A 113,183-nucleotide genomic window follows, 5' to 3' on the forward strand; every position below is an offset into this window, starting at 1 on the left:
GTGGACGGCGGGCGCTGCGTATAAACCCTGCCGGCGGGCGTATTGGCGCATCCGCCCGAGAAGCGCAGAATGCTGGGGCGGTTTTCCAGGCCGAGGTAGGTAACGAGGAGCACTCGGCCTGAACTCACAATAACTCTGGAGACCCGATGGCCACCACCACCCCACCCACCTCACCGGTCGGCGGCGCAGGCACGCTGCCGCCCCAGCCCGCAAGCGCATTTGAAGAAGCCACTTACCGCAAGGTGACGTGGCGTCTCGTTCCATTCCTGCTGCTGTGCTACGTGGTCGCGTATCTCGATCGCGTCAACGTGGGCTTTGCCAAGCTGCAGATGCTCAACGACCTCAAGTTCAGCGAGACCATCTACGGGCTGGGCGCGGGCATCTTCTTTATCGGCTACTTCCTCTTTGAAGTGCCGAGCAACGTGATCCTGCACCGCGTGGGCGCGCGCATCTGGATCGCGCGCATCATGATCTCGTGGGGCCTCATCTCGGCGGCCATGATGTTCGTGACCACGCCGGCGATGTTCTACGTGATGCGCTTTCTGCTGGGCCTGGCAGAAGCCGGCTTCTTCCCGGGCATCATTCTGTACCTCACGTACTGGTATCCGGCACAGCGGCGCGGACGCACCACAACCTTCTTCATGACGGCGATTGCGCTGTCGGGCGTGATCGGCGGCCCCATCTCGGGCTGGGCGATGAAGGCGTTTGCCGGCGTCTACGGTCTGGCCGGCTGGCAGTGGATGTTCCTGATCGAGGGCATTCCGTCGATCATCGTCGGCATCTTCGTGCTGGCTTATCTGGACGACCGCATCATCCACGCAAAGTGGCTGACCGACGAGGAGAAAGCGCTACTCGCTCGCAACATCGCCGCGGAAGACGCTGAGAAGGAAGACCCGCCCATCCGCACCGTCATGGCCAGCCCACGCGTGTGGCTGATGAGCCTGATCTACTTCACCTTCGTGATGGGCCTGTATGGCGTGAGTTTCTGGCTGCCGACGCTGATCAAGCAGACCGGCGTGGCCGATCCGTTCTCGGTGGGCTTGCTGACCGCGATTCCGTACGGCGCGGCAGTCGTCGCCATGGTCTTGGTGGCCCGCAGCGCCGACCGCCTGCGTGAGCGCCGCTGGCACATCGCGATTCCCGCGGTGGTGGGCGCGGTCGGGCTCGTACTGTCGGCCGTGTGGCACACCGACACCACGCTGGCCATGGCTGCGCTCACGCTCGGCACCATGGGCATCCTGACCACGTTGCCGCTGTTCTGGAGCCTGCCGACTGCCTTCCTGGCCGGCACCGGCGCCGCCGCCGGTATCGCGCTCATCAATTCGCTGGGCAACCTCGCGGGCTTCCTGAGCCCCTACGCCGTCGGCTGGCTGAAAGACGCCACGCAGAGCACCGATTCCGGCATGTACATGCTGGCCGCGTCGATGGTGCTGGGCGCAATCCTCACGCTTTCCGTACCGGCACGGATGGTGAACAAGTAGGCGGGTCACCACCAACAAAAAAGGCCGGGATCATCCCGGCCTTGTTCATTTCACGGCAAGCAATGCGCTTTGCCGGTAGTGGCGCTGGGCGTCTTCAATGCGTTCCGTCTGTTCGAACATCTGGGCAAGCGCCAGATGCGCGTGGGCGCGCAGGTTGCCGGAGTGATCGGCATCGGCGTACTTCAATGCCGACTCCAGGTTCGACTGCGCCTTGCCCCAGAGCTGCTCCTTGAAGCACAGCATGCCGAGCGTGTAGAACAGGTCGGCATCCACCGGATGCTGGGCGAGCCATTTCTCGGCTTGCTGGATCAGCGGCAGCGCCCTGCCCGGCAATGCGCAATCGGCGTAGCGGCGGATCAGGCGGCCATCCCAATGCGCCTTCAGGCCGTCTTCGACGATGCGCTTGGCATCATCGGTGCGACCAAGCTGCGCGAAATACAGCGCCGCCTGCGAAGCGATGCGCGGCGAGCGGCGCTCCTCCGTGGTCAGCTCGCGCCAGAAGCCGTTCAGAGCATCGGCATCGTGGCGGCGCTCGGCCAGCAGCGTTTCGCATGCCATCTGCTTGAGTCGTGCGGCCAGCACGGAATGGATGGCGTTGCGCTTTTCCAGTGCGCGCGTCAGGCGCAGCACCTCGCTCCAGTTCTTCAGATGCTGGTGCGCGCGCAAGGCAATGCGCTGCACCTGAATCTGCCGCGAACCCTGTGATTGCAGTTGTGCGATCTTCTCCAGCGCGCCTTCTGCGTCGCGCGCGTCGACCAGCAGTTCAGCCATCGACACAAGCTTGGCTTGCTCACGATCGGGCGAGGCGACTTCAGCCATCCACGCGTCGCGGCGGTCGGTTTCCTGCATGCGGTGTGCGGCACGGGCACCGATCAGCGCGGCCGTTTCGCGCTGAGGCTCCCAGGCCTGGGCTTCGCGCGCTTGGCGCTCCGCGTGGCCGAAGCGGCCGGCAAACAGGCTTTCCATCGCTTCGCGCAGGGCTGCCGACGCCTTCAGGATGCGGTTGCGCTCGCGATACGCCGCAGCACGCGCCGGCATACCGGCCACATGGTGGAAGAGGCGCATCACAAGATGCAGCACCACGAACGTCGCCAGCAGTGCCGCCAGCACGAAATTGAGCGACATCTCCACCCGATACGGCGGGTAGAACAGCACGACGTTGCTCAGGTTGAGTTCCGTAAACAGCGCCAGCCCAACGGCGGCGGCAAACAGGAGCGCGACCCAGAATACCCAGCGCATGCTCACTCCTTGCCCGAACCGCGCACAGCGGCAAGGCTGTCAGCCAGCGTCGGCACCTGCAGCGTGCCGGCCGTCGCACGCACTTGTGACAGTTGGTTCTGCACTGTGGTCACGCGTGAAGACTGCGTATCGAAGTAACGCGCGAGCAGCGAATCGGCGCGACCCAGATCGGCGCGAAACACGGCGTCATTGCGCGAGAGCAACGCCAGGCGCGCATTCATCAAGCGCAGTTTGAGGTTTTCGCGCAGGAACCACGCCTGGTCGGAAGACAGCAGCAGTGCCTCGGTCTGGTCGACACGGCGAACCTGGACGATCTGGCCGAGTTCAGCACGCACGTCGCTCCACAGGCGGCCCCACCAGGCACGCACGCCTGCCGACCATCCGGCGTTTGGCGGCGTCGCGTCAATCGGCGCCGACGCAGCCGCAGCCTGCGCCTTGGCATGCTTCGTGGGTTTCGCGGCAGCACGCGGCGCCTGCGCAGCCTGTTCCGCATCCAGCGGCTGGGCCGACGAGATGAGCGGCAGCGTATCAACCGCGTTGATGGCGTCATCCAACCGCAGCGCTGCACCTGCCAGATCGAACGACGGCATCGCCTTGAGCTTGGCCATGTCGCGCGATACCGCCCGGCGCACGGCGTTGAACTGCGGCTTGTCGAGCGTGGCCAGGCGCGCGTCGACGGTTTGCAGCGCAGCCAGTGCACCGGAGACGTTGCCGGTCAGTTGCAGTTGTTCGGCAGCGACCTCCAGCGAACGCTGGATCTCGGCGCGCTGCCAGTCATCGCGGTTGCGCAGAAGGTCTTGATTGGCCTGCTCCAGCGCGGCTTGGCGATCGCGCGTTTCAGCGGTGCGGGCATCCAGCGCGCCGAATTTCTGCTGCAACTGGGAAACCGAATCCTGATCCGCACGCGACAGCACGCGCATCTCCTGCGCCAGCGCTTCGTTCGTTTGGGCGTGCTGACGGATCTCGCGTGCAAGGCGCTCGTTGCGCACCTGCAGCGCGGCCACCGCCGCCACGACCGCGACCAGCACCACCCACATCACCCAACCACCCCGACGCGGGGCATGGTTGACCGTCATGGCGGGCACAAACGCAGCCGGCGGAGCAGCAGGCGCAGGGGCCGGGCTCGGCTGGGCTGCTGCCGGCGCAGATGCCGGGGCTGGGGCTGCTGGTGTAGAAGCGGCGGCAGGAACGGGAGCGGACGAGGAAACGGGAGTCTGCGTCACAGTGGAAGAAGAAGTAGACGGGTTTGATTCAGCCGGCACCGTCGCTGGAGCATGCTCGGGTGCCGATACCGGCCCGGCCCAGGCGAGCACGCTGGCGAGGAGACGGTCGTCGCCGGCGCCGGTCAGCGTCAGGTCGCGAAAGCCCAGCGATTTGGCCTGTTCGACGATGCGGGCGTGCGAAGCAAAGCATGGCGCGCCGTGCAGCGTATCAAGATCGGCGGGCGACAGATTGGCACGGGCCAGTTCATCGAGATTTCGGACGGCCTCGGAGCTGGTGAGCGTCCAGGCGTGGCGGGCCGAAAGCACGGCACGCAACGCGAGCCACGCAGCGGCATCGGGCACCGGCACGCTGCGGCGATAGGCTTCCACCGTACGGACCGAGGCGCCAGCTTCGCGCAGTTGATCGGCCAGCCATTCACGGCCACCGTTACCGCGCACGATCAGCACCTCGCGGCCGCTCAACGAGGACACATCCAGCCGCGCGTACAGCGCCTCGGAATCCTGGCGCGCGTCGTCGGCATGCGTGTCGGGCTTGATCACGCGGTGCGCGGGCGGCGCGACCCCGTGCGTGGCAAGCGCCTGTGCGCTCGCGGGGCCCACTACCGCCACCGGCACCTCCTGCGGCCAGCGGAACCCTTCCGGCATGGCGGCAAATGCCTGCTGCACGGCGTTGGGGCTGACGAACACCACCAGCGCATAGCGCGACGGATCGCCCAGCGCGGCACGCAAGTCGCCAAGATTGGGCGTCGGCGCAATGTCGAGCAGGGGAAACTGGTGCGTGCGCAGGCCGCGGCGCTCAAGTGCCGCTACCAGCATGGGCGCCTGCGCGCGCGGACGCGTGACCACCACCACGGGCGGGGTGGCCGGTTGAGCAGGCGACGTGCTGGATGCGGGCGACGATGGTGACAAGCGCGGTGGCAAGTGGTCGTCCATGGCGAGCCGTGGGAGTTAGGTAGCGGGTGGGGCGTCGGCGCCCAGCATGGCGAGAATGTCGCGTGCGCCGCCGGCCAGCATCTGCTGGGCGACGCGCACGCCCAGTGCATCGGCTTCAGCCAGCGTGGATGGCTTGGCCTCGCCATCTGCGGCAAGTTTGCGGGTGCCGTCCTGCGAAGCGACAAAGGCGCGCAGGCGCAGCGTGCCGGCGTCCGACCACTGCGCGAACGAGGCCAGCGGCACCTGGCAGGAACCGCCGAGAATGCGCGAAACCGCACGTTCAGCAGTCACGGCCAGCGCAGTGGGGTCGTCGTGCAGCGGCGCGAGGCACGCTCGCACGTCTGCACGGTCGGCGCGAATTTCGATGCCGAGCGCCCCCTGCCCTGCTGCCGGTAGCGATTCTTCTGGCGCAATGGTCGAGCGGATGCGATCAGCCAGCCCCAGGCGCTTGAGCCCGGCAGCGGCCAGGATGATGGCGGCGTAGTCGCCGCGATCGAGCTTGCCCAGACGCGTATCCAGGTTGCCCCGTAGCGGCTGGATGACCAGATGCGGGAAGCGCGCCCGCAGCGAAGCCTCGCGGCGCAGGCTGGACGTGCCCACGACGGCGCCGGCCGGCAGCGAGGCCAGATCGGCGTAGTCGTTGGAAACAAAGGCGTCACGTGGGTCTTCGCGTTCGAGGATGGCCGATAGCGCAAAGCCTTCCGGCAATTCCATCGGCACGTCCTTGAGCGAATGAACGGCCAGATCGGCGCGTCCCTCGGCCAGCGCGACTTCCAGTTCCTTCACGAACAAACCTTTGCCCCCGACCTTGGCGAGGGAGCGATCGAGAATCTGGTCGCCGCGCGTGGTCATTCCAAGGATGGACACGTCGCACGTGGGATAGTATTTTTGCAATGCAGCACGCACGTGTTCGGCCTGCCAGAGGGCAAGCCGGCTTTCGCGCGAGGCAATGACCAGCTTGGTCGGCGCCTGGGCTGCAGGAGTCGTTGCAAGCTGGGATTGACGGGAAGTCGGGCGGGCGTTGGAAGACATGCGGCAATGGTAGCACGCAGCTTTTTCGCGACAGTCCGGCTATCACGTTGAAGTGATGCAGAAAAGAGGGCCGTTCAGGCACCTTACCTACCCAACCTAGGAGACACCATGACGCAGCCCGCCGCGCGCCGCGCTTCCTCGCGCGCGACCACCGCCCGCAAGGCTTCCGCCGCCCCCGCCAAGTCCAGCAAGACCCCCACGGCCATCAAGACTGCCAAGCCCGTCGCCAAACCGGTGGCCAAGGCCAATGGCGCGGACGAAGCCAACGGCGCATCACTCGGCCCCACTTCCCGGCGCTCGTCGGGCAGCGCCGCGGCCAAGGATCAGCCGCTGAAGGAAGACATCCGCTTCCTCGGGCGCCTGCTGGGCGACGTGCTGCGTGACCAGGAAGGCGGCACCGTCTTCGAAACGGTCGAGACCATCCGCCAGACCGCGGTGCGCTTTCGCCGCGACGGCGACCGCCAGGCCGAACAGGATCTCGACCGGCTGCTGAAAACGCTCTCGCGCGACCAAACCACGTCGGTTGTGCGCGCCTTCAGCTACTTCTCGCACCTGGCGAACATCGCTGAAGACCAGCACCACAATCGCCGCCGCCGTGTCCACGCACTCGCCGGATCGCCGCCGCAGCCGGGCAGCCTGATGCGCGCGTTGCTGTCGGCCGCGGAGGAAGGCCTGTCGGGCGACGTGCTACGCCGCTTCTTTGACACCGCGCTGATCGTGCCGGTGCTGACCGCCCACCCGACCGAGGTGCAGCGCAAGAGCACGCTTGACGCGCAACGCGAAATTGCGCGCCTGCTGGCCGAGCGCGACGCGCCCCTCACCACGCGCGAGCGCGAGCGCAACACCGCGTTGCTGCGTGCCCACGTCACCAAGCTGTGGCAAACGCGCATGCTGCGCACCACGCGCCTGATGGTGGCCGACGAGATCGAGAACGCGCTGTCGTACTACAGGACGACCTTCCTGCGCGAAATTCCCGCGCTGTACCGCGAGTTGGAAGAAGACGTAGCGACCGTGTTCCCGCGTCGCGGCGCACGCGGCGAGCCGGCCCCGCTGCCGCCCTTCTTCCAGATGGGCTCGTGGATCGGTGGCGACCGCGACGGCAACCCCTTTGTCACCGCGACGACGTTGCGCGACGCTGCACAGAAGCAGGCGAGCGTGATCCTCGCGTGGTACCTGGAAGAGATTCACGCACTGGGTGCGGAGCTGTCGATGTCGACGTCGCTGGTGGATGTGAGCGCCGAGCTGCAAGCGCTGGCCGAGCGCTCGCCCGACCACTCCGAACACCGCGTGGACGAGCCGTACCGCCGCGCGCTGATTGGCGTGTATGCGCGCCTGGCCGCCACCTGCCGCGAGCTGACCGGCGAAGACGCGGGCCGCCACGCCGTCGGTCCGGCTCCGGCTTACAACAACGCAGAGGAACTGCGCGCCGACATCCAGATCGTCATCGATTCCTTGGCGGCGCACCACGGCGAAGTGCTGGCCGATGCGCGACTGGCGTCGCTGGCGCGTGCGATTGATGTGTTCGGCTTCCACCTGTCGTCGATCGACTTGCGGCAGGTGTCGGATGTGCACGAAGCGACCGTCGCCGAGTTGTTGAAGGTGGCCGGCGTGGAAGGCGCCTACGCGGCGCTGTCAGAGGCCGACAAACGCACGCTGCTGCTGCGCGAGCTGCAACAGCCGCGCGTGCTGACGCTGCCGTTCCACGCGTACAGCGAGCAGACCACGTCGGAGATCGACATCTTCCGTGCCGCTCGCGAGATGCGTGCACGCTACGGCCATCGCATCGTGCGCAACTACATCATTTCGCACACCGAGACGCTGTCCGACCTGCTGGAAGTGATGCTGCTGCAGAAGGAAGCCGGCATGTTCCGCGCCGGCACGAACGGCAGCGGCGGCGCCGGCCTGGACGTGATGGTGATCCCGCTGTTCGAAACCATCGAAGACTTGCGCAACGCACCGCAGATCATGGGCGACCTGCTTGCCCTGCCCGGCTTCGATGCTGTGCTGGCGGCGCAGGGTAACGAGCAGGAAGTCATGCTCGGCTATTCGGATTCCAACAAGGACGGCGGCTTCCTCACCTCCAACTGGGAGCTGTACAAGGCCGAACTGGCACTGGTGGAGCTGTTCGAGCGCAAGGGCGTACGCCTGCGCCTGTTCCATGGCCGCGGCGGCACGGTGGGCCGAGGGGGCGGCCCGACCTATCAGGCCATCCTGTCGCAGCCGCCGGGCACCGTGAACGGGCAGATCCGCCTGACCGAGCAGGGCGAAATCATCTCCAGCAAGTTCGCCAACCCCGAGATCGGCCGGCGCAACCTGGAAACCATCGTCGCGGCCACGCTGGAAGCCACGCTGCTGCCCACGCGCAACCGCCCCAAGGGCCTGGAAGAGTTCGAAGCCGCAATGCAGGCGCTGTCGGACAACGCGTTTGCCGCGTACCGCAACCTCGTCTACGAAACCCCGGGCTTCAAGGACTACTTCTTTGCCACCACGCCCATCACCGAGATTGCCGACCTGAACCTCGGTTCGCGCCCGGCCTCGCGCAAGCTGATGGACAAGAAGCATCGCCGCATCGAAGACCTGCGTGCGATTCCGTGGGGCTTCTCGTGGGGCCAGTGCCGTCTGCTGCTGCCGGGCTGGTTCGGCTTTGGCAGCGCGGTGCAACGCTGGCTCGATGACGCAGGCAACCCAAAGGCCCGCGCCTCGCGCCTGGCTACGCTCAAGCGCATGCACAAGCAGTGGCCGTTCTTTGCGAACCTGCTGTCGAACATGGACATGGTGCTGTCCAAGGCCGATCTGAACGTGGCGTCGCGCTACGCGCAGTTGTGCGACGACCGCAAGCTGCGTAACGCAGTGTTCTCGCGCATCTCGGCGGAGTTCACGTTGACGGAGCAGATGCTGGCAGCCATCACGGGACAGTCGGAGCGCCTGGCCGACAACCCGCTGCTTGCGCGTTCGATCAAGAACCGCTTCCCGTATCTCGACCCGCTGAACCACTTGCAGGTCGAACTGCTCAAGCGCTTCCGCTCGGGCAAGGCCGGCAGCGACGATGCGCGTGTGCGGCGCGGCATCCATCTGTCGATCAACGGGATTGCAGCGGGCCTTCGCAATAGCGGCTGATCAGGCAGCCAGCGCGGTGGCGGCAGGGCGACGGCTGATCCACGCCATCGCCATCGCGCCGGCGTACGACAGCGTCATCAGGCCAAGCACCATCGGCGAGGCGTGCGCCAGCTCGGGCACCACCGTGACGACCGCGCCCGCCGCTGCCACGCCCAGCAAACTGCCGGTCTGCCGCGCGGCGTTGAGCAAGCCCGACGCCGTGCCGGCCAGTTCGCCCGGTGCCGCAGACAGGATGGTCGACGTCATGGGCGCAATCGCCAGCGCGGTACCACCGCCGTAAGCCACCATCGTCGCGCTCACCACCCACGGGTGCACCTGCCCAGTCAGCGCAGCCGACGTTGCCAGCAAACCCACCGCGCCAATCACGAGGCCACTCAGCATCATCGTCGGCGTGGGAAAACGCGCCATCAGCTTGCCCGCGAAGATATTGCCCGCCGACAGACTCACCGCCATCGGCAGCATGACTAGGCCGGTCTGGCGTGCGCTCAGGTGTTCGACGTTCTGCAAATGCAGGCTCAACACGAACAGTGCGCCGTAATAGCCGAAGTTCAGCAGGAACCCCACGCCGTTGACCGCGCCCAGCGTGCGATGCCCCAGCCAGGCCAGCGGCACCAGCGGCGCAGGGGCCCGACGTTCGGCCAGGACGAACAGCGCGCCGGCCATCACCGTCAGCAGTGCGGCACCCCACACCCATGGCGACTGCGCGCCCCGCACGGGCCATTCAATCGCAGCAAAACACAGCGCCGCGAGCATCATCGCGCTCGTCACCTGCCCCGCCCAATCGAACGGCCTGGCGCGAGCCGGCTGCACGTGACGCACGATGGCCCACGTGCCCAGCATGCCGATCACGCCCAGCGGCACGTTGATCAGGAAGGCACTGCGCCAGCCGTATGTGTCGACCAGCACGCCACCCAGCGCTGGGCCCACGGCTGCGGCAGTCGCGACGATGGCGCCCCACAGGCCAATGGCCCAGGCGCGCTCGCGCGGGTCTTCAAACGTGCTGCGAATGAGCGATAGCGAACTCGGCAGGAACATCGCCGCACCCACGCCCTGCAGGATGCGCGCGGCAATCAGCGTGGTCACTGAAGGCGCCAGCCCGCAGCCGGCCGAGGCCACGATGAAGACCGCCATCCCCGCAATGAACACGGTGCGCGCGCCAATGCGATCGCTCAGCAAACCACCCGTGAGGATGAAGGCGGCAAAGGCCAGTGTGTAGGCATCAACGATCCAGGCAAGTTCTGCGACGCTGCTGTGCAGGCTGTCGCGCATGGCGATGAGCGCCACGTTGACCACGGTGGTATCGAGCACCGCCATGAACACGCCCGACGTGAGAATGCCCAGCGTGGCATTGCGGCGCCACCGGCTGAGATCGGGTTGCAAGTCAGCCTGGGGAGCGGCACCAATGGTATTGGCGTTGCACGAAGACATGGCGGAACCGTTTGGCAATTTCATGCAGCCAAGTGTAGGCTGCGGAGAGCATGCAAAAAAGCGGCGTTTTTGCATCGCAATACTGCAAATCTGCATCACCCATCTACGAAGAATCGGAGCCAGACGTGAACTGGGACAACGGACGCTTTTTCCTGGCGGTGGCGCGCTCCTGCACGCTGCGCGGCGCGGCCCAGCGCCTGGGTGTGGATCAGGCCACGGTGGGCCGCCGCATCGCCGCGCTGGAAGACGAGCTATCGGCCAAGCTCTTCCTGCGGACGTCGACCGCGCTGGTGCTCACACCCGCCGGCGAAGCGCTGATCGGCCCGGCCGAAGCGATGGAGCAGGCGGCGCACACCATCGAGCGCCGTGTTGCCGGCATCGACGACCAACTCGCCGGCACGATCCGCGTGGCCACGACCGACACGATGGCCGCCATCTTTGTACTGCCGGCGATCGCGCAACTGCGGCAGCGGCATCCGGGCATCGATGTCGTCTGCATGGCTTCCAAGAGCATTGCCAACCTGACCAAGCGCGAAGCCGACGTAGCCGTGCGCACGCTGCGGCCCGATTCGCCGGACCTCATCGCGCGGCGCATCGGACAAATGGAAACCGGTATCTATGCGAGCCGCAGCTACGTGGCCGCGCGCGGTGAGCCGGAGGAAGGGACGGCCTTTGCGGGACACGACCTTGTGCTCTATCCGCGCAATGAAGTGCCGTGGATGTGGGAAGACCTCTGCGGCGAGCCAATCACGCGCGGGCGTGTTGTCTTGCAGAGCAACTCGGCGCTGGCGCTGTTCGAGGCAGTGGCCGCAGGCATTGGGATCACCGAACTGGTCTGCCGCCGCGCGCAAGCCTATCCGCAACTGGTGCGCGTGCTGCCCAACCGCCGCAGCATGCAGGACGTTTGGCTCGTTACGCACGCCGATCTGCACAAGACCGCGCGCGTGCGTGCCTTGCTCGATTGCATCGTCGAAGCGTTCGACGCGCACAAAAAAACCGCCACACCGTAACGAGCACAGCCGGTGTGGCGGCCCAACAAACTCCTTAGCTGATGAACGCCACCGGCACCGGGTCTTCACCCAGCACCGAAAGCAGCACCGCCCAGTGCATCGCCTCGTCGCCCAGGATGCTGGCAGCGGCCTTGATCAGGTCGCGCGTGTAGAAATTCGGCATCACGCCCAGATACGCCGAAGTGGCGCCCTTCTCCAGCCCGGCGGCAAAACGCAGCACGTCGGCCTGGTTCTTCAACTGGCTGACCGGGAAGTTGTATTCCGCCACCTTCTTTTCCATGACCGGCGTACCGCCCAGCTTGGAAATCGTGCCCGCCAGCACCGACGCATGTGCCTTGTGGTGGCCCTGGAACTTCACGGCCGTTGCCAGCACGGGCTTTTGCAGCAGGCCGCTTTCCGCCCCCACCTGATATGCGGCGATGGCCTGATACTCCAGGCCGAGCGCCACGTTCAGGATGTTGATGTCGTCTTTCACACTGCCCGATTGGGTCTGTGCCCAGGCTGGCATCGACTGCCCCAGCGACACCGCCGCCAGCGAGCCCAGCGCCATCAGCCCCGGCGCGCGCAGCAGTACGCGGCGGCGCGCGTCGATGCGCGGGTTCTCACCCTCGAACAGATCCATCTCTTTGATCGTATCCATCGTCGGTCTCCTTGAATGCGTTGGGAAGAAGCGCGAGCCGCGTGGTGCCGAGGTGCGGGATCGCGGGCGTTTGTCCAGCGCCTGACCGCTTATACGCAGGCCACGCCCGACTGGATGCAAACCGCCGCACGATCCACGTGAAATCCCCCAACGGCCGAGGTTTCTTCCTACACTTTGGGCAGGACCGTCCACAAAAAAGCTGCCCACGTGCTTACCTTCCAGCGCACCGCCGAAGACCAAGCCGCGCAAAACGCCGATCCGCCGACGACTGCCGGAGCAACTCGCCCCCAAAGTGCCGAGGCTGATGCGTTGGCGGCGCTGCTGCAGCGCGTCAGCCTGGGTGAGCGCGACGCCTTGCGCACGCTCTATACGCGCTGCGCGCCGAAACTGTTTGGACTCGCGCTGCGTATCTTGGTCAGGAAGGACTGGGCCGAGGACGTCTTGCAAGAAAGCTTCGTCAACATCTGGCGCCACGCGGGCGATTACCGCCCCCATCTGGCTGCCCCCATGACTTGGATGACCACGATCGTGCGCAACCGAGCACTCGATTGCCTGCGCCGGCAGCATGCCGAACGCGTGCAGGAATCCGTGCCGCTGGACGACACCTACGCCGATGCCCTGGCCGACCACGCCCCCGGCCCGGCCGACCTTGCGCTCGCTGGTCAGCAGGCCCGCGCGCTGGCCGAATGCCTCAGGCGCCTGGACCCGAAGCAGCGCCAGGTCGTGTCGCTCGCCTATCTGCGTGACCTGTCGCACAGCGAGCTGGCGCAAGCGCTGTCACTGCCGCTGGGCACCGTCAAATCCTGGATGCGGCGCGGATTGGACCGCCTGCGCGAATGCCTCGGAGCACCGTGATGGACCCGCGCCACCACCCCGATCTCGTCGACAAGCTAGCCGCCGAATATGCGGTCGGCACCTTGCGCGCCGGTGCACGCCGCCGGTTCGAGCAGCTCATTCGCCACGACGACGCCGTGCGCGCCATGGTCGAACGCTGGCAGCGCTATCTGGCTGACCTGCCCGCGCTCCAGCCGGCCATGGCGCCGCTGCCGGAAATTCTCTGCCGCGTAGAAGTGCAACTCGGCTGGCGCGAGCCGGCGCCGCCGCAAAACGCCCTGTGGCAACGGCTTTGGCAAGGCACCGGCTTCTGGCGCGGCGCCACCGCTGTCGCGGCGGTTGTCGCGGTCGTGGCGATCGGGCTGAACCTGCGGCTGGCGCAGCAATTGCGCGACGCACCCGTCGCCAACGCCGTGGCCGTGTTGCAGGACGCGCAGGCCCAGGCGGCCGTCCTCGTCACCTGGGACGCGCGCACCGGCACGCTGTCGCTCAAGCGGCTGGATGCGACGCCGCTCAATACTGAACAGGCTTTGCAGCTCTGGGCGCTGCCGCCCGGCGGGCATCCTCAGTCACTTGGGGTGATCGGGCACCAGCGCGCCGTGCGGCTGACGGTGGCGCAACCGTTGCGGCAGGTGCCGGCGCTGGCCATCAGCGTGGAACCGCGTGGCGGCTCGCCCAACCCGGAGGGGCCGACCGGGCCGGTGGTCTTCAAGGGCGCGCTGATCGACAGCACGCTGTAGCTGGCCCTGGCGCGGGCGCTGAAAGGCCCGGCGGGCGATATAATCGCGGTTTCCTGAATTTGCGGCTGGCGCCTCTTGCTGGCCGCGCTCCTGCAGCTGTCCGCCCATGACCTCCCAACTCGCCAAGAAGGCCGAAGCGTGGTCCGCCCGCTTTAACGAGCCGGTGTCCGATCTCGTCAAGCGCTATACCGCGTCGGTGTTCTTCGATAAGCGCCTCGCACTGTTCGACATCCAGGGCTCGCTCGCGCACGCCGCCATGCTCGCCAAGCAGGGCATCATCGCCGAAGCCGATCGCGCCGCCATCGAAAAGGGCATGACGCAAATCCGCCAGGAGATCGAAGCCGGCACGTTCGAGTGGAAGCTGGACCTGGAAGACGTGCACCTGAACATCGAAGCGCGCCTGACCGCCATGGCGGGCGACGCCGGCAAGCGCCTGCACACGGGCCGCTCGCGCAACGACCAGGTCGCCACCGACATCCGCCTGTGGCTGCGCAGCGAGATCGACAACATCGTCGGACTGCTCAAAGCCCTGCGCAGCGCTCTGCTGGACTTGGCCGAGCAGCACACCAACACCATCGTCCCGGGCTTCACGCACCTGCAGGTCGCGCAACCGGTGGTGTTCGGGCACCACCTGCTGGCCTACGTCGAGATGTTTACGCGCGACACGGAGCGCATGCTCGACGCCCGCCGCCGCGTGAACCGCCTGCCGCTGGGCGCCGCCGCACTGGCCGGCACGAGCTACCCGATCGACCGCGAATTCGTCGCGCAGCAACTCGGCTTTGACGGCGTCTGCCGCAACTCGCTGGATGCCGTGTCCGACCGCGACTTCGCCATCGAATTCTGCGCCGCCGCCGCGCTCATCATGACGCACGTCTCGCGCTTCTCTGAAGAGCTGGTGCTGTGGATGAGCCCGCGTGTGGGCTTTATCGACATTGCCGACCGCTTCTGCACCGGCAGCTCGATCATGCCGCAGAAGAAAAACCCGGACGTACCGGAACTGGCGCGTGGCAAAACCGGCCGCGTCAACGGCCATCTGATCGGCCTGCTCACGTTGATGAAGGGCCAGCCGCTCGCGTACAACAAGGACAACCAGGAAGACAAGGAACCGCTGTTCGACACGGTGGATACGGTGGTCGACACGCTGCGCATCTTTGCCGACATGGTGCCGGGCATCACCGTCAAGGCCGACGCCATGCGTGCCGCTGCGCTGCAGGGCTACGCCACCGCCACCGACCTGGCCGACTACCTCGTCAAGCGCGGCCTGCCCTTCCGCGATGCACACGAAGCCGTGGCTCACGCCGTGCGCGCCTGCGACGACCTGCGCTGCGACTTGGCAGATCTGTCCGTCGCACAACTGCGTGACATCTGCGGCCTGGGCGACAAGTCCGACCTGATCGGCGACGATGTGCACGCTGTGCTGACACTGGAAGGCTCAGTCGCTTCTCGCAACCACATCGGCGGAACAGCGCCGGAGCAAGTGAAGCAAGCCATTGCGTTTGCACGCGCTGCGCTCACCGAATAATCTGCCGTACGATCCAAACAAAAACGCCGCGCAATGATTGCGCGGCGTTTTTTTATTTGCTCTCTGCAGCTTGGGACGGCGCCGAACAGCGCAGCGAGCGGCTCAAGGTTGGGTCAAGAAGCCCAACCGTAGGTACGGCGAGCATCGCAGGGCCAAGATTGAGACGCGCAGTCGCTTTACGGCGTCCTATCGGACGCAGTCGACGAAGTACCCCATCTTGCCATCGACCTCTTCCTCGACCAGCCCGTGGATGTCCGTCTCGAAGCCCGGGAACAACTTGTTGAACTCGCGTGCGAACTGCAGGTACTGCACGATCGTCTTGTTGAAGCGCTCGCCCGGAATCAGCAGCGGAATGCCCGGCGGATACGGCGTCAACAGGATGCCGGTGATGCGGCCTTCCAGGTCGTCGATCGCGACACGTTCGGTCTCGCGGTGGGCCATCTTGGCCCAGGCGTCCGACGGGATCATCGCCGGCTCCATGTTCGACAGGTACATCTCTGTCGTCACACGGGCCACATCGTTGGCCTGATAGACGCTGTGGATGCTGTCGCACAGCTCACGCAGGCCGATGCGCTCGTACTGCGGATACTGGCGCACGAATTCCGGCAACACGCGCCACAACGGCTGGTTGTTGTCGTAATCGTCCTTGAACTGCTGCAGTTCCGTCACCAGCGAATTCCATCGGCCCTTGGTAATGCCGATCGTGAACATGATGAAGAACGAGTACAGACCCGTCTTCTCGACGATAATGCCGTGCTCGGCCAGGTAGCGCGTGACGATGGCGGCCGGGATGCCGGAATCGCTGAACTTGCCGTCCACGTCCAGGCCCGGTGTGATGATGGTGGCCTTGATCGGGTCGAGCAGGTTGAAGTCTTCAGCCAGATTGCCGAAGCCGTGCCAACGCTCGTTGGCCTTGAGCATCCACGCTTCGCGCTCTTCGATGCCTTCGTCCGACAGGTCGTTCGGGCCCCAGACCTTGAACCACCAGTCGTCGCCACGGCCGTTGCCGCTATTCGTGCCCAGGTATTCGTGTTCGACCTTGCGCATCGCGCGGCGGAAGTCCAGTGCTTCGGCAATGCTCTCTTCCACCAGCGCGGTGCCGCCGGGCGCTTCCATCATCGCCGCGGCGACGTCGCACGAGGCAATGATCGAGTACTGCGGGCTCGTCGATGTGTGCATCAGATACGCCTCGTTGAAGCGATACGTATCGAGCTTGCGCGTCTCCGAATCCTGCACGAGGATCTGCGACGCCTGCGACAAGCCGGCCAGCAGCTTGTGCGTGCTCTGCGTGGCGTAGACCAGCGCATCCTTGCTGCGCGGACGGCCGTGGCCGATCGCGTGCATGTTCTCGTAGAACGGGTGGAACGATGCGTGCGGCAACCACGCTTCGTCAAAGTGCAGCGTGTCGATTTCGGTCGACAGCATGTTCTTGATCATCTCGGCGTTGTACAGCACGCCATCGTACGTACCCTGCGTGATGGTCAGGATGCGCGGCTTCTTGTTCTTGGCTTTGCTGGCAAACGGGTGGTCGGCGATCTTCCGGGCAATCGTTTCCGGCTCGAATTCGCTCTTCGGAATCGGGCCGATGATGCCGAAGTGGTTGCGCGTCGGCATCAGGAACACGGGAATCGCACCCGTCATCATGATCGCGTGCAGATTCGACTTGTGGCAGTTGCGGTCCACCACCACGATGTCGCCCGGCGCAACGTTGGCGTGCCACACCATCTTGTTCGACGTCGACGTACCGTTGGTCACGAAGAACATGTGATCCGAGCCGAAGATGCGCGCGGCGTTGCGCTCGGACGCGGCCACCGGACCGGTGTGATCAAGCAGCTGGCCCAGTTCTTCCACGGCGTTGCAGACGTCGGCGCGCAGCATGTTCTCGCCGAAGAACTGGTGGAACACTTGTCCCACCGGGCTCTTCAGGAACGCCACGCCACCCGAGTGCCCCGGGCAATGCCACGAATACGAGCTGTCCTGCGCGTAGTCGATCAGCGCCTTGAAGAACGGCGGCGGCAGCGAATCCAGGTAGTTACGCGCTTCCCGGATGATGTGTCGGGCCACGAACTCCGGCGTGTCCTCGAACATGTGGATGAAGCCGTGCAGCTCGCGCAGCACGTCGTTCGGCAGGTGGCGTGAGGTGCGCGTTTCGCCGTACAGGAAGATGGGAATGTCAGCGTTGCGGCGACGCACTTCGGCCACGAAGGCGCGCAGGTTTTCAACCGCTTCCGGTTCGGGCTTGTCGTTGTCCGGGTTGATGAATTCATCGTCGTCAATCGAGACGATGAAAGTGGACGCACGGCTCGACTGCTGCGCGAACGAGGTCAGGTCGCCATAGCTGGTCAGGCCCGTGACCTCCATGCCTTCCTGTTCAATGGCCTGGGCCAGCGCGCGAATGCCCGACCCGGAGATGTTCTCGGAGCGGAAGTCCTCGTCAATGATGATGACGGGAAAGCGGAATTTCATCGTGGTTCCTTATGGATGAAGCTAAAGGCACCGCTCCGTAGGTCGGAAACGGAGAGTCAAACTAAGTCTTGGGCAGCGTCACACCGTGCTGGCCTTGGTACTTGCCACCACGATCCTTGTACGAGGTTTCGCATTCTTCATCGCTTTCAAAGAACAGCACCTGCGCGCAGCCCTCTCCAGCGTAGATCTTGGCGGGCAGCGGCGTGGTGTTCGAGAACTCCAGCGTCACGTAGCCTTCCCACTCGGGCTCGAACGGCGTGACGTTCACGATGATCCCGCAGCGCGCGTACGTGCTCTTGCCCAGACACACGGTCAGCACCGTGCGGGGGATGCGGAAGTACTCCATCGTGCGGGCCAGCGCGAACGAGTTCGGCGGGATGATGCACACATCGCCCTTGAAGTCGACAAACGACTTCTCGTCGAAGTTCTTCGGATCGACAATGGTGCTGTTGATGTTGGTGAAGATCTTGAATTCGTCGGCGCAGCGGATGTCGTAGCCGTAGCTCGACGTGCCGTAGGAAACGATGCGGCGCCCTTCGGACTCGCGCACTTGACCGGGCTCGAACGGCTCGATCATGCCGTGCTGCTCGGCCATGCGGCGGATCCATTTGTCGGATTTGATGCTCATGGGATGCCTTGGATGAACAAATGGGGGCAGGCTTCGCGGTGCGAAAACTGTCCCCATTTGGTCACGCCAGCGGCCGGGCCCGCGCCTGGGGCCGGTTTGGAACGCGGATTGTACTCCCAAACCTGTGACGGAAAACCCCGTGGCGGGCGATGGCTTGCGCTGGCCTTATCGCGCCTACTGGGTCAAATCAGCGACCGGATTCCGCCGGCTGGGGCAGGTCCCCCCGTGGCCCGACCATGCCGGCCACCTCCGGTTCGGCCACAAAACGGTCACGCCCCGTGTAGAGCAAAAAGTGCCGCCCAGTGCACCGCGCAAACAGGGTCAGATTGACCCGCTGCGCCATCTGGTGGCCCATCTGCGTGACGCCCGAGCGCGATAGCAGGAACGGTATGCCCATCTGCGCGCCCTTGATGACCATCTCGGAGGTCAGGCGGCCGGTGGTGTAGAAGATCTTGTCGCCGCCATCCATACCGTCCAGCCACATGCGGCCGGCGATGGCATCCACGGCATTGTGGCGGCCCACGTCTTCGATGAAGTGCAGCAGTTCGCCATGCGCATCGAACAGCGCGCAGCCATGCACCGAGCCCGCTTGCTTGTAGATCGACTGCTGCAGGCGGATGGTGTCGACCACGCGGTACAGCGTGGTCTGCGTCATGCGCGCGGCGGGCGGGAGATGGATGGCGTCGATCTCGTCCATCAGCGAGCCAAACACAGTGCCTTGCCCGCAGCCGGTGGTCACGGTGCGGCGGGCGGTCTTCTCGTCCAGGTTGGCAATGCCGGCGCGCGTGGTAACGGCAGCGGATTCGGTTTCCCAGTCGACCTGGATCGAGGCGATGTCTTCGATGCTGCTGATCAGGCGCTGGTTACGCAGATAGCCAAGCACGAGCGCTTCGGGCGCGCCGCCCAGCGTCATCAGCGTGACGAGTTCGCGCTTGTCGAGGTAGACCGTGAGCGGACGCTCCCCGGGAATGTAGACGTTGCGGGCGCGGCCCAGCTCGTCGAGCACTTCAACCTCGTCGAGCAGTGGAACGGAAGCGTTGGTCAGTTCGGGGCGCAGCGGCATCAATATCTTCGTTCAAATAAAAATGCGCACGGCAGGCGTGCGCATGGTGCGGCTGGTACCCGCCCGGGAGCAGGTACCGCGTGCGGGCGATCAGTTCGCCACGATCACGCCGCAGGCGATGCGCCCGCCGGAATTGCCGGTGGGCTGGGTCATGTAGTCGTCCTTTCCTGCGTGGACGATCAGCGCGTGGCCGACCAGGCTGGTGGGCCCGGGCGACAGCGTCACGCCAGAAAGAACGATCGAGCCGACGGACTTGCCGTTGGCATCGGATTGCAGCATCGGAATGTCGCCGGCGTGGTGCGTGCCATGACGCGGATCACCGTGCTGCTGGCCGGTCGGATTGAAGTGGCCGCCGGCGCTATTGCCGTCCGGCGACGAGCAATCGCCCTTCTCATGCACGTGGAAACCGAACATGCCGTTGGCCGGCAGGCCGGAAATATCCACGGCGACGGCAACCCGATTGTCGCCTTGCTGCGCGAGCTTCACGCTGCCTTGCACGGTGCTGCCGCTCTTGGGTGCCAGCACAGCCGAAGCCGTCATGGCACCGTCACCGGCATTCGCCGCCTTGGCCGTCGACGCTGAGTTCGATGCGCAGCCGGCCATCAGGCCGATCGCGGCGAGTGCAATCACGAGTTGCTTCATGTGTCACCTCCAGTCAGGGTTCACTCGGGGAGCGGACGATTGTACTGCCGGATGATGAACACGCAACATTGGCAACAACGGTTCACCCTTTGGCCGCCGGCGCTGGTGCTGGTGCTGGCGGCACGGGTGCGACAAACGCCCCCGGATCAACGCAAGGCGCGCCCGGTTGCGCATGCACAGCCTTGCCGCCGGCCTGGTAGGACGCCACGACCTTGTCCTGCGCCTTGCACGTCTGGAACGCGGTTACCTTGTCGCCCCAGGCCGCCTTGGCCTTCGCCAGATCCGCCTGTGCTTTCTGTTCTTCCGTCGGCGCCGGCAGCTTGGCACCGGCCAGTCCGCTTGTCAGGCTCAGCATGGCGGCAGCAAGTGCCATACCTGCGGCGCGGGTCAGTGCGGATGCATACATGGTGAGGTTCCTCGAATCGGTGGCAGTCGATGGCGTCATGACTTGGCAGGCTGCTCGCTCGGCGCGGGCGGCGCAGGCGGTTGCGACCGCTGCGCCGGGATCTTGCCGGCCTTGACGTCGTCGTACCAAAGCTCGTGGTGCTCCTTCGCCCAGGCCTCGTCGACATAGCCGTCACGCATGGCCCGGTAAGCGCCTTCCATGCCGATCGTGCCCATGTAGATATGGCCCAGCGACATGCAGATCATGCCCACTGCCGCAATCGCGTGAATGACCTCCGCCAGTTGCATCGTGCTGCGGTAGTAGTCCACGCCGGGAACGATGCGATCGAGTGTCCAGCCCGAGGCCGACAGGATCAGCCCGAACACGACGAGCCCGCCCCAGAACCAGAGTTTCTCGCCGGCATTGAAGCGGTGCGACGGCACTTCGGCGCCATGCTCCCCGGCAAACATGCCGCCCAGGCTCAGCAGCCATTTCACATCACCGCGGCGCGGCAGGTTGTCCCGCACCCACATCACGAAGGCCACGATGATGCTGACCGTGAAGAGTGGCCCGATCAGGTTGTGCAGGTTTTTCAGCACGTACGTCAGCCAGCCGAACAACTGGTGGCCGAGGATCGGCAGCAGGAAATGCTTGCCCCAGAGCATGACGATGCCCGATACGCCCAGCGTGACGAAGGAGATCGCCATCGTCCAGTGCACGTAGCGCTCGGTGGGTGTAAAGCGCTCGATCTTGCGGCCGGTGGGCGCTTCCTTCAGACGGATCATGCCGCGCCACAGGAAGAAACCGAGGATGAGCAGCGGCACCAGCACCACGAGCCAACCGCCCCACACCGTGATCACGCCATTGCGGAACAGCCGCCATTTCTGCCCGGTGCGCTGGATCAGCACGCCGGCTTCCAGGCCGGGAATGCTGGCGTAATGCGCCTGATCGGAGTTCACCTCGCGCCAGACGGGCGCATTGTTGCCCGGTTGCGTGGCGCGGCGTGCGGCCTGGTCCCGCGCCTCTTTGCCGAGATCGCGCTTCTGGACGTCAAACACGTTCTCCGAGACGATGTTGGAGAACGGCTGCGCAGGCTGCACGGCGGGATTGACCGGGGCGCTCGCCGCCGGTGCGCTGGCCGGCTGCTGGGCACTCGCCCACGCCGCCGCGCCACCGAGCAGCACTGCCATCACAAGGTGTTTCCAGGAAGTGCCCATGGACGAACCTCCGCTTGCGCGCGTCATGGCGTCTTGTTGTACTCGTTCTGATACTGGCCGCGCGCGCGGATCTGGTTCGTCCAGCTCGTGCGGTCACCGGGCGTCCAGTTCTTGGCCATGAACGGGTCGTCTTGCGCCCCCTTGTAGGCGGGCGCGTCGTCCTTGCGGTGCGAGGCAAATGCCGTTTGCGCGCGTTCGCCGCATGCGCCGAGCAGCAGTGCGGCGCCTGCGGCAATCAGTAGGCTGGTCGATCGTGCTCGGGGGGTCATGATTGCGCTCCCGGCGTTGAAGCAGGCGCGGCGGGCGCGGCCGGGGTCGCCGGCACTGCCTGGCCACCCTTGCCCTGCGCACCGCCGTAAGCCGTGCCCCACCCGAACAACTCCGCGCCCTTCCCGCGTTTCATGACCCGGTTACGCAGGATGTCGGAAATCACATCGCCATCGCCCCCGAGCAGCGCCTTCGTCGAGCACATTTCCGCGCACAGCGGCAGCTTGCCTTCGGCCAGACGGTTGCGGCCGTACTTCTCGAATTCTTCTTCGCTGCCGTTCTTCTCGGGGCCGCCCGCGCAGAACGTGCACTTGTCCATCTTGCCGCGCACGCCAAACGTGCCTTCGCTCGGGAACTGCGGGGCACCGAACGGGCAGGCGTACGAGCAGTAGCCGCAGCCGATGCAGACATCCTTGTCGTGCAAAACGACGCCGTCTTCGGTGCGGTAGAAGCAGTCGACCGGGCAGACCGCCATGCATGGTGCATCGGAGCAATGCATGCACGCTACGGAGATGGACTTCTCCGCGCCGATCATGCCGTCGTTGATGGTAACCACGCGCCGGCGGTTCACGCCCCAGGGCACTTCGTGTTCGTTCTTGCAGGCCGTGGCGCAAGCGTTGCATTCGATGCAGCGCTCGCTGTCACAGATGAATTTCATGCGTGCCATGTTGATCTCCCCGTCCTTATGCGAACCGCTCGATCTGGCAGACCGTCGTTTTCGTTTCCTGCATCATCGTCACCGAGTCGTAGCCGTAGGTGGTGGCCGTGTTGACGGCCTCGCCGCGCACGATCGGGTGGGCGCCTTCCGGGTAGTAATCGAGCAGGTCCTTGCCCTGCCACCAGCCCGAGAAGTGGAACGGGATGAAGGCGTGGTCCACACCCACGCGCTCCGTCACCAGCGCGCGCACCTTGATCTGGGCGCCGGTCGGCGTCTTGACCCAGACGAAGTCGTTGTGGCGGATACCCCGGTCAGATGCAGCCTTGGGGTTGATCTCGACAAAGTTCTCTTGCTGCAGCTCGGCAAGCCACGGGTTGGAGCGCGTCTCTTCGCCGCCGCCCTCGTACTCCACCAGGCGGCCGGAGGTGAGGATGATCGGGAATTTCTCGTAGACCTTGTTCTCGATATTGCGCTGCTGCACCGTCTTGTACAGGGTCGGCAGGCGCCAGAAGACCTTCTTGTCGTCGTGCGTGGGGTACTTGGCGACCATGTCGGGCCGCGTGGAATACAGCGGCTCGCGGTGCTGCGGGATGCCGTCGGGGAAGTTCCACACGATGGCGCGCGCCTTGGCGTTGCCGAACGGGTGGCAGCCGTGCTTCATCGCCACGCGCTGGATGCCGCCGGACACATCGGTCTTCCAGTTCTTGCCTTCGGCGGCTTTCTTCTCGGCGTCGGTGAGGTCGTCCCACCAGCCGAGTTTCTTGAGGAACACGTGGTCGAACTCGGGGTAGCCGGTGGTCAGCTCCGAGCCCAGCGAGAACGAGCCATCCTCGGCCAGCAGGTTGACGCCGTCACGCTCTACGCCAAAGTTGGCGCGGAAGTTACCGCCGCCATCCATCACGTGCTTGCTGGTGTCGTACAGGTTGGGCGAGCCGGGATGCTTGAGTTCCGGCGTGCCGTAGCACGGCCACGGCAGGCCGAAGTAATCGCCGGTCAGGTCGTAGCCGGTTTCCGCGTCCTTTCCACCCTTGCAGCGCAGCGTGCGCACGTCGAACATGTGCATGTTGCGCATGTGCGCCTTCAGCCGTTCCGGCGATTGGCCTGTGTAACCGATGGTCCAGTTGCTGCGGTTGATCTCGCGCAGGATCGATTCGATCTCGGGCTCGCGCCAGGTCATGCCTGCGCGCTTGTATTCCGTGATCTTGTAGTTCTTCGACAGCTCCTTGCCGAAGCCGAGACGGTCCGCAAAGGCCTGCATGATGACGTGGTCCGGCTGCGATTCGAACAGCGGCTCAATCACCTTCTCACGCCATTGGAGCGAACGGTTGGACGCCGTGCACGAACCCGACGTTTCGAACTGCGTGGCCGCGGGCAGCAGGTAGACGGCGCGGTTCGGATTTGGCGGCGTGCCATCGGCGGCGGGCATGTTGGCCATGGCCGCCGTGGCCGACGGATACGGGTCGACCACCACCAGCAGGTCGAGCTTGTCGAGCGCACGCTTCATCTCCAGCCCGCGCGTTTGCGAGTTGGGCGCGTGGCCCCAGTAGAAGACCGCGCGGACGTTATTGTCCTGGTCGATGAGGTCGTTCTTCTCGAGCACCGCGTCGGCCCAGCGCGAAACCGTCGTGCCCGACTTCTCCATCATCACCTGCGAGACGAAGCGGTTCTTGATCCAGTCGTAATCCACACCCCATACGTTGGCGAAGTGCTTCCACGCGCCGGCGGCCAGGCCGTAGTAACCCGGCAACGAGTCGGGGTTGGGGCCAACGTCGGTCGCGCCCTGCACGTTGTCGTGGCCACGGAAGATATTGGCGCCGCCGCCCGACTTGCCGATGTTGCCCAGGGCCAATTGCACAATGCACGACGCGCGCACGATGGCGTTGCCGATGGTGTGCTGCGTCTGGCCCATGCACCACACCAGCGTGCTGGGGCGGTTCATCGCCATCATCTCGGCGACCTTGTGCACCTGCGCCTCGGGCACGCCGCACACTTCTTCGACCTTGTCCGGCGTCCACTTGGCGAGCACTTCCTCGCGCACCTTGTCCATGCCGTAGACGCGGTCGTGGATGTACTGCTTGTCTTCCCAGCCGTTTTTGAAGATGTGGTGCAGCACGCCAAACAGGAATGCGATGTCGGTGCCCGAGCGGATGCGCACGTATTCGTCGGACTTGGCCGCCGTACGGGTGTAGCGCGGGTCGACCACGATGACCTTGCAGCCCGTTTCCTTGGCATGCAGCAGATGCAGCATCGACACCGGATGCGCCTCGGCCGCGTTCGAGCCGATGTACAACGCGCACTTGGCGTTCTGCATGTCGTTGTACGAGTTCGTCATCGCGCCGTAGCCCCAGGTGTTGGCCACGCCGGCTACGGTGGTGCTATGGCAGATACGCGCCTGGTGGTCGCAGTTGTTGGTGCCGAAGAACGACACCCACTTGCGCATCAGGTACGACTGCTCGTTGCTGTGCTTGGACGAACCCACGAAGAAGAACGAATCCGGCCCGGTTTCCTGGCGGATCGTGTTCATCTTGGCGACGATCTCGTTGAGCGCCTGTTCCCAGCTGATGCGCTGGTACCGACCGCCGACGAGCTTCATTGGCGTCTTCAGGCGGTATTCGCCATGACCGTGCTCGCGCAGGGCAGCGCCTTTGGCGCAATGCGCGCCCAGGTTGATCGGCGAGTCGAATACCGGTTCCTGACGCACCCACACGCCGTTCTGCACGACGGCGTCCACCGCGCAGCCGACCGAGCAGTGCGAGCACACCGTGCGGCGGACGACGATGTCCCCCTTGCCTTCGGCGGCCTGGGCCTCCCCCACCACCGATTTCTTCACCAGCGAGAGTTGCGTGGCGGCCAGCCCTGCCCCCACGCCAATGCCGGAGCGCTTGAGGAAGGTGCGGCGATCCATGGTCGGCAGTGTTCCGGCCAGGCTGCGCGCCAAGCTGCCTGCGAGCGACGAGACGCCCTGGCGGTGAGCCGTGGCGGCTTTGGTGTCCTGTACCGCCGGTTTGCGGGTCAGAAGCATGAGGTCACCTGAAGATGTGGAGGATGCGAAATTGCCGAGGCGCGCGGGTGCGGCGCATCAGATCCAGGTCGTCTTGTAGTACTTGCGGATGTGCTCGGTCAGCCGATAGCCGGTGGCGGTGTCGTCCACCGGTTCGACCTGCGGCGCGGCAGAAGCGAGTGGCGCCTGCCCCAGGCGCGTCGCGGTGGCTGCGGTGCCTGCAGCCGCGGCAGCGACCGCGGCGCCCATCAGGAAGCGTCGGCGGGTGGGCGCGGACTCAGCGGAATCCGCCTCTGGGCGGGCGTGAGGGACGGTGTTCGGACCTGGCATTTCAAGGCTCCCCGGCTTTTCCAAACCGATGACCGAATGTAATAGGAATTTTTGAACACATTTTAGGAGTAACCGCAGGGGAAAACCATGCCGAAAACCCCTCCCCCAGGGATTTTCCTGACGATTTACCGATGAATTTTTTCAATGAGTGCGGTTTGAACCGGTCCGCCGTGATGCTGGCAGGGCGTGGCTCTTGGCCTGCCGCTTAATTTCTAGGCAGCCAGACGATTGCAGTCAGGCCAATTCCAGCGCGAGCCGCTCGACGTCAAAAAACGTTTTTGCCAATCCCGCCACGTCGGCATAAAACGCGGCGCGCGGATGCTGCAATACAGCATCACAAGCCGTATCGACCCAGGGTGCCAAATGGCGCTGGAAAAAAGCACGCTGCTCTTCGATGCGGCCCGCCGCCGGATCATCCCCGGCGATCAGGTAGCGCATGACTTCGCACAGCGTCGCGAGGTGGTCTTCGGTTTCCGTGATGCCCTCGGCGCGCTCCAAGCCGAAGCGACGCAGGTCGTCGCGCAGCACCACGAGCGGCTTTTCGTTCATGAAACCGGCTTGGTAATACGAGCCGTACAAGAACACTTCGGGCTTGCCGACGCCGATAAACAGCTCGGTGTATTCGTCGTCGGCCTGCTCGGCGGTGGTCTGGCCGGCGCGGGCAACAAGCTTTCGCCAGGCCTGGGTAAGTGCACTGCTGGCGGCGGCTTCGGCATCGGCGGGGGCGATATCGTCGTCGCCCACCGGGTCCAGCGGCGCGGCGGCAATGCGCTGCAGCAAATCGGCGTCCGCCGCGTGGAAGAACAGCGTGGCGAGCAGGCCGTACAGGTCGGCACGGGCGAGATCCTCGGCGCTGTCGGCAGGCGTGGCGGCGGGCTGGAACTGCAGGGGCTGGGCGTCGGTCATGGGATCAGGAATCGGTCTTCAATGCGCGGTCTTCAGTGCGTGGCGCCCGGGCGTTCGCCGTGCTGCATCATGTCGATCACGCGGCAGTCGCTGCACATCTTGAGGCGCTCGGCGGCGGCGCCGGAAAACGCCGGATGCGCGCCGAGCTTGGCGAGCATCGTCGCGACCATCTGCGCGGTGCCGAACGGCTTGTTGCAGCGGATGCAGTGGAACGGCTGCGCCTCGTTGAGCGTGACCGATTGGCGAGCTTGCGCCGACAGGTTCAGACGCGGCGCGAGGGCGATGGCGCTTTCAGGGCATGTGGTTTCGCACAAGCCGCATTGGACACAGTTGCGCTCGATCATGGCCAGCACGGGGCGCTCGGCCTGATCGCGCAGCGCCTGCGACGGGCACGCGCCCACGCACGCCATGCACAGCGTGCAGCTTTCGCGGTTCACGGTGATGGCGCCAAACGGTGCGCCGGCCGGCAGCGGGATGATCGCCTCGGTGGCCTTGGCGTGGCGCGCAAGATGCTCGAGCGCGAAGTCCAGCGTCTCGCGCTTGGCAGCGGCCACCGCGAAGGTCGCGGCCGGCATGTCACGGCGAAAACCGCGCAGCGGGCCAGACACGTCGGCGTGGCTCAAGCGTGCGTCAAGCGCAGCCGCATCCGCCACGTCGATCAGCACCACGCCCAACCCATCCGCCGGTTCGCCCAACCCGTGCAGCACGGCCTGTGCCACGGCAACCTGCTCGGCGAGCATCGTGCGGTACTGCGGTGCGTCGTCTTCCGTCAGCAGGATGGCGATACGCGCGGCGCCGTAAGCCAATGCAGCAAGCCACAGGTCCAATCCCGTCGATGCCGCATGGAAGACCTCGACCGGGAGCACATTCACCGGCACGCCCTGTGCCTTGCCGATGCGCGCAGCACGGCCCAGTTGCTCGATCAGGGTACGGCCGCGCTCACCGTTATGCAGCAGAACCACGGCATCACGCCCACCCGCCGATGCATACGTGCTCAGCAGCGTCTTGAGCTTGCGCCCCTGGTACGGCGCGCTCGGATAGGCATAGCTGATGGCACCGGTCGGGCACGCGGTCGTACACGCGCCGCAGCCCACGCACAGATTGGGTGTGACGTGCACGCTGCCGCGGCCACCCTTCCATTGCGACGCGATCGCCGAGGCCGAGCACACCTGCACGCAGGCGTCGCAGCCGACTTGGCCGTTACGCCCGTGCGCGCAGATGGACTCCTTGTATTGGAAAAACTTGGGCTTCTCGAACTCGCCCACCATTTGCAGCAGTGCCAGCGATGCCGTCAGCTGGCGGCCCGCGTCTGCGCCCGCGTGAAAGTAGCCCTGCGGCGGCTGGTGCTGGGCAAACGCCGGCGCGTCGTTCAAATCGAAGATCAGGTCGAATTGGCCCGATAGCGTCTGCGGCGCATCCACACGGCTGAAATCGATGGCCATCGCGTCGCCGCAGGCCTTTACGCACGCGCGATGGTCATGGCAGGCATCCAGATCGATCTGGTAGAGCGCGTCGATGGCGCCTTCCGGGCAGACATCGATGCAGGCGTTGCAGCGCGTGCAGCGGTCCAGGTCGATCGGATTGCGGTTGCGCCACTGCACCTCGAACGCGCCAAGCCAGCCTTGCACCTGCACCAGCTCGCCCGCGTGGACGGGCCAGCGGCGCTCCATCGGCGGTACGAGCAGACCGTTTGTGGGGTCGCGTCCGGTGACGAGCATCGTCACGCTCAGTTGGGTGACCAGGCGTTCCGCCCACGGCACCACACGCTCGGCAGGACCGACGATGAGCACGTTGCCGTCGCTGCGGTAGTCGACCACCGGCACCGGGTCCGGCGCCGGCAACCCTGCGACGGCCAGCAGCGCCGCCGTCTTGGCACGGAAACCGCGCGCATCGCGCCTGGCCCCCGCCGACCACCCGCCCGTCTCGCGCACGTTGACGAAATGGATCGGTGCGGTTACGCCCTCGTGCTGCGCAGCCACTTCTGCAAACAGCGTCTTTTCCTGCGTGCAGGCGACGATGACGTCTTCCGTGCCATCCAGCGCCTGCGTGAACGCGCCGATCTCGCGGCGGCACAGCAGGTGGTGCGTCTTGCCGGGCGCGTCGATGGCGGCGTCGGACCCGCGCAGGGCGTCGCCCACCGCATCGGCATCGAGCGGCATGGTGTGATTGCAACTGCAGAGCAGCGTCGGCATGGATGTGTGCGTGAGCGCCCGCGCGCATGGCGCGGGCTGTGGGGACATGGCCGCACGGTCTTTGCCGCGCGGTCTTCCTTTTTATTCTACGGACGGCGGCTTAGCGCCGCCATGCGGGCTTGCCTGAACAGGGTCGTCAACGACGGGCTGCTCGGCGTCGGCAGGTTCAGGCGGCGTCTCGCCTGTCACCGTGGGCGCAGCCTCGGCATCGGGTGGTTCGAAACCCACGCTTTTCGCCACATCCTCGTCCAGCGGCTCGAACAACCGCAATTCCACCGTGTGGCGCAGCTCGCGCAACATCTCGGGCGGAATCGGGTCGGGCTGCGAATAGTCGTCGATGTAGGTATCGAGCCCGTCCATCACATTGAAGTGCGGATCGGCAAAGAGCTTCTTGAGCGCGGCGCGCTTGACGGCTTCGTCCACCCCGTGCGCAACGAAGGGCGCGAAATCATCGGATGGCGTCAGCTTGGCGGCGTCTTCCAGCGTCAGCGGGGGTGGCACCTCGGGCGCGGGCTCGGCCGCCGAAGCTTCGGGCGCCACGACGGGCACCGGCTCGGCGGGCGAGGCCGCTTCCGGTTCGTGCTCGGCCTCGGGCTCGCCCCGCCGCTCGGCGGCCTTGCGACGTGACCAGCGCGAGAGGAACGTTTCGTTGCTCACGGCAGCTCAGCTCAGAACTTCGCGCGGTCTTCCGGCGGCAGGAACGACTCCGGCCGGCGCCGCTTCTTCGGCTCGGGCCGGTAGTTTTCGGCCACGTACGCCTGCAGCCACTCGAGCGCGGCAGCGTCCAGCGGCACGTTTTCGACCGTCTCACCGCCGTCGAGCCAGCGGCCCGCCTCGTTGTAGCTCAGCGAAACCGTATGCGGAATCGCCCGGCCCTCGTCCGTCGTGCCCGACTCGCCCAGGCGCCACAGCACAAACCAGCACGGCGCGGCGGAGGTCACGTTCAGGTAGTAGCCCTCGGCCTCGTCGCGAAACAGCGTGACGGAGAAGCCGGGCGTGAGCCAGCGCTCGTCGCCCTTCTCATCGTCTGCGCGATCCAGGCAGCGCGGCGCGGTACCGTATTCGCCCAGATCGGGCACGACAGCCTCCAGCCGCCACTGGAACGGCTGCCAGCGGTTGGCCGTCGGACGGCGGCACAGCACCACCGCCACCCTCACAGACGGGCGCTCCGCTTGACGGTCGCTGGGCAACGGCTCGGTGGTGTCCATGGTTTGCGCTCAGGTGTTCTGCACGACGATCGACGGGAACTTGCTCGTCATGTCCTTCGCCTTCTCGGCCACGGCAATGGCGACGCGACGGGCGATCTGCTTGTAGACACCGGCAATCGCGCCGTCGGGGTCGGCCACCACGGTCGGACGGCCCGAATCAGCCTGCTCGCGAATGGACAGATTCAGCGGCAGGCTGCCCAGGAACGGCACGCCGTACTGTTCGCACATTTTCTCGCCGCCGCCGGCGCCGAAAATGTGCTCGGTATGGCCGCAGTTTGGGCAGCAGTAGACCGCCATGTTCTCGACCACGCCGATGATGGGAATCCCCACCTTCTCGAACATCTTCAGGCCCTTCTTGGCGTCGAGCAGCGCGATGTCCTGCGGCGTAGTGACGATGACCGCGCCCGTCACAGGCACCTTCTGCGACAACGTGAGCTGGATATCGCCCGTGCCCGGCGGCATGTCAACAATGAGGTAATCCAGGTCGCGCCAGTTGGTCTGCTTGAGCAGTTGTTCGAGCGCCGAGGTCACCATCGGGCCGCGCCAGACCATCGGGTTGTCCTGCTCGATCAGGAAACCGATCGAGTTGGCCTGCAGGCCGTGGCCCTCCATCGGCTCCATCGTCTTACCGTCGGCCGACTCCGGCTGCCCCTGGATGCCCAGCATCATCGGCTGGCTCGGGCCGTAGATGTCGGCGTCCAGAATGCCGACGTTGGCGCCTTCCGCAGCCAGTGCCAGCGCCAGGTTCACGGCCGTGGTCGACTTACCCACCCCGCCCTTGCCCGACGCCACGGCGATGATGTTCTTCACATTCGGCATCAGGTGCACGCCGCGCTGCACCGCGTGCGCGACGATCTTCATCGAGACCTGCACGCTCACATTTTCGACACCTTCCACCTGCCGCAGCGCCCCGATCACCAGCTTGCGGATCGGTTCGAACTGGCTCTTGGCCGGGTAACCGAGTTCCACGTCGAGCGACACATCGCCGCCATCAACCCGGATGTTGCGCGCCGATTTGGACGACACGAGGTCGCGCCCGGTATTGGGATCCACCACGCCGCGCAAGGCTTCGGTGATCTGTTCGATGGTTACGCTCAACATGTGCTCCACAAATCTAATGCAAATGGGGGACGGGCCAACGGTGACGCGGCATGAACTTTGCGACGCCCTGACCACTCTACGTACTGTTTTTGCTATTGTATTTTGCCGGCGCGTCGTTCGTCCGATTCCTCCCCAATATCCCTCAGATGCGCCGGATATCGGCAAACCCACAAGAACCGATCCCGTTACTCGTAGGAGAATTCATGAAAGCCAAGCTTATTTCCGTCTCGCTCATCGCGCTGCTGGCCGCCGGCTGCGCTACCGAGCAGCAGAACCAGACCGCCATGGGCACCGGCGTGGGCGCCGCTGTGGGCGCTGGCATCGGCGCGTTGGTCGGCAACGGCAAGGGTGCCGCCATTGGCGGTGCGCTGGGCGCGGCAACCGGTGCAGCCGTCGGCTACAACTGGGGCGCCATCAAGTCCAAGCTGGCTGGCGATACGGCTGGAACGGGCACGCAAATTTCGGAGCAGCCCGATGGCTCGCTCAAGCTGAACATTCCGAGCCAGGTCTCGTTCGACACCGACAGCGCGGTGATCAAGCCGTCGTTCCGCGGCCCGCTGGATAGCGTGGCACAAACGCTCACGCAACATCCGGAACTGGCCGCCAACGTGGTTGGCCACACGGACAGCACCGGCAACCCGAACTACAACATGACCCTGTCGCAAAAGCGTGCGCAGAGCGTGGCGAGCTACCTGACTGACCGTGGTGTGGCCCGCAACCGCCTCTCCTCCGAAGGCCGTGGCCAGAACCAGCCTGTTGCCGACAATGCCACCGAGGCCGGCCGCGCCCAGAATCGCCGCGTCGAAATTTATTTGAAACCAATTCAGGGGTAACCCTGTCATAGAAAACAGGTGCCGCTTGCCACACGTTGCTGGCTCGCGATGCGTGGCTGACCTCCCGGGCGGTACCTGATTTCTCCTCCTTTTCCGTTGTGGAAAGCTGCGCCGGCTCTGACCGGCGCTTTTTTTTGGGTCACACCATGCGCGGCATCGTGACGCATGGACCAAGCCCCACGATCACATCCGCCACTCCGCAGATTCCTCGCTCCCCGGCTCGACGCCGCCGGGCGCGCTAAAATACGCGTTTTCCCGCGCGCCGCGCTCTGTTCGCGGCCCGCCCGCACTCTTCTGGCCTGCCCATGTCCGAACGTCGCATCCTCGTCACTTCCGCCCTGCCCTATGCCAATGGGCCGATTCACATCGGCCACCTGGTCGAGTACATCCAGACCGATATCTGGGTGCGCTTCCAGCGCATGCGCGGGCATGAGACCTACTACGTGGGTGCCGACGACACGCACGGCACGCCCGTCATGCTGCGCGCCGAGAAGGAAGGCCTGACCCCGCGCCAACTGATCGAACGCGTCTGGACTGAGCACAAGCGCGACTTCGACAACTTCCTCGTCTCGTTCGACAACTACTACAGCACCGACTCCGACGAAAACAAGGAACTGTGCCAGAGCGTCTACCTCAAGCTCAAGGAAGCCGGCCTGATTGACGTGCGCGAAGTCGAGCAGTTCTACGACCCGGTCAAGGAGATGTTCCTGCCGGACCGCTTCATCAAGGGCGAATGCCCGAAGTGCGGCGCAAAAGACCAGTACGGCGATTCGTGCGAAGTCTGCGGCGCGACGTATCAGCCGACCGATCTGAAGAATCCGTATTCCGTGGTGTCGGGCGCGACACCGGTGCGCAAGTCATCGGAGCATTACTTCTTCAAGCTGTCCGACCCGCGCTGCGAAAATTTCCTGCGCGAATGGGTGGCCGACCTGGCCCAGCCCGAAGCCACCAACAAGATGCGCGAATGGCTCGGCGACGAAGGCGAGGCCAAGCTGTCGGACTGGGACATCTCGCGTGATGCGCCGTACTTCGGTTTCGAGATTCCGGGCGCGCCGGGCAAGTACTTCTATGTGTGGCTGGATGCGCCGGTCGGCTACTACGCCAGCTTCAAGAACCTGTGCGCCAAGCGCGGCCTTGATTTCGACTCCTGGATCGCCGAGCACTCGACGACCGAGCAGTACCACTTCATCGGCAAGGACATCCTGTATTTCCACACGCTGTTCTGGCCGGCCATGCTGAAGTTCTCTGGCCACCGCACGCCGACCAACGTGTTCGCCCACGGCTTCCTGACCGTGGACGGCGCCAAGATGAGCAAGTCGCGCGGCACGTTCATCACCGCGCAGAGCTACATCGACACCGGCCTGAACCCGGAATGGCTGCGCTATTACTTCGCGGCCAAGCTGAACGCGACTATGGAAGACCTGGACCTGAACCTGGACGACTTCATCGCCCGTGTGAACAGTGATCTGGTGGGCAAGTTCGTCAACATCGCCAGCCGCTCGGCGGGCTTCCTGGTCAAGCGCTTCGAAGGCCGTGTGAGCGATGCCGCGCTGGGCCACCCGCTGATGTTGCAACTGCGCGAAGCCGCCCCGCAAATCGCCGATCTGTACGAAAAGCGCGAGTACAGCAAGGCGCTGCGTGCGGTGATGGAACTGGCCGACGCCGTCAACGCGTTCGTCGACACCGAAAAGCCGTGGGACCTCGCCAAGGACGAAGCCAACCGCGAAAAGCTGCACGCCGCGTGCTCGGTCGCGCTGGAAGCGTTCCGCCTGCTGGCCGTGTACCTCAAGCCGGTTCTGCCGACCACAGTCGAGCGCATTGAGGCGTTCCTCAATGTTGAGCCGCTGACGTGGCGCGCGATCGATTCGCAACTGTCGTCGGCCAAGCCGATCCAGCCGTACTCGCACCTGATGACGCGCGTGGACAAGAAGCAGGTGGATGCGCTGGTGGAGGCAAATCGTCAGTCGCTGCAGGCCACCGCCGATGCACCGGCTACGGTCGCCAACGGTGCTGCCGCCATCGAGCCGATGGCCGAAACCATCGCCATCGACGATTTCGCCAAGATCGACTTGCGTGTCGCCAAGATCGTCGCGTGCCAGCGTGTGGAAGGATCGAACAAGCTGCTGCAGCTCACGCTGGATGTGGGTGAAGGACAGACGCGGAATGTGTTTTCGGGCATCCAGTCCGCGTATGCGCCGGAAGACCTGGTCGGCAAGCTGACCGTGATGGTGGCGAACCTGGCGCCGCGGAAGATGAAGTTTGGGATGTCGGAGGGGATGGTGCTGGCGGCTTCCGCTGCTGATGAGAAGGCTCAGCCGGGGCTTTACATTCTTGAACCGCACTCTGGGGCGGTGCCGGGGATGCGCGTGCGGTAATGCTTGTTTTGTGAATGGCTTTTAGTGGTCCACTCCCCTTTCGCCCCCAGCGGGGCTGAAACAAGGGTTGGACCACCCAAAAACCCCAAACCACAAGCCCCAATAACAAGAACCATCTAAGCCCCATTCAACCGATCGTCACTACGCGACGTCGTCGTAACCCGTCCATCGGGCCCAAAGTGCACGTTAAAGAAAGCCCGCTGGGTCGGGCTTTCCATCCACCGATACCCCCAAACCTCTTCCTGCTTCAACTTAAACACCTCAACCTTCCCCGGCTTGCCCAGCATCCGGCGGATGTCGTCCTGGGTCTGCCCCACCTGCACACGCCCAAAGTTCTCGGCAGTCAGCGCCTGCTCAATCTTCTGCACGTGCCCATCAGGCCCGATCGTCACAATCCAGGTTGAAGTCCCTTCCGGCCCGCGCGGATACTCCAGCTGCCGCGTGCCACCTTCGCTCTCCCAGATCATCTCGGGCTGACCGGCGGTGGCCCTGACATCGTCCTCGGTGGATTGCCCGGCCACGATGCCTTTGAACAACAGGTTGTCCGGCTTGGCCGATTGCCACGCCCGCTTGGCCGCATCGCCTGCGCGATCCAGAGCCTGGTCGACCTTCTGCTGATCACAGCCGAACAACCCCAGCAATGAAGCCAGAATGCCCATGGTGACTCCCACTTGTGCGCGTTGACGACGATGCAGCATGGAACCCCTCGTTCGAAACATAGACCCGTCGCCATTCTGGCAGCCGGCTTACCCGATTACCAACGCTTGTTGAACAGGACCGACGCGCCATTGATCGTGCCGCCGCGTGCCACCACCGACCACCGCCGCGAGAACTGCCACGTCAGTTTGACGATGGAATCGGCCGTCGACAGGCTCTGCTCATAGCCGACGGTGATCCGCTCCGAGATCGCCTTGCCCAGGCTCACCACCTGCGGATCGGTCAGACCGGCGGTGGACGGCCCAATCGAGAACTCATCGAGCCCGAAGCGCCGTGCCACGTTCTTGCCGGCCACGTTGCCCAGCAGGCCCAGCGCCGCGCCGGACATCGCCTGCTGCTGGCCCAGGCCAGCGTTCGATGCGCTGTAACCGAACATCAGCCAGGAGAGCTTGTCTTCATCGGGCACGTTGGGCTCGGAGACGAGCTTGACGCGTGGCTGGCGCACCGTGCCGGTCACCTGCACGCCGGCTTCGACTTCCTGGTTGCGCCGCATGGCGGTGATGTTGAGCGACGGATTGTTGATCGGCCCGACGAAGTTCAGTACGCCCTGCTCGATGGCCAGCTTGCGGCCGAACGCTTCGTACGTGCTGCCCTGGCGCACGTAGATCGTGCCGGTACCGCGCAGGGGCACGAGCGGTTCGCTGTGCACATGCATCTGCCCGCCGAGTGACAGGTCTGCACCCGCACCCTTGAAGCGGAAGTTGTCGCCAAAATCGACATCGACATCGACCACCGGGCTGAAGCGGCCGGCCGGCTTCTCTTCGCGTTTGACGCCGCGCTCGGCCTGGTTGCGGGCCGCATCGGCGCGACGAACGATGACCACGTCGTCACCCAGCGAGGGCGCGCCGTCCTTGGGCAAATCGAACAGGCCCCGGTCGACCTTGAACTTGCCGGTGATGGCCACCCGGTCGTTGTCGTTAGCGATTCGCGCCTGGCCCGAGAGCACCAGCGTGCGGTCGGGGTCGGCAAAGAGCTGCAGCTTGTCGGCAACGATGGAGCCGGCGAGGTTCGGGTTCGCCTGGCCGAGCTGCACGCGGCCCTGCGCCCGCACGGTGCCGTCGCCGCCGTGGAACACCACCTCTTGGAGGTCAACCACGTTCTGGTCGAGGGCCACGCGCACCACGCCCTTGGTCAGGCGGATGCCCTGGTCGTACAGCGCCACGTCAACGTCCTGGCCGGTCAGGAAGCCGCTCACCTTGGGTTCGCCCACCGTTCCGGCAAACGTCAGGCTGGCCGCGAGCTGCCCGTCCGTTGCGACATCCGGCCCAAGCAGATCACCGATGCCCTTGAGGTGCGGCAAGCTGATCGTCAGACCGCCGGAGAGCGGCGACGTGGGCGCCATGAGCGCCAAGGCGCCTGGGCCGGGGGCTCGCACGAGCCCGACACCTGCGTCGAGGTAAAGGTTGCCGACGCGCGTTGACTGCACGTTCCCGCGCAGCCCGAGGCGCATGCCTTCGCCGCGCGCTTCCACAGTCGCTTCGGTCAAGCCCAACGGTGTGAAACCGCGGCCAGCATTGATCGACAGATCGCCGCTGCGGCGGGCGATGCGCGCCGTGCCCGTGGCCGTGCTGCCGAGGTCCAGATCCCATTGGCCGTCGACGACGAGATCCGTACGTACCGGCGGTGCCTGGCCCGTCCACGTGCGCACCAGTTCCAGCACGCGCGCGATCTGCAAGCCGTCGACGCGGCCGGCGCTGCGCACGTGGCCCTGGGTCGATTCGACACGCTCGATGTGGATGGGCGTCTGGTCCAGCGTCAGGTCTGCGCGGCCCACCATCAGGCGGCCCGGCGCCACCGACAGGCGCACCGGCGCCGTCAGTTGCAGGTTGGGTGCCCCCTGCGCCGACAGCGTGGAGATCGTGCCGTCCCACCCGTCGCCATCCTTGCCGGGTGTCAGTGCACCGGCGCCCGCCAGCGCGAACTTGAACGGCTGGTTGCGCACGTTGCCGTCGGCATCGGCGCGGAAGCGGTGGGCGCGTCGCGTGCCGTCCAGCGTGGCATGGACTTCTCGCAACGACAGGCTCGGGCCCGTCACGCGCTGCGCGGTCAGCTCGAACAACAATGGCCCGTCGATCCCGTCGCGGATCTGCGCGCGGCCGTTGGCGGTATCGACCTTGTTCCCTTGATAGGCCAGTTGATTGGCGCGGAACGTGGCATCCACCTGTGGGCGCTTGATCGTGCCGGAGACATCGCCGGACAAGGTCAGCGCGCCGCTCACGCCAAGCTGCAGGCGTGCGAGCTGCGGCGCGTCGACTTCGACATGCATGCGGTCGCCCGCCCCGCCAAAGCTGCCGCGCAGGCTGGCTCTGTTGCCGGCCACGTCGAGCTTGGCGTCGCTGGGCAGCAGGCGTTCGCCACGCAGGTGGACGTTGCCGTCGCCGGTCATCGGCAAGCCGGCGTAGTCACTATCGCGCACGGCAAACTTGATGGCGGCGTCAATCGGCTCACCCAGCGTGCCCCGCGCATCGAACTCGGCGTTGATGCGGCCCTTGGCCACCTTGGCCAGCCGCGACGGATCGAACTCCGCCAGATTGCCCTTGAAGGCGAACGACTGCGCATCGTCGTGCCTGAGTGTGCCCGCCAGCGTCAGCCGCGAGCGGCCCAGCGACACCTGGGCGCTCTCCACCGCGACCTGCGCCGCATCCAGCACGGCTTTCGCTTGCGCGCGCATGTCGCCGCCGGCCAGATCGAGCGCCACACGCTGCGTGCCGTCCGCAAAGTCGACGGTGATAGGGCCCGCGAGCTTCGTCTTCTCCAGCGACGCGTGCAGTGCCTGCAAGTCGAGCTGGCGCACATCAACGCGCAGTGCGCCGTGCCCCTTCTGCACATCGGCGCCACCCGTGAGCACCGCGCCGCCCAGCAGGCGCACATCCAATCCGTTGAGTTGCTGATCGTTTTCGTTCAGCCGCACCTGTGCGCGCAACGATTGCAGCGGCAGCTTCTGCTTGTCGAGCGTGCCAGGCTGCGCGTTATCGAGCTGAATGGGGCCGGCCACCGTCAGCGTCTTGGCCTTCTCGTCGGGGCGCAGATCGGCGTGGATCGACAGCGATGCTTCCGGTGCGCCCGGTGCAAACGCACGCGGATTCACATGCTCCGCCGATACGACGGCGCGCGACAAGGGCAACGCGCCGAACGGCGTGGCGTCGATCAGCGCCTGCGCGGTCAGCTTGGCGCCGGTGCCGGTCGCATCGATATGCAGCGCCTCCAGCGAGCCCGACAGTTGCGCCGACACCGACGCATCCTGCTTCTGCCCGTTCACCTCAAACTGCGTGGCGAGCGTCGCGGCGCCCGTGAGCGGATACGGCCGCGTGCCGGTCATGCGCAGCGTGGCGGCCAGCTTGCCGGCGGGCGTTTCCATGCCGTCGAGCAGCACGTTGTGGTGCGTGCCGTCGGTGTGCAGGCTGCCGGCAATCGACTTCAGTTCGGTGGTCGACGTGCCCTGCCGGATGGCGAGGCGATCGACTGCAAGCCGGTCCACATCGAGCGCCAGCGGCAGCACCAGTGACTGGGGCGGACCACTCGGCGGTGTGGGCGGTGTCGGATGCAGGATCACCTCGACATTGCCGGCCCGGAGATACGCGAAGTGCGCATGCCACGGGCCACGCGTGATGGCCCAGCGGCCTTCCACATGGTCGATGCGCACTTCCGTGCTGCCCGCGCGCACGTGCAGATCGCGCAGCGACACGCCCTCGCGTACCGTGCCGCCCTCCAGCTTGCCCGACACATAAGCGTTTCCGAAGCGCGTGGCCAGCGACCACAACTGCGCCGTGCCGGACTCCGAATGGATCGCCCAAACCAGCCAGCCGGCCAGCGCCAGCACGATCACCAGGACAAGGGCAACGACGGCTCCGAACCCGCGCAGCATGCGGCGGGCCCAGCCCCGCTCGGGACGCTCGGGACGCTCGGGGCGTGGTGCTTCGGTTGGGTTGGGTTCAGGCGTTTGCGGATCGGTCATCGTCATATTCAGAACGCGATGCCCAGCGACACGCTCGGTCGAAACTGCTTCTGCTGGATGCCATAGGCCATGTCGAGCTGGATCGGCCCCACTGGGCTCTTCCAGCGCACGCCGACGCCCACACCATTGAACCAGCGGCGCTCCGACCAGTTGTCGGTGGCTGTGCCGGTATCCCAGAACACGGCAGCGCCCCATTGCGGCAGGAACCAGCGTTGATACTCCAGCCCGCCGGTGACGAGAAACTTGGTCGGCAGTGTGCTGCCGTTGACGTCGTTACCGATGCTCTGGAAGTCGTAGCCGCGCACCGACTGCGTGCCGCCCGTGCGAAAGCGCAGCGTGGCCGGCACGCCATCGCCGGAACCCGAGGTGATGACTGCGCCCAACTCGCCGCGTGCGACGAAGATGTCGCGCTGCCCCACCGGCACGAATTGGCGGATGCGGCTGTACGACCGCACGAACGATTGGTCCGTCAGCACGCCCTTCACTGCCGCGCCGATCTGCGTGGTGATGATGTTGCCGCGGCGCGGAAACAGCGGGTCGTCCACGTCGCGGCGCGTCCAGGCGAACCCTGGGACGAGCGCCTTGCTCAACTGGCGCTCCGCACCATCGGGACGCAGGTCGTCGTAGTAGAAATCCACGGTGAACGACGTCTCGTAGATGCCGCGCACACGCGTCTGCTTGAAGCCGGAACGATAGCTGCGCGTCTCGGTGCCCGAGGTATCGGTGCGGTCCATGCTGGTGTAGAAGCTATTGACATATTGCTTGTCGTCGGGCGGCACGGTCACGCCGGCAAACAGGTACTGGCGGCGCTGTTCGATGCGGGCTTGCGTGTCGAGCACCCATGCCTTGCTGAACAGGTTCAGATATTGATAGCGCCCTTCAACCGAGGCGCCCGTATCCGTGCCGTAACCCACACCGCTGGTGATGCGGTTGGGCGGGTACTCCCGCACGCGCACGCGCACCGGCGCGTTGACCGGGTTCTTCGGATCGTCGCCCAGGTCAACGATGGCATTGGAAAAATACGGCTGTCCCTGGATGGCGGCCTGCAACGATTGCAGCCGATCGGCTGAGTAGTCCTCACCCACGCGCAACGGGTTCACGTGGTTGATGATGCTGAGCGGGTAGCGCGACAAGCCCTGCACATCCAGCGGCCCCAGCGTGTAAGCCGGGCCGCTGTCATAGCCCACCGACAGGTCCGCCTTGCTTTCGTCCGGATCGACACGCGCCTGCGACGACGTCTGCCTGGCCGCGTAATAGCGTTTGCTCTGCAGCGCCGCCAAACTGTCGTCCTTGGCCTTGTCCCAGCCCGACTGGCGAAAGACCATGCCGTGCTGCAGGCCCCACGACTTCTTCAATTCGTCGATACGCTTGGCGTCTTGCGTGATGGCGCCGGTAAAGTCGAGTGCCACGTTGTCGATGGTGGTACGCGGGCCGGGCTCGACCTTCACGTTGACCACACGGTGGTCCGGCGGGCCTTCCAACTTCGCGCTCGCCTTGGGCACGAAATAGCCTTCGGTGGCCGTCAGCTTGGTGACCTGGTCGCCAATGGTCTCGACCATGTATTGGAGCTGGTCCTCGGTGATGTCCTTGCGGTCTTTGTAACGCGACAGATCCAGATGGCGCTCAAGCAGGTCGCGAATCGACTTCGGCGCTTCGATCTTGACGTCGTATTCAGCGTGCGCCGGCGCGCAGGCGAGGGGCAGGACAAAGCCGGCTGCCAGCACGACGGCGGGCAAACCAAGAAAACGAAAGCGTGGCGGTCGTGACAGTCGCGATGGTCGATTGGAGCCGGTCATCGTGGCAAGCGTGGCGCCGCCCCACGGGCAGGCTGAGTCGAAGGAGAGGCGTATTTGACCATACCGCCCCCGGCGGGTGCCCAGGCAAATGCAACGGATGCTGCCTTCCGGATCGGCCGGAGGGGTTTCGCACGTGCCGTGCCCGGGGCCGGTACAACGGCCAATACGGTAAAATGCGCCGGTTTTCCGCCCGGGCGCTTTCCGTGCGGGCAAGATCACCCAACATCACATACCGCCATGGCCCTGTACAAGTCCGAGATCACCCAGTTCCTGGAAGAACTCAAGACCCAGAAGCCCGACCTGGAAGCGCAGCAGCGCCAAGGTCGCTCCCTGCTGTGGGACAAGGACCCGATCGACCTGGAAGAGCGCGCGCGCGCCAAGTCTGCCCGCGTGGCGCAAAAGCCGTACGTCTACTCGCTGGACTGATCGGCCGACCGGCCCTCAGCCCGCCAGGCTCCGCCGCATGACCACTTCCGCGCAGGACAAGCTGCCACTGCCCGTCGAGCTGCCCAGCGTGGCGCCCGATCAGGATTCCACGCCCGCGCAGGTCGACGGCCTCGCCTTTGCACGGCTCTACGGCGAGCCGCTCTTCAAGCTCCCGCAGGATCTCTACATCCCGCCTGACGCGCTCGAGGTCTTCCTCGAAGCGTTTGAAGGGCCGCTGGACTTGCTGCTGTACCTGATCCGGCGGCAGAACTTCAATGTGCTGGACATTCCGCTGGCGCAGGTCACGCGGCAGTATCTGGCGTACATCGAGCAGATCCGCGCGACCAACCTCGAGCTGGCCGCCGAATACCTGCTCATGGCGGCCATGCTCATCGAGATCAAATCGCGCATGCTGCTGCCGGTCAAGAAGACCGACGAAGGCGTCGAGCCCGAAGACCCGCGCGCCGAGCTGGTCCGCCGCCTGCTCGAGTACGAGCAGATGAAGCTCGCCGCGCAGAAACTCGACACCGTGCCGCAACTGGGCCGCGACTTCCTGCGCGCCCAGGTCTATATCGAGCAGAGCCTCGCGCCGCGCTACCCCGACGTCAATTCCGATGACCTGCGTGTCGCATGGGCCGACGTCCTGCGCCGGGCCAAGCTCACGCAGCACCACAAGATCTCGCGCGAAGAGCTGTCCGTGCGCGAGCATATGAGCCAGATCCTGCGCCGCCTGCAGCACGCACGGTTCATGGAGTTCACCGAGCTGTTCGAAGAAGCAATCCAGTCCGGCAAGGGCGCGCCCATCGTGGTCGTCAACTTTGTCGCCATGCTGGAGCTTTCGCGCGAATCGCTGCTCGAAATCACGCAGGCCGAACCGTACGCGCCCATTTACGTGCGCCTCGCCTATTCTCCGACGTAATTCGTCCGACCTGACCTGGGCCGAATCACACAACAACTATGAAAGTCATCTCGTCGATCCAGGAATTGCGCGACCAGCTGCGCGGCCAGAACCGCGTCGCCTTCGTGCCGACCATGGGCAACCTGCATGAGGGCCACCTGAGCCTCATGCGTCTGGCGCGCCAGCACGGCGACCCGGTGGTGGCGTCCATTTTCGTGAACCGCCTGCAGTTTGGCCCGAACGAAGACTTCGACAAATACCCGCGCACGCTGCAGGACGACATCGAAAAACTGCAGAAGGAAGGCGTGTACGTGCTGTTTGCGCCCACCGAGCGCGACATGTACCCCGAGCCGCAGGAATACCGCGTCGACCCACCGCACGACCTGGGCGACACGCTGGAAGGCGAATTCCGCCCCGGCTTCTTCAAGGGCGTGTGCACGGTGGTGATGAAGCTGTTCTGCTGCGTGCAACCGCGCGTGGCCGTGTTCGGCAAGAAGGACTACCAGCAGTTGATGATCGTGCGCCGCATGGCGCATCAGTTTGCGCTGCCGGTGGACATCATCCCCGCCGAAACGGTGCGCGCGGATGACGGTCTGGCGCTGTCGTCGCGCAACGTCTACCTGACCAACGAAGAGCGCGCCGAAGCGCCCGAGCTGTACCGCACGCTGCACCAGGTCCGTCAGGACGTGCTGGAAACCGTGCTGCAAGGCCAGGCCTCGCACGAAGAGGTGACCAACAAGGCGATGGAATATCTGCGTGGCCGCGGCTGGCAACCCGACTACGTGGCCGTGCGCCGCCGCTCCGACCTGCAACAGCCGACGCCCGAGAACATCGCTGCCGGCGAACCCCTGGTCGTGCTGACCGCCGCGAAGCTCGGCAAGACGCGCCTGATCGATAACCTCGAAATCTGAGCGACGCAGCCTCGCCCCACAAAAAAGCCCGGCGATTGCCGGGCTTTTTTCATGCCGCCGCCGGAGTGTGGGCGACGCTGGCCTGCGGGGGCGATTCCCCCAGCCAATCGAGAATGCCGCTCCACTGCTCCACATCCTTCGCCACGCGCGAAGGCGCCACGTCCCACAGCGTCAAGCCATGCGCGGCCAGTTGCACGTAGTTCTGGGTATCGCGCAGATAGCCGAGGATGGGCACTTCCAGCCCTTGCACGAAACGCTGAAGCTGTTCAGCGGCGCGCGTGCGCATATCCACGCGCATGCCGACCACGCCCAGCTTGACCTCGCCATGGCGCACCGGCTTTTCATCGGCCAGCTTGCGCAGGAAGGCCTGCGTGGCGAGGATGTCGAACATGGACGGCTGCAACGGCACGATCACGTAGCCCGACATCTTGACGAGATCCCCCAGCCGCCAGCCGTGAAGGCCCGCCGGCGTATCGAGCACCACGTGCGTCGTACCTTTGGGCGGCTTGGCGATGTGATCAGCGTTGATTTCCCATGTGCGGATGGGCTTGGCGGTTTCCGGACGCAGGGCCAGCCATTCGCGTGAGGATTGCTGGCGGTCGGTGTCGCCCAGCATCACGGCGTGATCCCGCGCGGCAAAGTAGCCGGCCAGATTGGTGGCCAGCGTGCTTTTGCCCACTCCGCCCTTCGGATTCGCTACAACGGCCACCGGCATGCCTGCCTCCTTGTACACATCGCGCGCGCGTCGAACCATGTGCAGATTCGATCACCCAGAGAATCTGCCCATTCGCCAATTATGGCTCAGCCCGCACGTGGCAGCGCCCCGAAGAGCGCGGCGAGGTCCAGATGCGCTTGGCATGTGTCGGCTAGACGTTCCAGCGATGCCTCACGCAATGCGGCGTAGTCCTGCGCCTGCGCATCACGCACGCCGGCCCAGGCAAGCAGCGCGCGACACGCCTCGGGCGCATCGAACAGGCCATGCAGATACGTGGCGAAGATCTGACCATCGGCCGAGATCGCGCCATCTGCGCGGCCATCGTCGAGCTGTACGGCGGGGCGGGCGAGTGCCGGCCCCTCGGTTACGCCCATGTGGATTTCATAGCCGGCGATGGCCGCACCGTTTTCGGCCAAAGTCCCGCGCACTTGACGCAACTGCTTGGCCGTCTCCAGCGTGGTCTCAAAATCGAGATAGCCGAGACCCTCGACGCTGCCGGGTGCACCCTCCAGCCCATGCGAATCATGCAAGCGCCGCCCCAGCATCTGCATGCCGCCGCAGATGCCGATCAGCTTGCCGCCATAGCGCAGATGCCGCGCGATGGCCGCTTCCCAGCCATTGGCGCGCAGCCAGGCGAGGTCGGCCTGCACGCTCTTGCTGCCGGGCAGGATGATGAGGTCGGCCGGCGGAATCGGCTGGCCAGGGCCGACCAGGCGGACATCCACCTGCGGGTGCGCGCGCAACGCATCGAAATCGGTGTGGTTGGATACACGCGGCAATACCGGAATGACGACGCGCAGCGCATCGGCCGAGACTGCGCGCTGCACCGTCTGCACCGCGTCTTCTGCGTCGAGATGCAGGCCATGCAGATATGGCAGCACACCAAACACCGGCTTGCCCGTCTGCGCGGTCAGCCAGTCGAGCCCCGGCGTCAGCAATGAAAGGTCGCCGCGGAACCGGTTGATGATGAAGCCTGCCACGCGCGCGCGTTCGCTGTCCGACAGGCAGGCGAGCGTGCCGACGAGGTGCGCGAAGACGCCGCCGCGATCGATGTCGGCGACGAGCACGACGGGACAATCGACGGCTTCGGCAAAACCCATGTTGGCGATGTCGCGGTCGCGCAGGTTGATCTCGGCCGGGCTGCCGGCGCCCTCCACCAGCACGAGGTCGTACTGCGCGCGCAGCCGCATGTGCGATTCAAGCACGGCGGCCATGGCGGTGGGCTTGTAGTCGTGATATGCGCGGGCATCGAGATCGCAGCGCGGCTGACCGTGGATGATGATCTGCGCGCCGGTGTCGCTGTTGGGCTTGAGCAGTACGGGGTTCATGTCGACCGTGGGTGCAACGCCTGCAGCCTGCGCCTGCAACGCCTGGGCGCGGCCGATTTCGCCCCCGTCTGCGGTGACGGCGCTGTTGAGCGCCATGTTCTGCGGCTTGAACGGCGACACGCGCACACCGGCGCGATGTGCAACGCGGCACAGGCCGGCGACCAGCGTGCTCTTGCCGGCGTCGGACGTGGTGCCCTGGATCATCAGCGTGCCTCGAAGCGGGCCCGGCGGCACAGGAAATGGAGCTTTCGACATGCGCGGATTATCGCACCCGCTTTATGGTGCCTGGCTGCTGCGCCCTCGCTAGAATGCTGGAATGTCACGCCGCCTCACACTCGTCCTCGGTGGTGCCCGCTCGGGCAAGAGCCACCATGCCGAACAGCTCGCGCTGCAATGCGCGGGGCCAGTCACGTACGTCGCCACCGCCGGCGAGGACGATGAAGAGATGCAATTGCGCGTGGCCCTGCACCGCGCGCGCCGTCCGGCCAATTGGGGGCTGGTAGAAGAGCCCGTGCACCTGGCAGAAGCGCTCTACACGCATGCGCAGCACGGTGGCTGTGTGCTGGTCGATTGCATGACGCTGTGGCTCAACAATCTGCTCTTCTCAGAGCATCATGAATACCCCGACACGGGCCTCGTCACGCCGCCCGAAGCCTGGACGGCCGAGATCGACGCGCTCCTCACCGCCCTGCCACTGCTGCCCGGCGAGGTCATCCTCGTGAGCAACGAGATCGGCCTGGGCGTGGTACCGATGGGCGCCGTCACGCGTTTCTACGTGGATGAGCTGGGCCGTCTGAACCAACGCCTCGCCGCACTGGCCGACAACGTGCATCTGCTGGTGGCCGGCATACCGATGGTGGTGAAAGGGCCGGCACTCGGCACAGCCACGTGAGCGCGCCGTCGGGCGGTGTATTCGATCTCGGGTGGCTGCTCGTGACGCTGGCCGCGCTCGGCGGCGTGCTGCTCGATCAGCGACTCGGCGAGGTGCCGCGCTGGCATCCGCTGGTCGGCTTCGGGCGCCTCGCCACAGCGATTGAGCGCAGCATGAACCGCACACCCGCTGCGTTGGCCTGGTCGCGCGTCGTCGGTCTCGTCGCATGGGTGGTCACCGTGTTGCCGTTTGTGCTGCTCGCGGGATGGCTCGTCGTCATGGCGCGTGCTGCGTCGCCATGGCTGGTGGTAGCGCTTGATGCCATCGCGCTGTATTTCTCCATCGGCGCGCGCAGCTTGCATGACCACATCGCGCCGATTGCGCTTGCGTTGCGCAATGCGGATCTGCCCCACGCACGCGCCCTCGCCTCGCGCATCGTCTCGCGTGATCTCACACAAGCCACCGACGAGCCCATCGCGCGGGCGGCCGTGGAGTCTGCGTTGGAGAACGGCAGCGATGCCGTCTTCGCGCCGCTGTTCTGGCTCGTGGTGGCGGGCGCACCCGGCGTGCTGCTGTATCGGTTGGCCAACACGCTCGATGCTATGTGGGGCTACCGCAATGCGCACTTCACCGGCTTTGGCTGGGCGGCCGCGCGCATCGACGACGTGCTCAACTGGATTCCCGCGCGACTCACGGCAATGAGCTACGCCCTGCTCGGCCACACCGCCGATGCGCTGCACTGCTGGCGCACGCAGGCCCCGCAATGGTCGAGCCCCAACGCGGGCCCGGTGATGGCCGCCGGCGCGGGCAGCCTGCGCGTTCAGTTGGGGGGAGCCGCCCGCTACGAAGGCGTGGAAGAAGCGCGTCCGCCGCTCGGCACCGGCGCGCCCGCGACCGCAGCGGATATCGCGCGTGCGTTGACGCTGGTGTCGCGCACGTTGTGGTTGTGGCTCGGCGTACTGTGCCTGGTCGCGGCCTTGAAGTGGGGCTTGCTGTGAGCGGTATCGTCCACGGCGGCAATCTCGCGGCGGCACGCGCGCTGTACGGAGCGCCGGCCGACGGTTGGCTGGACCTGTCCACAGGCATCAACCCACACGGCTATCCCATCCCGCCGATTCCACCCGATGCCTGGTTGCGCCTGCCCGAAGACGATGGCCTCGAAGCTCAGGCCGCCGCGCACTACGGCGTGACCGATGCGCGTGCCGTGCTGGCGGTTGCGGGTTCGCAGGCGGCAATCCGCATGCTGCCGACCCTGTTGCCGCGCGGGCGTGCTGGCATTGCACAGATGGGCTACAGCGAATACGCCCCAGCTTTTGCGCGCGCCGGCCACGACGTCGTACCGCTGCCTGAGGGCGCCTTCCTCGGCGAGCTGCCAAATGACGTGCAGCACCTGGTTGTCGTCAACCCGAACAACCCGACGGCACGCGTGCTGCCCGCGCAAACCCTGCGCGATTGGCACACGCGCCTGCATGCGCGCGGCGGTACGTTGATCGTGGACGAGGCCTTTATCGAAGCGCTGGACGATGGCCCCACGTTGGCGTCGCTGGCTGGAATGCCCGGGCTCGTCGTGCTGCGCTCGATCGGCAAGTTCTATGGCCTGGCGGGTGCCCGCATCGGCTTCACGCTGGGGGCGCCGGACCTGCTGACCGCGCTGCGCGAGGCGTTGGGGCACTGGACCGTCAACGGCCCGGCCCATACCGTAGTGCGTGCGGCGCTGGCCGATACTGCCTGGCAAGCTTCCACGCGCGCGCACCTGCAGCGCGCGGGCGCGCGGCTCTCGGCGTTGCTTGATCGCCACGGCCTGCCGAATGCCGCCACGCCGCTGTTTGCCTGGGCACCCGCCCCGCATGCGCCGGCGCTGCATGCAAGCCTGGCGCGTCTGGGCATCTGGACCCGCCTGTTCGATGCGCCCGTCTGCGGCTTGCGCTTCGGCCTGCCCCCGGATGAGACCGGATGGCAACGCCTTGCCGATGCGCTAGCATCGCTGTCGCGCTCCGTCTGACCTGCCCCCCCCCCGATGCCAGCTCGCCTCTCTCGTCTCGCCCGTCGCCTCTGTGCACTGGGTTTCACCGTACTTGCGCTCACGATCGCTCCCGCGCGGGCACTTGCCGCCATCTCCGTCACAGACGATAGCGGTGCCACCGTTACGCTGCAGCGCCCCGCGCAACGCATCGTCAGCCTCGCGCCGCATGCGACCGAGCTGCTGTTCGCGGCCGGCGGCGGTGCACGCATCGTCGGCACCGTGGCTTACAGCGACTATCCGCCGCCGGCACGCGACATTCCGCACGTGGGCGATAACCGCTCGCTCGATCTGGAGCGCATCGCCGCCCTCAAGCCCGATCTGGTGGTGGTCTGGCGCCACGGCAACGCGCAAAAGCAGATCGACCGCCTGCGTGCGCTGGGCATTCCGCTGTTCTTCTCCGAGCCGCATCGCATGAGCGATATTCCCCGCTCGATCGAGGCACTCGGCACACTGCTTGATACCCGCGCCAGCGCACACGACGCGGCCCAGCAGTTCCGCCAGCGCACCGATACGCTGCGCCAGCGCTACGCGAGCCGGCCGCCGGTTTCGGTGTTCTATCAGGTATGGGAACAGCCGCTGATGACGCTCAACGGGCAGCACATCTTCTCTGACATGCTGGCGCTGTGCGGCGGCCGCAATGTGTTTGCCAGCGAGCCCTTGCTGGTGCCGACCGTCTCGCCCGAGGCCGTGATCGCAGCCAACCCCGAAGTGCTGCTGACCGCCAGCATGGGCGCCACGCAAGGCAGCCGCCCGATCGATACGCTCGACGCTTGGAAGCGCTGGCCGCAATTGCTGGCCGTGCAGCGCAGCAACCTCTTTAGCATCAATGGTGACCTGATCAACCGCTTCGGCCCGCGCCTGGTGGACGCGGCAACGCTGTTGTGCGAAGACCTGGAACAAGCCCGCATGCGGCGCCCGGGTTCGCAAACCACGAACGCTCTGGGCCGCTAAACCGCGTCGCCAGTCAACGGTTCCAGAACAACAGCACCGGCAACGCGTCGGGCTGCACGCGAAAGCCGCAGGCTGCCCCCCATTGCAACGGCCATTGCAGCGTCTCGGCCAACGGCCGTTGCAACCAGTGCGCCGCCAGCGCACGCATACAGCCGGCATGCGTCACCGCCCACACGCAAGACGTGGGCATCGCGGTGGTTGCCTTGGCCCAGGTCGTCACGCGCGCCAGCAACGCCGCCGCCGATTCCCCGCCATGCGGATTGCCGTGCACGAGATCGCGCGCCCAGAGGTCGATTTGCGCGCGCGGGATGTCATCCCACTGGCAGCCCTCCCAGGCGCCGAAATCGAGTTCCATCAATTGCGCATCGATTTCGATGGCGGGCAGTTGAGCTGCCTGCGCCATGGCTTCGGCGGTCAGGCGGCTGCGTTGCAACGGGCTCGCCAGCAGACGAAGCGGTGTGTGGGCGGTGAGTTTCTCGACGATGGCCGCAGGGTCGGGGTCCATCGGCGAAGCCAGTTCCAGATCGGTGCGGCCATAGCAGAGACCGGCGGTCATGGCAGGCCGCGCGTGGCGGATCAGGATCACATCCATGCCAGCACCCCCCACAGAGTCAGCAGCTCGAAAATCTGCTGCGCCATCCCCAGACAATCCCCCGTGATGCCACCGATGCGACGCACGAAGTAGCGACCCAGCAGCCAGCGCGCAACGATCAAGCCAACGACAACGCGCGCCGCGCACATCGGCCCGAACCACAGCAGCGGTACAACACCGAACACGCCGGCCCATAGAGCATCGCTCCATCGCATGCGCTGCGCAACCGGCTTGGCCTTACCTTCGGCGCGGACGTAGTCGTGTGTGAGCAGGTAGCTGACGGCCGCCGCGCGGCTTGCAGCATGCGCGGCCACCATTGCAACGAGGATGGCCATGCCATGCGACGCCATCGCGCTCAGCAATTGCCACTTCAGCAGCAACGCCATGCACACGGCAATCGCCCCGAACGCGCCGATGCGCGAATCGTGCATGATGCGCAGCCGGTCTTCAGCCGTGTAGCCACCGCCAAAGCCGTCGGCGCAATCGGCCAGACCGTCCTCATGAAACGCGCCGGTCAGCAACAGCGTAGCCACCATCGACATGGCGACAGCCACACCTGCCGCAGGCACCGTGCGCGACACGAGCCAATACACCGCGGCCGCCACCGCGCCCACCAACCAGCCAATCAGCGGAAAGTAGCGCGCCGCCCGATTCAACCCCGCTTGCGAGAACCCGACCGACGCCGGCACGGGGATGCGGGTGAAATACCCGACCGCCGTCCACAGCGCCTGCCAATGTTCGCGCAAGGCGTTCATGGCTATGAGCGCTCGCTCACGCCTGCGCTGGCGAAGGTCGCCATCTCGCGCAGGAACGCAACGGCCGACACGACCACCGGATACGCCAGTACCGCACCGCTGCCCTCGCCCAGGCGCAACGACAGCGACAGCAGCGGCCGCGCATCAAGCACCTCCAGCAACGCGCGATGCCCGCGCTCGTCCGACACATGCCCGAATACGCAATAGCGCAACACGTCGGGCGCCACGTGCGCCGCCACCAGCACAGCGGCCGTGGCGATAAACCCGTCGACGAGGATGACCATGCGCCGCTGCGCTGCCTCAAGCACCGCCCCCGTCATCGCCGCAACCTCGAAGCCGCCGAAGCACGCGAGCACGTCCAGCGGCTCGCGTACGTCGGCATGCTTGGCCATCGCAGCTTCCAGCACGGCACGCTTGTGGGCCAGGCCATCATCGTCGAGGCCCGTGCCGCGGCCAACGCACTGCGCGACCGGCAGAGCGCATAACCGCGCCATCAGGCACGCGGCGGATGCCGTATTGGCGATGCCCATTTCGCCCAGCGCGATCACGTTGGTACCGAGTGCTGCATGGTGTGCCACGCGCTGCGCGCCGAGTGCCATGGCACGGTCGCGCTCGTCGGCGGTCATGGCGGCTTGACGACCATTCTCGTCGGCAAAGTTGCGCGTGCCGGGGCCGATGGGCGCATCGACCAAGCCCGGCGTATCTGCCGCCCACAACGGTGCAGCGACACCAGCGTTCACCACCTCCAGCGCAAACCCATGCTGGCGGCAGAACACATTGACGGCGGCACCGCCCGCGATGAAGTTGAGCACCATCTGCGCGGTCACGGCTTGAGGGTATGCGCTCACGCCGGCGTGGGCGATGCCGTGGTCTGCGGCAAACACCACCATGGCGGGGCGCGTCAGCTGCGGCGTGTCGGTGTTCTGGATCAGGCCGATCTGCACGGCCAGCGATTCAAGCCGGCCCAGTGCGCCGAGCGGCTTGGTCTTGCTGTCGACAGCGGCCTGCAGGCGCGCGCGCAGCGCATCATCAAATGGCGGAATATGCATTGGGTTCATCACAGTTCGACTCCCGGCTGCGCCTGGATGCCTTGGGAAAACGCATGCTTGACGAGCGTCATGTCGGTCACGGTATCCGCAGCCTCGATCAGTTCGGGCGGCGCACCGCGCCCGGTAATCACCACGTGCTGCGCTGGCGGGCGCGCACGCAAATCGGCAAGCACGGTCTGCACGTCAAGGTAGTGATACTTGAGCGCGATGTTCAGTTCATCCAGCAGCACCAGGCCAACGGTCGGATCGCTCAGCAGCTCGCGTGCGCAGGCCCACGCAGCTTGCGCCTTTTCAATGTCGCGCGTGCGGTCCTGCGTCTCCCACGTGTAGCCCTCGCCCATCACGTGGAAGCTGCATTGTTCGGGAAAGCGCCGCAGGAAACGCTCTTCGCCGGTCGGGATCGCGCCCTTGATGAACTGCACCACGCCGACCTGCATGTCGTGCCCCATGGCGCGGATCACCATGCCAAAGCCGGAGCTGGATTTCCCCTTGCCGTTACCGGTGTTGACGAGCAGCACGCCGCGCACGTCGGTGGCGGCGGCAATCTTGGCGTCCACCACAGCCTTCTTGCGCTGCATGCGTGAGCGGTGGCGCTCGTTCAGACCATCGTTGTTGTCTTCAGTCATCATCGGGGTCATCAGGAATCAGGGCCGTGCGGCGGCCGTCGGCCACCTCGGCAATGGGAGTGCGCAGCACGCGCGCGCAGTGCTCGGGCGTGAGCACATCGGCCGCGATGCCGGCAGTGGTCTGCCCTTCGCCGTCCATCAACAGCGCGTGCGTAGCGAAGCGGCGCGCGAGGTTCAAGTCATGCACCGTCAGTACGACCAGCCAGCCGTGCATGCGGCAGCCCTCGCGCAGCAGGCGGAGCACGGCGATCTGCTGATGCAAATCGAGGTGCGCGACGGGCTCATCAAGCAGCAGCACGCGCGCCTCCTGCGCCACCACGGCAGCCATCGCCACGCGCTGGCGTTCACCGCCGGAAAGCGTGCGCACATCGCGTTGCGCCAGCGACTGCAACTGCAGCGCAGACACCGCTGCATCCACGGCGCGTGCATCGGCGTCGCCCTCCCACTCCCAGCGCGCGAGATGCGGGTGGCGGCCGGTCATCACGGCGTCGTACACGCTGATGGGGAACGTGTCATGCAAGGTCTGCGGCAGAAACGCGCGCCGACGCGCCATCGCCAGCGCCGGCCAATCGGCAAGCGGTACACCGTCGAGCGTAACGCTGCCGCCGTCCGGCGAACGCAGGCCCGCCAGCACGGAGAGCCATGTCGACTTGCCCGCGCCGTTCGGTCCGACCACGCACCAGAGTTGGCCGGCGGTGGCCGTCATCGACAACCGCTCGATCAACACGCGCCCATCGGTAGCCACTCGCAGATCGTGCAGCGCGAGTTCGGGCGCTGCGTCCAAGTGCGCAAATGCATCCGATACGGAGGCCCGACGTGCAGGGCGCAACCAGCTCATCGCGCGCTCCGCATCAGCAGGTACAGAAACGTCGGCACGCCCAGCATGGTGGTGATCACGCCCACGGGCAGTTGCGTTGGGGCGATCAGCGTTCGGGCGATCAGGTCGGCCAGCATCAGCAGCCCGCCGCCGGCCATCGCCGTGGCCGGCAAGTGGATGCGCACGTCGCGTGTCCACGCCAGGCGTACCATGTGCGGCACCAGCAGGCCGACAAAGGCGACCGAGCCCGCAATGGTCACTGCCACCGCCGTACACAGCGAAGCCACCACGTAGATCAGCGCACGTACGCGCGCCACCGGCACACCTAGCGCACGGGCGCGGGTTTCGCCGCTCAGCAGCACGTTCAGGTCGCGCGCATGCGGCAACACCACGGCCACCGCCACCACGAGCGCCATCAATGCGCCCGCGTAACGATCGGCGCCACCCAGGTCGCCGACCATCCAGAAAATCATGCCGCGCAGTTTGTTCTCGGGCGCGACGGTCAAGATGAGCGTGATCAGGCCGACCCAGCCGGAGGCCATCACCACGCCGCCGAGCAGCAAGCGCGCATTGGCCTCGCCGGGTTCACCGCGCCACAGGTGCTGACGCGCCAACGCCGCCACCAGCGCCATCGACAGCAATGCTCCGGCGCCGGCGCTCGTCTGCACCGCCCACCACGGCAGCGAGAACAACATCGCCGTGAGCGCCGACACGGCCCCGCCGCCGGACACACCCAGCACATACGGATCGGCCAGCGGATTGCGCAGCAGCATCTGCATGAGCGCCCCGGCAAAGGCCAGCAGCCCGCCGGCAGCAAATGCAGCGCCCGCACGCGGCAGGCGCAATTCGGTGACGATGCCTGCTGCCAGGCTATCGCCACCACCCATCAGAGCCCGCCAGACTTCAGCGGGCGACAGCTTGACACTGCCGAGCATCAACGACGCCACCAGCACCACCACGCACGCGAGCGCCAGCAGCAACCACAGTCGCCAGGCAAAAACGCGTGCGGGCAGCGCAGATGTTGTCATCGCTTCGGTTCGTGCTGTTGCCACGACAGCGTGAAGAACACCCCACGCGACGCCGTGTTGTACGGATAGATCAACTGGTAGTTCTTGTTCGTCACGTTCTCGACGCGTGCCGACACTGCCCAGTCAGGCGTGATCTGGTAGCGGCCGATCAAGTTCAGCAGACCATAGCCGCCAAGCGTCTTGGTCGAATCCTGACGGTCACCCGCCGCATTCCACTCCACGCCCGCCGAGAACGGACCGAAGGTCTTGTACGCCGAGACGCTGCCGAAGTGCCGTGCCCGGCGCGACAGCAACTGGTCGGCCGACAAATCCTGCGGGTTCTGCATGGTAAAGCTGGCACGCAGATCCACGCCATAGATCGAACCCCTGTACGACGTCTCCAGCCCGTTCACGCGCGCGCGGTTGACGTTCGCCGCGGAGCAGTTGAAGTCCGCGTCACATACGGCAGTAATCAGGTTGCTGTAATCGGTCTCGAACGCCGTTACGCGCACCAGGCCGATCGCACTGCTGTATTCCACGCCGCCTTCCACCGAGCGCGCCTTCTCGGGCTGCAGGTTCGGGTTGCCGAAGAACGGGTAGTACAGCTCGTTGAAGCTCGGCGCGCGAAACGCATTGCTCACGCTCGCCACCGCTTTCCATTGCGGGTTGAACGCGAAGCCGTAACCGGCGTAGTAACTGTTGGCGCCACCGAAGTCGGAGTAGCGGTCGCGCCGGACGTTCAACTGCAACTGGTGCGGGCCGAACTTGCCTTCGTAACCGATGTAGGCCGAATCGACGTTGCGCGTGGGCACGTTGTAGGCATCGCTGTCGATGCTGGTTTGCAAATGCTCCAGGCCGACCTTGAGCAACTGATTCGGCATGAAAGCCCAATCGTTCTGCCAGCTCGCCGTCTGATTGCGCGTGTTGAAGCGCGCCGGCACCTGCAGCACGCCGTTCGTGTAATTCAAGCTGCGGTCATCGCCCTGCGACAGCGTCACGCGCGTCTTCCAGTCCTGCGTCACCTTGCCGTCCACGTAGGCCGACATCGAGCGCACCACGTTGTGCGCAACGTTGATATCCGTCGGCTTGCCGAAGGCGTTGTCGTAGCTGACATCGCCCCAGGTCTGGAAGTACGTCAGGCCCGCTTGCCAGTCTGCGGAGAAGCGATGCGACAACTGCGCCGACACGCTCTTGTTCGTGTACGGGTTGTCGTTCGGGTTGGCCTTGGGCGCCTGCAGCGGGTTGATCGTCGAGAAGCCGTTGGTCTTGAACTCCGACACCGACACCGCGAACGACGTGTCGCCGTTCTCGCCCAGCGAGCCGCTGATACCCGCCTGCGCGCGCTTGGTGTTGCGTGCGCCGTATTCGATTTCCGCGTTGGCCAAAGGCGCATGCCCCTTGCCATTGCGCGTGAAGATCTGCACCACGCCGCCGATCGCATCCGAGCCGTACAGCGCGGACACGTTGCCGCGCACGACCTCGATGTGATCGATCTGATCAGACATCAACTGCCCGATCTGCGCACCGCCCGAGGTGCCGGAAGCCACGCGCACACCGTCAATCAGAACCAGCGTCTGATTGGAACCGGCACCGCGCATGAAGAGGCTGGCGTTGGTGCCAGGACCACCGTTCTGCGCGATTTCGACGCCGGCCTCGCGGCGCAGCAGCGTCACGGCGTCCGGCGCCTGCGAGCGCTCGATATCGGCGCGGCTGATCACGGTCGTGTGCGGCAGTGCATCCGACAGGGGCTGCTCGCTGCGCGAGGCCGTCACCACCGTCGGGTTCAGTTCGCCCGCAGGCGTGTTGGCTGCCTGTGTATTGCTTTGTGCCCAGGCCGGCGCAACCGCACCTGCCATGACCCCCGTTAGTGCGCTGGCAAGCGCGCGCATGGCCGTCCGGGGCATCCGGAGTGGCCGCTTTGTAGTCAAGCTCATGTTGAAAAGACAAGAAGCGTCAGCCGGACCCGTTCCCCCGCGGGTCGCTGGCAGCAGGATCTCGATGCGGTTCCCTCACATCGGCTTAGAACCGGTTCGCGATCCGTAGCGAGCGGTCCGAGGCTGGCCCGAGAAACACAGCCGCACATGGGTACGGCGAGTATCACAGGGCCAAGATCGGGCCGCGCGGCAGGATCGTGAACTGATTCGCAGAGATCCACCGTCCTGGCCGGTATCCGGGCTGGCGAAGCGGCCTGTCCGCCTTCCCATTCCCAAAGGAACAGTGGCGTATGGACAGACCGCGCGGCGCCCATCTTCTTCTTGGCGAGATGGCGGGCACACGCGGCGTTCGCTTACCGTTGCGGGGGCAGCGCAGGTTGGCGCGTCGCTTGGGGCGCGCGCTCCCTGCTTCCCGTTTAACTGCAGATGGTGCTGCGGGCACCAGGACGCCGCGAAGTTTAACGGAAAAGGCGCGCCAAACCCGCCGCATTCGCGGTAAAAACACACCCCCTGCCCGTTGTGCCCCGTGCGTCGCCCCCTGCCGCCGCATATTGCGCATCCGTATGGAGGACAGGCGCGACGCGCATGATCGGCTAAAATCCCCCCCACTCGATTCTGATTGACACCCAATGCTGAACGAACTCGAACAACTTGCCGGCAAGATCGCGCGCGTGCTGCGTCACGCCGATGCGCTAGCCGCCGAGAACCAGCGCCTGCGCGCCGAAGTCGAGCGGCTTCAGGCGGAAGCCGAGGCCTCCAAGACCGAGCGCGACGCGATGGTAGCCGATCGCAGCGTGCTCAATGCCAAGATCGAAGAAGCGCAACTGCGCATCCAATCGATTCTCGACAAGCTGCCCACGGCCACCGACGCGCGCCAGCTTGACCTCCTCGGCCAGGCCGCCGGCGCCGATGAAACAACGGCCGCCCCCGCCCCGCATTCGGAGACCTAAGCATGAGCAGCAAGCAGATTGAAGTCAACATCGCCGGGCAGCCCTACAAGTTTGCCGTCTCAGTCGATAACGAAGCCGCCCTGCGTGAAGCCGCAGCCATGGTCGACAACCAGATGACGCGCATCAAGAACGGCTCGAACACCAAGGGCATCGAGCGCGTCGCCGTGATGGCCGCCATCAGCATCGCGTCGGATTTGCTGTCGATGCAACGCCAGGCCGCATCCGATTCCGCCCTGCCGATCGACACGATTCGCGCCAAACTGGCCGACCTGAATGCCCGCACTGACGAGGCGCTGCGCCAGTACGGCGAAGTCATTTAGCGAAGGTCAAAACGTGTTTGTAACCGGATCGCATCCGGGCTTGGGTTCGGATGCGAACGGGTGTATAGTGTCACCCAATGGCTTCCGTCATCTCCCGCAAACCCTTACAACATAAGGCTTTAGCGGCTGTAGGGTAGAGAAAAACAGTTGCCTGCGATGAATCTCTCAGACGCATCGCCATGCGCTCAAAACACCGCGTGATGATACGTCTGACAGTTTCCCTGCCTGGTTCGCCATGGCCATTAATTCCTTGAACCGATAAGCATTGCTTGGTGCGGGATATGCCGTGTGGGCGAGCGCGTCTTCCAGCGCATAGCGTGCGACGCAAGTCGTGGGCTCCCTGCGCCGGTGATGTACCCAAAATGCGGCTTCCGCTGCCACTCTGAACCTCACTTGGGTTCAGGATGCGGGTCTAGCGGCCAAGGTGGGGACCCAACAAAAGGCGGTAGTGCACATGTGCGCTACCGCCTTTTTCTTTGCCATCTGCAACGCGCCCGCCGTTGCCGCGTCGCCAATGGCAAGGCCGCGGCCGTGTTGCTATGCTGCACACACCGTCACTTCCGCACGTCGCGCACCATGGCCGCCCAATACTGGTTGATGAAGTCCGAGCCCGACGAGGCCAGCATCGACACGCTGCAGACCGAAGGCACCTTGCCCTGGACCGGCGTCCGCAACTATCAGGCGCGCAACTTCATGCGCGACCGCATGCGCATCGGCGACGGCGTGCTGTTCTACCACTCGTCCTGTCCGCAGCCTGGCATCGCGGGGCTGGCCGAAGTCTGCTCGACCAGCTACCCAGATCCCACGCAGTTCGACGCCAAGAGCCATTACCACGACCCCGCATCGAAACCGGAAGCGCCGCGCTGGATGCTCGTCGACGTAAGGTTCGTGCGCAAATGCGCGCTGATCGATCTGCCGACGCTACGTGCGCAGGAACCCCTCGCCGACATGACGGTGCTGCAACGCGGCAACCGCCTGTCGATCACGCCAGTTACGCCAGCCCAGTGGCGTTACATCACCACCCAATTGATGCGCGATCCTGGGTGAATGGCGGGCATCGGCAGGGAATTGTTACAAACGTGATGAACGATGCGCGTATCAGCCAGTCAGACGCATCACATTGTTTTTTTGGGAGAACACAATGAAATCTGTCCTGGCCGCAACCATTCTGGGGACTGCGATGATGACGACTGCCTTCGCACAAGCCGCTCCTGAGACGAATCATTCTGGCGTGCTGTCGCTGGATGCGCAGGCCGTGGCCGAAGTACCGACCGACACCGTCACGCTCACGTTGAGCGCCGAGCAGGAAGGGGCGGACCCGGGCGCGATCTCCACGGCACTGTCGCGCAAGGCCGATGAGGTGATCAACCAGGCGAAGCGCACGTCCGGCGTGCAAGCGGAAACGGGCGGCTTCAATATCTATCCGAACACCGACCGCAACGGCAAGATCAGCGTCTGGCGCGGCCGTGCGGAAGTGCGCATCACGTCGAAGGATTTTGCTGCGGCATCCAAGCTGGCGGGCCAACTGGCCAACCAGATGCAGGTGCAGAACGTGAACTTCACGCTCTCGCGCGAGGCACGGACGGCGGCGGAAGCCAAGCTGATCGATCAGGCCGTGAATTCGTTCCGTGACAAGGCACTGACGACCACCAAGCTGTTCGGCTACACGAGCTACACGATCCGCGACGTGCATGTGAGCGAGGGCAGCAACAACCCGGGCCCCCGCCCGATGATGCGCATGGCGGCAGCGCCGGCGTCGTACGATTCGGCGCCAGTGCCCATCGAGGGCGGCAAGGCACAGGTGACGGTGACCGTTTCCGGCGCCGTGCAGATGTTGAAGTAAGCCGCGACGCGCTCCATGAAAAAAGCCACCGAAGTTCGGTGGCTTTTTCTTTGTGCGGTAGCAGCGTCAGGCATGCGCCCGATTTTTCGCACCGTTGCCCGCACGACGATAGGACCAGACCAGCATTGCGATGCCGATCAGGATCATCGGCAGCGACAGCCACTGCCCCATCGACAGGTTCGCCGCCAGCAGGCCGAGGAAGTTGTCCGGCTCGCGTGCAAATTCCGCAGCGAAGCGGAACACGCCGTAGCCGAGCAGGAATGCGCCCGACACCGCGCCCATCGGCCGCGGCTTGCGCGCATACAGCCACAGCAGGATGAAGAACAGCACGCCCTCACCGAGGAACTGGTAGAGCTGGGAGGGATGGCGCGGCAGCATGTGGTACTGGTCGAACAGGGCCTGCACACCGCTGGTGACCGCCTCTTGCGCGTGCGAGAGCAGCCACTCCCGGTCTTCGCCCTGCGCCTGCGGGAACATCATCGCCCACGGCAGATTGGGCGACGATACGCGACCCCACAGCTCGCCGTTGATGAAGTTGCCGAGGCGGCCCGCTGCGAGCCCGCACGGCACCATCGGCGCGATGAAGTCGGTCACCTGCATCCAGGATCGACCGCGCATGCGCGCGTACAACATCATCGCCACGACCACGCCGAGGAAGCCGCCGTGGAACGCCATGCCACCTTCCCAAACCTTGAAGATGTCGAACGGGTGGGCGAAGTACCACTCGGGCTTGTAGAACAGCACGTAGCCCAGGCGCCCGCCGAGAATGACGCCCAGCACGCCGTAGAACAGCATGTCGTCAAGGTCGCGGCTGCTCCAGCCTTCGGCGGCGATGTGCGGCTGGCGCGTACGCAGCCGGCCGAACCACAGGAACATGATGAACGCCGCCAGATACATCAGGCCGTACCAGCGGATGGCGAGCGGCCCCAGATGCAGGGCGACGGGGTCAAATTGCGGATGGATGAGCATGAATCCTGTGGGTTTCAGGTTTGGTTGTCTTCTTGCAGTTCGGCGACGGCTTCAGCACTGGTCAGGAACCACGGCAGCACCGGCGAAGCTGCATCGCGCCGCCACACCAGCCCGGTCTCGATGAACGGGCTTGGCGCGGCAAGTTCGAGATAGACCACGCCGGTCCGCTGCAGGTTGCATAGCGATGCCGGCACCAGCGCGACCCCCATCTCGGCGGAGACAAGGCTGACGATGGTCTGCATCTGGATGGCTTCCTGGCCGATGCGCGTGGCAGCCCCAGGTTCTCCCGGCCGGCCACCGTGCGCGGCATGATAGCCGGTAATGATGTCATACAGCGCAGGCGCGGACCGACGCGGGAAGATGATGAGCGATTCGGCCGCGGCGTCCGCCAGCGCAATCGGCTGGCCCGGCGCCACGCCCCATTGCGCGGCACGCGACGCGGGCACCGCCAGCACGAGGCGCTCGCGCACCAGCGGGCGGTATTCCAGTTCACCCGGCACCGAGCCCGCGTGATGCGCGATCACGACGCCGGCGTCCACGTCACCGGCCAGGAGCGCTTCGATCTGCACATCGCTGGTGGCCTCGCGCAGCAGCAGCTGCACGTCAGGCCGCGCATCGCGAAAGTGCCGCAGCAAGTCAGGCAGGATGCCGTAATCAGCGGTGCTGACGAAAGATAGCGATAGCGAGCCGACCTCTCCGCGCGCCAGCCGCTGCGCCAGCGCAGGCAAGGCATTCGCCTCCGCCAGCACACGCCGCACCTCGACCAGCCAGCGCGCACCGACGGGCGTCAGCGCCACGGAGCGCTGCGTGCGGTGGAACAGCGTGACGCCCAGTTCATCCTCCAGCGCGCGAATCTGCTGCGACAGCGGTGGCTGCGTCATCGAAAGCCGCTCGGCGGCCCGCCCGAAATGCAATTCCTCGGCAACGGTCACGAAGTAGCGGAGCTGGCGCAAATCCATATCGGCGATTGATATTTTTTTCGACTCAATAATCGCTTAATAATATATTTGACGCGTCATTTCTTCAAGCGCATGCTGAGCGCCAGGCTGTTGACTACAACGATAGTGCCGACCCCACGGAGACCCCCATGCCAGACAACAAGCGTTCGCAGCACATCACCCAGGGTGTGGCCCGCTCGCCCAATCGTTCGATGTACTACGCGCTGGGCTACACGAAAGACGATTTCAACAATCCGATGATCGGCGTGGCCAACGGCCATTCGACCATCACGCCGTGCAACTCGGGCCTGCAGAAGCTGGCCGATGCCGCCGTGGCTGCGGTAAAGGACGCCCGCGCGAATCCGCAGATCTTCGGCACGCCCACCATCTCCGACGGCATGTCGATGGGCACGGAGGGCATGAAGTTCTCGCTGATCTCGCGCGAGGTGATTGCCGACTGCATCGAGACGTGCGTCAACGGTCAATGGATGGATGGTGTCGTCGTCATCGGCGGCTGCGACAAGAACATGCCGGGCGGCATGATCGCCCTGGCGCGCACCAATGTGCCGGGCATCTATGTGTATGGCGGCACGATCAAGCCGGGCCACTGGAAGGGCAAGGATCTGACCATCGTGTCGTCGTTCGAGGCCGTGGGCGAATTCACCGCGGGCCGCATGAGCGAGGAAGACTTCGACGGCATCGAGAAGAACGCCTGTCCGTCGAGCGGTTCGTGCGGCGGCATGTACACGGCCAACACGATGAGTTCTTCGTTTGAAGCGCTGGGCATGTCGCTGCTGTATTCATCGACGATGGCCAATCCCGATCAGGAGAAGGTCGACAGCGCCGCCGAATCCGCCCGCGTGCTGGTCGAGGCCGTGCGCCGCGACCTGAAGCCGCGCGACATCATCACGCGCAAGTCGATCGAAAACGCCGTGGCCCTCATCATGGCGACCGGCGGCTCGACCAACGCCGTGCTGCACTACCTGGCCATCGCACACGCGGCGGAAGTGGAATGGACCATCGACGACTTCGAGCGGGTGCGCCAACGCGTGCCCGTCATCTGCAACCTCAAGCCGTCGGGCCAGTACGTGGCCACTGACCTGCACGAGGCCGGCGGCATCCCGCAGGTGATGAAGCTGCTGCTCAACGCCGGCCTGCTGCATGGGGATTGCATCACCATCACCGGCAAGACGCTGGCTGAAGAACTCGCCCACGTGCCCGACCAGCCGCGCGCCGATCAGAACGTAATCCTGCCGATCGACAAGGCGCTCTATAAGGAAGGCCACCTCGCCATCCTGAAAGGCAATCTGGCCGAAGAAGGCGCCGTGGCGAAAATCACCGGCCTGAAAAATCCGGTCATCACCGGCCCCGCGCGCGTGTTCGACGACGAGCAGAGCGCGATGGCCGCGATCCTGAGCGACCAGATCAAGGCCGGCGACATTCTCGTACTGCGCTATCTGGGGCCGAAGGGAGGCCCGGGCATGCCGGAGATGCTGGCCCCGACGTCAGCCATCATCGGCAAGGGCCTGGGCGAGTCGGTCGGCTTTATTACGGACGGACGCTTCTCGGGTGGCACGTGGGGCATGGTGGTCGGCCACGTCGCGCCGGAAGCGTACGTGGGCGGCACGATCGGCCTGGTGCACGAAGGCGATTCGATCACCATCGATGCGCATCAGCGCCTGTTGCAATTGAACGTGCCCGACGATGAACTCGCCCGGCGGCGCGCCGGGTGGAAGCAACCCGCGCCGCGCTATACGCGTGGCGTGCTGGCAAAGTTTGCGAAACTGGCGGCACCGGCCAGCAAGGGCGCAGTGACGGACTGAGTTGGGGCGACACCAACGAAAAAACCCGCCAGACGGCGGGTTTCTCTTTGGGCGCTCAGCGCTGCGGCGGCTTCTGCTGCGCAGCGAACGCATCGTCCAGCGCCGCACCCAGCCAATCCATCAGGCGAGCCTCCAGCGTGCGGGTCAGCTCCGCGGCGAGCTGTTCGCTCAGCAGCGACAGGCGCGATTCCATGGCTGCGCGGCATTGCGCTTCGATGAGCGCCGGCCATTCCGACTGAAAACGCCACATCACGTCGCCCATCACGCGGGCGGCATCGGTGCCTGCGGGCGGCATGGCCGAAGTGGGCGCCAGGCCTTGCTCGCGCAGGGCGGGCGGAAGGTCTACGCTGGGGGTTTCAACAGGCTCAGGCAGCGTCGCGGCGGGCGCTGCCGTCGGTGCGGCGTCCTCCAGTTCGACAATCTCCGTCAGAACAGGGATGTTGTTGTCCGCGTGGGACCCGGGATAGCGTCTGTCGGTCATGCGCCCCCCACGTCGTGGTGTTGAATCGGGTAACCGCGATCGCGGTAGAAGCGGAAGCGATCGCGCGCAGCGGCGCGATCGGCATCGTCATCGCCAACGATCTCGATCAACCGGGTAAAGCGCGCGAACAGCGCCGGCGGTTCAGGCGCCAGGTTGACCAGGATGTCGTGATGCGGCGCGTCGTCCAGGGGCTCGGCTGCGTCGGCCAGGAGGATGGGCGTCTGCGCGGCCAGCGGATGCCGCAGGCCGCAGTGCGGCAGGAAATCGAGCTGGCTGAACGTCCACAACTGCGTGTCGAACGCTTGCAGCGCAGCTTGATCCCCGACCACGATCACTTTCTGGCCCGCGCCATAGGCCTTGCGCACGAGCCGGCAGGCATACGCCAGCTTGCCGGGCACGTTGCTGTGGAAATCGACGCGGGTCATACGGTGCATTGCCTCTACGTGATCAACCGCGGTCCATCAGGAAGCGCGTCAGCAGCGGCACGGGGCGGCCCGTGGCGCCCTTGGCTGCGCCGCTCTTCCACGCGGTGCCGGCGATGTCCAGGTGGGCCCAGTCGTACTTTTCCGTAAAGCGCGCCAGGAAGCAGGCTGCCGTCACGCTGCCGGCCGGACGGCCGCCGATGTTGCCCATGTCGGCAAAGTTGGACTTGAGCTGCTCCTGGTATTCCTCGTCCAACGGCATACGCCACGCGGTATCGAGCGATTGCTTGCCGGCCGCCACCAGCGCGCCCGCCAGTGCATCGCTGCGGGCGTACATGCCGGTGTTGATGTGACCGAGCGCGATGATGCAGGCGCCCGTGAGCGTTGCCACGTCGATCACCACCGCCGGCTTGAAGCGCTCCACATAGGTGAGCGCATCGCACAGGATCAGGCGGCCTTCGGCGTCGGTATTCAGGATTTCGATGGTCTGGCCCGACATGCTGGTCACCACATCGCCCGGCTTGGTGGCAACGCCGCTGGGCATGTTCTCGCAGGTGGGCACCACGGCGATGACGTTCTGCTTGAGACCCATTTCGGCCACAGCACGCAGCGTGCCCAGTACCGAAGCGGCGCCGCACATGTCGTACTTCATCTCGTCCATGCCCTCGCCCGGCTTGAGCGAGATGCCACCCGTATCAAACGTGATGCCCTTGCCGACCAGCACCACAGGAGCCTGTTTGGCCGGGCCGCCCTCGTAACGCAACACGATGAATGCCGGCGGCTCCACGCTGCCCTTGGTCACGGCCAGGAATGCGCCCATCTTCAGGGCTTCGATCTGCTTACGGCCGAGCACTTCAACCTTGAGCTTGAAATCCTTGGCGATCTGGCGCGCGGTGTTGGCCAGGTACGTCGGCGTGCAGATGTTGGACGGCAGGTTGCCCAGGTCACGCGTGAGGTCCATGCCGTTGGCGATGGCGGTGCCGCGCGTAGCGGCTACGGTGGCGGCCTTGGCGTCAGCCGCCGGTACGGCCAGCACGACCTTGCGCAGACCGGTGCTGTTCTTGTCGCGCTTGCTCTTGAGTTCCGGATGGCGCTCGATGAAGCGGTAGCTGGCTTCACGGATGAGCGTGACCGCCGTCAGCACGGCCCAGGCGGTGTCTTTTTCGCGCGCGGTGTGCTCGGTGAGCGCCCACGTCACGCTGGCGGCCTTGGTGCTGGCCAGCGCGCGCAGTGCGGTGCGCACGGCTTCGGCGTAGGCGCGATCGGTGAAGTCGGCCTCCTTGCCCAGTCCGACCAGCAGCACGCGGGCGGCGCCCACTCCGGACACTTCGTGCAGCAGCAGCGACGTGCCGCGCTTGCCTTCAAAGTCGCCCAGCTTGACGAGGCGGGCGACTAGGCCCTTCGTGGCCACGTCCAGCGCCTTTGCGGCGCCGGCCAAGGTCTGCGACTCGAACAGACCGATCACGAGGCAATCGCTCTTGGCGGCCAGGGCGCCCGCTTTGGCCCAGTCCAGGGCTTTTGTGCTAAATTCCATCGCGCTTCTCTCTATGAGGCGAGTCAACGAAAGCCCACATTATCCGCCATTTTGCGCGGGGGCTCCGATGGAACTTGGAACCTATTCACGATCCGCAGCGAGCGGCCCGAGGTTGGCGTGAGAAGCGCAGCCGTACACGGGTACGGCGAGCATCGCAGAGCCAAGATCGGGCCGCGCAGTAGGATCGTGAACAGGTGCTTACGGCGATCCTGACCTCGCCCCCCCTTCCCGCATCCGCATGATTTTTGAACAAGCCCTGCGACGCGAGCTGTCCTTCACCGCCGGCGCCGTCTTCCTCGTGCTGCTGACGTTCATGCTGACCACCCTGGTGATCCGCATTCTCGGCATGGCCGCCAACGGCGAGGCCAACCCGAATGACGTCCTGCTCCTCATCGGCCTGGCAACGCTGGGCTACCTGGCGATTCTGCTGTGCGCCACGCTCTTCATTTCGGTGTTGCTGGTGCTGACGCGCTGGTACAAGGATTCGGAAATGGTGGTGTGGTTCACCTCGGGCATCAGCCTGACGGATTTCATCCGCCCGGTGCTGCGTTTCTCGCTGCCGTTCATCGTGCTGGTGGCGCTGCTGGCGCTGTTCGGCTGGCCGTGGGCCAACCAGCAGAGTGCGCTGTTCCGCGACCGCTTCGAGCAGCGCGATGTGCTGTCGATGATCTCCGCCGGCCGCTTCATCGAGCCCGCGCACGGCAACTACGTGCTCTTCATCGAGGGCGTCGATAACGGCATGAAGCACGCCCGCAACCTGTTCGTCGCCAATGCCGAGCAGGACAAGATCGGCGTGGCGATGGCCAAGACCGGCGAGTTCAGGACGAACCCCAACGGCGACCGCTTTGTCGTGCTCGACAAGGGCCGCCGCTATGAAGGCACGCCCGGCAAGCTCGACTACCGCATCGTCGAATTCGACAAATACGGCGTGAAGGTCGCCAACAAGCCGCCGCAGGCAGACGCCAACCTGCCGACCAAGAGCCGTTCCACGCGGGATCTGCTCGCTAACCCGACGCCCGAGAACCTGGGTGAACTGGTCTGGCGGATCGGCCTGCCGCTGCTGGCGCTGAACTTCGTGCTGATCGCCATCCCGCTGGCCTACGTCAACCCGCGCCTCGGCCGCTACACACCGATGATCTTCGCGGTGCTGATCTACCTGACGTATTCGAACCTGCTCAACCTGTCGCAGGCGTGGGTCTCGCAGGGCAAGATGAACGTGTTTATGGCCTGGTGGCCGATCCACCTGGTCGCCTTCATCTGTGCGGTGCTGCTGTTCCGCTTCCGGCACTACAGCGCGGCCGGCCTGAAAGGGATTTCCGCCCTGCTCGGCTTCGCACCCAAGAAGGCGGGTGCGTGATGAAAATGCCGGTCTACGAGAAATACTTCGCGCGCCAGATCTACGGCGTGTTCGTGTTCATCCTGTTTGCGGTGCTGGCGCTGTTCATTTTCTTCGACATGCTGGGCGAGCTGGGCTCGGTGGTCGGACGCTACACCACGCTCGTCGCGTTCTTCCACGTGATGCTGCAGGCGCCGACGCGTGTGTACGAAGTGATTCCGGTGGCGGCGCTCATCAGCGCCATCTATGTGTTCTCGCAGATGGCGAGCCAGTCGGAGTTCACGATCTTTCGCGTGGCCGGGCTCGATACGCGGCGTGCGCTGATGTCGCTGTTCAAGATTGCGCTGCCGCTGGCACTTGTCACGTACATCTTCGGTGAATTCATCGGACCGAAAGCGGAAGAGTACGCACAGAAGGTGCGACTGGAAGCGCTGGGTGCGACGGTGTCGGCGGGCTTCCGCTCCGGTGTGTGGGTCAAGGATCGCGGCCCCGCCAAGCCGGACGGCACGGGCGGCGAGGTTACCCGCTTCGTCAACGTGGGCGCGCTGCAGGCGGATCAGTCCATCAAGGGCCTGCGCATCTACGAATTCGATTCGGATTACCGCCTGAGTTCGATCCGCGTGGCGGAGCAGGCGCGCTACCAGGGTCACCAGAACTGGCAACTGAACGGCGTAACGGAGACGCGCTTCATTGAATTCCCGCGCAAGCCGGGCACGGTGACCCCGCAGGACACCGTACAGGCCGTACCCGGCGCGCCGGATGCGCTGGCGCCAGACTTCCGCGGCGAGCAGACCAAGTTGGCGCAGCAGGAGATGCGCTCCGAACTCACGCCGCAGATCCTGTCGGTGCTGATGGTCACACCCGACCGCATGGCTACGCTGGACCTCTTCCAGTACATCCGCCACCTGCGCGACAACAAACAGGACACGCAGCGCTACGAGATCGCGCTGTGGAAAAAGGTGGTCTATCCGTTCACCGTGCTGGTGATGATGGCGCTGGCCCTGCCTTTTGCGTATCTGCATGCGCGCGCGGGCGCGGTCGGCCTGAAGGTGTTTGGCGGCATCATGCTGGGGTTGTCGTTCCAACTGGTGAACAACCTCTTCTCGCACGTCGGCCTGCTGAACACGTGGCCGGCCATCTTCACGGCCATCGTGCCGGGCGCGCTGTATCTGGCACTTGCGCTGGTCAGCCTGCGCTGGGTGGAGCGCCACTGATGGCCGCCCGCGCGCTTGTCCTGTTTGCGCACGGCGCACGCGATGCCCGCTGGCGCGAACCGTTCGACCGCCTGCGCGAGCGTTTGGCCGCGCAGCAGCCCGACGTGGACACCCGCCTCGCCTTTCTCGAACTGATGGCGCCCGATCTGCCGGGCACCATCGATGACTTGGCCGCAAACGGCACGCAGAGCGTCACCATCGTGCCGGTATTCTTCGGCCAGGGCGGCCACTTGCGGCGCGATCTGCCTGCGCTGGTTGCGCAATGCGCGCAGGCCCACCCCACCCTCTCCATCCGCTGCGCCGACGCCGTTGGCGAAGACGACGCCGTGCTCGACGCCATCGCGGGTTACTGCGTCCGCCAACTCGGCTAAGCCAGACCTCTTCTTACTGAGGTTCCACCACGCGGACGAAGCGCGCATGCACGTTGTTCTCGACGTGAAAGCCGTGCGCTTCGAACTCCACCAGTTCCAGTGTCAGCCCCAGATAGCGGCGCGCAAACACATCGGCCAGATGCGCGCGCATGGCAGCGAACATCGCTGCACAGATCGGCCCCGTCACGGATTTGCGCCGGCCCGCCTTGATGCGAAAGGTCACGTGGATGAAGGCATCGTCTTGCGCGCCGTCGGCCATGCGGTACTGGTCAAGGCGCAGCGCGCGCGTCCGGATGCCACCAATGGGAAACACATCCGCATGGCCGATCAGCACATCGTTGAGCACGCGCATCAGCTCAGGAATGCGCGCATCGGCCTCGACATTGGCGGTGTATTCGATGATGACGTGCGGCATGGCACAGATCTCCCCCCGGAGAATGGAATACGTCAAAGCATCTCATGCCCGACAGCGTTGTCGCTGCACCGGGCAGTTTCGATTGCTTGAACAGGGGGAGCGAAAAAGCTCTGGCGCGCCGAGCGCAGCTCAGGCGGCCAGGCTATGGAGATGCGCGTCGAGCGCCAGCTTGGGCACGGCCGCCGATGCCCGCACGGCAAATGCGTCGCCGATCATCAGCAGGCTCGGATGCTCGGGGTTGATCCACTCCGCGGCGGCGCCATCGGCCATCTGCTGCAGGGTGAAGCACGCCGAGCGCTGTTCGGGCGTGGTGGCAGCCTCGACCACCCAGGCGGGCGTCGACGGTGCGCGGCCACGGGCGATCAGATCCGCTGCGATGGAGGCAGCTTGATCACGGCCCATGTAGTAGACGAGCGAATCGGCTTGTGCGACGGGCTCCGGCAAAACGCCTTCGGGTTGCGGCGTGTCCGGATCAGTCGCCTTGGCTTGCGTTACAAACGCGACGCTGCGGGCGACACCGCGCTTGGTCAGCGGCTGACGAATGGCGGATGCGGCTGCCAGCGCAGCCGTGATGCCTGGAACGACTTCGTAGTCGATGCCGGCCTGCTCCAGCGCCTGCAGCTCCTCATCAGCACGGCCAAACAGCATCGGGTCGCCGCCCTTGAGGCGCACCACGCGCTGATACTTCGTGGCCAGATCGACGAGTTGACGATTGATGAAGCGCTGCGCGGTCGAACGCTTGCCGCAGCGCTTGCCGACCGCAATCAGCACGGCCTGTGGGCAGTACTGGAAGACCTCCGGCGAGACCAGTGCGTCATGCAGCACGACCTCGGCTTCGCCCAACAATCGTGCACCGCGCACCGTGATGAGGTCCGCGGCACCGGGGCCCGCACCAATCAGGCTCACGTGGCCGGATGTTTTGGGGGTCTTCGCTTCCATTGCCTAGATTCCTTTGCTTTTTCCTGTGGGACGCAACTTACCGCGCCCCATCCACATTAGGAAAATGCACGGATCATGCCAGCCGCCACCGTATGGTGCGTGGCTTCATCCACCAGGATGAACGCGCCGGTGGCCGGGTTGTCGCCATACGCATCGCAGACGATCGGCTTTTGCAAGCTGATGTTGACCGTGCCGATATCGTTGAGCGCGATCTGCTTGCGGCCGGTTTCGTGCGACAGCGTATGCACGTCCAGCACGCGCTCCACATCCGACACGCGTGCGAACACGGTGGCAGTGGTGTGCTTGAGCACGTACTTTCGGGCCGGATTCAGTTCGTGTTCGTCGAACCAGCACAGGTCGGCGTGCAGCTTCTTGGCGGCGTTGGCGGCCGTCGTCGGGGCAGCGACGATGGTGTCGCCGCGCGAAATGTCCACGTCGTCGGCCAGACGCACGGTAATGGTCTCGCCGGGGCCGGCAGAATCGGCTGCGCCATTGGGCGTCAGCACTTCCGCCACGGTGGTTTCGCGGTTGGCAGGCAGCACGCGCACGGCCTGGCCGACGCGTACGGTACCGGCTTCCACTCGACCCATGTAGCCGCGGAAGTCATCGGCCTGCGAGCCATCCTGGCGCGCCACCAACTGCACCGGGAAGCGCAGCGCGTCGTCGCCCGCCGGGGCGGTCTCTTCCACCTTCAAGTCTTCGAGCATCGCCAGCAGCGGTTCGCCCTGATACCACGGCATGGCTTCGGACGCATGAACGATGTTGTCGCCGCGCAGCGCAGACACCGGCACGTAGCGCACAGCATTTTCGTGATCCTGCAGGCCCAGTTGCGTAGCCAGTGCATCGTAGGCGGTGCGGATCTCATTGAAGCGCGCTTCGCTGTAGTCGACCAGATCCATCTTGTTGATGGCCACGATCACGTGCTGAAGCTCCAGCAGCTTGACGATGGCCGAATGACGCTTGGTCTGGGCCAGCAGCTCGGTCTTGCCGTCGACGGTCGTCACACGCGTGGCATCGATGAGGATGATGGCGGCGTGCGCGGTCGAGGCGCCCGTCACCATGTTGCGCGTGTACTGCTCGTGGCCCGGCGTGTCGGCAATGATGAACTTGCGGCGCGCGGTCGAGAAATAGCGGTACGCCACGTCGATCGTGATGCCCTGCTCGCGCTCGGCTTCCAGGCCGTCGGTCAGCAGCGAAAAATCGATCTGCTCGCCTGCGGTGCGCTTGTTCTTGGCGTTGGCCAGCGCTTGCAGCTGGTCGGTCAGCACGGCCTTGCTGTCGTACAGCAGGCGGCCGATCAGCGTGCTCTTGCCGTCGTCAACGGAGCCGGCGGTGATGAAGCGCAGCAGGCCTTGGTGCGATGCTTGATGGGTCGAATTCGTCGTCATGATCAGAAATACCCTTCCTTCTTGCGCTTTTCCATCGAGGCTTCGCTCGTCTGGTCGTCCATGCGCGTGGCGCCACGTTCGGTGATTTCGGTCACGGCCGTCTCGGCGATGATCTCGGCCGGCGTTGCGGCGGTGCTCGCCACCGGGCATGTGCAGCTGATGTCGCCCACGGTGCGGAAGCGCACCGACAGGACCTCGCTCACGTCGCCATCGGCCTTGGGCGTGATCGGCGTGACAGGCACCAGCAGGCCGTTCTTGCGCACCACTTCACGTTGATGCGCGTAGTAGATCGGCGGCAGAGCGAGGTTCTCGCGGGCGATGTACTGCCACACGTCCAGCTCCGTCCAGTTGGAGATCGGGAATACGCGCATCTGTTCGCCCTGCGCCATGCGGGCGTTGTACAGGCTCCAGAGTTCCGGGCGCTGGGCCTTCGGATCCCACTGGCCGAACTCGTCGCGGAACGAGAAGATGCGTTCCTTCGCACGGGCCTTCTCTTCGTCGCGGCGGGCGCCACCCATCAGGGCGTCGAAACCGTGCGATTCGATCGTTTCCAACAGCGTGACGGCCTGCGCCGCGTTGCGCGAATCGGTTTCCTTGCGCAGACGCACCGTGCCGCGCTTGATGGAATCTTCCACATGGCCCACCACCAGACGCGCCCCCAGCTTGGCAACCTGCTCGTCGCGGAAGGTGATCACTTCCGGGTAGTTGTGGCCCGTGTCGATGTGCACCAGCGGGAACGGCAGTTCGATCTTGCGGTCACCCAGGCGGAAGGCCTTGAGCGCCAGATGCAGCATGACGATCGAATCCTTGCCGCCCGAAAACAGCAGCGCCGGGTTGCGGCACTCGGCCACGACCTCACGGATGATGTAGATCGACTCGGCTTCCAGCCAGTCGAGGTGTTCGTTCTGCACAGACGTCAGTGCCGTGCCGGGGATCTCGCTCATCACTCCCATGATTCTTCCTTAGCTCTCGCTCAATTCTTTTGCGACAGATTCGTCGCCGAATTTGTCACATGCAGACCGCATTCCTTGCTGTCGCGCGATTCCCACCACCACCGGCCGGCGCGCACATCCTCACCAGCACGCACGGCGCGCGTGCACGGCTCGCAGCCGATGCTGGGATAGCCTTTGTCGTGCAGCGCGTTGGTGGGCACGTTGTGCTGCTCGAGGTAAGCCCAGACTTCGGGTTCGGACCAGTCGAACAGCGGGTTGTACTTGGCGATGCCGCGGGCGTCGTCGTCTTCGGCAAACGGCAGGTCGGCACGGGTGACGGCCTGCTCGCGGCGCTGGCCCGTGAACCACGCGTCGGCGTCTTTCAGCGCACGGTTCAGCGGCGCCACCTTGCGGATGTTGCAGCACGCCTTGCGCAGTTCGATGCTGTCGTAAAACGCGTTGAGGCCATGGTCACGCACGTAGGCCTCCACTGCCCGGGCGTCCGGTGCGTACTGCTCAATCGCATAGCCGTAGTGCGCGCGGACGCGGTCGAGCATCGCCAGCGTTTCGGCGTGCAGACGGCCGGTCTGCAGCGTGAAGATCGGCAGGTGCGCGCGCACGGCCTCTGGGCCGCGCAGGATCGCATCGGTCACGACCATGTCTTCGGCAGCCAGGCTGGTGGCGAACTTTGCCACGCTGTGCTTGGCGGCAATCTCGGCCAGGCGGTCGAACAGCGCGGCTTCCTTGGCCGCCAGCGCTTGCGCCGTGCCGGTGTAGGCCGGACGTGTCCACAGCGTCGGGCGTCCGATCGCGGACACCGGCACTTCCGACACGCTCACGTCTTGGACGTCGCTCACGCGGCCTCCTGGACAGCACGCTCACGGCGGAACAACGGACGCGGCTCGTCGACGGCGCCCTGGTAACGCACGCTGATCTCGCCAAAGCCATTCAGCGCGTCGTCGATGTTCTTGTCACCACGTACGGCATAGGCGTCGAAACCGCAACGACGCATGAAATCGAGCTGATCGCGCAGCACGTCGCCGATGGCGCGCAACTCACGCGTAAAGCCCAGGCGTTGACGCAACAGGAACGCGGTGCTGTAACCGCGGCCATCGCGGAAGACCGGGAAATCCACCGCCACCAGCGACAGGTTCGGCAGATCGGCCTCCAGCGCGAACGGCTCGTCGTCCGGAGCGAGCCAGACGGCCAGCGTGCCGGCGCGGGCGCGGCTGAGCAGCGCGTCGCGGTTGGCTTCCCAATAGGCCAGCGGCACGATGGCGTGCGTGGCGGCATCCACATCGGCTTGCGTCAGTTCGCCGCCTTCCGGGGCGCGCAGCACAGTCCATTCGTCAGCCACGACTTGCGGGGCACCGTTTTGCAGCTTGATGATCTTGCTCATGTTCGTTTCCCTCGGCATTCAGGCTTCTTCACGGGCGTAGACACGTTCCTTGAACGGGGCCATGCCGATGCGGTGATAGGTATCGATGAACAACTCGTCTTCCGTGCGGTTGGCGACGAAGGTATCGATGATGCGCTCGATCACGTCGGGCATTTCTTCGGCCTTGAACGACGGGCCGATCACCTTGCCCAGCGCCGAGTCGTTGCCCTGCGCACCGCCCAGCGACACCTGGTACCACTCTTCGTCTGCCTTATCGACACCCAGGATGCCGATGTTGCCCACGTGGTGGTGGCCGCACGAGTTGATGCAACCCGAGATGTTGAGCGACAGCTCGCCCAGGTCGTGCACAAAATCAAGGTTGTCGAAACGCGCTTGAATCGCCTGTGCGATGGGGATCGACTTGGCGTTGGCCAGCGAGCAGAAATCGCCGCCGGGGCACGCAATGATGTCGGTCAGCAGGCCGATGTTGGCGGTGGCCATGCCGTGCTCTTTGGCCAGTTGCCACAGTTCGAGCAGGTCGTGCTTCTTCACATCCGGCAGGATCAGGTTCTGCTCGTGCGCGACACGCAGTTCGCCAAAGCCAAAGCGCTCGGACCAATCCGCCACCAGCGCCATCTGCTCGGCCGTCGCATCGCCCGGGGGCAGCGCCACGCCCGGCTTGAGCGACAGCGTGACCGCGGCGTAGCCCGGCACGCGGTGCGGATGCACGTTGCGGCGCACCCAGCGTGCGAATGCCTTGTTCTCCAGCAGCGCCTTCTCATAGGCGGCGTCGGTGTCGGCCAGCTTTTCGTATGCAGGCGGCGCGAAGTCCTTGGCCACGCGGTCGAACTCGGCCTGCGGGATGGTCGACGGGCCGTCCTTGATGTGCTGCCACTCTTCTTCGACCTGGCGGGCAAATTCTTCCGCGCCGATGGCCTTCACGAGAATCTTGATGCGCGCCTTGTACTTGTTGTCGCGGCGGCCGTAGCGGTTGTACACCCGCACCGCGGCCTCGATGTACGACAGCATGTGCTGCCACGGCAGGTCTTCCTTGATGATCGCGCCCAGGATGGGGGTGCGGCCCATGCCGCCGCCGGCCAGGATGCGCAGCAGCGTCTGGCCGTCCTTCTCGTAGGCGTAGACGCCGATGTCGTGCAATTGCGTCACCGCGCGGTCTTCGCGCGAGGCCGACACGGCGATCTTGAACTTGCGCGGCAGGAAGGCGAATTCGGGGATGAACGTCGACCATTGGCGCAGGATTTCCGCCAGCGGACGCGGATCGACGAACTCATCCGGCGCGACGCCGGCAAACTGGTCGGTCGTGATGTTGCGGATGCAGTTGCCCGAGGTCTGGATGGCGTGCATTTCCACCGAGGCCAGCTTGGCCAGGATATCGGGCACCTGCTCCAGCTCAATCCAGTTGTACTGGATGTTCTGGCGCGTGCTGAAGTGACCATAGCCGCGGTCGTGCTCGGCGGCGATGTGGCTGAGCATGCGCATTTGCTTGGCGCGCAGGTGGCCATACGGAATCGCCACGCGCAGCATGTAGGCGTGGCGCTGGTAGTACAGACCATTCTGCAGGCGCAGCGGCAGAAACTCTTCTTCCGTCAGTTCGCCCGAAATGCGGCGGCGCACCTGGTCGCGGAACTGCGCGACGCGGTCGGCGACGAGGCGGTGATCGTAAGCGTCGTATTGGTACATGCCTGTTCAGTCCAATCCGGCTGGGCCGGCGTGCGATTCAATTTGGGGGAAAGCGTTTCGTTATGGTGCTGCTGTCGACTCAGCGACAACAGCCACAATCAAGCGGGGCCGGCATGAAGTCACGCATCACGACACCAGCTTGATGGCCGTGATCGTCAGCGTGGCGGCAAGCGCGCCGCGCACCAGACGTTCCGGCAGATTCTTGGACAGGCGCGCGCCCAGCCAGATACCCGGGATGGAGCCCACCAGCAGCGACACCAGCAGGTTCCAGTCGATCGTGCCCAGGTACATGTGGCCCAGGCCCGCCACGGCAGTCAGCGGCACGGCATATGCGATGTCGGTGCCGGCCACTTCGGCGCTCTTCAATTCGGGATACAGGATCAGGATGAGCGTCGCGCCCACGGCACCCGCGCCGATGGACGACACCGTCACCAGCACACCCAGCACCGCGCCAACGACAATGGTTGCCACCGCCAGCGCCGTGCCCTGCAGGCGATAGCGCGGATTGCGGGCCAGCCAGCCCAGCACGCGCTGGCGGAACAACAGCGAAATCACCGTCAGGATCACGGACACGCCAATCGTCAGGCGAATCAGGTGCATCCATTCAGCGTCGAGGTTGCCGGCATTCTTCAGCACGATCACCGTCACCAGCGCAGCGGGCAGGCTGCCCAGGCAGAGGCGCTTGACGATGTCCCAGCGGATATGACCGTGACTGCGGTGTGCGATCGTGCCGACGCCCTTGGTCAGCGAGGCGAATGCCAGGTCCGTGCCCACCGCGGTCGCCGGCGAAAAGCCGAACATCAGCGTCAGCAGCGGAGTCATCAGCGAGCCGCCGCCAACGCCAGTCAGGCCGACCAACAGGCCGACCAGCAAACCGGAAACCGTATAGGCGAGCGTCATAGCGCAGGGGACAGTGAGGGCGTGTTATCACGAAGTTCGAGCATCGTAATGAACTGGCCTCATATCCCAAACCAATAAAAAATTGTTTGTTTATATGGCCTCGGTTATAAGTAGCGTTCAGTTCGCACCCGTTCTTCCTTATCGACCGCGCAGCCATGAACCTTCACCAATTCCGCTTCGTGCGCGAAGCCGTGCGGCAGAAATTCAATCTGACAGAGGCCGCAAAAGCGCTCTACACATCACAACCCGGCGTCTCCAAGGCCATCATTGAGCTGGAAGAGGAACTGGGCGTCGATATCTTCACCCGGCACGGCAAGCGCATCCGGGGTCTCACGGAGCCCGGTCGGCGCATCCTGGCGTCGGTCGAGCGTGTGCTGGAAGAGGTTGAAACCCTCAAGCGCGTGGGCAAGGACTACGCCGCGCAGGACCAGGGCAACTTCACCATCGCGACCACGCACACGCAGGCGCGCTACGCCCTGCCCAAGGCAATTGCCGAATTCACGCGCAAATACCCCAAGGTGCGTCTTTCCATTCAGCAGGGCACGCCCGCGCAGATTGCCGAGATGGTGCTGCACGACCAGGCCGACCTCGCCATCGCCACCGAAGGCATGTCGCACGTGAAGGACCTGATCTCGATCCCGGGCTACCAGTGGCAGCATGTGGTGGTGACACCGCCCGATCACCCCCTTCTGTCTCGCCAGCACCTGACGCTGGAAGACCTCAAGGGTTACCCGATCATCACGTACGACCACCACTTTGCCGGCCGCCCCAAGATCGACCACGCCTTCGAGCTGCGGCAGATCAAGCCCGACATCGTGCTGGAAGCCATCGACGCGGACGTCATCAAGACCTACGTGGAAGTGGGGCTGGGTGTGGGCATCGTGGCCGGCGTCGCGTTTGATGCCGAACGGGACCGCAATCTGCGCGCCATTCCGGCCGGACACCTGTTCGGCACCAACGTCACGCACCTGGGCATCAAACAAGGCGCGTACTTGCGCGGCTTCGTCTACACCTTCATCGAACTGTTTGCGCCAACGCTCACGCGCAAGCTGGTCGAACAACTCATGTCCGGTGATCACGAAGCGTACGAGCTGTGATTCGCCTGCCATCAGCAATTGCCGAACTTCCCGGAGACTTCATGACGACCCGACGTCGCCTGCTGTGCGGCATGGCGCTCTTTGCCAGCGTTGCCGCCATCGCCCTGCCCGCCCAAGCCGACATCCGCGTGGGTGTGGTGCTATCGACCACCGGCCCCGCCGCGGCCATCGGCATCCCCAGCAAGAACACCGTGCAGATGTGGCCCGCGACCATCGGCGGCCAGCGGGCACAGGTCATCATCCTGGACGACGCGTCTGACCCGTCGATGGCGGTACGCAACGTGCGCAAGCTGATCGCTGAAGACAAGGTGGACGTGATCGTCGGCCCGACAATCGTGCCGACGGCGCTGGCCTCGCTCGATGCCGTAGCCGAAGGGCAAACGCCGATGATCACGCTGGCGGCTTCGGCCTCCATCGTCGAGCCGCAGGACGCCAAGCGCCGCTGGGCCTTCAAAATGCCGCAGAACGATTCGCAGATGGCCACGCTCGTCACGCAGCACATGGCGGACAACGGCGTGCACACCGTCGGCTTTATCGGCTTTACCGATGCGTATGGCGAGAGCTGGTGGCGTGAATTCTCGAAGCTGGCCGAGGTGCGCAAGCTACGCGTGGTGGCCAACGAGCGCTTCGCGCGCACAGATACCAGCGTGACCGGCCAGATTCTCAAGCTGATGGCCGCCAAGCCCGACGCCATCCTGATTGCCGGGGCCGGCACCCCAGCCGCATTGCCCCAACGCACCCTGGTCGAGCGCGGCTACAAGGGCCGCATCTACCAGACGCACGGCATCGCCAGTACGGAATTCCTGAAGGTGGGCGGCAAGGACGTGGAAGGCACCCTCTTCCCGACCGGCCCCGTGGTGGTGGCGCGCGAGTTGCCGGCCAGCCATCCCGTGCGCAAGGTGGCCGTGGAATTTGCCGAACGCTATGAAGCCAAATACGGCCCCAATACCGTCACGCAATTCGCGGGCGACGCGTGGGGCGCCTGGCAATTGCTCGACAACGCCACGGCCCGCGCGCTCAAGACCGGCGCCAAGCCTGGTACGCCCGCCTTCCGCGCGGCCCTGCGCGACGCGCTGGAAACCACGCGCGATCTGACCGTGCCCAACGGGGTGCTGAACCTGAATGCCCAGGATCACCAGGGTTTTGACCAACGCTCCCGCGTGATGGGCATCATCAAGAACGGCCGCTTCGCTTACGCCGGCCCGCGCTAATTCAACACGCAGAGATTTGCAATGACACGTATCGCCTTCATCGGCCTCGGCAACATGGGCACGCCGATGGTCCAGCACCTGATTGCCGCCGGACACACCGTGCGCGCCTATGTGCGCCGTCCGGAGGCCGCCGACAACGCCCGCGCCATTGGTGCCGAGCCGTGCAACACCCCCGCTGAGGCCGCGCGCGACGCCGAGGTCATCTTCACCAACGTCACCTCCACGGCCGACGTGCAAGGCGTGCTGCTGGGGCCGGATGGCGTCATCCATGGCGCACCGCGTGGTGCGGTGTGCATCGACCACAGCACGATTTCCGCTGTGGCCACGCGCCGCATGGCAGCCGAGCTGGAAGCGGCGGGCCTCGAGTTTCTGGATGCGCCGGTCTCCGGCGGCACCGCAGGCGCGCACAAGGCCACGCTGTCGATCATGGTGGGCGGCAAGGCCGAGGTGCTGGAACGCGTGCGCCCGCTGCTGCAACTGCTGGGCACCACCATCACGCACGTCGGCGATCACGGTGCCGGCCAGGTCGCCAAGGCGTGCAACCAGATCGTGCAGGTCATCAATATCCAGGGCATTGCCGAAGCCATGCTGTTTGCACGGGCCCAAGGCACCGAGCCGTCGCGCGTGCTCGCCGCCATCGGCCCGGGCTTTGCCGGCAGCCGCATGCTCGACCTGGAAGGGCCCAAGATGGCCGAGCGCGACTTTGCCGCCGGCATCGAAGCCCGCCTGCACGACAAGGATTTCGGCCTCGTGCGTGAGATCGCCCAGGAACTCGGCCTGCAGATGCCGGCGATGGAGCTGGTGGCTTCACAGCTCAATACGCTGGTCGCCAATGGCTGGGGGCATGACGATACGGCGTCGCTGTTGCGCGTGCTTGAGCAGCAGAACAACCGGCAGGCGGATTGAGCATCGCCCAGCCCGCCTTGTTCGGACGGCCGGACTTCTGGCATAATTGCCGGCTCAGCAGTACCTGCCCGAGTGGTGAAATTGGTAGACGCAGGGGACTCAAAATCCCCCGCCGCAAGGCGTGCCGGTTCGATTCCGGCCTCGGGCACCAGAATTCAAGCCGCTTCTGTTCACACAGAAGCGGCTTTTTCATTGGGCGCTCGCCAACCCGGCGACAGCCGTCAACACGCCCCGTCTGGCGTGGGATAATGCGGGTTTTGCCCCGGGCGCGGCTCAAGAGGTTGATCGCACGGGCACGAGGGCCTGTATCCGCGAGGCCCGCCCCACAATCGACTTTCTTCAGCACCCAAAATGCCCGCATACCGTTCCAAAACCTCCACCGCCGGCCGCAACATGGCGGGGGCACGCTCGCTGTGGCGCGCCACCGGCATGAAAGACGAAGACTTCCAGAAGCCGATCATCGCGGTGGTCAACTCGTTCACCCAGTTCGTTCCCGGCCACGTGCACCTGAAAGACCTCGGCCAGCTCGTCGCGCGCGAGATCGAAGCTGCGGGCGGCGTTGCCAAGGAATTCAATACCATTGCTGTCGATGACGGCATCGCCATGGGCCACGACGGCATGCTGTATTCGCTGCCCAGCCGCGACATCATTGCCGACTCGGTCGAATACATGGTCAACGCGCACTGCGCCGATGCCATGGTGTGCATCTCGAACTGCGACAAGATCACGCCGGGCATGCTGATGGCCGCCATGCGCCTGAACATTCCGGTGATCTTCGTGTCGGGCGGCCCCATGGAAGCCGGCAAGACGCGCCTGGCCAACCCCGTCACCAAGGCCATCGAAATCAAGAAGCTCGACCTGATCGACGCGATGGTGATTGCGGCCGACAGCAAGTATTCCGACGAGGAAGTGGCAGAAGTCGAGCGCTCGGCTTGCCCCACCTGCGGTTCGTGCTCGGGCATGTTTACGGCCAACTCGATGAACTGCCTGACCGAAGCGCTGGGCCTGTCGCTGCCGGGCAACGGCACCGTGGTCGCCACGCATGCAGACCGCGAACAACTCTTCAAGCGCGCCGGCCGCCGCATCGTTGAACTCGCCCGCCAATACTACGAACAGGAAGACGAGCGCGTGCTGCCGCGCTCGGTCGGCTTCAAGGCATTTGAGAACGCGATGACGCTCGACATCGCGATGGGCGGCTCGACCAACACGATCCTGCACCTGCTGGCCATCGCACAGGAAGCCGAGATCGACTTCACGATGGCAGACATCGACCGCCTTTCGCGCGTCGTGCCGCAGCTGTGCAAGGTTGCGCCGAACACGAACAAATACCACATCGAAGACGTGCACCGCGCCGGCGGCATCATGGCCATCCTGGGTGAGCTGGACCGCGCGGGCAAGCTGCACACGGACGCACCGACCGTGCACGCGCCCACGATGAAAGACGCGCTGGACCAATGGGACATCGTCCGCACGTCGGACGAAGCCGTGCAGACGTTCTACCGTGCCGGCCCGGCCGGTATCCCGACGCAAGTCGCATTCAGCCAGAACACGCGCTGGCCGAGCCTGGATCTGGACCGCGCCGAGGGCTGCATCCGCTCGAACGAGCATGCGTTCTCGAAGGAAGGCGGCCTGGCTGTGCTGAGGGGCAACATCGCGTTGGACGGCTGCGTGGTGAAGACCGCCGGCGTGGACGAAAGCATCCTCGTGTTCGAAGGCACGGCGCACGTGACGGAATCGCAGGACGAAGCGGTCGAGAACATCCTCGCCGACAAGGTCAAGGCCGGCGACGTGGTGGTCGTGCGCTACGAAGGCCCGAAGGGCGGCCCGGGCATGCAGGAAATGCTGTACCCGACGAGCTACATCAAGTCAAAGGGCCTGGGCAAAGCCTGTGCGCTGCTGACGGACGGCCGCTTCTCGGGCGGTACGTCGGGCCTGTCGATCGGTCACTGCTCGCCGGAAGCCGCTGCAGGCGGCGCGATTGGCCTGGTGCGTAACGGCGACAAGATCCGCATCGACATCCCCAACCGCACGATCAACGTGCTGGTGTCGGATGAAGAACTCGCGCGTCGCCGCGAAGAGCAGAACGCCAAGGGCTGGAAGCCCGCGCAGCCGCGTCCGCGCAAGGTATCGGCGGCGCTCAAGGCGTACGCCAAGCTTGTCATGTCGGCGGACAAGGGCGCGGTGCGCGACCTGTCGCAACTGGACGACTGATACGGCGGTGGGCTCAGCGCCCGACTGCTGCAGAAAAGCCGCTCTTCGGAGCGGCTTTTTTTCTATCGGTGCGTGGCCTTGTCTATGGCGTCGGTAGCGTGACGCTCAATCCCACTGCGGCGCAAGCCCATCGGGTGAAACTTCGCGGCCGTTGCGCTCAAGGGCGGCAATCTGCGCCATGTCGTCGGCCGTCAGTTGCATAGTTTGCGCGCGCAGGTTGCTCGCGAGGTTCTCGCGCTTGGTCGACGACGGGATCACCGAATAGCCGAGCTGCATCGCCCAGGCCAGCACGACCTGCGCCGGCGTCGCCTCATGCCGCTGCGCAATTGCGCCGATGACCGGATCGCCCAGCACCTTGCCGTATGCGAGTGTCATGTACGACGTGACGTGAATGCCCTCGCGCTGCAGGAAATCGACGAGCTTGCGGTTCTGCAGATACGGGCTCAGTTCAATCTGGTTGGTGGCGATGGCGTCTTTGCCCACCGCCGCAATCGCCTGCTGCGTCAGTGCAATGTTGAAGTTCGAGACGCCGATCCGGCGCGTCAACCCCTTGGCCCTGGCATCGGCCAGCGCGGTCATGAATTCTTCGAGCGACACGCCGTTGTTGGGCGCAGGCCAGTGGATCAACGTGAGGTCGACGTAGTCCGTGCGCAGCTTGGCGAGGCTGTCTTCGAGGCTCGCCGCGAGCTTGTCCTTGGCGTAGTTGTCGACCCAGATCTTGGTGGTCAGGAACAGGTCTTGGCGACGGACGCCCGAGCCGGCAATTGCCTCGCCCACATCGGCTTCATTGCCGTAGATCTGCGCCGTGTCGATTGCGCGGTAGCCGAGTTCGAGGCCATGGCGAACCGAGTCGATGACAACCTGGCCCTTCAGGCGAAACGTGCCAAGACCGAAAGCAGGAATCTTGTTCATCTTGTGCTCCAAATAGGGGGAATCGAATCAGGGGTTCATGGCCAGGCGCGTTCGGCGCTGCACAACGTGCAGACCAACCAGAGCGAGGCCTGCCGCCGCGATCACCGCGCCCACAATCGGCACAGCCGCATAGCCAAAGCCCGCAGAGATGGCCGCGCCGCCGGCTGCCGCGCCCAGCGCGTTGCCGAGGTTGAACGCGCCCACATTGACCGACGATGCGAGCCCCGGAGCCTCAGCCGCAGCACGCATCACACGCATCTGCAGCGGCGGCACGACCGCGAAGGTGGCAATGCCCCACACCAGCAGCGCGGCGGCCGCACCCACGTGTGTTTTGGCGAGCACCGGGAAGGCGAGCATCGTCAGGATCAACAGCAACAGAAAGCCCATCAGGCTGCCGTCGAGCGAGCGATCGGCCAAGCGACCACCGGCGATGTTGCCGATCGAAAAGCCGATGCCGATCAGCACCAGCATCGCCGTCACGAACGCGGGGGAGGCACCGGTCAATTGCGCGAGCGTCGGAGCAACATACGTGTACAGCGTGAACATCGCGCCCGCGCCGAGCACCGTGGTGGCAAGCGCGCCAAGCACGACGGGCCGTGTCAGCACGGCCAGTTCGGCGCGCAGATTGGGCATCTTGCCGGCATCACCCTTCGGCAATGCTGTGAACAGGCCGGCGATGGCGATCAGGCCCAGGCTTGCCGTGGCGGCAAACGACATGCGCCAGCCGATCATCTGGCCAAGCCACGTCGCGGCCGGCACGCCGCCGACGTTGGCGATCGTCAGGCCCATGAACATCGTTGCCACGGCGCTGGCCTGCTTCTCGCGCGGCACGAGGCTGGCGGCAACTACCGAACCGAGCCCGAAGAACGCGCCGTGGTTGAGGCTGGTGACGAGCCGTGCGAGCAGCAGCGTCGTGTAATCCGGCGCAACGGCCGACAGCAGGTTGCCGATGGTGAAGATGCTCATCAGCGCGATCAGCGCCTTGCGTCGTGGCCACCGTGCGAGCAGCAGCGTCATGATCGGCGCGCCAACCATCACGCCGATGGCGTATGCGCTGATCAGCATGCCGGCCTGCGGAATCGATACATGTACGCCGTCGGCAATCACGGGCAGCAAGCCCATCGGCGAGAACTCGGTGGTACCAATGCCAAAGGCGCCGGCGGCAAGCGCGAGCAGCGGCAGCGTCGCGCCGCTGCGTGCGGGCTCGGCGGAAGTGGGGGTGGGGTTCATACGGTGGACTCCAATGCAGAGGGTTGGAAGGCGGGCAGAACCTCTGCCGCGATTTCCGCAAACGTTTCAGCAAGCGGGCGACGATTGCGGCGGAAATGCAACCCGATATGCTGCACACCGGCTTCGCGCATCGCCGCCAGTTCTTCGGACAGTGCGATGCGCCCAGCGCGTGCGCCAAAGCGGTGGCGTTGCAGCGGTGCGTGCGGGTCTTCCGCCAGGTCGAGATGGATGAAGCTCACATAGGGCTTGTCGCCCGCAACGGCGCGCCATGCGAGGGCGCGTTGCGCGTGGTCGGCGGGCGTGCCCGGATAGGCAAGGCAACCATCCATGTGTGCGCCGATCCAGCCCGGCGTCTGTTGCGCCAGGCCGGCCACGAGCAGCGGCAACGGTGTGCGCGCGGCCGGAAGGATTTCCACGCCGGCGGGCAAGCTGCCACGCGCACCGTCACGCAATAGCGCGATCTGGTCACGGAAGCTTGCACCGCGCGATTCGAAGTCGCGGCCGAACAGCGGGTACTCCACTGGCCGGTCCCCGCTCGCCACGCCGAGCAGCAGACGACCGCCGCTCAGCTCCTGGATCGTCGCGGCCGATTTGAGCGTCAGCAGCGGCTCGCGCAGCGGCAGGACAACGGCGGCTGTGCCCAGCAGGATGTTGCGTGTGATGCCAGCCAGGTAGCCCAGGTACGAGAACACCTCGAACACCTGCGCAGCATCGCCGAATGCAGGATCGTACACCGGCACATCGCGCACCCACAGGGCACGAAAGCCAAGCGAATCCGCGAGTTGCGCGAGGGTCGCGTGGTGTTCGATATTGGGCACACCGTGGCGGCGCCCATCGCGCAGGCGCTTGGCATCGCCGGCGGGGGACCAATCGTTGTCGAGCGGCAACTCGATGCCAATGCTGAAGCCGCCGTGTGTCAGTTTGTCGAGTGCAGGGGACATGGTTGTAACCGGTTCAAGAGCGCTGAAGGCGGAGCGCCCGCGACCAGTGCAATGAGCATGGATCGCAGTGTGCGGGCTCTACCTTTGCAGAGAAACCCGTCCCTCGACGAAACAGTCTTGATTGTTAATCAACAATCCGAGCAACTCAGAACGCACTCCAGATCGGCAATACAGCAACCGGGCCCGCTTTCCAGAATATGTCATGCCATGATATATTCCGCCACGAACCTTTTGATTCCGCCATGTCTACCCCAGCACGACCTTTGTCCAAGCAGGATTTCGAGAGCCTCTCCGATTTCCGCTACCACCTGCGCCGCTTCCTGCGCGCCTCCGAAGACCTGATCCACGCCAAGGGCATCACGCCGCTGCAGTATCAGTTGCTGCTGCACGTGAAAGGCTATGCCGGGCGCGAATGGGCCACCGTTGGCGAACTGGCCGAACGCCTGCAGGCCGCACCGCACGGCACGGCGGCACTCATCACGCGCTGCGAAGAAGCGGGCCTGGTCGAACGCCGTCAGAGCGACACCGACGCACGCCAGGTAGAAGTCCATCTCTCCAGGAAGGGCGACCACCTCGTCGCGCTGCTGGCCGGGCTGCACCAGAGCGAGCTGTCGGCCTTCAGCCGCGCGTTCAAGATTCCCCACCTCGATCACCCCGCCGAACCACCCGCCGAGCAGCCACGTCATGCAAACCCTTGAACACCACCAGCATCGGCGCGACTTTGCGACCGACACCACGCTGTTCCGCACCACAGCGCTGGCGGTCGTCATCGCTGCGTTTGCCACGCTGGCTGCGGTGGTGCTGCTCAACCTGATCCGATTCTTCACCAACCTGTTCTTTTTCCAGACGCTGTCGCTGGCGGACCGCTCGCCGGCCGCCAACACGCTCGGCCCCTGGGTGATCGCGGTGCCGCTCATCGGCGGGCTGATCGTCGGGCTGATGGCGCGCTTCGGCTCGGAGAAGATCCGCGGCCACGGCATTCCCGAGGCCATCGAAGCCATCCTGTTCGGCAAGAGCAAGATGTCGCCCAAGGTGGCGGTGCTCAAGCCACTGTCGTCGGGCATCGTGATTGGCAGCGGCGGCCCGTTTGGCGCAGAGGGCCCCATCATCATGACGGGCGGCGCAATCGGCTCGCTGTTTGCGCAGTTCTTCAAGCTGACGGCTGCCGAGCGCAAGACGCTGCTGGTGGCCGGTGCCACGGCGGGTATGACCGCCGTGTTCGGCACGCCGGTGGCGGCGCTGCTGCTGGCGGTGGAACTGCTGCTGTTCGAATGGCGCCCGCGCAGCATGCTGCCGGTGGCGGTGGCGTGCGCGGTGGCGGGCTTCCTGCGTGTGCTGGTGCTGGAACCCGGCCCCCTCTTCCCGCTGGAAACCGCGCCGGCAACACTGCCTGCGCTGGGCTCGTGCGTGGTCGCCGGGTTGCTGTGCGGTGCGCTGGCGCGTTCGCTGTCGATGGCGCTGTACAAAACCGAAGACCTGTTCGGCCGCCTGCCGATCCACTGGATGTGGTGGCCGGCCATCGGCGGTCTGGTTGTGGGCATTGGCGGCTATTTCGAGCCGCGTGCGCTGGGTGTCGGCTACGACGTCATCGGCGATTTGCTGCACAACCATCTCGCCATCAGCGTGGCGCTCGCGCTGCTGGTGGTCAAGGCCATCATCTGGGTGATCGCGCTGGGCTCGGGCACGTCGGGCGGTGTGCTGGCCCCGTTGCTGATGATGGGCGCTGGCCTGGGTGTGCTCATCGGGCCCGTGCTACCCGGTGGTGACCCGGGCCTGTGGCCGCTCGTGTGCATGGCCGCCATGCTGGCCGGTGTGCTGGGCGCCCCGCTCACGGCCATCGTCTTCGCCTTCGGGCTCACACACGATGTGAACGCGCTGCTGCCGATTCTGCTGGCGGTGGCGGTGTCCTACGGCTTTGTCGTGCTGACCATGCCGCGCTCGATCATGACCGAGAAGATCGCGCGCCGCGGCTTCCACATCTATCGCGAATACGCTGTCGACCCGCTTGAGCGCCACGCTGTCGATGAGGTGATGACACGTTCGGTGCAGACCATCGACGCCCAGGCCACGCTGGCCGATACGCTTGCCAATCGCTTTGGCGCCAAGCAGGCGCACCGCGCGTTTCCGGTGGTGCAAGGCGGTCCGAACGGCGCGTTGATCGGCATGCTCGATCGCGATGCACTGTTGGCGGGCCACAAGCGCGGCGCGGTCACCGTTGCCGAGTTGTTTGGTGCGAATGCCCCCGTGATGGCGTTGCCCGGCGAGACCTGCCGCATCGTCGCCACGCGCCTGGCAGTGCATGGGCTGGAACGGCTGCCGGTGGTGGCCGATTCGCAGTCACGCGCACTGGTGGGCATTGTCTCGCGCAGCGATCTGGTCAAACCGTCGCTGGCGTTCTTTGATGAGGAACAGCGCCGCGAGCGCTTCCGCCGTGTGCCGCTGTCGGGCACGCGCACGCAGCTTGAACTGCGGCGCCGCCGTGCGGGCCGGCTAGCGCGCTAGTTTCAGCCGGCCACGTGCCGGTTGCGCCCGCTTTCCTTGGCGCGATACAGCGCCAGGTCGGCACGCTTGAGCATCTCCGACGCGGTATCGCCCGGCCGGCAGACGGTCATGCCCATGCTGACGGTCATCGACAGCCCGGTCGGAAAATTTTCGTCGGTCTCGGCCACCGCCGTACGCAAGCGCTCCGCCACCTCGGTGGCTGTCTCCAGCGTGGTCCGGCCCATCACCATGCCGAATTCCTCGCCGCCCAGGCGCCCGACCAGATCACTGCTGCGCAGCACGCTCGTGGCAAGCGACGCAAAACGCTGCAGCGCCATGTCGCCCACGGCGTGGCCCCATGTGTCGTTGATGCGCTTGAAGTGATCCAGATCGGCCAGCACCAGCACGAGTGGTTCAGCGCGGTTGTGAGAACGGGCGAGCACCGTATCAAACAGCGCCAGGAAGCGGCGGCGCGTCAGCACCCCCGTCAGATGGTCGAAATGCGCCTCGTTGGCGAGCGCGCTGTTGGTGCGCTGCAGCCGCTGGTTCAGATGGCGCGTCACGCGATGATGCTGCCGCTCGCGCACCAGAGACCACGCCACCAGCACGAATATCACCATCACGCTCACGAACAACACGAAGCCGATCATGCGATTGCGCGCATGGTTGGCGATCTGCTGGCCCCACGCAGGCAGCGGCTCGGCCACGACGACGGTGAGGTCCGCACTCGCATTGCGTGACACCGTGAGCGATGGCATCGGACTGCCGTCGCGCCAAGCCAGCGTATCGCGCACCTCGGCCGGCACCCAGCCGGGCACGTCGTGATGCGCCTTCGCGGTGGGCTGATAAGGCCAGGTATCGAAGTCGACGCGCTGGTAGGCGTTGTACCGATCGCTGGCACTGAGGTGCTGCAGGCGCGCATCCGGAAGGATCTTGCCCACCAGCGACGCATCGGTCGACAGGATGATCAACCCGTTCGGATCGGTCACGAGCGATGTCGGATGCGACACCCAGTGCTGCAGCCGCGCGAGGCTCACCTTGGTGCCCATCGCCGCGACCAGGTATCCGCCGGCGTCATACACCGGCGCGGCGAAGAACAGGCCCGGCACGCCCGTCACCCGGCCCACCGTGAACTGCTCGCCCAGGCCGCCCAGCATCGCCTCTTTCATGTACGGCTGCATGCTCGACTGCACGCCGACAAACGAATCGGCATGACCGGCGTTATTGGCCAGTACCACGTAATTGTGTTGGTTGACGACCCACACGTAGTCCAGCCCGAGATTGCCGGCGGTGGTATTCAGGAATGCGTCGATGTCCACCACCTCCGGATGCGACATCGCTTCTTCGGCACGCGAGCCCTGGTCCATCAGATTCCAGCGCCGGGTGTCGACGCGCTCCACGGCGCGCGGGATGGCGTCGATCTGTGCGAGCGTTTGCGGCAGCGCGCGCAGCAAGGCCACGTCGGCCGTGATCTGGCTCGACATCCCCTCCGCCACCTGCGCAGCCAGCTGGCGCCGCGCATCGACCATCTGCTGCACGTCGCGCGCACTCATCGCGTCAGCCACGATGCAGGCGGCAAACCAAGAGACGCCCACGCCCACCACCACTGCCGAGAGCCAAAGCGCCAACCGCGCAACGCGCAGCCGGGCGCCATGCGACGACGTTGCAGGGGCGGGCGCAGGCGCGTTCACGTCAGGCCTCGCTGCCCAGGAAATCCGCCACCGTCGGGTAGCGCAGCGCCACGCGCAACTCGCGCGTCAGCCGCGTGTTGCGCAGCCGGCGCGATTCGCTCATGAACGACAGCAGCGCCGGCTCGATCTGCTCGATGGCCTCGGCTCGCGAAATGCGCGGTGGCCGCCGCAAGCCGCGCGCGTCGGCCACGGCGTCAAAGTAATCGCCCATGCGCAGTTCCGACGCGTCGCTGGCATGCACAACGCGCTGCGATTTCCCCCGGAACAGCGCGGCAACGACGGCGCGCGCCAGGTCGTCGGCGTGGATGTGGTTGGTGTAGACGTCGTCCTCGGCGCGCAGGGCGGGCGTACCGCGTTCGAGCCGCGCGACGGGCAGGCGGTCAGCCGCATAGATGCCGGGAATGCGCAAAATCGACGTGCGCCAGCCGCCGCCCGCACCGAACCAGCGCACGCGGCGCTCCGCGGCGACACGGCGCTGGGCACGCGCCGTCGTTGGCTTCACGGGGCGGGATTCGTCGACCCAGGCGCCACTCGCATCGCCGTAGACGCCACTGGTGCTGGCATACACGAACGCGCGCGCTTGGAGGCGGGTTTTCAAGCGGCCAGTAAGGCCACCAGACCTGCGCGCCCGCTCGGGTAAAATGCGACGTTTTGTGGCTCGGGAAATCGGGGCCGGTTGCGCCAGCGTGTGCAGTAACTTGGCAGTACGCGGATCATCGTTGCCGACAGCGGGCGGCGGCGCCAGATGCAGCACGCGTGGGCTGATGCCCCGCAGGCGGCGCAGCGACGCGGCATCGTCCAGATTGGCGACAATCGGCACGGCGCCGGCTTCGCGCAACGCAGCGCGACCGTCAAGGCGCGAGGTGACGGCAAAGACGCGAAAGCGCGTGCGCAGCATCGACAGACAGCGTTGCCCGACATCGCCGCAGCCGACGATCAGCACGCGTGGAAGCCCCAGGCGTGGTGCAGATTTGGACGGCGGAGCGACTGACTGATTCACCATCGGACGTGCTGCCGGATTGACCATCATTGCGTGCCCAGACGGGCGACCAGACACTCTTTTCAACATATTCGGATTGTAGTATGGCTTACCAGATCAACGTGCTGCCCAGCGGCCGCCAGTTCCAGGCCGAAGACGGCGAGACCATCCTTGCAGCAGCGCTGCGCCAGGGCATCGGCCTGCCATACGGCTGTAAGAACGGCGCGTGCGGCTCCTGCAAGGGCAACGTGCGCGAGGGCTCCATCGTCCAGGGAACGCACTCCCCCAACGCGCTCTCCGCTCAGGAGGCCACCGAAGGCCGTGCGCTGTTCTGCTGCGCCACGCCCGCCACTGACGTCACGATTGAAGTGCGTGAGGTGCAAGGCGCCGGCGACGTACCCATCAAGAAAATTCCCTGCCGCGTCGTGTCGCTGGAAAAGGCTGCGCCGGACGTCACCATCGTCAAGCTGCAACTGCCTGCCACCGAGCGTATGCAATTTCTGGCCGGGCAGTATGTCGAATTCCTGCTGCGCGACGGCAAGCGCCGCAGCTACTCGATCGCCAACCCCCCCCACGACGACGGCCCGATCGAGCTGCACATCCGCCACATGCCGGGCGGGGCGTTTACCGACTACGTGTTCGGCGCCAAGGAAGGCGCCCCGGCCATGAAGGAGCGCGACATCCTACGCTTCGAGGGCCCGCTGGGCAGCTTCTTCCTGCGTGAAGAGTCGGACAAGCCGATCATCCTGCTGGCCTCGGGCACCGGTTTCGCACCCATCAAGGCGATCATCGAGCATGCGCAGTTCATCGGCAGCACGCGCCCGATGACGCTGTACTGGGGCGGCCGCCGCCCGCAAGACCTGTACATGCACGCCAAGGCCGAAGAATGGGCGCGCACGCTGCCCAACTTCACCTATGTGCCGGTCGTCTCCAACGCCCTGCCCGAAGATGCCTGGACCGGCCGCACCGGCTTCGTTCACCAAGCCGTGATGGCCGACCACCCCGATCTGTCGGGCCACGAGGTCTACGCCTGCGGCGCGCCGGTGGTGATCAACTCGGCCCGCACGGATTTCGCTGCCCAGTGCCGGATGCACCCGGATGCGTTCTTCGCCGATTCCTTCACCTCGGAGGCGGACCTCCACCCGGCCGGCTGACGTTGCACAAATCCCAAGCGCGTCAAAATTTCGTTTTGACTTGACTTGGCATCCGTCTTATTCTTGCGCCTTATGAACCAAGCCCTGCACCTCCGACGCCGCCGTACGTTGCTCCCTCCGGGAAGCCACGCGGCTGTCTGCTGATTGCATATCGGGTTCACAGGATTCGACGATCACAAGGCCACGGGGCAACCCCCGTGGCCTTTGTCTTTTTCCAACTCGCGTTTCTCCGCTTTTTCATCTTCCTGCCGCCTTTTTCTGGAGCTTTGCCATGGCGTTTGCTGACTACCCCGTCCAGTCCCTGATGTACATCACCAACCGGCCCGAGATCGTCTTCACCGAAGGCAAGGGCTCGTGGCTGACGGACCACAACGGCAAGCGATACCTGGACTTCGTGCAAGGCTGGGCCGTCAACTGTCTTGGCCACTCCAACGACGGCATGATCGAAGCGCTGAACGCCCAGGCCAAGAAGCTCATCAACCCCAGCCCGGCCTTCTACAACGAGCCGATGGCCAAGCTGGCCGGCCTGCTGACCGCACACAGCTGTTTCGACAAGGTGTTCTTCGCCAACAGCGGCGCCGAAGCGAACGAAGGCGCCATCAAGCTCGCCCGCAAGTGGGGCAAGAAGCATAAGAATGGCGCCTTCCAGATCATCACCTTCGACCACAGCTTCCACGGCCGCACGCTCGCTACCATGAGCGCATCGGGCAAAGCCGGCTGGGACACCATCTTCGCGCCGCAGGTGCCGGGCTTCCCGAAAGCCATCCTGAACGACATCGCGTCGGTGGAAGCGCTCATCACCGACGAGACCGTCGGCGTGATGCTGGAGCCGGTGCAAGGCGAAGGCGGCGTGCTGCCGGCCACGCCGGAGTTCATGCAGCAACTGCGCGCGCTGACCAAGAAGCACAAGATCCTGTTGATCGTTGATGAAGTGCAGGCCGGTTGCGGCCGCTGCGGCACCCTCTTCGCCTACCAGCTCTCGAACATCGAGCCGGACATCATGACGCTGGGCAAGGGCATCGGCGGTGGCGTGCCGCTGTCGGCCCTGCTGTGCACGGATGAAGTTGCAAGCTTCGAAGCCGGCGACCAGGGCGGCACCTACAACGGCAACCCGCTGATGACGGCCGTGGGCTGCTCGGTGATCGAGCAGTTGCTGGCCCCCGGCTTCCTGGCCGGCGTGGAAGAACGCGGCGCCTATCTGCGCACGCAACTGCTCAAGCTGAGCGAAGAGTTCGGCTTGGCTGGCGAGCGCGGGAACGGCTTGCTGCGCGCGCTGCTGCTCGGCAAGGACATCGGCGGCCAACTGGTTGAAGCTGCGCGCGAGATGAACCCGACGGGCCTGTTGCTGAACGCCCCGCGCCCGAACATCCTGCGCTTCATGCCTGCGCTGAACGTGACGACCGAAGAAATCGACACGATGATCGGCATGCTGCGCACGCTGCTGAAAGCGCACGCCTAAAGCGCAGCGCATGACCGGGGGCGGCACGCAATGCGTGTCGCCCTTCATCGCCCCATCTCTGCTCCCACTCTGAGGTTTGCCATGGCCGTGACGCGAGAAGTTCCGGCCACGGGGATCGTTTTGTCCGATGATTCCGCGTGGCTCCCGCTGGACCAGATCTACAACTTCCTCTCGCAGGAAACGTATTGGGCTCGCGGCTTGCCGCGCGAGGTGTTCGATCGATCGGTCGCACACTCGCTGTGCTTCGCCGCCTATCGACTGAACGTCGATGGCTCACGTGGGGACATTGTGGGCTTTGCGCGCGTCATCACCGATCGCGCGACGTTTGCGTACCTGTGCGATGTGTTCGTGCTGCCGGCGTGGCGCGGGAAAGGCGTCTCGCACGCGCTGATGGATTTCCTGGGCACGCACCCGGACCTGCAGACCCTGCGCCGTACCGTGCTGGTCACCACGGGCGCCGACTGGCTTTATCGCAAGCATGGCTTTACCGACGTGCCTGAAGGTGTCGGGTTCATGCAATTGCACCGGCCGAACATCTACACGGCGGCATCGGCTTGAAACGTTGGTCACGCGCAAAGAAAAAGCCCCGCAATTGCGGGGCTTTCTCATGGTGCTTGATGGCGCTTACTCGCCCAGGTAGGCGGCACGCACCTTCGGGTCATCCAGCATCTGCTTGGCATCGCCGCTCATGGTGATGAGACCGGAGTCCATCACGTAGCCGCGGTGCGCTGCCTGCAACGCCAGGCGCGCGTTCTGCTCAACGAGCAGCACGGTGACGCCTTGCGCCGAGATGTCACGCACGACCTCGAAGATCTTCTCCACCATGATCGGGGAGAGACCCATCGACGGCTCATCCAGCAGCAGCAGCTTCGGTTGGCTCATCAGCGCACGCGCCATGGCCAGCATCTGCTGTTCGCCGCCCGACATCGTGCCGGCCAGTTGGTTTGCACGTTCCTTCAGGCGCGGGAAGATGGCGAACATGCGGTCGATGTCGGCCTTGATGTTGGCCTCATCGTTGCGCGTGAAGGCGCCCATCTGCAGGTTCTCGACGATGGTCATGCGCGCGAACACGCCGCGGCCTTCCGGCACCATCGCCAGGCCCTGCTTGAGCAGGTTGTAGCTCGGCACGCCCTTGATGGACTTGCCCAGATACTGCACGTCACCGCCGGCCCAGCCCTGCAGGCCGGTGATGGCCTTCATGGTGGTCGTCTTGCCGGCGCCGTTGGCGCCGATCAGCGTGACCAGCTCACCTTCGCGAATCTCCAGATCCACGCCCTTGACCGCCTGGATGCCGCCGTACGCGACCTTCAGGCTGTCGATCTTCAACATTACTGGTTTCATATTCCGTTCCTCTGCGTCAGTGCGCTGACGCGCCGAGGTAGGCCTCGATCACGGCCGGGTTGCTCTGCACTTCCTGCGGCAGACCTTGCGCAATCACCTTGCCGTAATCCAGAACAGTCAGGCGGTTGCACAGGCCCATCACCAGCTTCACATCGTGCTCGATCAGCAGGATGGTCTTGCCGTCGGAACGGATCTTGTCCAGCAGGCCACGGAGTTCCACTTTTTCCGTGGCGTTCATGCCGGCGGCGGGCTCGTCCAGAGCCAGCAGCTTGGGCTGCGTGGCCAGGGCGCGCGCGATTTCCAGACGACGCTGGTGACCGTACGACAGGTTGCGCGCCGTGTAGTTGGCGTACTTGCCGATGCCGACGTAGTCCAGCAGGTCGTGCGCCCAATCTTCGATGGACTGCTCTTCCTCGCGTGCAGCCTTGGTGCGGAACACCGCGCCGATCAGGCCGGCCTTGGTGCGCACGTGGCGGCCGACCATGACGTTTTCCGCCGCGGTCATGTCGCCAAACAGGCGGATGTTCTGGAACGTGCGCGCAATGCCGGCCTTGGCCACTTCGTGCACGGCGGTCGGCTGGTAGGGCGTGCCGCCCAGTACGAACTCGCCGGCGTCCGGCGTGTACAGGCCCGTGATGACGTTGAAGAACGTCGTCTTGCCGGCGCCGTTCGGGCCGATCAGACCGTAGATTTCGCCTTCGCGAATTTCCAGGCTCACGTCGGACAGCGCTTGCAGGCCGCCGAAACGCTTCTGCACTCCTCGGATCGAGAGGAGGACGTTGTTATTGCTCATGTGCGTGCTCCATCAGATTCGGGACAGTCCACCAGCCCGCTGCTTTTGCGGACGGTCTTCCTTGCGCGGCGAGGGCCACAGGCCCGAAGGGCGATACAGCATCACCACCACCATCGCCAGGCCGAACAGCAACTGACGCAGCACTTCCGCTTCCACAATCACATGGCCGAACAGCTTGTTCTGCACCGGCTCGGCCAGTGCGCGCAGCAGTTCCTGGAAGCCGACCAGCAGGATGCCACCCAGGATCACGCCCGGGATGTGGCCCATGCCGCCCAGCACCACAATCGCCAGGATGTAGATCGACTCCCACAGCACGAACGATTCCGGCGACACAAAGCCCTGGAACGACGCGAACATCGCACCCGACACACCACCGAACGACGCACCCATTGCAAAGGCCAGCAGCTTGATGTTGCGGGTATTGATGCCCATCGCCTTGGCGGCGATTTCGTCTTCACGCAGCGCCACCCATGCACGACCGATGCGCGAGTTCTGCAACCGCAGGCACACGATGATGATGATCGCGGCCAGGAACACGAACAGGTAGTAGTACATGTAGACCGATTCGAAGCGGATGCCGAAGAAATCATGGCGCTTCGAGAAGTCGAACCCGAAGATCTTGACCGGCTCGATCAGGTTGATGCCCTTCGGACCGTTGGTGATGTTCACCGGGCGGTCGAGGTTGTTCATGAAGATCCGGATGATTTCACCAAAGCCCAGCGTCACGATGGCGAGGTAGTCACCGCGCAGCTTCAGCACCGGCGTACCCAGCAGAATGCCGAACAACGCCGCCAACCCGGCACCCAGCGGGATCACCCACCAGACAATCAGGTGCAGCCCATTGGGGAACAGATTGTGGATCCACTCAAACTGGTTGGACAGGTGCGGTGAACCGAGCAACGCCATCATGTAGGCGCCCACCGCGTAGAACGCGATGTAGCCCAGGTCGAGCAGGCCGGCAAAGCCCACCACGATGTTCAGGCCCAGGGCCAGCATGATGTACAGCAGTGCAAAGTCCAGCACGCGTACCCAGTAGTTACCACCTGCCGCACCCACGATGAACGGTGCGAACAGGGCGAGGATCAGGAAGCCGTAAAGCGCAGCACGCGTCTTCTTCGGTGCCTTGAATTCGGTTGCAGTTTCTGTCATGGCGCTCCCCTTCTTATGCGCGGTCCGCAACGCGTTCGCCCATGATGCCGGACGGGCGGAACAGCAGCACGCCAATCAGCACGATGAATGCGAACACATCCTGGTAGTTCGAACCGAACACACCGCCAGTCAGATCGCCGATATAACCGGCGCCCAGTGCTTCGATCAGGCCCAGCAGCATGCCGCCGACCATGGCGCCCGCCAGGTTGCCGATGCCGCCCAGCACCGCAGCGGTAAACGCCTTCAAGCCAGGGATGAAGCCCATGTAGAAGTGAGCATTGCCGTAGTTGGTCGCCATCATCACGCCTGCGACCGCAGCCATAGCGGCGCCGATCATGAAGGTGGCGGAGATCACGAAGTTCGGGTTGACGCCCATCAGGCCTGCCACACGCTGGTTCTCGGCAGTAGCGCGCATGGCGCGTCCGAGCTTGGTGCGGTTGACCAGCAGGATCAGCCCAATCATCACCAGGATCGACACCGCGATGATGACGATTTCCTTGCCCGTGATGGTCGCGCCCGTGGAGCCGATATCGATCGGGTTCGAAGGCAGCAGTTGCGGGAAGGTCAGCGGGTTACGCGACCAGATCATCATTGCCAGGGTCTGCAGCACGATCGACACGCCAATGGCGGTGATCAGCGGCGCCAGGCGCGGCGCATTGCGCAGCGGCCGGTAGGCAACCCGTTCGATGGTGTAAGCCACGATGGCGCAGACCGGCATGGCAAACAGCAGCGCCAGGACCAGCGTGATCCAGTCAGGCAGATTGGGGAAGAACTTCTGGAGGAAGTTGATGGCGGTCAGGGCAGACATTGCGCCGACCATCAGAACATCGCCGTGGGCGAAGTTGATGATGCCGAGAATACCGTAGACCATGGTGTAGCCAAGTGCGATCAGCGCGTAAATGCTGCCGAGCACCAGACCGTTCACGATCTGCTGGATAAAGATATCCATGAGAACAGCTCCTGCTATGCCTTGCTTTGTTGTAGGCGACGGGATGACGTGCCCGCAAGGTATGCGATCAATCGGATGGGTAAGGTGTGGTTGCTGGTAAGCGGCCTGCCGACACGCCCATGGTGAGGGCCTTGTTTCATTGGCGAGGCTATAAAAAACGGCACCGCAGGGGTAGTCGCGGTGCCGTTTTTAGGGCGGATAACCCTTCGATTACATCTTCACAACGTCAAGAACCGACTTCTTTTTGTCCTTGTAGTTGTACAGGGTGATCGAACCTTGCTTCAGGTCACCCTTGTCGTCGAACGCGATGTTGCCGATCACGCCGTTGTAGTTGGTTGCCGGCATGGCAGCCAGGATCTTGGCCGGATCGGTCGAGTTGGCACGCTTCATCGCGTCGATGATCACGTTGACGGCGTCATACGTGAACGGTGCGTAGATCTGCACCGGCGTCTTGAAGCGGTCTTGGTACTTCTTCTCGAAGTCCGCGCCCTTCTCCATCTTCGACAGCGCCAGACCCGCTTCCGAGCAGACGATGTTGTCGATCGCGTCGCCAGCCAGTTCGGCCACCTTGTCGGTACACACGCCGTCGCCGCCAACGATCTTGGCCGTGATGCCCAGTTCCTTGGCTTGCTTGGCGAACGGACCGCCGGTGGCATCCATGCCGCCGTACATGATCACGTCCGGCTTCTTGCCCTTGATCTTGGTCAGAATGGCCTTGAAGTCGGTGGCCTTGTCGTTGGTGGCTTCACGCGCCACGACGTTCACGCCGTCAGCCTTCGCGGTCTTCTCGAACTCGTCGGCCAGGCCCTTGCCGTAGGCGGTGGCGTCATCAACGATTGCCACGGTCTTGGCGCCCAGGGTCTTGGCGGCGTAGTTGGCCAGTGCCGGGCCTTGCTGCGCGTCGGTCGCAACCACGCGGTAGGTCGTCTTGAAGCCTTGCTTCGTGTAGTCGGGGTTGGTCGACGACGGCGAGATCTGCACGATGCCTGCATCGCTGTAGATCTTGGAAGCCGGGATCGATACACCCGAGTTCAGGTGGCCAACGACAGCAACAACGTGCTCATCAACCAGCTTCTGCGCCACGGCGGTGCCAGTCTTCGGGTCGCCCGCATCGTCTTCACCGACCAGCTCCAGCTTGATCTTCTTGCCGTCGATGGTCAGGCCTTCCTTGTTGGCTTCTTCAACGGCCAGGCGTGCACCGTTTTCGTTGTCTTTGCCAAGGTGAGCAATACCGCCCGTGAGCGGAGCCGCGTGACCGATTTTGATGACGGTCTCGCCGCCGGCAGCCGCCGCCGGAGCCGACGTTGCTGCAGGTGCAGCAGCTTGGTCTGCGGGCTTTTCCTCGTTCTTACCGCAAGCTGCTACGAGTGCCACGGCAGCCGCAAGCGGCAGAACTTTGGCAAACTTAATTTGCATGAGTGATCTCCTAGATCTCGCAAGAGCAAGAAGAGCGTCCTGCCTCCCGGCCGCTCCCCCTGCGCCGATTGTTTCAATTTGAAACGCGCGAATTGTATCCCCTTTTATTGCGGATGCAATACGCGTCGCAACAACGATTTTTACAGTAACTACGCCGCTTTACGGGCTTTCCCCAATGCCCAAACAGGCGTCATTTCGCGCAGGCATTCGCGAACGGCGGGATAGGCGTATCAAGAAGTGTGCCAGACTAGGGGAAACCCCCTATTCATGCCGCTTGGCGGGCGATTCTCACGGTAAATCAAGGCTTCGCCGGTATTGATGGGTTTTTTGCAACGCACAAAACAAAACGGCCACTCCTGGAAGAAGTGGCCGTTGAATCCTCAAAAGCGCTTTATGCACCGCATTAGGGCGCACTCTTTTTGTGCGCTTTTAAGTGGGTATTTACATAAAGGCATTCAATTGATTTGAAGACCCCTCGGAAGGGGGAAGGACATGTTTTCCTGGATACCGTCGAGCGGGCGCACGGTGCGCGCGCCCAGCGCCTTAAGCCGATCCACGATCGATTGCGCCAACTCCTCGGGCGCCGAAGCCCCAGCGGTCAGGCCCACACGGCGCTTGCCGGCCACCCATTCGGGCCTCACCTGTTCAGGCGTATCCACCATATAGGCAGGCACGCCCAGCTTTTCGGCCAGCTCACGCAGGCGGTTCGAGTTCGAGCTGTTCGGGCTGCCGACCACAATCACCACTTCCACTTGCGGCGCCATGAACTTCACGGCGTCTTGGCGATTCTGCGTCGCGTAGCAGATGTCCTGCTTCTTCGGCTCGTGCACGGCCGGATAGCGTGCCTTGATGGCTGCCACGATTTCCTGGGTCTCATCCACCGACAACGTGGTCTGCGTCACGTAGGCCAGACGCGTCGGGTCTTTCACCATGAGATGCGCAACATCCTCGACGGATTCGACGAGCAGCATCCCGTCGTTGGCTTGGCCCATGGTGCCTTCCACCTCGGGATGGCCCTTGTGTCCGATCATGACGATCTCGAAACCCTGCGCGCGCATCTTCGAGACTTCTACGTGCACCTTGGTCACCAGCGGGCAGGTCGCATCGAACACCCGCAGGCCGCGCGCTTCCGCCGCTTCGCGCACCGCACGCGATACGCCGTGCGCACTGAAAATGACCGTGCCGCCCACCGGCACATCGTCGAGTTCCTGTACGAACACGGCGCCCTTGTTGCGCAGATCGCCAACCACATAGGCGTTGTGCACGATCTCGTGACGCACGTAAATGGGCGCGCCAAACAGCTCGAGCGCGCGTTCGACGATCTCGATGGCGCGATCCACGCCGGCGCAGAAGCCGCGCGGCTGCGCCAGCAAGACCTCGGCGTCGGCCTGGGTGACAGGATCAATGGGATCGAGCGGGGCGTTCACAGCGTTGCTCATATTAGAGAATGCCGATCAGCTGGACTTCAAACACGATCGTCTGGCCGGCCAGCGGGTGGTTGAAGTCGAACAGCGCGGAGGTCTCGCCGACTTCCTTGAGCACGCCGGCATATTTACCGCCGCTCGGCGCATTGAACTCGACCAGGTCGCCCGGCTGGTAATCCTCTTCGAACGAGGAGTTCTCGCGCAGCGTGGCCAGCGACACATGCTGCAGCAGTTCCGGATTGCGCGGACCGAACGCATGCTCGGGCGCCAGGCGGAACGTCGTACGCTCGCCCTCGCGCATGCCGAGCAGCGCCTGCTCCAGCGTCGGCGCCAGTTGGCCTTGGCCCAGCAGCAGCGTGGCCGGCTTGTCGCCGAAGGTGGTGACGATGTCCGTGTCGTTTTCCAGCGCGATGCGGTAGTGCAGCGTCAGAAAGGAATCCGGGCCAACCACCTTGCCTGCGCCGCTTGGCGTCGCCGCGGACGCCTCGTTCACCAAATTTTGCACGCTCAACCTGCTTGACCAAAAAGTAACCCGTTATTGTACGTCAGCCCTCCCTGCGGCCGCAGGCGCGACGCGCGCCGCACTCCGCTGGCAGTACATTTCCTCCACTCACCCCAACCCTATGGCCATCGTCGACTGGCCCGCCCACGAGCGGCCGCGTGAAAAACTGCTCGCCCACGGCCCCGCCGCACTCTCCGACGCGGAGCTGCTTGCCATCTTCCTGCGCGTCGGCATGCCGGGCAAAAGCGCCGTCGACCTCGCCCGCGAACTGCTCACGCGCTTTGGGTCGCTGGGGCGGCTGTGCCACGCGTCACAACAAGAGTTCTCGTCGATCAACGGCATGGGCCCCGCCAAATACGCACAGCTTCACGCGCTCCTGGAGGTTGCGCGGCGCGCGCTGAAGGAAGACTTCGCCCACGGCCAGACCTTTGAATCTTCACAAAGCGTGAAGGACTTTTTGCGCCTGACATTCGGCCACCGCCCGCACGAGGTGTTCGCCTGCCTCTTTTTAGATGTACGGCACCGGTTGATCGCGTGGGAAGAGCTGTTCCGCGGCACACTGACCGAAGCCCGCGTCTACCCGCGCGAGATCGCCAAGCGAGCGCTACATCACAATGCGGCCGCAGTGATCCTGGCCCACAACCACCCCACCGGAAATACCGAGCCCAGCGAATCCGATATCACGCTGACCCGCGAGCTATGCCGCGCACTGGCACTGCTTGACGTGATCGTCCTGGATCACATGATCGTCGGTCGCAGCAACGTTTACGGCTTCTTGGAACACGGCAAAATGTAGTGCCGACACCGCATCGCACAGTACCCAACAGCAATCCATCGATCTCGTTGATTTGTCAGCGGTTTTGTGTGTATAATCCGCGTTTCGCTGAAGTCCCACCTCTACAGTGGCACTGCGCTTGGTTTGGTCCCAGCGCCCGGTCGCAAACTGTAGCCAACGAATTTAGTTAGGAGTGCTCCATGGCACGCGTCTGTCAAGTGACCGGGAAAGCGCCGATGGTCGGCAATAACGTTTCCCACGCAAACAACAAGACCAAGCGCCGTTTTCTGCCGAACCTGCAGAATCGCCGCTTCTGGGTCGAATCCGAAAACCGCTGGGTGAGCCTGCGCGTCTCGAACGCTGGTCTGCGCCTGATCGATAAAAAAGGCATCGACGAAGTGCTCGTGGATCTGCGCGCACGCGGCGAAGTCTAATTAGGAGTTAAACATGGCCAGCAAAGGCGGACGCGACAAGATCAAGCTGGAATCGACCGCAGGTACGGGTCATTTCTACACGACCACCAAGAACAAGCGCACCAAGCCGGAAAAGATGGAGATCATGAAGTTTGATCCCGTCGCCCGCAAGCACGTCGCTTACAAGGAAACCAAGATCAAGTAATCCTCGCGGATTGCGCATCTTGTTTCCGTCGGCATGACCGACAGCAAAAACCCGCTTTCAGGCGGGTTTTTTGTTGCCGGCTGTTTGGCGCATGCCACGGTGTACACTGCCCCTCTATCCGATTGACACGCGACTGTGTTATCCACCAGCCGCGCCTGCACCGCGTCCCGCGTCTTCCATGAATTTCGATGTTGCCGTTGTTGGCAGCGGCTTGGCGGGTCTGACCGTCGCCCTGCACCTAGCCGATCACCGCCGCGTGGTCGTCATCAGCAAACGCAGCCTGCCGGAAGGCGCCAGCGATTGGGCGCAGGGCGGCATTGCCGCAGTGCTCGATTCAGGCGACAGCCATGACGAGCACGTCGACGACACACTCATCGCTGGGGCCGGGCTGTGCGATGAAGCCGCTACCCGCTACATCGTCGAGAACGGGCGCTCGGCCATTGAATGGCTGATCGGCCATGGCGTGCCTTTCACGCGCGACGAGCAGGCCGAACTCGGCTTCCACCTGACGCGCGAAGGCGGCCATCGCCATCGACGCATCATCCACGCAGCCGATGCCACTGGCCATGCCGTGGTCACGACGCTGGTTGAGAAGGTGCGCAATCACCCGAACATCACGCTGCTGGAAGACCACTTTGCGATCGACCTGATTACCGATGCGAAGCTGGGCCAGCCGGGCATGCGCTGCCATGGCCTGTACGTGCTGGACATTGCGTCGGGCCACGTCAAGACGCTCACCGCGAGCCAAACCGTGATGGCCACGGGCGGCGCGGGCAAGGTCTATCTCTATACGACGAATCCGGACACGGCCAGCGGCGACGGCATCGCCATGGCGTGGCGCGCGGGCTGCCGCGTGGCGAACATGGAGTTCATCCAGTTCCATCCCACGTGTCTGTACCACCCGTTCGCGAAATCTTTCCTGATTACCGAAGCCGTGCGCGGCGAAGGCGGCAAGCTGATCCTGCCCGACGGTACGCGCTTCATGCCCGCGCACGATGCGCGCGCCGAGCTGGCCCCACGCGATATCGTCGCCCGCGCCATCGACTTCGAGATGAAGAAGCGTGGCCTGGACTGCGTCTATCTGGACATCAGCCATCAGAGCCCGGAATTCCTCAAGGAACATTTCCCGACCATCATGGCGCGTTGCCTGGAGCTGGGCATCGACATCACGCGCCAACCGATTCCCGTGGTGCCAGCAGCGCACTACACGTGCGGCGGCGTGGTGACGGACCATCTTGGGCGCACGGATATCGCCGGCCTGTACGCCGTGGGCGAGACGGCCTACACCGGCCTGCACGGCGCCAACCGGCTCGCGAGCAATTCGCTGCTTGAATGCATGGTGATCGGGCGCGGGGCGGCGGAAGACATCCTGGCGCAACCGCCCTCGAACCCAACGTCGGTGCAGATTCCTGCGTGGGACGAGAGTCGAGTGACCGATGCCGACGAGGAAGTCGTCGTCTCGCACAACTGGGACGAACTGCGCCGCATGATGTGGAACTACGTCGGCATCGTGCGCACGAACAAGCGGCTGGAGCGCGCGCAGCACCGCATTGCCCTGCTGCGCGAAGAGATTACGGAGTACTACGCCAACTTCCGCGTAAGCCACGATCTGCTGGAGCTGCGCAACCTCGTCGAGGCCGCCTCGCTGATCGTCGACAGTGCGCTCTCGCGGCATGAAAGCCGCGGCCTGCATTTCTCGCGCGACTACCCCGAAACGCTGCCCAAGGCGCTGCCGACGGTCATGCAGCCGACCCATCGGCAGATCGCGCGAAAACGCTAGGGCTTACCCCACGATCCGCAGAGAGAAGTCGGTCGCGCGCACGTCCTTCGTCAGCGCGCCGACTGAGATTCGGTCCACACCCGTTTCGGCAAACGCGCGGATCGTCTCGATGTTCACGCCGCCCGATACCTCCAGCAGCGCCCTGCCCGCCGTCACGCGCACAGCCTCGCGCATCGCAGGCGGTTCGAAGTTGTCGAGAAGCACGGACGTGGCACCCGCGGCCAGCGCTTCATCAAGCTGCGCGAGCGTTTCCACCTCAACCTGGATCGCCACGCCGGCATTCAGCGCCTGCGCCGCACGCAGGGCCGCCGTCACGCCACCTGCCGCAGCGATGTGGTTTTCCTTGATCAGGATGCCGTCGTACAGCGCCAGGCGTTGATTCTCGCCGCCACCAATCCGGACGGCGTACTTCTGCGCCAGGCGCAGGCCCGGCAGCGTCTTGCGCGTGTCGAGCACACGGGCGCGCGTGCCGGCGATGACCTCGGCGTAACGCGACGTCGCGGTCGCCACGCCGGACAGCAATTGCAGGAAGTTCAGCGACGGGCGTTCGGCCGTCAGGAGCGAACGCGCCGGGCCTTCGATCTCGCACACCACCGAATCGGGCGCCATGCGGTCGCCTTCGTGCTGGCGCCACATGACGTGCAGCGTCGGGTCAACGGCGCGCATGCACGCATCGAACCACGGCGTACCGCATAGCACGGCGTTCTCGCGCACGATTACGCGCGCACGCACATGGCGGTCGACGGGAATCAGCAAGCCCGTGCGGTCACCCGTGCCAACGTCCTCGGCAATGGCAGCGGCCACGTTGGCGGACATCGCCTCGCGCAGTGCCGGGCCAAAGCTATCGAAAATTGCCTGAGCCGCAGTGGCACGACTCGTCGCGTTCATCTGGGTTGCCGTCATGCCGGGCCAATTCCTTGAAAGAGTTGCGCGTTGGCGGCCAGCTCACCTTGCGGGCGAACTGCAGCCTTCTCCCGCGCGGCAAAGTCGAGCATGCGGTCGATACAGACCACGGCTTGCTGACCAATGACCGGATCGACGTGGATCTCGTTGCGACCGGTTTCCAGCACCTCAGCCAGGTTGGTCAGCGCGTTCATCGCCATCCATGGGCAATGCGCGCAGCTCTTGCAGGTGGCCGCGTTGCCAGCCGTCGGCGCCTCGATGAAGCGTTTGCCCGGGGCGGCCATGCGCATCTTGTGCAGGATGCCGTTGTCGGTCGCGACGATGAATTCCTGCGCCGACAACGACTGCGCCGCCGCAATCAGCTGCGAAGTCGAACCCACCACATCGGCCTGCGCCACCACCGATTCCGGCGATTCCGGGTGTACGAGGATCTTCGCGTTCGGATGTTCGGCGCGCAGCAGGTCCAGTTCCACGCCCTTGAACTCGTCGTGCACAAGACACGAGCCCTGCCACATCAGCATGTCGGCGCCGGTCTGCTTCTGAATGTAGCTGCCCAGGTGCCGATCGGGTGCCCACAGAATCTTCTTTCCCTGCGCATGCAGGTGCTGCACGATCTTCAGGCCGATAGACGACGTCACCATCCAGTCTGCGCGCGCCTTCACGGCGGCGCTGGTATTGGCATAGACGACCACGGTGCGATCCGGATGCGCGTCGCAGAAGGCGCTGAACGCATCCGGCGGGCAGCCCAGGTCCAGCGAGCATGTCGCGTCCAGATCCGGCATCAGCACGGTCTTTTCGGGGCTGAGAATCTTGGCGGTTTCGCCCATGAAGCGTACGCCCGCCACGATCAACGTCTTGGCCGAATGGTCGCGGCCAAAGCGCGCCATCTCCAGTGAATCGGACACGCAACCTCCGGTCTCCTCGGCCAGGTCCTGCAAGTCGGCGTCAACGTAGTAGTGCGCGACCAGCACGGCCTCACGTTCCTTGAGCAGGCGCTTGATGCGCGCCTTCAGTTCGGCGCGCTCCTCGTGCGACAGCACCGGCGGCACCTTGGCCCAGGCGTGGGCCACGCAACTGGCGCCGGATTGCGCCTCGGCAAGCATATCCGGGCGCTCGAATTCAACCGTCTTGATGTGGGTTTCCATGATGGTCTCCCCGTCCGTTCGTGCTGATAAAGCGCCGAGAAGCTGACGCGGCAATGAAATGGACGGTGTGTGAGGAGGACTGGCACCGCGATACATTGTCGCGGCCTGTTAACTGTGAATTGGGGCAGTTTACCCAAAAGAAAAGCCCCGCTGCGGAGCGGGGCTTCACCTATGAAACAAGAAACTCAGGCGTAGCGGCGCAGGCGGACAGCAAATTCCTGTAGCGCGTGGATGCCGCTTTCCTCTGCGCGCTTACACCACTCTTGCAGTTGATGCAGCAGTTGCTCGCGCGTGGCGTTTGAACGACCCCACAGCGCGCCAAGCTCGCGACGCATTTCAACGAAGGTGTGCAGCGCCGAATGGTCCGACACGATTTGCGAGAGCTGCTCACGCTGCGGCGCGCCCAGCTTGGTCTCGTCGCGGTGGAACCACTTGCGGGCAGGCTTCAACGCACGGTACTCAACAGCACGCGACTCCTTCAGCTTCGCCAGCTCCTGGCGGTAGGCCGTCTTGACAGTCTTGGCGTAGCGGGCCATCACGTCGTAGCGGTTGGCAATGATGGCTTCCAGCGTGTTCTGGTCGACCGGCTTCACGTCGCCAAAGCGCGCCTTGGGCGCCACTTTCTTGACCTTCGCCAAACCGACGATCTCCAGTGCGCGGATGTAGCCCCAGCCGATATCGAACTCGTACCACTTGACCGAAAACTTGGCCGACGTGGCGTACGTGTGGTGGTTGTTGTGCAGCTCTTCGCCGCCGATGATGAGGCCCCACGGCGACACGTTGGTCGAAGCGTCTTCGCAGTCGAAATTGCGGTAGCCCCAGTAATGGCCCAGACCGTTGATGATGCCGGCAGCGTGAATCGGGATCCACAACATCTGCACCGCCCACACCGTCAGGCCGAGCGCACCGAACATCAGCACGTCCAGGATCAGCATCAAACCGACGCCTTGCCATGTGAACTTCGAATACAGGTTCTTCTCGATCCAATCGTCCGGCGTACCGTGGCCGAACTTCTGGATCGTTTCCTTGTTCTTGGCCTCAGCGCGATACAGCTCAGCGCCTTCCATCAGCACCTTGCGGATGCCGCGGGTCTGCGGGCTGTGCGGGTCCTCTTCGGTTTCACACTTGGCGTGGTGCTTGCGGTGAATGGCGGTCCATTCCTTGGTGACCATGCCCGTCGTCAGCCACAGCCAGAAACGGAAGAAGTGTCCGGCGATGGGATGCACGTCCAGCGCCCGGTGCGCCTGGCAGCGGTGCAGAAAAATCGTGACGCTGGCGATCGTGATGTGCGTCACCACCAGCGTGAAAATCAGGATTTGCCACCAGGCCCAATCCAGGGTGCCGTTAGCAAGAAAAGTCAGAAAGGAGTCGATCAAAGTGCTCTCCGTGGTCAACTCGGGGTGATCAAAGCAGCCTTTGGTCCGTCAATCGATCGGGACACGTGCTGCCTCTTGAGGCCATCCGCTGTCGCAGCGTTACGACAATGGGGTCGTGTTGGCGGGGATTCGAGTGCTGGCACCCGGCTTGCGCGTCACATCGGCGAGCCTCCGGCCGCTGCTCATATGACCTCCGCCCCAGCGCAATACAAGATGTTCGCGGCGCTTTGTCGCAAGAGCTAAGCCTTTGCGACGGGGGCCGTCTGATCCTTCGTGGGAACACTCAGTATTTTAACCGAATACCCCCTCTATTCCATGCGGGAAAACCGCCGTTTTGACCTCGGACAAGTCGGCACCGTTCCGCCCGCCGGTGTGTTAAGCCGGCAGGGAGGCCCCAGATGAGGCTGCCGCATCACCCGAAGTGCTTGAAGCGCCCTGCTGCAGCGCCGGCGCCCCGAGCACACGCACTTCGCGTTGCGGATACGGAATCTCGACGCCCGCCTCTTTGAAGCGGCGGTAGATGGCGCGGTTCAGATCGGACTGCACGCCCAGCTTGCCGTTGTGCGGATCGCCGATCCACACCCCCAGTTCGTACTCGATGCCGCTGTCAGCAAACAGGGCCATGAAGGCGGCAGGCGCCGGCTCGGGCAGGATGCGCGAGATGCCCTCGGCGGATTGCAGCAGCAGCGCCAGCACCGTTTCAGGGTCGGCGGCATACGATGCCTGCACCCGCACTGCCACGCGCACGGTGCCGCGCTCGTTGTGGTTCTGCACGGCCTGCGCGACCATCAGCTCGTTCGGGACCAGCGTATCGCCATCGCCATTGCGTACCACGGTGTAGCGTGTGCGGATCTGTGTGACGATGCCGGTGTACGTGCTGACCGTAATTTGATCGCCCAGCTTGAGCGAGCGCTCGAGCAAGATGATGAAGCCCGACACGTAATTGCTAGCGATCTTCTGCAAGCCAAAGCCCAGGCCGACGCCCAGCGCGCCGCCAAACACCGACAGGACCGTCAGGTCGATGCCCACCAGCGACAGGCTCAGCAGCAGCGACACCAGCAGCAGCACCGCCTTGGTTACGCGCGACAGCACCACCTTCAGGTTGGCATCAATGGCCGAAGCGCGCGTAATGCGGCTGTCCAGCCACGAGCCAAACCACATCGCCACGAGCACGGTGACGAGAATCCACACCACGCCCATCAGCATGGCGGCCAGGCTCACCTTCTGCTTGCCGCCCAGCGCAAAGCGGATGCTGTCGAGGTAATCCACCACATCGCCCAGCACGCCCAGCACGTAGAGCACCATGCCAATCCACATCAGCGTGGTCAGCACGCGCTCGGCGACGACCAGCATGCCGTGCAGCTCACCATTGGCCGACAGCACGCGGCGCAGCACGTAGAAGCCGAGATAGAGAATCGCCAGGCCAAACAACGGCACCGCCGCCAGGCGGAACACGCTGATCGGCATGGTGCCGACCAGGGCATAGCGCGCGCCGACCACCAGCAGCCAGCCGATCAGCGGGAACATCGTCCGCTCCAGGCTCGACCAGGCAAAACGCAGGGCGAACGTGTCGTTCACATGCGCCGTATGCAAGCGCCGCGAGATCGGGCGCGCGATCAGCCAGGCGGCAACGAGCAGCAGCACCAGCACGCCCAGTTGCCAGATAAAGCGCGGACCACCCAGATCGGAGACGATGTCGTCGATCATGTGGCCTAGCGCGATGTGGTTCAGGTTCAGCGGCAATCCGTTCATTGGCGTGACCGGTTATTGCAAACCCTCATTGGGTCCGATAGGGCAACGCATCACCCACGTGCTTCTGCCAATTGGCGGCATAACGCTGGGCGAGATCGGCGTCGCCGCGCACGATCAGTACGTTCTCGGCATTGCCGCGCTGCGCGGTCTGCGTGAAATTGAAGCTACCGGTGACCAGCACCGGATGTGCGCCGCGCGGGTCGATCACGATGACCTTGTTGTGCGCGTTCTTGTAGCGCACCTCCAGCCAGACAGGGATGCCCGCATTGGCGACCTCGGGCACGCGGCTGCCGCCGGAGCGCGTCATCTGCTCGCGATCGGCCAGCACGCGCACATCCACGCCGCGCTGATGCGCCGCCAGCAGCGCACGCGTAATCGCCTTGTTCGACAGCAGATACGCCTGCACCAGCACCTGCTCGCGCGCCTGATCGATGGCATCGGCCAACAACCCTTCGATGTCGTCGTCAGGCGTGAACGCTGCCTGCACCGTGCCCTTGGCCGGTTGCACCGGCGGCGTGCTGCGGGCCAGCGCCATGCCACCTGCGGCAAACGCCAGCCATGCGGCCAGCAGCCAACCCAAGTGGCGCACCCTCATGCGCGGCGCTCCAGTACGGCCGCAAAGAAGCCGTCGGTCTGATGCGTGTGCGGATACAGCTCCAGGTAGGGGCCCATTTCCAGTGCGATCTTCTGCGCGGCCAGCACCTCACCCGCGGGCACGAGCACGAAGTCTTCATGGGTGGCCAGGAACTGCTCGACCACCTGCTGGTTCTCTCGCGCCAGCACGCTGCAGGTCGCGTAGACAAGGCGGCCACCCGGCTTCAACAGCCGCGCCGCCGATGTCAGGATCGACAACTGCTTGGCCGACATTTCTTCGACGGCCTGCGCGGATTGACGCCACTTCAGGTCCGGATTGCGGCGCAGCGTACCCAAGCCGCTGCACGGCGCGTCGACCAACACGCGATCGATCTTGCCCGCCAGGCGCTTGACCTTGGCATCGTGCTCGCTGTCGATGCGGCCAGGATGCACGTTTGACAGGCCACTGCGTGCCAGGCGCGGCCCGAGGTTCGACAAGCGCTTTTCCGATACGTCAAAGGCATACAGGCGCCCGGTCGAGCGCATCGCCGCACCGATCGCCAGGGTCTTGCCACCGGCACCCGCGCAGAAATCGACCACCATCTCGCCGCGCTTGGGTGCCAGCAATTGGCACAGCAGTTGGCTGCCCTCGTCCTGCACCTCGACCGTGCCGTTGGTGAAGATGTCGAGCTTGTTCAACGCGGGCTTGCCTGCCAGGCGAATACCCACCGGGGACAGCGGCGCCGCAGCGCCTTCAATACCGGCTTCGGCCAGTGTGGCGAGCACGGCGTCGCGCTCACCCTTGAGCGTGTTCACGCGCAAGTCCAACGGCGCGGGCGCGAGCCACGCCTGCGCCAGCGCTTCGGTGAAGTCCGCACCGTGCTGTGCGACCAGCGCGTCGAAGAGCCAGTCGGGCAGGTTGGCGCGCACGCGGGCCGCCAGCGCGGCGCGGTCGCGGTTTGCCCAGCGATCCAGCCATTCCGCTTCGGCCGGGTTCAGGAACGGCGCAATGGCCTCACGCCCGGCGGTTTGCAGCAAGCCAAGCAGCACCAGGCGACGACGCGCCGGGCCAGTGCCGCTCTCGGCAAACTGGCCGAATTCCACCTTGCGGCGCAGCACGGCAAAGGCCGCTTCAGCGATGATGCCGCGCTCGCGGTGGCCGAGTTCGTGGTGCTCGCGGAAGTACTGGCTGACCACCATGTCGGCGGGCGCCGCGAAGTGCAGCAGACGCGCAAGCACCTTGTCCAGGTGTTCCAGATGGCTGCCATGCAGCCCCGTGCGGGGGCGCGGCGCGCTGCGGGGCGCGGGCTTGCCCTGCGGCGCCCGATACCAACCGCCGCCACCGGAGCCCGCGCGTTTGTTGCCCGACCCGCCGCTTCCATTGCCGCGCGAACGCTGACGATCCTGACTCATGCTGCCTCCCGGGCGTTGACGCCAATGACAAGCTGCGACACATCCGGCGAGACGCGCACAACACCGTGTTCGATCGACAACCGTCCTTCCACGAACCAGCGCACGGCACGCGGGTAGATCGTGTGTTCCTGCACCAGTAGCCGCGCAGCCAGCGAGTCAGGCGTGTCGTCCTGACGCACGTCGATGATGGCCTGCAGCACGATCGGGCCGTGGTCCAGGTCTGCGGTGACGAAATGCACCGTCGCGCCATGCACCTTCACGCCCATGGCCAACGCGGCCTCGTGGGTGTGCAAGCCAGGGAAGCACGGCAGCAGCGACGGATGAATGTTCAGCATGCGGCCGGCATAGCGCTTCACAAAGCCTGGCGTGAGGATGCGCATAAAGCCGGCCAGCACCACCAGATCGGGCGAAAAGCCGTCGATAACCTGCGCCAGGGCAGCGTCGAAGCTGTCGCGATCGGGAAAAGCCTTGTGGTCGACCACCGCGGTGGCAATGCCGTGCGAGGCGGCAAATTTAAGTCCTGCCGCATCAGGCCGATTAGAAATGACGGCGGCGATGCGTCCCGACCAACCTTCGGCCTGACAGGCGCGGACAATGGCCTCCATATTGGAGCCGCGTCCGGAAATGAGAATCACGATGTTTTTCATCGCGGCATTTTATCAAGTGCGCGGCAGTTCCCCGAGAAAATCGGGTGTGACGCCTGCGCAGCCATGCCGCGGGCGCTTTTGCAGCCACCGTGGCATTTTGCCGACGCGTGCCGGCAAAAACCCTGTCGCGTCGGCAAAAGGAGGGGGCAACCGTTGGCGTGCTTTGGCGCGCTCTGATAATCTCAGCACCATAATTGTCCGCGCTCCCGAGGGGTCGGGTGGGCAGCCAACGATGATTCGACGCGTATCCGGCGTCCATTCATCCTGCGCTGCAACATCGTGCGGGCGATACCGTGACGGTCGATCGGCACAGGGTGAGACACCCGGCCTGTCGGCCATCGCCCGCGCCGGGTCGACACGCGTACAACAACAAGAGGGCTCTGCCCTCACCGGGGAATAAGAATGACGAGCTCGCTGCGTAGCCTGCTGGTGGTCGACGACCACCCTCTCGCCTTGTCTGGCACGACCACGTTTCTTGCACACGCCTTGCCTGAAGTTCAGGTGCACGCGGCCATTGGCCGGCGCCAGGCGCTTGCGCTGGTTGAAGAAGGCGTCCGCCCGGACGTCGTGCTGCTGGACGTGTGGCTATCCGACTGCACCGGCTTCGACGCCATGCGCGAACTGCGCGGCAAACTGCCTGAGGCACGCTTTGCCTTCATGTCGGCGGAAAACACGCCGGAAATCGTCGCCAAGGCCCAAGCGCTGGGCGCCATCGGCTTCATCGGCAAGCACGCCGATGCCCATGCGTTCTCCAAGGCAGTGGCCGGTATTTTTGGCGGCGATGCCTCCTTCCCTTCGGAAGACGATATGGGCGGCACCAACGGCAAGGGCGGCGCCTCGCACGGCATTCCCATCACGCCGGCAGAACTGGGGCTGACGCCGCGTCAGGGCTCGGTGCTGGCGTTGCTGCTCGAAGGCCTGCCGAACAAGTCGATCGCACGCCAGTTGGGCCTGACGGAAAACACGGTCAAAGAACACGTCTCGGCGATTCTGCAGCGGCTGGGCGTGCGCACGCGCATCCAAATCATCTCGCGCATGGAGCGTTTTCGCCTGACGGGCGCAGCCTGATCTGCGCGCCTGATCTGTTCATTCCGGCGCCGCCATCGACGGCGCCGTTTCACATTCCCATCAGAAAGCGACCTGCGGCTCTGCCGAGCGGCCGCGCAGCCAGCGCTTGAGCAGCACGCGCAGCATGTTCGGGTCCATGGGCTTGGCCAGCAGCAGATAGCCCGCCTCTTCCGCACGTGCCAGAGCGGCGGAATTGCGATCGCCGGTCAGCAGCACGGCGTGTGCGTCGGGGTGGCTAACTTGCCAGCGTTCGAGCAGTTGCAGGCCGTCTTCCTCGCCAGGCAGCCGCAAGTCGCAAAAGATAATCTGCGGACGGATGCCGCGCGCGAGCAATTGCTCGGCAGAACGGCCATCGGCGGCGCTATGGACTTCCACGCCCCATGCTTCGAGCAACGCGTGCCAGGCATTGCGGATCTGCGGGTCATCGTCCACGACCAGCACCACGCCCGAGAACCGCGGCTGATCGAGCACTGCGCGCTTCTGCTCGGCGCGCGGCTGCGTGGCCAGCGGCGCCTTGATCTCGGCGGGCACCGGTCGCAGCGCCATCCAGAACATCGAGCCGCGCCCGGGCACCGAGCGCACGCCAAACGTGCCGCGCAGCAGACGCACACATTCCTTGTAGATCGACAGGCCCAAACCCAGACCCTGGCTCGGATCGCGCTCGGGATTTTCGACTTGGTAGTACGTCGAGAAGATGTCTTTCTGGTGCTCAGGCGCGACGCCGATGCCGGTATCCCACACCTCGATCCGCAGATGCTTCTGGCGCACGCGCAGCGCCACCATCACGCCGCCGCGCTCGGTGTAGCGCAGCGCGTTCTGCAGCAGGTTGAACAGCGCCCGGCGCAGCAGCACCGGCTCGGCCATCCCGAATACCGGCAGCGGCGGAATGCGCGCCGTGAGCGCCAGCCCCTTGGCGCGCGCGTCCGGCATGAACTGCTGGACCACTTCGGTGATGACTTCGCCCAGATCCACCGGCTCCAGCGTCGGCGAGGTCTTGCGGCTCTCCAGCTTGGACAGGTCCAGCAGCGAGCGGAACAGCAAATCGATGGTCGCGGCGCCCGAGGCCAGTTGCTCCACCAGCGGCGCCAAGGACTCCGACTGATTGCGCGCCCGCAGTGCCTCCACCAGCAGCACGATCGCATGCACCGGCTGACGCAGGTCGTGGCTGGCCGCCGCCAGGAAGCGCGATTTTTCTTCCGACGCCGACAACGCGCGCTGCTTCTCGTCCTGATAGCGGCGCGCGAGCTGGCGGCTCTCGTTCTCAAGCTGGATTTCGCGCACCAGCGTGTTGTGAATGTTGACGGCATGCCGCGTCAGCAGCGCCGCAAAGAACAGCAGCACGCCGCGCAAATACAGCCCGTGCCCCGGAAACGCCTGCTCGGCCAGCACAAAGTGCGGCGCCAGGATGCCCGTCCCGAGGATCAGCAGGCTGGATGGCACCGGCGCCTGCGACAATACCGCCGCCGCCGCCACACCAATGATCACGATCATCAGCAGGCTGCTGAACTCCAGCGACGGCGACATCAGATACAGCCCCGCCGAGCAGCCCCACGCCACCCCGCCCACCGCCGACATGACGTGCATGCCCGTC

General features: G+C 64.9%; 103 protein-coding genes, 1 tRNA gene, 1 other RNA gene and 1 riboswitch (2 of these 106 cut by a window edge). Of the genes, 40 read left to right on the forward strand and 65 right to left on the reverse strand.

The window, feature by feature from the left end:
- Window positions 1–24 carry the final stretch of an SDR family oxidoreductase gene (locus tag R2N16_RS14415; RefSeq protein WP_316666430.1) on the forward strand. 735 nt of this gene lie to the left of the window's left edge, so only the last 24 of its 759 coding nucleotides appear in the window; the start codon falls outside the window, past its left edge; it ends in the stop codon at window positions 22–24.
- A 122-nt stretch (window positions 25–146) separates the two neighbouring features.
- Window positions 147–1,481 carry an MFS transporter gene (locus tag R2N16_RS14420; protein WP_316666431.1) on the forward strand — a complete coding sequence of 445 codons (1,335 nt, stop codon included), beginning with the start codon at window positions 147–149 and terminating at the stop codon, window positions 1,479–1,481.
- Between the two features lie 45 nt (window positions 1,482–1,526).
- Here the strand turns inward: R2N16_RS14420 and R2N16_RS14425 are convergent, their stop codons facing one another.
- The 3 genes from R2N16_RS14425 to hemC are packed head-to-tail and all read right to left on the reverse strand — an operon-like array spanning window position 1,527 to window position 5,908.
- Window positions 1,527–2,720 carry a heme biosynthesis protein HemY gene (locus R2N16_RS14425; protein ID WP_316666432.1) on the reverse strand — a complete coding sequence of 398 codons (1,194 nt, stop codon included), beginning with the start codon at window positions 2,718–2,720 and terminating at the stop codon, window positions 1,527–1,529.
- A gap of 2 nt (window positions 2,721–2,722) precedes the next feature.
- Window positions 2,723–4,876, reverse strand: coding sequence for a fused uroporphyrinogen-III synthase HemD/membrane protein HemX (hemDX, locus tag R2N16_RS14430; protein ID WP_316666433.1), 2,154 nt, complete (start codon window positions 4,874–4,876; stop codon window positions 2,723–2,725).
- A gap of 15 nt (window positions 4,877–4,891) precedes the next feature.
- A complete protein-coding gene (gene hemC / locus R2N16_RS14435) occupies window positions 4,892–5,908 on the reverse strand; it encodes a hydroxymethylbilane synthase (RefSeq protein WP_316666434.1) in 1,017 nt (338 codons plus the stop codon).
- 108 nt (window positions 5,909–6,016) lie between these two features.
- Between hemC and ppc the strand changes: the two genes are divergently transcribed.
- Window positions 6,017–9,025, forward strand: a complete 3,009-nt coding sequence (gene ppc, locus R2N16_RS14440) for a phosphoenolpyruvate carboxylase (RefSeq protein ID WP_316666435.1) — start codon at window positions 6,017–6,019, stop codon at window positions 9,023–9,025.
- Here ppc and R2N16_RS14445 read toward each other — a convergent pair whose 3' ends face one another.
- Entirely contained in the window at window positions 9,026–10,453 is a 1,428-nt protein-coding gene (locus R2N16_RS14445; protein ID WP_316666436.1) for an MFS transporter, read from the reverse strand.
- Between the two features lie 125 nt (window positions 10,454–10,578).
- On the opposite strand from R2N16_RS14445, the gene R2N16_RS14450 reads away from it, so the two are divergent.
- Window positions 10,579–11,463: a LysR family transcriptional regulator gene (locus R2N16_RS14450; RefSeq protein WP_316666437.1), complete on the forward strand. Its 885-nt coding sequence runs from the start codon at window positions 10,579–10,581 to the stop codon at window positions 11,461–11,463.
- Window positions 11,464–11,497: 34 nt separating this feature from the next.
- On the opposite strand, the gene R2N16_RS14455 is transcribed toward R2N16_RS14450, so the two are convergent.
- Window positions 11,498–12,103 carry a ferritin-like domain-containing protein gene (locus R2N16_RS14455; protein WP_316666438.1) on the reverse strand — a complete coding sequence of 202 codons (606 nt, stop codon included), beginning with the start codon at window positions 12,101–12,103 and terminating at the stop codon, window positions 11,498–11,500.
- Between the two features lie 207 nt (window positions 12,104–12,310).
- Here R2N16_RS14455 and R2N16_RS14460 point away from each other — a divergent pair, with 207 nt between their 5' ends.
- The 3 genes from R2N16_RS14460 (at window position 12,311) to argH (ending at window position 15,199) form a co-directional block, all read left to right on the forward strand.
- The gene (locus tag R2N16_RS14460) at window positions 12,311–12,958 is read left to right on the forward strand and encodes an RNA polymerase sigma factor (RefSeq protein ID WP_316666439.1); all 648 of its coding nucleotides are present in this window, start codon (window positions 12,311–12,313) and stop codon (window positions 12,956–12,958) included.
- Entirely contained in the window at window positions 12,958–13,677 is a 720-nt protein-coding gene (locus R2N16_RS14465) for an anti-sigma factor (protein ID WP_316666440.1), read from the forward strand. Before R2N16_RS14460 ends, R2N16_RS14465 begins: the two co-directional genes overlap by 1 nt.
- A 106-nt stretch (window positions 13,678–13,783) precedes the next feature.
- Window positions 13,784–15,199 (forward strand): argininosuccinate lyase, encoded by a 1,416-nt coding sequence (gene argH, locus R2N16_RS14470; RefSeq protein WP_316666441.1) that lies wholly within the window; start codon window positions 13,784–13,786, stop codon window positions 15,197–15,199.
- A gap of 186 nt (window positions 15,200–15,385) precedes the next feature.
- On the opposite strand, the gene R2N16_RS14475 is transcribed toward argH, so the two are convergent.
- From R2N16_RS14475 to apbC, 15 genes are all read right to left on the reverse strand, one after another.
- Window positions 15,386–17,665 (reverse strand): Orn/Lys/Arg family decarboxylase, encoded by a 2,280-nt coding sequence (locus R2N16_RS14475; protein ID WP_316666442.1) that lies wholly within the window; start codon window positions 17,663–17,665, stop codon window positions 15,386–15,388.
- 61 nt (window positions 17,666–17,726) lie between these two features.
- Window positions 17,727–18,293, reverse strand: coding sequence for a dCTP deaminase (dcd, locus tag R2N16_RS14480; RefSeq protein WP_012762552.1), 567 nt, complete (start codon window positions 18,291–18,293; stop codon window positions 17,727–17,729).
- 187 nt (window positions 18,294–18,480) lie between these two features.
- Complete coding sequence (locus tag R2N16_RS14485; RefSeq protein WP_316666443.1) at window positions 18,481–19,356, reverse strand: formate dehydrogenase accessory sulfurtransferase FdhD; 876 nt, start codon at window positions 19,354–19,356, stop codon at window positions 18,481–18,483.
- A 90-nt stretch (window positions 19,357–19,446) separates the two neighbouring features.
- Window positions 19,447–19,998, reverse strand: coding sequence for a superoxide dismutase family protein (locus R2N16_RS14490; RefSeq protein WP_316666444.1), 552 nt, complete (start codon window positions 19,996–19,998; stop codon window positions 19,447–19,449).
- A gap of 82 nt (window positions 19,999–20,080) precedes the next feature.
- A complete protein-coding gene (locus R2N16_RS14495; protein ID WP_316666445.1) occupies window positions 20,081–20,404 on the reverse strand; it encodes a hypothetical protein in 324 nt (107 codons plus the stop codon).
- 35 nt (window positions 20,405–20,439) lie between these two features.
- Entirely contained in the window at window positions 20,440–21,600 is a 1,161-nt protein-coding gene (locus R2N16_RS14500; protein ID WP_316666446.1) for a formate dehydrogenase subunit gamma, read from the reverse strand.
- A gap of 23 nt (window positions 21,601–21,623) precedes the next feature.
- Window positions 21,624–21,869 carry a hypothetical protein gene (locus R2N16_RS14505; RefSeq protein ID WP_316666447.1) on the reverse strand — a complete coding sequence of 82 codons (246 nt, stop codon included), beginning with the start codon at window positions 21,867–21,869 and terminating at the stop codon, window positions 21,624–21,626.
- Window positions 21,866–22,534: a formate dehydrogenase FDH3 subunit beta gene (gene fdh3B / locus R2N16_RS14510; protein WP_316666448.1), complete on the reverse strand. Its 669-nt coding sequence runs from the start codon at window positions 22,532–22,534 to the stop codon at window positions 21,866–21,868. Before fdh3B ends, R2N16_RS14505 begins: the two co-directional genes overlap by 4 nt.
- 16 nt (window positions 22,535–22,550) lie before the next feature.
- Complete coding sequence (locus tag R2N16_RS14515; RefSeq protein ID WP_316666449.1) at window positions 22,551–25,547, reverse strand: molybdopterin-dependent oxidoreductase; 2,997 nt, start codon at window positions 25,545–25,547, stop codon at window positions 22,551–22,553.
- A 57-nt stretch (window positions 25,548–25,604) separates the two neighbouring features.
- Window positions 25,605–25,856 (reverse strand): twin-arginine translocation signal domain-containing protein, encoded by a 252-nt coding sequence (locus tag R2N16_RS14520; RefSeq protein WP_316666450.1) that lies wholly within the window; start codon window positions 25,854–25,856, stop codon window positions 25,605–25,607.
- 234 nt (window positions 25,857–26,090) lie between these two features.
- Window positions 26,091–26,762, reverse strand: a complete 672-nt coding sequence (locus tag R2N16_RS14525; RefSeq protein ID WP_316666451.1) for a TorD/DmsD family molecular chaperone — start codon at window positions 26,760–26,762, stop codon at window positions 26,091–26,093.
- A 32-nt stretch (window positions 26,763–26,794) separates the two neighbouring features.
- On the reverse strand, window positions 26,795–28,954 hold the full coding sequence (locus tag R2N16_RS14530) for a 4Fe-4S binding protein (RefSeq protein ID WP_316666453.1): 2,160 nt from the start codon (window positions 28,952–28,954) through the stop codon (window positions 26,795–26,797).
- Between the two features lie 81 nt (window positions 28,955–29,035).
- Window positions 29,036–29,611: a DUF3306 domain-containing protein gene (locus R2N16_RS14535; RefSeq protein WP_316666454.1), complete on the reverse strand. Its 576-nt coding sequence runs from the start codon at window positions 29,609–29,611 to the stop codon at window positions 29,036–29,038.
- 11 nt (window positions 29,612–29,622) lie between these two features.
- A complete protein-coding gene (locus tag R2N16_RS14540) occupies window positions 29,623–30,162 on the reverse strand; it encodes a DUF3305 domain-containing protein (protein ID WP_316666455.1) in 540 nt (179 codons plus the stop codon).
- 9 nt (window positions 30,163–30,171) lie between these two features.
- On the reverse strand, window positions 30,172–31,260 hold the full coding sequence (gene apbC / locus R2N16_RS14545) for an iron-sulfur cluster carrier protein ApbC (protein ID WP_316666589.1): 1,089 nt from the start codon (window positions 31,258–31,260) through the stop codon (window positions 30,172–30,174).
- A gap of 206 nt (window positions 31,261–31,466) precedes the next feature.
- Between apbC and R2N16_RS14550 the strand changes: the two genes are divergently transcribed.
- Both R2N16_RS14550 and metG read left to right on the forward strand, forming a co-directional pair.
- Entirely contained in the window at window positions 31,467–32,096 is a 630-nt protein-coding gene (locus tag R2N16_RS14550; RefSeq protein WP_154206677.1) for a YiaD family glycine zipper/OmpA-like lipoprotein, read from the forward strand.
- A gap of 305 nt (window positions 32,097–32,401) precedes the next feature.
- Window positions 32,402–34,471: a methionine--tRNA ligase gene (gene metG / locus R2N16_RS14555; protein WP_316666456.1), complete on the forward strand. Its 2,070-nt coding sequence runs from the start codon at window positions 32,402–32,404 to the stop codon at window positions 34,469–34,471.
- 116 nt (window positions 34,472–34,587) lie between these two features.
- Here metG and R2N16_RS14560 read toward each other — a convergent pair whose 3' ends face one another.
- From R2N16_RS14560 to R2N16_RS14570, 3 genes are all read right to left on the reverse strand, one after another.
- Window positions 34,588–35,130: a hypothetical protein gene (locus R2N16_RS14560; protein WP_316666590.1), complete on the reverse strand. Its 543-nt coding sequence runs from the start codon at window positions 35,128–35,130 to the stop codon at window positions 34,588–34,590.
- Between the two features lie 95 nt (window positions 35,131–35,225).
- On the reverse strand, window positions 35,226–39,143 hold the full coding sequence (locus R2N16_RS14565; RefSeq protein WP_428984133.1) for a translocation/assembly module TamB domain-containing protein: 3,918 nt from the start codon (window positions 39,141–39,143) through the stop codon (window positions 35,226–35,228).
- Between the two features lie 8 nt (window positions 39,144–39,151).
- The gene (locus R2N16_RS14570) at window positions 39,152–40,939 is read right to left on the reverse strand and encodes an autotransporter assembly complex protein TamA (protein ID WP_316666458.1); all 1,788 of its coding nucleotides are present in this window, start codon (window positions 40,937–40,939) and stop codon (window positions 39,152–39,154) included.
- A 237-nt stretch (window positions 40,940–41,176) separates the two neighbouring features.
- Here R2N16_RS14570 and R2N16_RS14575 point away from each other — a divergent pair, with 237 nt between their 5' ends.
- Genes R2N16_RS14575 through panC form a run of 3 tightly spaced genes read left to right on the forward strand, consistent with a single transcriptional unit; the run spans window position 41,177 to window position 43,174 of the window.
- Window positions 41,177–41,365, forward strand: a complete 189-nt coding sequence (locus R2N16_RS14575; RefSeq protein WP_009241263.1) for a DUF3460 family protein — start codon at window positions 41,177–41,179, stop codon at window positions 41,363–41,365.
- Window positions 41,366–41,402: 37 nt separating this feature from the next.
- Window positions 41,403–42,284 (forward strand): segregation and condensation protein A, encoded by an 882-nt coding sequence (locus tag R2N16_RS14580; RefSeq protein ID WP_316666459.1) that lies wholly within the window; start codon window positions 41,403–41,405, stop codon window positions 42,282–42,284.
- A gap of 38 nt (window positions 42,285–42,322) precedes the next feature.
- Window positions 42,323–43,174 carry a pantoate--beta-alanine ligase gene (gene panC / locus R2N16_RS14585; RefSeq protein WP_316666460.1) on the forward strand — a complete coding sequence of 284 codons (852 nt, stop codon included), beginning with the start codon at window positions 42,323–42,325 and terminating at the stop codon, window positions 43,172–43,174.
- Between the two features lie 49 nt (window positions 43,175–43,223).
- Here the strand turns inward: panC and R2N16_RS14590 are convergent, their stop codons facing one another.
- A complete protein-coding gene (locus R2N16_RS14590; RefSeq protein ID WP_316666591.1) occupies window positions 43,224–43,889 on the reverse strand; it encodes a nucleotide-binding protein in 666 nt (221 codons plus the stop codon).
- A gap of 86 nt (window positions 43,890–43,975) precedes the next feature.
- Window positions 43,976–45,472: a cobyric acid synthase gene (locus R2N16_RS14595; RefSeq protein ID WP_316666461.1), complete on the reverse strand. Its 1,497-nt coding sequence runs from the start codon at window positions 45,470–45,472 to the stop codon at window positions 43,976–43,978.
- 61 nt (window positions 45,473–45,533) lie between these two features.
- Here R2N16_RS14595 and cobU point away from each other — a divergent pair, with 61 nt between their 5' ends.
- Genes cobU through R2N16_RS14615 form a run of 4 tightly spaced genes read left to right on the forward strand, consistent with a single transcriptional unit; the run spans window position 45,534 to window position 49,062 of the window.
- The gene (cobU, locus tag R2N16_RS14600; RefSeq protein ID WP_316666462.1) at window positions 45,534–46,109 is read left to right on the forward strand and encodes a bifunctional adenosylcobinamide kinase/adenosylcobinamide-phosphate guanylyltransferase; all 576 of its coding nucleotides are present in this window, start codon (window positions 45,534–45,536) and stop codon (window positions 46,107–46,109) included.
- Window positions 46,106–47,086, forward strand: a complete 981-nt coding sequence (cbiB, locus tag R2N16_RS14605; protein ID WP_316666463.1) for an adenosylcobinamide-phosphate synthase CbiB — start codon at window positions 46,106–46,108, stop codon at window positions 47,084–47,086. The genes cobU and cbiB overlap by 4 nt, the downstream gene beginning before the upstream one ends.
- Window positions 47,083–48,090, forward strand: a complete 1,008-nt coding sequence (gene cobD, locus R2N16_RS14610) for a threonine-phosphate decarboxylase CobD (RefSeq protein ID WP_316666464.1) — start codon at window positions 47,083–47,085, stop codon at window positions 48,088–48,090. Before cbiB ends, cobD begins: the two co-directional genes overlap by 4 nt.
- Before the next feature lie 15 nt (window positions 48,091–48,105).
- Window positions 48,106–49,062 (forward strand): cobalamin-binding protein, encoded by a 957-nt coding sequence (locus R2N16_RS14615; RefSeq protein ID WP_316666465.1) that lies wholly within the window; start codon window positions 48,106–48,108, stop codon window positions 49,060–49,062.
- Between the two features lie 13 nt (window positions 49,063–49,075).
- Here the strand turns inward: R2N16_RS14615 and cobC are convergent, their stop codons facing one another.
- The 7 genes from cobC to R2N16_RS14650 are packed head-to-tail and all read right to left on the reverse strand — an operon-like array spanning window position 49,076 to window position 55,812.
- On the reverse strand, window positions 49,076–49,654 hold the full coding sequence (cobC, locus tag R2N16_RS14620; RefSeq protein WP_316666466.1) for an alpha-ribazole phosphatase: 579 nt from the start codon (window positions 49,652–49,654) through the stop codon (window positions 49,076–49,078).
- Entirely contained in the window at window positions 49,645–50,409 is a 765-nt protein-coding gene (locus R2N16_RS14625) for an adenosylcobinamide-GDP ribazoletransferase (RefSeq protein WP_316666467.1), read from the reverse strand. The genes cobC and R2N16_RS14625 overlap by 10 nt, the downstream gene beginning before the upstream one ends.
- A gap of 2 nt (window positions 50,410–50,411) precedes the next feature.
- A complete protein-coding gene (gene cobT / locus R2N16_RS14630) occupies window positions 50,412–51,467 on the reverse strand; it encodes a nicotinate-nucleotide--dimethylbenzimidazole phosphoribosyltransferase (protein WP_316666468.1) in 1,056 nt (351 codons plus the stop codon).
- A complete protein-coding gene (gene cobO, locus R2N16_RS14635) occupies window positions 51,467–52,087 on the reverse strand; it encodes a cob(I)yrinic acid a,c-diamide adenosyltransferase (protein ID WP_316666592.1) in 621 nt (206 codons plus the stop codon). The genes cobT and cobO overlap by 1 nt, the downstream gene beginning before the upstream one ends.
- Window positions 52,077–52,922: an ABC transporter ATP-binding protein gene (locus R2N16_RS14640; protein ID WP_316666469.1), complete on the reverse strand. Its 846-nt coding sequence runs from the start codon at window positions 52,920–52,922 to the stop codon at window positions 52,077–52,079. Before R2N16_RS14640 ends, cobO begins: the two co-directional genes overlap by 11 nt.
- The gene (locus R2N16_RS14645) at window positions 52,919–53,929 is read right to left on the reverse strand and encodes a FecCD family ABC transporter permease (RefSeq protein WP_316666470.1); all 1,011 of its coding nucleotides are present in this window, start codon (window positions 53,927–53,929) and stop codon (window positions 52,919–52,921) included. Before R2N16_RS14645 ends, R2N16_RS14640 begins: the two co-directional genes overlap by 4 nt.
- Window positions 53,926–55,812 carry a TonB-dependent receptor domain-containing protein gene (locus R2N16_RS14650; protein ID WP_316666471.1) on the reverse strand — a complete coding sequence of 629 codons (1,887 nt, stop codon included), beginning with the start codon at window positions 55,810–55,812 and terminating at the stop codon, window positions 53,926–53,928. Before R2N16_RS14650 ends, R2N16_RS14645 begins: the two co-directional genes overlap by 4 nt.
- Before the next feature lie 240 nt (window positions 55,813–56,052).
- Window positions 56,053–56,303, reverse strand: a riboswitch (cobalamin riboswitch).
- A 168-nt stretch (window positions 56,304–56,471) separates the two neighbouring features.
- Between R2N16_RS14650 and R2N16_RS14655 the strand changes: the two genes are divergently transcribed.
- From R2N16_RS14655 to R2N16_RS14675, 5 genes are all read left to right on the forward strand, one after another.
- Window positions 56,472–56,792 (forward strand): hypothetical protein, encoded by a 321-nt coding sequence (locus tag R2N16_RS14655; protein ID WP_045202842.1) that lies wholly within the window; start codon window positions 56,472–56,474, stop codon window positions 56,790–56,792.
- A 2-nt stretch (window positions 56,793–56,794) separates the two neighbouring features.
- Window positions 56,795–57,112, forward strand: a complete 318-nt coding sequence (locus tag R2N16_RS14660) for a cell division protein ZapA (RefSeq protein ID WP_092972874.1) — start codon at window positions 56,795–56,797, stop codon at window positions 57,110–57,112.
- Window positions 57,113–57,327: 215 nt separating this feature from the next.
- Window positions 57,328–57,547, forward strand: a non-coding RNA gene (gene ssrS / locus R2N16_RS14665) — 6S RNA.
- 141 nt (window positions 57,548–57,688) lie between these two features.
- Window positions 57,689–58,159, forward strand: a complete 471-nt coding sequence (locus tag R2N16_RS14670) for an EVE domain-containing protein (protein ID WP_316666472.1) — start codon at window positions 57,689–57,691, stop codon at window positions 58,157–58,159.
- 94 nt (window positions 58,160–58,253) lie between these two features.
- Window positions 58,254–58,955, forward strand: a complete 702-nt coding sequence (locus R2N16_RS14675) for an SIMPL domain-containing protein (protein WP_316666473.1) — start codon at window positions 58,254–58,256, stop codon at window positions 58,953–58,955.
- A 66-nt stretch (window positions 58,956–59,021) separates the two neighbouring features.
- On the opposite strand, the gene lgt is transcribed toward R2N16_RS14675, so the two are convergent.
- Complete coding sequence (lgt, locus tag R2N16_RS14680) at window positions 59,022–59,924, reverse strand: prolipoprotein diacylglyceryl transferase (protein ID WP_316666474.1); 903 nt, start codon at window positions 59,922–59,924, stop codon at window positions 59,022–59,024.
- 14 nt (window positions 59,925–59,938) lie between these two features.
- Window positions 59,939–60,883, reverse strand: a complete 945-nt coding sequence (locus R2N16_RS14685) for a LysR family transcriptional regulator (protein ID WP_316666475.1) — start codon at window positions 60,881–60,883, stop codon at window positions 59,939–59,941.
- Window positions 60,884–61,011: 128 nt separating this feature from the next.
- Between R2N16_RS14685 and ilvD (R2N16_RS14690) the strand changes: the two genes are divergently transcribed.
- Window positions 61,012–62,685: a dihydroxy-acid dehydratase gene (gene ilvD, locus R2N16_RS14690; protein WP_316666476.1), complete on the forward strand. Its 1,674-nt coding sequence runs from the start codon at window positions 61,012–61,014 to the stop codon at window positions 62,683–62,685.
- Window positions 62,686–62,740: 55 nt separating this feature from the next.
- On the opposite strand, the gene R2N16_RS14695 is transcribed toward ilvD (R2N16_RS14690), so the two are convergent.
- From R2N16_RS14695 to R2N16_RS14705, 3 genes are read right to left on the reverse strand one after another with little or no spacing between them, the layout of a single operon-like run.
- A complete protein-coding gene (locus tag R2N16_RS14695) occupies window positions 62,741–63,166 on the reverse strand; it encodes a DUF2486 family protein (RefSeq protein ID WP_316666477.1) in 426 nt (141 codons plus the stop codon).
- On the reverse strand, window positions 63,163–63,591 hold the full coding sequence (locus R2N16_RS14700) for a DNA polymerase III subunit chi (RefSeq protein WP_316666478.1): 429 nt from the start codon (window positions 63,589–63,591) through the stop codon (window positions 63,163–63,165). The genes R2N16_RS14695 and R2N16_RS14700 overlap by 4 nt, the downstream gene beginning before the upstream one ends.
- 22 nt (window positions 63,592–63,613) lie before the next feature.
- Window positions 63,614–65,122 carry a leucyl aminopeptidase gene (locus R2N16_RS14705; protein ID WP_316666479.1) on the reverse strand — a complete coding sequence of 503 codons (1,509 nt, stop codon included), beginning with the start codon at window positions 65,120–65,122 and terminating at the stop codon, window positions 63,614–63,616.
- Between the two features lie 238 nt (window positions 65,123–65,360).
- Between R2N16_RS14705 and lptF the strand changes: the two genes are divergently transcribed.
- The 3 genes from lptF to R2N16_RS14720 are packed head-to-tail and all read left to right on the forward strand — an operon-like array spanning window position 65,361 to window position 68,043.
- Window positions 65,361–66,479 carry an LPS export ABC transporter permease LptF gene (gene lptF, locus R2N16_RS14710; protein WP_316666480.1) on the forward strand — a complete coding sequence of 373 codons (1,119 nt, stop codon included), beginning with the start codon at window positions 65,361–65,363 and terminating at the stop codon, window positions 66,477–66,479.
- On the forward strand, window positions 66,479–67,672 hold the full coding sequence (lptG, locus tag R2N16_RS14715) for an LPS export ABC transporter permease LptG (RefSeq protein WP_316666481.1): 1,194 nt from the start codon (window positions 66,479–66,481) through the stop codon (window positions 67,670–67,672). Before lptF ends, lptG begins: the two co-directional genes overlap by 1 nt.
- Entirely contained in the window at window positions 67,672–68,043 is a 372-nt protein-coding gene (locus tag R2N16_RS14720; RefSeq protein WP_316666482.1) for a sirohydrochlorin chelatase, read from the forward strand. Before lptG ends, R2N16_RS14720 begins: the two co-directional genes overlap by 1 nt.
- 13 nt (window positions 68,044–68,056) lie before the next feature.
- Here R2N16_RS14720 and R2N16_RS14725 read toward each other — a convergent pair whose 3' ends face one another.
- The 8 genes from R2N16_RS14725 to R2N16_RS14760 form a co-directional block, all read right to left on the reverse strand.
- The gene (locus tag R2N16_RS14725) at window positions 68,057–68,458 is read right to left on the reverse strand and encodes a 5-carboxymethyl-2-hydroxymuconate Delta-isomerase (RefSeq protein ID WP_316666483.1); all 402 of its coding nucleotides are present in this window, start codon (window positions 68,456–68,458) and stop codon (window positions 68,057–68,059) included.
- A gap of 129 nt (window positions 68,459–68,587) precedes the next feature.
- A complete protein-coding gene (gene cobA, locus R2N16_RS14730; RefSeq protein WP_316666484.1) occupies window positions 68,588–69,397 on the reverse strand; it encodes a uroporphyrinogen-III C-methyltransferase in 810 nt (269 codons plus the stop codon).
- 56 nt (window positions 69,398–69,453) lie between these two features.
- Entirely contained in the window at window positions 69,454–70,785 is a 1,332-nt protein-coding gene (locus R2N16_RS14735) for a sulfate adenylyltransferase subunit 1 (protein ID WP_316666485.1), read from the reverse strand.
- Window positions 70,786–70,787: 2 nt separating this feature from the next.
- The gene (cysD, locus tag R2N16_RS14740) at window positions 70,788–71,738 is read right to left on the reverse strand and encodes a sulfate adenylyltransferase subunit CysD (RefSeq protein WP_316666486.1); all 951 of its coding nucleotides are present in this window, start codon (window positions 71,736–71,738) and stop codon (window positions 70,788–70,790) included.
- A 20-nt stretch (window positions 71,739–71,758) separates the two neighbouring features.
- Window positions 71,759–72,574 (reverse strand): phosphoadenylyl-sulfate reductase, encoded by an 816-nt coding sequence (locus tag R2N16_RS14745; protein WP_316666487.1) that lies wholly within the window; start codon window positions 72,572–72,574, stop codon window positions 71,759–71,761.
- On the reverse strand, window positions 72,571–73,116 hold the full coding sequence (locus tag R2N16_RS14750; protein ID WP_316666488.1) for a DUF934 domain-containing protein: 546 nt from the start codon (window positions 73,114–73,116) through the stop codon (window positions 72,571–72,573). Before R2N16_RS14750 ends, R2N16_RS14745 begins: the two co-directional genes overlap by 4 nt.
- Before the next feature lie 18 nt (window positions 73,117–73,134).
- Complete coding sequence (locus R2N16_RS14755) at window positions 73,135–74,796, reverse strand: nitrite/sulfite reductase (RefSeq protein WP_316666489.1); 1,662 nt, start codon at window positions 74,794–74,796, stop codon at window positions 73,135–73,137.
- A gap of 126 nt (window positions 74,797–74,922) precedes the next feature.
- Complete coding sequence (locus R2N16_RS14760) at window positions 74,923–75,696, reverse strand: sulfite exporter TauE/SafE family protein (protein WP_316666490.1); 774 nt, start codon at window positions 75,694–75,696, stop codon at window positions 74,923–74,925.
- Between the two features lie 155 nt (window positions 75,697–75,851).
- Here R2N16_RS14760 and R2N16_RS14765 point away from each other — a divergent pair, with 155 nt between their 5' ends.
- From R2N16_RS14765 to ilvD (R2N16_RS14785), 5 genes are all read left to right on the forward strand, one after another.
- Window positions 75,852–76,793, forward strand: coding sequence for a CysB family HTH-type transcriptional regulator (locus R2N16_RS14765; protein ID WP_316666491.1), 942 nt, complete (start codon window positions 75,852–75,854; stop codon window positions 76,791–76,793).
- Window positions 76,794–76,834: 41 nt separating this feature from the next.
- Entirely contained in the window at window positions 76,835–78,004 is a 1,170-nt protein-coding gene (locus R2N16_RS14770) for an ABC transporter substrate-binding protein (protein WP_316666492.1), read from the forward strand.
- 21 nt (window positions 78,005–78,025) lie between these two features.
- A complete protein-coding gene (locus R2N16_RS14775; RefSeq protein WP_316666493.1) occupies window positions 78,026–78,910 on the forward strand; it encodes an NAD(P)-dependent oxidoreductase in 885 nt (294 codons plus the stop codon).
- Between the two features lie 66 nt (window positions 78,911–78,976).
- Window positions 78,977–79,061: transfer RNA gene (locus R2N16_RS14780), tRNA-Leu, on the forward strand.
- A 200-nt stretch (window positions 79,062–79,261) separates the two neighbouring features.
- Window positions 79,262–81,121: a dihydroxy-acid dehydratase gene (gene ilvD / locus R2N16_RS14785; RefSeq protein ID WP_316666494.1), complete on the forward strand. Its 1,860-nt coding sequence runs from the start codon at window positions 79,262–79,264 to the stop codon at window positions 81,119–81,121.
- A 105-nt stretch (window positions 81,122–81,226) separates the two neighbouring features.
- Here ilvD (R2N16_RS14785) and dkgB read toward each other — a convergent pair whose 3' ends face one another.
- The 3 genes from dkgB to R2N16_RS14800 are packed head-to-tail and all read right to left on the reverse strand — an operon-like array spanning window position 81,227 to window position 84,204.
- On the reverse strand, window positions 81,227–82,033 hold the full coding sequence (dkgB, locus tag R2N16_RS14790; protein WP_316666495.1) for a 2,5-didehydrogluconate reductase DkgB: 807 nt from the start codon (window positions 82,031–82,033) through the stop codon (window positions 81,227–81,229).
- A gap of 27 nt (window positions 82,034–82,060) precedes the next feature.
- Window positions 82,061–83,263 (reverse strand): MFS transporter, encoded by a 1,203-nt coding sequence (locus R2N16_RS14795; protein WP_316666496.1) that lies wholly within the window; start codon window positions 83,261–83,263, stop codon window positions 82,061–82,063.
- Window positions 83,260–84,204 (reverse strand): TIGR03571 family LLM class oxidoreductase, encoded by a 945-nt coding sequence (locus tag R2N16_RS14800; protein WP_316666497.1) that lies wholly within the window; start codon window positions 84,202–84,204, stop codon window positions 83,260–83,262. Before R2N16_RS14800 ends, R2N16_RS14795 begins: the two co-directional genes overlap by 4 nt.
- Window positions 84,205–84,446: 242 nt before the next feature.
- On the opposite strand from R2N16_RS14800, the gene R2N16_RS14805 reads away from it, so the two are divergent.
- Together R2N16_RS14805 and R2N16_RS14810 are read left to right on the forward strand one after the other, a co-directional pair.
- Complete coding sequence (locus tag R2N16_RS14805) at window positions 84,447–84,902, forward strand: MarR family winged helix-turn-helix transcriptional regulator (protein ID WP_316666498.1); 456 nt, start codon at window positions 84,447–84,449, stop codon at window positions 84,900–84,902.
- Window positions 84,889–86,706 carry a chloride channel protein gene (locus R2N16_RS14810; RefSeq protein ID WP_316666499.1) on the forward strand — a complete coding sequence of 606 codons (1,818 nt, stop codon included), beginning with the start codon at window positions 84,889–84,891 and terminating at the stop codon, window positions 86,704–86,706. Before R2N16_RS14805 ends, R2N16_RS14810 begins: the two co-directional genes overlap by 14 nt.
- Window positions 86,707–86,708: 2 nt before the next feature.
- Here the strand turns inward: R2N16_RS14810 and R2N16_RS14815 are convergent, their stop codons facing one another.
- A complete protein-coding gene (locus R2N16_RS14815; RefSeq protein WP_316666500.1) occupies window positions 86,709–88,376 on the reverse strand; it encodes a GGDEF domain-containing protein in 1,668 nt (555 codons plus the stop codon).
- 1 nt (window position 88,377) lies between these two features.
- On the reverse strand, window positions 88,378–89,379 hold the full coding sequence (locus R2N16_RS14820; RefSeq protein ID WP_316666593.1) for an NAD-dependent epimerase/dehydratase family protein: 1,002 nt from the start codon (window positions 89,377–89,379) through the stop codon (window positions 88,378–88,380).
- Between the two features lie 80 nt (window positions 89,380–89,459).
- Here R2N16_RS14820 and R2N16_RS14825 point away from each other — a divergent pair, with 80 nt between their 5' ends.
- The 3 genes from R2N16_RS14825 (at window position 89,460) to R2N16_RS14835 (ending at window position 92,526) form a co-directional block, all read left to right on the forward strand.
- Window positions 89,460–90,509: a CDP-6-deoxy-delta-3,4-glucoseen reductase gene (locus R2N16_RS14825; RefSeq protein ID WP_316666501.1), complete on the forward strand. Its 1,050-nt coding sequence runs from the start codon at window positions 89,460–89,462 to the stop codon at window positions 90,507–90,509.
- 271 nt (window positions 90,510–90,780) lie between these two features.
- A complete protein-coding gene (locus tag R2N16_RS14830) occupies window positions 90,781–91,968 on the forward strand; it encodes an acetylornithine transaminase (RefSeq protein WP_027680743.1) in 1,188 nt (395 codons plus the stop codon).
- An 81-nt stretch (window positions 91,969–92,049) separates the two neighbouring features.
- Complete coding sequence (locus tag R2N16_RS14835; protein WP_316666502.1) at window positions 92,050–92,526, forward strand: GNAT family N-acetyltransferase; 477 nt, start codon at window positions 92,050–92,052, stop codon at window positions 92,524–92,526.
- A gap of 66 nt (window positions 92,527–92,592) precedes the next feature.
- On the opposite strand, the gene R2N16_RS14840 is transcribed toward R2N16_RS14835, so the two are convergent.
- The 7 genes from R2N16_RS14840 to R2N16_RS14870 all read right to left on the reverse strand — a co-directional run bounded on the left by R2N16_RS14840 (window position 92,593) and on the right by R2N16_RS14870 (window position 99,545).
- Complete coding sequence (locus R2N16_RS14840) at window positions 92,593–93,309, reverse strand: ABC transporter ATP-binding protein (RefSeq protein ID WP_316666503.1); 717 nt, start codon at window positions 93,307–93,309, stop codon at window positions 92,593–92,595.
- A 16-nt stretch (window positions 93,310–93,325) separates the two neighbouring features.
- The gene (locus tag R2N16_RS14845) at window positions 93,326–94,102 is read right to left on the reverse strand and encodes an ABC transporter ATP-binding protein (RefSeq protein WP_004632013.1); all 777 of its coding nucleotides are present in this window, start codon (window positions 94,100–94,102) and stop codon (window positions 93,326–93,328) included.
- Between the two features lie 12 nt (window positions 94,103–94,114).
- Window positions 94,115–95,251, reverse strand: a complete 1,137-nt coding sequence (locus tag R2N16_RS14850; RefSeq protein ID WP_316666504.1) for an ABC transporter permease subunit — start codon at window positions 95,249–95,251, stop codon at window positions 94,115–94,117.
- 13 nt (window positions 95,252–95,264) lie between these two features.
- A complete protein-coding gene (locus R2N16_RS14855) occupies window positions 95,265–96,200 on the reverse strand; it encodes a branched-chain amino acid ABC transporter permease (RefSeq protein ID WP_316666505.1) in 936 nt (311 codons plus the stop codon).
- Between the two features lie 210 nt (window positions 96,201–96,410).
- On the reverse strand, window positions 96,411–97,616 hold the full coding sequence (locus tag R2N16_RS14860; protein ID WP_316666506.1) for a branched-chain amino acid ABC transporter substrate-binding protein: 1,206 nt from the start codon (window positions 97,614–97,616) through the stop codon (window positions 96,411–96,413).
- A gap of 455 nt (window positions 97,617–98,071) precedes the next feature.
- Window positions 98,072–99,055, reverse strand: coding sequence for a 4-hydroxy-3-methylbut-2-enyl diphosphate reductase (gene ispH, locus R2N16_RS14865; RefSeq protein WP_316666507.1), 984 nt, complete (start codon window positions 99,053–99,055; stop codon window positions 98,072–98,074).
- A gap of 1 nt (window position 99,056) precedes the next feature.
- Entirely contained in the window at window positions 99,057–99,545 is a 489-nt protein-coding gene (locus R2N16_RS14870; RefSeq protein WP_316666508.1) for an FKBP-type peptidyl-prolyl cis-trans isomerase, read from the reverse strand.
- A 118-nt stretch (window positions 99,546–99,663) separates the two neighbouring features.
- Between R2N16_RS14870 and radC the strand changes: the two genes are divergently transcribed.
- The 4 genes from radC to nadB all read left to right on the forward strand — a co-directional run bounded on the left by radC (window position 99,664) and on the right by nadB (window position 102,715).
- The gene (radC, locus tag R2N16_RS14875) at window positions 99,664–100,338 is read left to right on the forward strand and encodes a RadC family protein (protein WP_316666509.1); all 675 of its coding nucleotides are present in this window, start codon (window positions 99,664–99,666) and stop codon (window positions 100,336–100,338) included.
- 179 nt (window positions 100,339–100,517) lie between these two features.
- Entirely contained in the window at window positions 100,518–100,751 is a 234-nt protein-coding gene (gene rpmB, locus R2N16_RS14880; RefSeq protein WP_004631999.1) for a 50S ribosomal protein L28, read from the forward strand.
- A 13-nt stretch (window positions 100,752–100,764) separates the two neighbouring features.
- Window positions 100,765–100,935 (forward strand): 50S ribosomal protein L33, encoded by a 171-nt coding sequence (gene rpmG / locus R2N16_RS14885; protein ID WP_003262397.1) that lies wholly within the window; start codon window positions 100,765–100,767, stop codon window positions 100,933–100,935.
- 178 nt (window positions 100,936–101,113) lie between these two features.
- A complete protein-coding gene (nadB, locus tag R2N16_RS14890; protein WP_316666510.1) occupies window positions 101,114–102,715 on the forward strand; it encodes an L-aspartate oxidase in 1,602 nt (533 codons plus the stop codon).
- Between the two features lie 3 nt (window positions 102,716–102,718).
- On the opposite strand, the gene nadC is transcribed toward nadB, so the two are convergent.
- From nadC to purN, 7 genes are all read right to left on the reverse strand, one after another.
- Window positions 102,719–103,618: a carboxylating nicotinate-nucleotide diphosphorylase gene (gene nadC, locus R2N16_RS14895; protein ID WP_316666511.1), complete on the reverse strand. Its 900-nt coding sequence runs from the start codon at window positions 103,616–103,618 to the stop codon at window positions 102,719–102,721.
- Window positions 103,615–104,763, reverse strand: coding sequence for a quinolinate synthase NadA (nadA, locus tag R2N16_RS14900; protein ID WP_316666512.1), 1,149 nt, complete (start codon window positions 104,761–104,763; stop codon window positions 103,615–103,617). Before nadA ends, nadC begins: the two co-directional genes overlap by 4 nt.
- 185 nt (window positions 104,764–104,948) lie before the next feature.
- Window positions 104,949–106,139 carry a DesA family fatty acid desaturase gene (locus tag R2N16_RS14905; RefSeq protein WP_316666513.1) on the reverse strand — a complete coding sequence of 397 codons (1,191 nt, stop codon included), beginning with the start codon at window positions 106,137–106,139 and terminating at the stop codon, window positions 104,949–104,951.
- Between the two features lie 375 nt (window positions 106,140–106,514).
- A complete protein-coding gene (locus R2N16_RS14910) occupies window positions 106,515–107,891 on the reverse strand; it encodes a mechanosensitive ion channel family protein (RefSeq protein ID WP_316666514.1) in 1,377 nt (458 codons plus the stop codon).
- A 25-nt stretch (window positions 107,892–107,916) separates the two neighbouring features.
- Window positions 107,917–108,486 carry a phospholipase D family nuclease gene (locus tag R2N16_RS14915; RefSeq protein WP_316666515.1) on the reverse strand — a complete coding sequence of 190 codons (570 nt, stop codon included), beginning with the start codon at window positions 108,484–108,486 and terminating at the stop codon, window positions 107,917–107,919.
- Window positions 108,483–109,877 (reverse strand): RsmB/NOP family class I SAM-dependent RNA methyltransferase, encoded by a 1,395-nt coding sequence (locus R2N16_RS14920; RefSeq protein ID WP_316666516.1) that lies wholly within the window; start codon window positions 109,875–109,877, stop codon window positions 108,483–108,485. Before R2N16_RS14920 ends, R2N16_RS14915 begins: the two co-directional genes overlap by 4 nt.
- Window positions 109,874–110,524 carry a phosphoribosylglycinamide formyltransferase gene (gene purN / locus R2N16_RS14925; protein WP_316666517.1) on the reverse strand — a complete coding sequence of 217 codons (651 nt, stop codon included), beginning with the start codon at window positions 110,522–110,524 and terminating at the stop codon, window positions 109,874–109,876. Before purN ends, R2N16_RS14920 begins: the two co-directional genes overlap by 4 nt.
- Before the next feature lie 402 nt (window positions 110,525–110,926).
- Here purN and R2N16_RS14930 point away from each other — a divergent pair, with 402 nt between their 5' ends.
- The gene (locus R2N16_RS14930; protein WP_027680729.1) at window positions 110,927–111,592 is read left to right on the forward strand and encodes a response regulator transcription factor; all 666 of its coding nucleotides are present in this window, start codon (window positions 110,927–110,929) and stop codon (window positions 111,590–111,592) included.
- A 60-nt stretch (window positions 111,593–111,652) separates the two neighbouring features.
- Here the strand turns inward: R2N16_RS14930 and R2N16_RS14935 are convergent, their stop codons facing one another.
- Window positions 111,653–113,183: the 3' portion of an ATP-binding response regulator gene (locus R2N16_RS14935; RefSeq protein WP_316666518.1), read on the reverse strand. Its footprint extends 302 nt past the window's final position; the window shows 1,531 of its 1,833 coding nt (coding positions 303–1,833); its start codon lies beyond the right edge, outside the window; the stop codon is at window positions 111,653–111,655.

The sequence above is a fragment of the Ralstonia psammae genome, assembly GCF_958405935.1.
Lineage (GTDB): Bacteria > Pseudomonadota > Gammaproteobacteria > Burkholderiales > Burkholderiaceae > Ralstonia > Ralstonia psammae.

What these genes read in the sequence shown, in the direction of transcription:
- R2N16_RS14420 (WP_316666431.1), top strand. Translation starts at nt 147, where the DNA reads ATGGCCACCACCACCCCACCCACCTCACCGGTCGGCGGCGCAGGCACG.
- R2N16_RS14425 (WP_316666432.1), bottom strand. Translation starts at nt 2,720, where the DNA reads ATGCGCTGGGTATTCTGGGTCGCGCTCCTGTTTGCCGCCGCCGTTGGG.
- hemDX (WP_316666433.1), bottom strand. Translation starts at nt 4,876, where the DNA reads ATGGACGACCACTTGCCACCGCGCTTGTCACCATCGTCGCCCGCATCC.
- hemC (WP_316666434.1), bottom strand. Translation starts at nt 5,908, where the DNA reads ATGTCTTCCAACGCCCGCCCGACTTCCCGTCAATCCCAGCTTGCAACG.
- ppc (WP_316666435.1), top strand. Translation starts at nt 6,017, where the DNA reads ATGACGCAGCCCGCCGCGCGCCGCGCTTCCTCGCGCGCGACCACCGCC.
- R2N16_RS14445 (WP_316666436.1), bottom strand. Translation starts at nt 10,453, where the DNA reads ATGTCTTCGTGCAACGCCAATACCATTGGTGCCGCTCCCCAGGCTGAC.
- R2N16_RS14455 (WP_316666438.1), bottom strand. Translation starts at nt 12,103, where the DNA reads ATGGATACGATCAAAGAGATGGATCTGTTCGAGGGTGAGAACCCGCGC.
- R2N16_RS14465 (WP_316666440.1), top strand. Translation starts at nt 12,958, where the DNA reads ATGGACCCGCGCCACCACCCCGATCTCGTCGACAAGCTAGCCGCCGAA.
- argH (WP_316666441.1), top strand. Translation starts at nt 13,784, where the DNA reads ATGACCTCCCAACTCGCCAAGAAGGCCGAAGCGTGGTCCGCCCGCTTT.
- R2N16_RS14475 (WP_316666442.1), bottom strand. Translation starts at nt 17,665, where the DNA reads ATGAAATTCCGCTTTCCCGTCATCATCATTGACGAGGACTTCCGCTCC.
- dcd (WP_012762552.1), bottom strand. Translation starts at nt 18,293, where the DNA reads ATGAGCATCAAATCCGACAAATGGATCCGCCGCATGGCCGAGCAGCAC.
- R2N16_RS14485 (WP_316666443.1), bottom strand. Translation starts at nt 19,356, where the DNA reads ATGCCGCTGCGCCCCGAACTGACCAACGCTTCCGTTCCACTGCTCGAC.
- R2N16_RS14490 (WP_316666444.1), bottom strand. Translation starts at nt 19,998, where the DNA reads ATGAAGCAACTCGTGATTGCACTCGCCGCGATCGGCCTGATGGCCGGC.
- R2N16_RS14495 (WP_316666445.1), bottom strand. Translation starts at nt 20,404, where the DNA reads ATGTATGCATCCGCACTGACCCGCGCCGCAGGTATGGCACTTGCTGCC.
- R2N16_RS14500 (WP_316666446.1), bottom strand. Translation starts at nt 21,600, where the DNA reads ATGGGCACTTCCTGGAAACACCTTGTGATGGCAGTGCTGCTCGGTGGC.
- R2N16_RS14505 (WP_316666447.1), bottom strand. Translation starts at nt 21,869, where the DNA reads ATGACCCCCCGAGCACGATCGACCAGCCTACTGATTGCCGCAGGCGCC.
- fdh3B (WP_316666448.1), bottom strand. Translation starts at nt 22,534, where the DNA reads ATGGCACGCATGAAATTCATCTGTGACAGCGAGCGCTGCATCGAATGC.
- R2N16_RS14515 (WP_316666449.1), bottom strand. Translation starts at nt 25,547, where the DNA reads ATGCTTCTGACCCGCAAACCGGCGGTACAGGACACCAAAGCCGCCACG.
- R2N16_RS14520 (WP_316666450.1), bottom strand. Translation starts at nt 25,856, where the DNA reads ATGCCAGGTCCGAACACCGTCCCTCACGCCCGCCCAGAGGCGGATTCC.
- R2N16_RS14525 (WP_316666451.1), bottom strand. Translation starts at nt 26,762, where the DNA reads ATGACCGACGCCCAGCCCCTGCAGTTCCAGCCCGCCGCCACGCCTGCC.
- R2N16_RS14530 (WP_316666453.1), bottom strand. Translation starts at nt 28,954, where the DNA reads ATGCCGACGCTGCTCTGCAGTTGCAATCACACCATGCCGCTCGATGCC.
- R2N16_RS14540 (WP_316666455.1), bottom strand. Translation starts at nt 30,162, where the DNA reads ATGGACACCACCGAGCCGTTGCCCAGCGACCGTCAAGCGGAGCGCCCG.
- R2N16_RS14550 (WP_154206677.1), top strand. Translation starts at nt 31,467, where the DNA reads ATGAAAGCCAAGCTTATTTCCGTCTCGCTCATCGCGCTGCTGGCCGCC.
- metG (WP_316666456.1), top strand. Translation starts at nt 32,402, where the DNA reads ATGTCCGAACGTCGCATCCTCGTCACTTCCGCCCTGCCCTATGCCAAT.
- R2N16_RS14560 (WP_316666590.1), bottom strand. Translation starts at nt 35,130, where the DNA reads ATGGGCATTCTGGCTTCATTGCTGGGGTTGTTCGGCTGTGATCAGCAG.
- R2N16_RS14565 (WP_428984133.1), bottom strand. Translation starts at nt 39,143, where the DNA reads ATGACCGATCCGCAAACGCCTGAACCCAACCCAACCGAAGCACCACGC.
- R2N16_RS14570 (WP_316666458.1), bottom strand. Translation starts at nt 40,939, where the DNA reads ATGACCGGCTCCAATCGACCATCGCGACTGTCACGACCGCCACGCTTT.
- R2N16_RS14575 (WP_009241263.1), top strand. Translation starts at nt 41,177, where the DNA reads ATGGCCCTGTACAAGTCCGAGATCACCCAGTTCCTGGAAGAACTCAAG.
- R2N16_RS14580 (WP_316666459.1), top strand. Translation starts at nt 41,403, where the DNA reads ATGACCACTTCCGCGCAGGACAAGCTGCCACTGCCCGTCGAGCTGCCC.
- panC (WP_316666460.1), top strand. Translation starts at nt 42,323, where the DNA reads ATGAAAGTCATCTCGTCGATCCAGGAATTGCGCGACCAGCTGCGCGGC.
- R2N16_RS14590 (WP_316666591.1), bottom strand. Translation starts at nt 43,889, where the DNA reads ATGCCGGTGGCCGTTGTAGCGAATCCGAAGGGCGGAGTGGGCAAAAGC.
- R2N16_RS14595 (WP_316666461.1), bottom strand. Translation starts at nt 45,472, where the DNA reads ATGTCGAAAGCTCCATTTCCTGTGCCGCCGGGCCCGCTTCGAGGCACG.
- cobU (WP_316666462.1), top strand. Translation starts at nt 45,534, where the DNA reads ATGTCACGCCGCCTCACACTCGTCCTCGGTGGTGCCCGCTCGGGCAAG.
- R2N16_RS14615 (WP_316666465.1), top strand. Translation starts at nt 48,106, where the DNA reads ATGCCAGCTCGCCTCTCTCGTCTCGCCCGTCGCCTCTGTGCACTGGGT.
- cobC (WP_316666466.1), bottom strand. Translation starts at nt 49,654, where the DNA reads ATGGATGTGATCCTGATCCGCCACGCGCGGCCTGCCATGACCGCCGGT.
- R2N16_RS14625 (WP_316666467.1), bottom strand. Translation starts at nt 50,409, where the DNA reads ATGAACGCCTTGCGCGAACATTGGCAGGCGCTGTGGACGGCGGTCGGG.
- cobT (WP_316666468.1), bottom strand. Translation starts at nt 51,467, where the DNA reads ATGAACCCAATGCATATTCCGCCATTTGATGATGCGCTGCGCGCGCGC.
- cobO (WP_316666592.1), bottom strand. Translation starts at nt 52,087, where the DNA reads ATGATGACTGAAGACAACAACGATGGTCTGAACGAGCGCCACCGCTCA.
- R2N16_RS14640 (WP_316666469.1), bottom strand. Translation starts at nt 52,922, where the DNA reads ATGAGCTGGTTGCGCCCTGCACGTCGGGCCTCCGTATCGGATGCATTT.
- R2N16_RS14645 (WP_316666470.1), bottom strand. Translation starts at nt 53,929, where the DNA reads ATGACAACATCTGCGCTGCCCGCACGCGTTTTTGCCTGGCGACTGTGG.
- R2N16_RS14650 (WP_316666471.1), bottom strand. Translation starts at nt 55,812, where the DNA reads ATGCCCCGGACGGCCATGCGCGCGCTTGCCAGCGCACTAACGGGGGTC.
- R2N16_RS14655 (WP_045202842.1), top strand. Translation starts at nt 56,472, where the DNA reads ATGCTGAACGAACTCGAACAACTTGCCGGCAAGATCGCGCGCGTGCTG.
- R2N16_RS14660 (WP_092972874.1), top strand. Translation starts at nt 56,795, where the DNA reads ATGAGCAGCAAGCAGATTGAAGTCAACATCGCCGGGCAGCCCTACAAG.
- R2N16_RS14670 (WP_316666472.1), top strand. Translation starts at nt 57,689, where the DNA reads ATGGCCGCCCAATACTGGTTGATGAAGTCCGAGCCCGACGAGGCCAGC.
- R2N16_RS14675 (WP_316666473.1), top strand. Translation starts at nt 58,254, where the DNA reads ATGAAATCTGTCCTGGCCGCAACCATTCTGGGGACTGCGATGATGACG.
- lgt (WP_316666474.1), bottom strand. Translation starts at nt 59,924, where the DNA reads ATGCTCATCCATCCGCAATTTGACCCCGTCGCCCTGCATCTGGGGCCG.
- R2N16_RS14685 (WP_316666475.1), bottom strand. Translation starts at nt 60,883, where the DNA reads ATGGATTTGCGCCAGCTCCGCTACTTCGTGACCGTTGCCGAGGAATTG.
- ilvD (WP_316666476.1), top strand. Translation starts at nt 61,012, where the DNA reads ATGCCAGACAACAAGCGTTCGCAGCACATCACCCAGGGTGTGGCCCGC.
- R2N16_RS14695 (WP_316666477.1), bottom strand. Translation starts at nt 63,166, where the DNA reads ATGACCGACAGACGCTATCCCGGGTCCCACGCGGACAACAACATCCCT.
- R2N16_RS14700 (WP_316666478.1), bottom strand. Translation starts at nt 63,591, where the DNA reads ATGACCCGCGTCGATTTCCACAGCAACGTGCCCGGCAAGCTGGCGTAT.
- R2N16_RS14705 (WP_316666479.1), bottom strand. Translation starts at nt 65,122, where the DNA reads ATGGAATTTAGCACAAAAGCCCTGGACTGGGCCAAAGCGGGCGCCCTG.
- lptF (WP_316666480.1), top strand. Translation starts at nt 65,361, where the DNA reads ATGATTTTTGAACAAGCCCTGCGACGCGAGCTGTCCTTCACCGCCGGC.
- lptG (WP_316666481.1), top strand. Translation starts at nt 66,479, where the DNA reads ATGAAAATGCCGGTCTACGAGAAATACTTCGCGCGCCAGATCTACGGC.
- R2N16_RS14720 (WP_316666482.1), top strand. Translation starts at nt 67,672, where the DNA reads ATGGCCGCCCGCGCGCTTGTCCTGTTTGCGCACGGCGCACGCGATGCC.
- R2N16_RS14725 (WP_316666483.1), bottom strand. Translation starts at nt 68,458, where the DNA reads ATGCCGCACGTCATCATCGAATACACCGCCAATGTCGAGGCCGATGCG.
- cobA (WP_316666484.1), bottom strand. Translation starts at nt 69,397, where the DNA reads ATGGAAGCGAAGACCCCCAAAACATCCGGCCACGTGAGCCTGATTGGT.
- R2N16_RS14735 (WP_316666485.1), bottom strand. Translation starts at nt 70,785, where the DNA reads ATGACGACGAATTCGACCCATCAAGCATCGCACCAAGGCCTGCTGCGC.
- cysD (WP_316666486.1), bottom strand. Translation starts at nt 71,738, where the DNA reads ATGGGAGTGATGAGCGAGATCCCCGGCACGGCACTGACGTCTGTGCAG.
- R2N16_RS14750 (WP_316666488.1), bottom strand. Translation starts at nt 73,116, where the DNA reads ATGAGCAAGATCATCAAGCTGCAAAACGGTGCCCCGCAAGTCGTGGCT.
- R2N16_RS14755 (WP_316666489.1), bottom strand. Translation starts at nt 74,796, where the DNA reads ATGTACCAATACGACGCTTACGATCACCGCCTCGTCGCCGACCGCGTC.
- R2N16_RS14760 (WP_316666490.1), bottom strand. Translation starts at nt 75,696, where the DNA reads ATGACGCTCGCCTATACGGTTTCCGGTTTGCTGGTCGGCCTGTTGGTC.
- R2N16_RS14765 (WP_316666491.1), top strand. Translation starts at nt 75,852, where the DNA reads ATGAACCTTCACCAATTCCGCTTCGTGCGCGAAGCCGTGCGGCAGAAA.
- R2N16_RS14770 (WP_316666492.1), top strand. Translation starts at nt 76,835, where the DNA reads ATGACGACCCGACGTCGCCTGCTGTGCGGCATGGCGCTCTTTGCCAGC.
- R2N16_RS14775 (WP_316666493.1), top strand. Translation starts at nt 78,026, where the DNA reads ATGACACGTATCGCCTTCATCGGCCTCGGCAACATGGGCACGCCGATG.
- ilvD (WP_316666494.1), top strand. Translation starts at nt 79,262, where the DNA reads ATGCCCGCATACCGTTCCAAAACCTCCACCGCCGGCCGCAACATGGCG.
- dkgB (WP_316666495.1), bottom strand. Translation starts at nt 82,033, where the DNA reads ATGAACAAGATTCCTGCTTTCGGTCTTGGCACGTTTCGCCTGAAGGGC.
- R2N16_RS14795 (WP_316666496.1), bottom strand. Translation starts at nt 83,263, where the DNA reads ATGAACCCCACCCCCACTTCCGCCGAGCCCGCACGCAGCGGCGCGACG.
- R2N16_RS14800 (WP_316666497.1), bottom strand. Translation starts at nt 84,204, where the DNA reads ATGTCCCCTGCACTCGACAAACTGACACACGGCGGCTTCAGCATTGGC.
- R2N16_RS14805 (WP_316666498.1), top strand. Translation starts at nt 84,447, where the DNA reads ATGTCTACCCCAGCACGACCTTTGTCCAAGCAGGATTTCGAGAGCCTC.
- R2N16_RS14810 (WP_316666499.1), top strand. Translation starts at nt 84,889, where the DNA reads ATGCAAACCCTTGAACACCACCAGCATCGGCGCGACTTTGCGACCGAC.
- R2N16_RS14820 (WP_316666593.1), bottom strand. Translation starts at nt 89,379, where the DNA reads ATGGTGAATCAGTCAGTCGCTCCGCCGTCCAAATCTGCACCACGCCTG.
- R2N16_RS14825 (WP_316666501.1), top strand. Translation starts at nt 89,460, where the DNA reads ATGGCTTACCAGATCAACGTGCTGCCCAGCGGCCGCCAGTTCCAGGCC.
- R2N16_RS14830 (WP_027680743.1), top strand. Translation starts at nt 90,781, where the DNA reads ATGGCGTTTGCTGACTACCCCGTCCAGTCCCTGATGTACATCACCAAC.
- R2N16_RS14835 (WP_316666502.1), top strand. Translation starts at nt 92,050, where the DNA reads ATGGCCGTGACGCGAGAAGTTCCGGCCACGGGGATCGTTTTGTCCGAT.
- R2N16_RS14840 (WP_316666503.1), bottom strand. Translation starts at nt 93,309, where the DNA reads ATGAAACCAGTAATGTTGAAGATCGACAGCCTGAAGGTCGCGTACGGC.
- R2N16_RS14845 (WP_004632013.1), bottom strand. Translation starts at nt 94,102, where the DNA reads ATGAGCAATAACAACGTCCTCCTCTCGATCCGAGGAGTGCAGAAGCGT.
- R2N16_RS14850 (WP_316666504.1), bottom strand. Translation starts at nt 95,251, where the DNA reads ATGACAGAAACTGCAACCGAATTCAAGGCACCGAAGAAGACGCGTGCT.
- R2N16_RS14855 (WP_316666505.1), bottom strand. Translation starts at nt 96,200, where the DNA reads ATGGATATCTTTATCCAGCAGATCGTGAACGGTCTGGTGCTCGGCAGC.
- R2N16_RS14860 (WP_316666506.1), bottom strand. Translation starts at nt 97,616, where the DNA reads ATGCAAATTAAGTTTGCCAAAGTTCTGCCGCTTGCGGCTGCCGTGGCA.
- ispH (WP_316666507.1), bottom strand. Translation starts at nt 99,055, where the DNA reads ATGAGCAACGCTGTGAACGCCCCGCTCGATCCCATTGATCCTGTCACC.
- radC (WP_316666509.1), top strand. Translation starts at nt 99,664, where the DNA reads ATGGCCATCGTCGACTGGCCCGCCCACGAGCGGCCGCGTGAAAAACTG.
- rpmB (WP_004631999.1), top strand. Translation starts at nt 100,518, where the DNA reads ATGGCACGCGTCTGTCAAGTGACCGGGAAAGCGCCGATGGTCGGCAAT.
- rpmG (WP_003262397.1), top strand. Translation starts at nt 100,765, where the DNA reads ATGGCCAGCAAAGGCGGACGCGACAAGATCAAGCTGGAATCGACCGCA.
- nadB (WP_316666510.1), top strand. Translation starts at nt 101,114, where the DNA reads ATGAATTTCGATGTTGCCGTTGTTGGCAGCGGCTTGGCGGGTCTGACC.
- nadC (WP_316666511.1), bottom strand. Translation starts at nt 103,618, where the DNA reads ATGACGGCAACCCAGATGAACGCGACGAGTCGTGCCACTGCGGCTCAG.
- nadA (WP_316666512.1), bottom strand. Translation starts at nt 104,763, where the DNA reads ATGGAAACCCACATCAAGACGGTTGAATTCGAGCGCCCGGATATGCTT.
- R2N16_RS14910 (WP_316666514.1), bottom strand. Translation starts at nt 107,891, where the DNA reads ATGAACGGATTGCCGCTGAACCTGAACCACATCGCGCTAGGCCACATG.
- R2N16_RS14915 (WP_316666515.1), bottom strand. Translation starts at nt 108,486, where the DNA reads ATGAGGGTGCGCCACTTGGGTTGGCTGCTGGCCGCATGGCTGGCGTTT.
- R2N16_RS14920 (WP_316666516.1), bottom strand. Translation starts at nt 109,877, where the DNA reads ATGAGTCAGGATCGTCAGCGTTCGCGCGGCAATGGAAGCGGCGGGTCG.
- purN (WP_316666517.1), bottom strand. Translation starts at nt 110,524, where the DNA reads ATGAAAAACATCGTGATTCTCATTTCCGGACGCGGCTCCAATATGGAG.
- R2N16_RS14930 (WP_027680729.1), top strand. Translation starts at nt 110,927, where the DNA reads ATGACGAGCTCGCTGCGTAGCCTGCTGGTGGTCGACGACCACCCTCTC.